The organism is uncultured Stenotrophomonas sp., assembly GCF_945952405.1.
Taxonomy (GTDB): Bacteria; Pseudomonadota; Gammaproteobacteria; order Xanthomonadales; family Xanthomonadaceae; genus Stenotrophomonas.
On record NZ_CAMFIA010000013.1, the window covers coordinates 1 to 110,762 of the forward strand.

Below are 110,762 nucleotides of genomic sequence, written 5' to 3' on the forward strand. Positions count from 1 at the left end.
TCTACACGCGTAAGATCGTCGGCAGCGTCAGATGTGTATAAGAGACAGCTCCGGGCCAGCATTTCTCCGGCCGCGGGCTGGGCGACAGCGACCGCAGCCTGTGGGCCTCGTGGGTGATCCAGGACGACGACTTCCGCATCTTCTTCAGCGGCGACACCGGCTACTTCGACGGCTTCAAGGCGATCGGCGAGAAGTACGGGCCGTTCGACCTGACCATGATCGAAACCGGCGCCTATGACCCCCGCTGGGCTTTCGTGCACATGCAGCCCGAACAGACCCTGCAGGCGCACCTGGACCTGCGCGGCAAGTGGCTGCTGCCGATCCACAACGGCACCTTCGACCTGGCCCTGCACGCCTGGCAGCAACCGTTCGAGCGCATCACCGCGCTGGCCGCGGCCAACAACGTCGCGGTCGCCACGCCGATGATGGGCGAAGCGCTGGACATGCAGGCACCGCAGGCAGGCACACGCTGGTGGGAGACGGTGGAGCTGTAACGCCACACCCGCCTGCCTCATGCAGAGAGCAGTAGATCCACGCCACGCGTGGATGCTCCTCTGTAGAGCCGAGCCCATGCAGAGCAGTAGATCCACGCCATGCGTGGATGCTCCTCCGTAGAGCCGAGCCCATGCTCGGCTGCATTGGTGCCTGAGCCGAGCACCGGCTCGGCTCTACAGGAAACGGGTCGCTCCCCCATGCCGGGTGATGCTTCAACCCGCGCGTCCCCTCGGCCCCCGCAGCCAACCGGGTGTCGGATTCAACAATAACGACGACGCGATACAACCGCGCAGCGTTCTCCGCCCGTTCAGTTGCCGCCTCGGCCACGCCCCCAAGCCCAGCGAATCCGCGGGAGAACGCAGCATTCGCATCAGCATGTCGGAATCAGCACTTCCGGCGCACGAAGTCTCCGCAGAGACTCGCTATCGACGTCTGAATCACTCGCGGTCCATCACATGTCACACCCCAAGCCACCGATACCGCTTGGCCTTCTAAGGTTGCTGCACGACTATCCGGGACATCTGGCATCTGGCTCTTTGTAGAGCCGAGCCCATGCTCGGCTGCATTTTTACCTGAGCCGAGCATAGGCTCGGCTCTACAACTGGCGCGTTTGCAATGCCCCACGCCATGCCGCCCTTACCGGCCAAGCTTCGCGAAATGCTCAAGGACTATCCGGAGCATATTCAGGCGCTACAGAAGTGCCTCATTTCTGTGCTTGATGAGAATCCTGTACTGACGCATCCCTTTGAGATGGCCGTCTGGTTTCTGGAAGACTGCTTGACAAGCTTCATCATTGAGGCAAGTAGCGAGCTGGACACCGCCAACGCTGCCAGCGATGCAGACGCCATCCTGCGTGCAGAGCAGAAGCTACGCCTGATGTTCAGAGCTCGCTCCGGGAACGGAGGCATGAAAGGCATGCATGAGCTTTGGGATTACTTCCATGAGGGTCATGGAGACTGATTGATGCAAAGCGAGTATCGCTTGAGCGAGGCGAATCATGCAGGGATTCTGCGCTTGTATGCCCTGCCCGACGTTGGACTTGAGGGGGTGGTCTCCCACGAGCAGCCGAGAGCTGTCATTCTTGCTGGGCAACCAGGTTCGGGAAAACGAGCATTTGCTCGATCAGCCGAGTTGGAGTTTCGAAACGACATACTGAAGATAGATGCCGATGAGCTTCGGGAACATCATCCCGAGTTTGAATCACTCCGCCAGCGCTTTCCCTACGCCTGGACAGCCCATACCCAACACGACGCGACCCAGTGGTTGCGGCAACTGGGCATGGCGGCTATCGATGCGCGCAAGAACATCATCGTGGACACCACTCTGGGCGACCGTAATGGCGTAATCCGCACGATCAGAGTTCTCCAGCTGTGCATTCCCTCTGCAGAGCCGAACCCGTGTTCGGCTACGGGAGCTTAAGCCGAGCATGGGCTCGGCTCTACACTTGACGCGTTTGCCTCGCGCTTGTTTGAAATGTGCCTGCGATACTCAAACGTACATTTCGGTCATTACTGAGTGCCCCTTGTGCCCCACGCCATACCACCCGTACCGGCCAAGCTTCGCGAAATGCTCAAGGACTATCCGGAACTGATCGAACGCTTGCAGGAAGTTCTTGATTCCGTAGTTGAGAAGCCATCACGGGGAACCGCTCAATTTGAGCGAGCGCTATGGAAACTGGAGGGGCGCCTAACAACCTTCCTCAACGAGGCACGCAGCGAGCTGGAGGCCGCCAAGGCTTCCAGCGACCCTGATGCTGTCATACGATCCAATCAAAAGCTTGACCTTGTGGAGCAAGCGAATTGGGTGAATCACTGGATCGCCGATGAAGCTATGCGGAACTTCTTCAGGCGTGGATCCAGCTGATGGAAAAAGACAACAGATTGGTTGCAGATGAGCATGACTGGACGCTTCGTCACAGGATCATTCCCCGAAGCGGGTTCGTTGAGGCGAGTTCCCATTCCGTTCCCAAGGCGGTAATTCTTGCTGGGCAACCCGGTGCTGCAAAGCGTGGTTTCGGTAGTGACATTGTGTCGGAGATGAACGGCGATGCAGTCGTCCTTGATCCTGATCGACTGCAAATTCATCACCCGCAGTTCAAATCACTTCACCAACGCTATCCCTACGCTTGGGCAGCCCATACCCAATACGACGCGGCCCAGTGGTCGCGGGAACTGGGCATGGCCGCTATCGATGCGCGCAAGAACATCAGCGTGGACACCACTCTGGGTGACCATAATGGCGCAATCCGCACGATCAGAGTTCTGCAGCTGTGCATTCCCTCTCTAGAGCCGAGCCCGTGTTCGGCTACGGGGGCGTTAGCCGAGCATGGGCTCGGCTCTACAATTGACGCGTTTGCCTCGCGCTTGTTTGAAATGTGCCTGCGATACTCAAACGTACATTTCGGTCATTAGTGAGTGTCCCTTATGCCCCACGCCATACCGCCTGTACCGCCCGTACCGCCCGTACCGGCCAAGCTACGCGAAGTGCTCAAGGACTATCCGGAGCATATTGAGGCGCTACAGAAGTGCCTCATTTCTGTACTTGATGAAAATCCTGTGCTGACGCCTCCCTTTGAGATGGCCGTCTGGTTTCTGGAGGATTGCTTGACAAGCTTCATCATCGAGGCAAGCAACGAGCTGGAGGCCGCCAAGGCTTCCAGCGATGCAGACGCCATTCTGCGTACAGAACAGAAGCTTATATTGGTGCGAAGAATGAGACGAAGGCATCAGTGGATTACTGATGAGCCGATGTGGAACTTCTTCCAAGGACTGTCCCGCTGATGGGGGAGGTCTACAAACTCGATGCAGCTGAGCATGACCGGGTGCTCCATCAGAAGGTCATACCTGAGAGTGGGATGGCCGAAGCGATATCTCATCGAGTTCCGAAGGCGGTGATTCTTGCGGGTCAACCGGGCTCGGGAAAGGGAGATTTCAGTCGCCGTTTAACATTGGAGATGAAGCGGGATGTCGTAGTAGTTGATCCTGATGAACTTCGGGAGTATCACGAGCAGTTCAGCTCACTCCGCCAGCACTCTCCCTACGCCTGGGCAGCCCATACCCAGCACGACGCGACCCAGTGGTCGCGGGAACTGGGCATGGCGGCTATCGATGCGCGCAAGAACATCATCGTGGATACCACCCTGGGTGACCGTAATGGTGCACTGGATACGATTCGACTACTACGCAGCCGCAGCTACGAGTTCGAGGTTCGCGCCGTGGTGGCCAATCACCTTGAGAGCAGCTGGGGGGTTGAAAATCGCTTTGCGAAGTCATTCGATCAGTATGGCTACGGCCGCTACGTAACCGATGCCTACCGCAAGCAGGTCTACGCTGCGCTCCCTGGCAATCTTGATGCCTTGCACGAAGAGGGCGTGCGCATCCGGCTTTTCAGCCGTGAGGGCACTGAGCTGTATGACAACCGATCCGATGCGCGCCTGCCAGGCGCGGTGATGGAACGGGAGCGCGAGGCGCGCATGCGCAACCCGCAGCTGACCCATGCCACGCGCGATGGCTGGCGGGAGATTGCCCGCTGGCACGACACGCTGGCGCAGCGGGCGGCGCGTAACCCCAAGGTCGATGCTGCCACCCAAGCGGCAGTCGTGCTCGATCGCGATGCACACCAAGCGGTCCCTGTGGTCAAGGGCGAGGTACTCCAGAGTAAAGGCGTGGATCACACAGCGCGCGTGCGTCCCACCATGGTGCGCGGCGCGGCGATTGCCGGAACCACCAGCACGGTGGTCGAGGCGGTCGCCGAGGGCCGCAGGGCGGCCGAGCTGTATGCCGCCGGCAATCCGGTCGCTGCTGAAGCGGCCATCCTGAATTTTGGTGCGCGCAGTGCAGGTGGCTGGGCGGGTGCAGTGGCCGGTGCCAAGCTGGGAACCCTGGCCGGTATCGAATCCGGTCCGGGTGCCATCGTCACTGGACTCATCGGCGCCGGGATCGGCGCCTGGGGCGCCGAAGATACCGTGCGCTGGATCGAGCAGTACAGCATCCACCATCAGAAGGACGCCGCCGGACGGGTCTGGAGCTTCGATCCCCGGCAGCCGGGCAAGGGTTGGACGCACAATGAACGTGAAATCCTCGGTAGCGTGGGTACCCAGGCGGATCGTCCGATCCATGGCGCCACCGAAGTACAGGTCGCCGATGCCACGTTGACCGAGTGGCTGAACTTCAAAGCCTCCAGCCAGGCCGTGGTGCAGCGTCTGGGGCAGCCGGATCGGCTGGTGGATCCCTACCGTATTGCTGCCGACTTCACCGATACGCCCAGCCAGTTTCCCCGTGAGTGGCGACGTGACCCTGCCAGCGGCCAATGGCAGCGTGAAGTGGTGCATGAGGTCTACGAGCGCGGCATCCAGCGCAGCTCGATGGAGATTGCAGGGGTCAGCAAGGCGGCGCTGCTGGATGCCTATGCGCAGACGGTGGTGGAACACAACGTGGCGCACAGCGCGTACACCGTGTCGCGAGCCTATCTCGAGGCCTACATCGAGCGAGGCTGGTGGGTGCAGGGTGATGCGCCCGATGCGGTCATGCGTGAGCTGCAGAACCCCGAGCGGCTTTTGGCCATTGATGGCCGCACCTACCAGCACCGCGGCGATGGCCGCTGGCAGCATGTGGGCGTGCTGTGGAACAGCCATGCCGAGGGCGATGTTCACGCTGAGCTGAGCGCGCGGTATGCACAGATATCAGTATCGCGACAGCGGGATGCATCGGTGCACGCGCTGGGTACGCACCAGTTGGAACGCTGGTCGCCGCAGGAGCGTGAGGCCTATCAGCTGGCGCTGCAGGACGCACAGAGGCAGGGAATGCGCTTCGACGATGCGCAGCGGATCGCCACGGAAGCCGTGCAGCCGTACCACGGTGCACGATGGCAGGAGCGGCCCTCACTGCGCGCTGCAGATCAGGGCACGCGCATGCCGGACACGGAACCGCGCACCGTGCCCGCAGCAGTCTTGCCGCAGCGGCATACGTCAGTGCTGCGGGAAGAGATCATGCCGGCAAACGACCGAACGCAGGTAGGCCACGGTACTGCGGATGGCATGCAAAAGCCTGCGACCGAAGTGCCGCAGCCTATCCGGATGGACGACGCGGCTGAGCCCAAGCCGCACCCGGCAGACGCGCGGCACAACGCGCATACGCAGTTGCCGGAGCGAACCACGCAGCGGGAAGAGCTGCCGAAGCAGGACGTTATCTCGGTGGAGGACGGGCTGAAGATGGAGCCCACCGAGCGCGACCGATCGGATGCGGAGCGCAGGGAGGCAATGCCGCCCGCTGCCGCGCGTGAACCGGCCGGCGTCCTGCCCACACACGAGCCCCTGCAGGAGACGGATCGACATCCCGCAGCGGAGCCGGAGGCTTTCACCTTTCCCGTCGTGGCGCTCGCGGACGTGCCGACGCAGCAAGCGGATGAGCCACGCTCATCGCCGCGGCAACATGCCAACGACGTGCAGCAGGAGCCACCGTCGCAGCCCCTTCCGACGCCTACGCAGGAAGGGCTGCAGCAGGTGCAGCTGCCACGTGATCCACGCCAGCCCGATCATCCGGACCACACCCTCTATCAGCAGATATGCACGGGTGTGGCCGCTCTCGATGCCCAGCATGGGCGTGGTTTCGATGAGACCAGTGAACGACTGAGTATGCGGCTGCTGGTGCTGGCGCGCGAAAACGGACTGCAGCGCGTGGACCATGTGGTGCTGAGCCAGGCCACGGCCAGTACGCCTGCTGGCCACCAGGTATTCGTGGTGCAGGGTGAGATGAACGATCCGGCACAGTTGCGCGGGCAGATGCCCACGTCGGATGCGGCACAGACCGACCAGGAAGACTCACTGGAACTGCTCGATGTGGTGACCCGCGAACAGAGGCAACGTGATGCTGCCAATCTGCTGGACCAGCAGCACCAGGATCTGGAAGAGCAGCACGCGATGCAGATCCGCGCCGCCAGCGGCGGCGGGTGATCCATCCCTCGCCCGCCCTGTGCCTTCTGTAGAGCCGAGCCATGCTCGGCTGCCCTTCGCTTTGTAGAGCCGAGCCCATGCTCGGCTGCTTCTGCGCGAACGGCAGCCGCCACGCTCCGTGGCGTTGCAGCGCGTCATGTAACCGATTACATCCCTTGCTAGCGTAGCGCTCGCCCGACCCCGGCCATTCCGGCCGAACCCGCGAGGCTGCCGCAATGACGTTGCGCGTTGAACGTTCCAGGCTCTCCCCCCTGCCCCTCCTTGTTCGGCCAGCCTTTGCGCTGTTGCTTGCCACCCTGGTCCCGATTGCGCAGGCACAATCGCTGCCACCGCGCAGCCAATGGCAGGCCAGCGCCTCTTCGCAGCAGGTACCGGCGATGGCGATCAGCCACCTGATCGACGGCGACCCCGCTACCGTCACCGGCGGCGCGTTCAGCCCCGGACACTGGTTCCAGATCGATCTGGGTGCGCCGGCGATGCTGGCAGGCGCGCGTCTGAGCTGGGATGTCTCCCATCCAGAGGGCTATTCGTTGCAGACCTCGCTGGACGGCACGCACTGGCAGACCGCCTACACCATGGCCGATTCGCTGGGTGACGTGGAAACCCTGTACTTCGTGCCCCGCCAGGCGCGCTACCTGCGGCTGGCCAGCCCGCAACGCACCTCCGACTGGGGCGTGTCGATCTTCGAGATGGAACCGCTGGACAGCCGCCTCAGCGCGCGCGTGACCGGGCTGGACCACCCGCAGGCCGCCGCGCTCTGGCAGGGCGGCAGCGCCGTCACCCTCCCGGCCGCGGGGAACGGTGCACGGGTCCTGGAGATCACCCTGCCGCGTGCACAGTCCAGTACCGGCCTGGTGGTCGACTGGGCCGACGGCACGCGCGGCGCGGCGCGCCTGCAGGCGCTGGATGCCCAGGGCCAGTGGCGGGAACTCGCGCATGATGCGCAGGCAGGCAGCCATCGCCAGAGCTGGCTGGCCGCCAGCGCGGCACAGCCGGTGCGCGCCCTGCGACTGAGCGTGGACGGTGGCGCAGTACAGGTGAGCCGCCTTCGCCTGCTCGGCCCGAAGGCGGTGATGACGCCGATGAAGCGCTACCAGATCGCCGCCAGCGGCGCGCAGCGCGCATTGTTCCCGGCATCGCTGCAGATGCAGCAGACCTACTGGACCGCCGTTGGCGTGCATGGCGGGCGACAGAAATCGATCTTCGACGAGTACGGCAACATCGAAGCCTTCAAGGGAGCACCGCTGGTGCAGCCGATATGGCGCAACGCCGATGGACGCGCCGCAGGTGCTGCGGACCACCCCGTGCAGCATGCCCTGCGCGACGGCTGGAAGCCGATGCCATCGGCCACCTGGTCGCCGCAGCCCGGGCTGGAGCTGCGCAGTGAAGCCTTCGCCATCCTGCGCGATGGCCAGCCGGTGACCTTCCTGCGCCACCGTCTGCGCAACACCGGCAACAACACGATCGAGGGTACGCTCAGCCTGGCCGTGCGCCCGATGCAGATGAATCCGCCGTGGCAGAACGGCGGACTGTCACCGATCCACGAGGTGGCCATCCAGGCAGCGGCGGTGCGCATCAATGGCCGCACGCTGCTGCAGTCGCTCACCCCGGTCACCGCCTCGGCCGCGGCGCCATTCGGCACGGACGGTGCAAGCGAACTCACCGCGGCCATCGCCGCCGGCCAGCTGCCGTCCACGCAGCAGGCCGTCGACGAACAGGGCCTTGCCGCCGCGGCCCTGGACTATCGTGTCTCGCTGGCGCCCGGTGCCAGCGCTGCCGTGGTTGTCGCCTTCCCGCTGGGTAGCGCTGCGGCCGATGGCAAGGGCGTGCTGCCCGAGGCACCCGCGCTGGACCTGTCCCGGCTGCCCGGCGATGCCAGCGCAGCATTCGACGCCTTGGCGGCGCAGGCATCCGCGGACTGGCAGGCACGCTTGGGCCAGGTCGGCCTGCGCCTGCCCGACGCTTCGCTGGTGGACATGCTGCGCGCACAGGCCGCCTACATGCTGATCAACCAGACCGGCCCGGCCATGCAACCCGGGCCGCGCAACTACAACCGCTCCTTCATCCGCGACGGCATGGCCACCTCGGCAGTGCTGCTGCGCATGGGCGAAGCGCGCGTAGCGCGCGACTACCTCGCCTGGTACAGCGAACACGGCGTGCATGCCAACGGACTGGTCTCGCCGATCCTCAACGACGATGGCAGCGTCAACACCGGGTTCGGTTCGGACATCGAGTACGACAGCCAGGGCCAGTACGTTGCGCTGGTAGCCGATGTCGCCCGCCTCGATGGCGGTCCCGAGTCGGTGCGCGCCTACCTGCCAAAGGTGAAGGCCGCCCTGCGCTTCCTGCAGGCACTGCGCGAACGCACGCTGGTGCCTGGCTACAAGGCCGACCAGCCGGCACCGGAGCGGTTCGCTGGCATCCTCGCCCCTTCGATCAGCCATGAAGGCTATCCGTCGCCGACCCACAGCTACTGGGACGACTACTGGGGCCTGAAGGGTTGGCACGACGGGGCATGGTTGGCCGAGGCGCTGGGCGATCAGCAGACCGCAGCCTGGGCCCGCCAGCAGTACACGCTGCTGCACGACGCGCTGCACGCGTCGATCCGGGCGACGATGGCATGGAAAGGCATCGACTTCATCCCCTCCTCGGCCGACCTGGGTGACGGCGATCCGACCGGTGTATCGATCGCACTGGATCCCACCGGCGCGCAGAGTGTGCTGCCGGCGCAGGCGCTGCGGACCACCTTCGATCGCTACCTGCAGGATGTGCGCAGGCGCGCCCAGCCAGGCGCGCTGTATGCCTATACCCCGTATGAGATCCGCAATGTGCTGAGCTACGTGCACCTGGGCCAGCCGGAGGTGGCCGATGAACTACTGCAGGCCCTGCTGCGCGACCGGCGCCCGCTGGAATGGCAGGTGCTGGCCGAGGTCGTGCACTCGCGCCTGCGCTTTCCGCGCTATCTCGGCGACATGCCACACACCTGGATCGGTGCCGAGTATGGCCGCACGCTGTTCGGCATGCTGATGCGCGAAGACGACGACGCGCTGTCACTGCTGCCGGGCACTCCGCCCGCGTGGGTCGCCGGTGACGGGCTGGCGGTGGAGCGCTTGCCGACCGCTTATGGCACGTTGCAGATGCAGGCGCGGCAGCACGATGGCACGCTGACGGTTACGCTTGGCGAAGGGCTGCGCAAGGACACCGCCGTGCGCATGTGGTGGCCGAGCCGGACCGCGCCGAAGTCTGTGCGCGTGGATGGACGCAGCGTTTCCGACTTCGATGCCGGAGGTGTTCGGCTGGCAAAGCCGTTCAGAACGCTGGAGGCGCGTTGGTAGCACCGGGCAACGCCGGCAACCCCGGTGGATTGGTCTGCGACTGCGCCACCGCTTCCTCGGCCACATTCCAGCGCGCCAGCGCCTGCGCATAGGTGCCGCTGCCGATCTGGGTATTAAGCGCCTGCGTCACCGCTTCGGCCAGGCCGCTGCCCTTGCGGGTGGTGACCGAGATCGCCGCGGCGTCCGGCCAGCCGCCGGGGAACAGGCCCACCCGCCGCACCTTGCCATCGCGCGCCGAGTACGCGCCGGTGGCATTGGGCTCGAACGAGACATCGGCACGGCCGGTGATCACCGCCAGCCGGCCGACCACGGCGTCATCGAAGTACTGGTACTGCACCGGCTCCAGGCCGGCGGCAATGTTCTGCTGGTCCCACTGCCGCAGGATCTGGTCCTGGTTGGTGCTGGCGCCCACCACCACCTTCAACCCGGCCACGTCGGCAGGTTTGCCGATCTTCCGGATCGGTCCATCGCTGCGCGTATAGATGCCCAGCAGGTCATAGCGGTAGCTGGAGAAATCGAACTTCTTCTTGCGCTCCTCGGTCACCGTCACGTTCGACAGCACCGCATCGTACTTGCCCGACTCCAGCCCCAGCGGCCAGTCGGCCCACGCCACCGGCACGATCACCAGCTTCAGTCCCAGCGCATCGGCGATCAGCCGTGCGATGTCCGGTTCGATGCCCACCACGTCCCTGCTGTCGGCACCATAGTCGGCCAGCGGCAGCTGGCCCGGGTGGGTGGCCACGGTGAACGCCCCGGGCGTGACGAAGCGGTAGCCGGCCGGAATCAGCGCCTGCGCCTTCGGGTCGGGCGTTCCCTTCAGCACGGCCGTGTTCGCACCGACCAGGCTGGCCGCATCAACAGTGCGCCCCTCCGGTGCCTGCCGCACCCGCGAATAGACGATGCCGGCGATGCCGATGACCAGCACGCCCACGATCAACAGGGTACTGCGCGAGGGGCGGCGCGATGCTGCAGGGCTCATGGCATTCCTTCCAGGGTTACAGGGTCTTGGCCAGGAAATCGGCGGTGCGTTGCTGGCGCGGGCGCTCGAACAGGGCATCGGGCGTGCCCTGCTCGATCACCCGCCCCTGGTCCATCATCACCACATGGTCAGCAACGCGGCGGGCGAAACCCAGCTCATGGGTGACGATCACCAGCGTGGTGCCGGAGCGCGCCAGCTCCTCGATCACACTCAACACTTCGGCCACCAGCTCGGGGTCCAGTGCCGAGGTCGGTTCGTCGAACAGCAGCACCTTCGGCTGCAGTGCCAGCGCACGCGCAATCGCGATGCGCTGCTGCTGGCCACCGGACAGCTGGCGCGGGAACGCATCCGCCTTGTCGGCCAGGCCGACACGCTCCAGCAGCGTCCGTGCCTGCTGTTCGGCCTGCGCACGGGGCACCCCGCGCACCGCGATCGGCGCTTCGATGATGTTCTCCAGCGCGGTCAGGTGCGGGAACAGGTTGAACCCCTGGAACACCATGCCCACTTCGGCACGCCGGCGGCGGATCTCCCGCTCGGGCAGTTCGTACAGGGTGTCTCCGTCGCGGCGGTAGCCGATCAGCTGGCCGCCGACAGTCACGTAACCCCTGTCGGCGCGTTCCAGATGGTTGATCAGCCGCAGCAATGTGGACTTGCCGGCACCGGACGGGCCGATCAGCACGGTCACGCTGCCGGCGCGCAGGTCCAGGTTCACCGCGTCCAGTACCGGCTGGTCGCCGAATGCCTTGCCGACATCGTGCAACGATACCGCTGCGCCCTCGCCCGCCTCGGCCGGGACCGCGATCGCTGGCCGCTGGCCCACGCGCGGTGCAGCGTCGGCCTGTACGCGCACCGGCGACGAGACGCGCGACACCGAGCGCTCGCGCTGCAGCTGGCCGCGCGCGAAGCGCTGCTCCACGCGCCGCTGCAGCAACGACAGCACGGTCAGGATCACCAGGTACCAGACCGTGGCCACCATCAGCAGCGGCACCACTTCCAGGTTGCGCCGGTAGATCACCTGCACGGTGTAGAACAACTCGGGCAGTGCCAGCACATAGACCACCGAGGTGCTCTTGGCCAGGCCGATCACATCGTTGAAGGCCGCCGGCAGGATCGAACGCATCGCCTGCGGCAGGATGATCCGGCGCACCTGGCGGCCACGCGGCAGGCCCAGCGCGGCGGCGGCCTCGTACTGCCCGTGATCGACCGACAGAATACCGCCGCGGATCACTTCGGCCGAGAATGCGGCCTGGTTCAGGGTCAGGCCAAGCACCGCGGCGGTGAACACCCCGATCAGCTGCGTGGTCGGGTAGGAGAACAGGCTGATGCCGGTGAACGGGATCCCCAGCTCGATGCTGTTGTACAGATAGCCCAGGTTGTTCAGCAGCAGCAACAGCACCAGCAGCGGTATCGAGCGGAACAGCCACACGTAGCCCCACGACACCGCCGACAGCAGCGGCGAACCGGAAACACGGGCCAGCGCCAGCAGGGTGCCGAGGGCGAAACCGAGGCCCGTCCCCAGCGCGGTCAGCAGCAGCGTGCGTCCCAGTCCTTCCAGCACTGGCCGCGCGAAGAACCACTCGGCGAAAGTACCCCACCCCCAGCGCGGGTTACCCAGCACCGACTGCAGCGCGATCAGGATCAGCGCCAGGGCCAGCACCGTGCCGAACACCTGCAGCGGATGCCGCGCCGGCACCACCTTCAGTGTCGTTGCCTGCTGCGATTGCCCTGCGATGCCATCCAGTGCGGTCGACGGCGTGCTCATGCGTGCACCCCCTGCCGCAGCACTGGCGTCGGCAGGGCCACCGGCGGCGCTGTCTGCAGCGGCTTCTCGAACGGCAGATGGGCGATGGTCTCCGGGTCGGCCTCGCGGTCAAACAGCGCCGTATAGCCGTGGCTGAGGTACAGGCCAACCGCTTCGGGCTGGCGGAAGCCGGTGGTCAGGAACACCCGCCGATACCCTTGGCGCGCAGCCTGCTCCTCCAGTTCCTGCAGCACGCGCCGCGCGATGCCCTGGCGGCGCAGCCCCGGCAAGGTCCAGATGCGCTTGAACTCGGCCGTGTCCGGATCGCGATGCGGCATGAACGCCCCGCCGGAAATCGCTACGCCCTCACGCAACAGCAGCACGAACGCACCCACCGGCGCTGCGAACGCCTGCGCCGGATAGCGCTGCAGCTCCTCGCGGGCGCTGCCGCCGATGCGGCGACGCACATCGGCGTAACGGCTGTCGTATTCCTGCTCGAGCCCATCGAACAACGGCCGCGCCAGCGGATCATCCACCGAGGTATAGAGAAAGCGTTCGTTGAGGCTCATGTCGCATCCTTCACCAGATAGTCCTCGGCCAGTCGCGCCCACAGGCTGGCAGCGGGGGCGATGGCCGCATCGTTGAACACATAGCGCGGGCTGTGCAGCGGCTCGCTGTCACCGTTGCCGACGAACACGAAGCTGCCCGGCCGCGCCTGCAGCAGGAAAGCGAAGTCCTCGCTGGCGGTGCGCGGCGCAAACGCCGGCACCAGCTGCCCGGCACCGAAGCCCTGCAGCGCCACCTCGCGGATGTAGGCGGTCTGCTGCGGGTGGTTGATCACGCTGGGGAAGCCGCGCGGGAACTCGATCTCGGCACGCGCACCGAACGCCGCCGCAGTCTGTTCGGCAATCGCGGTGACCCGTTGCCGCAGGGTATCGCGCACCTCCGGCAGGTAGGCGCGCACGGTCAGGGTCAGCTCGACGGTGTCCGGAATCACATTGGCGGCCTTGCCGCCGTGGATCGATCCGACGGTGACCACGCCCATCTGGCGCGGATCGACATTGCGCGACACCACGCTCTGCAGGGCGGTGATGATGTGCGCTGCGGCCAGGATCGGGTCGACGCTGCCCTGCGGCTCCGCGCCGTGGCCGCCCTTGCCGATCACCTTCAACCGCGCCCAGTCCACCGAGGCCATCGCCGGGCCGTCGACGAAGCCGAAGTGACCCACCGGCACGCCTGGCCAGTTGTGCAGCCCATAGATCGCATCCACCGGGAAGCGTTCGAACAGGCCATCGGCAATCATCTTCGACGCGCCCGAACCGGTTTCCTCGGCCGGCTGGAACACCAGCTGCAGGGTGCCGTCGATGTGCCCGTGATGGGCCAGGTAGTGCGCGGCGGACAGCAGGATGGCGGTATGGCCATCGTGGCCGCAGGCATGCATCAGCCCTTCGTTGCGGCTGGCATAGGCCAGCCCCGACTCCTCGCGGATCGGCAAGGCATCGATGTCGGCGCGCAGGCCGAGGCGACGGCTGCCCTGCCCGCGCTGCAAGGTGCCGACCACGCCGGTGCCACCGATGCCGGTGGTCACCTCATAGCCCCACTGCTGCAGCAGTTCGGCCACGCGCGCGCTGGTACGGTGTTCCTCGAAGGCCAGCTCTGGATGGCGGTGCAGATCGTGGCGGATGGCGATGGCCGCCTCGGCACGTGCCGCGATTTCGGGCAACACGCCGATGACGCTGCCTTTCCGCCCAGCCTGGCCCGGCGCAGCCGCATGCTCTCCGCTCATCGCGCTACCCCACCTTCCGCGCCGGCTCGGCGTCGATCGAATACCGGCTGGCCTTGTACGGCAGGCCCAGATGCGCGCGCAGGGTCTGGCCCTGCAGCTCGCGCTGGTGATAACCACGCGCCTGCAGGATCGGCAGCACCAGGGTCACGAAATCGTCCAGGCCTTCGCGCTGTGCGGCAAAACCCAGAATGAAACCATCGCTGGCACCGGCATCGAACCAGCGGATCAACTCATCGGCCACCTGCTCGGCGGTGCCGATGAAGTTCGGCCGCGGACTCACCGCCTCCAGCGCTACCTGGCGCAGGCTCAGTCCCTTCTCGTGCGCGTCCTGCTTGATGCGGTCGGTGGTGGAACGGAACGAATTGCTGCCGATGTCGCCCAGTTCCGGGAACGGCGCGTCCGGGTCGTACTGGCTGAAATCGTGATGGTCGAAGAAGCGGCCCAGATAGGCCAACGCATCCTCCAGGGTCGCTAGCGCCGCGATCGCCTGGTACTTGGCCTCGGCCTCCTCGGCGCTGCGGCCGACAATGGGGCCGATGCCCGGGAAGATCTTCACATCGTTGCCGCTGCGCCCATGCGCGATCGCCGAGTTCTTCACCTTGTGGGTGAACGCGCGGGTCTCTTCCAGCGACGGCGCGTGGGTGAACACCGCATCGGCATACTTGCCGGCCAATGCGATGCCGTCGTCGGACGAACCCGCCTGGAAGATCACCGGCTGGCCCTGCGGCGAACGCTGGATGTTGAGCGGGCCTTCCACCTGGAAGAAGCGCCCCTTGTGGTCCAGCCGGCGGAACGCCTCCGGCGCGAAGAAGGTGCCACTGTCGCGCTCACGGACGAAGGCGTCGTCGTCCCAGGAATCCCACAGTCCCTGCACCACCTCCAGGTATTCATCGGCAATCTGGTAGCGCAGCGCATGCTCGGGGTGCGGCCGGCCGTAGTTGCGGCCGGACCCTTCCAGCGGTGAGGTGACCACGTTCCAGCCTGCGCGGCCGCCACTGATCAGGTCCAGCGAGGCGAACTGGCGGGCCACGGTGAACGGATCACTGTAGGAGGTCGAGAGGGTACCGGCCAGCCCGATCCTGCGGGTCGCGGTCGCCAGCGCCGACAACAGCGAGATCGGCTCGAAGCGGTTGAGGAAGTGCGGGATCGACTTCTCGTTGATGTACAGCCCATCGGCGACGAAGCCGAAGGCGATGCCGTTGTCCTCGGCGGTACGCGCGATATCGATGTAGAACTGCAGGTTGACGCTGGCATCGGCCGGATTGGACGGATGCTTCCAGGCATGCATGTGGCTGCCAGGGCCCTGCAGCATGATGCCGAATGGGATATGGCGTGGGGTCGTGCTCATGGGAATCGCTCCTGCAGGTCAGGCCACCGCCGCGCGTGGCGCCGGCGACAGCAGTTCAAGGGATGCCAGGCGTGCGTCGAGGTCGGCCACCGGCGCATCGAGGATGAATTCGCCCACGCCGAAGCGCCGATGCAGCGCATCCAGTTCATCGCGGACGTGCTGCGCATCACCGGACAGCACGCTCGGACGTGTTTCCTCGATGCGGAAATCGGCCACGCCGACCTGGCGCGCATACTCGGCCGCTGCCTCGGGACTGGGCAGGTTCACCGCCTGCCCCGGGCCAAGGTGCAGCTTGTAGACCCGCAGCGCACCCACATGGCGTGCGGCCGTCTCGGCACTGGCTGCGGCAAAGGCGACCGTGGCCAGCAGTGGCGGTTGTGTGGAGGCACGGCGATAGGCGTCGAACGCGGCTTCGATGTGCGTCGGGTCGCCATCGAAGTGGGCGGCGTAGACGAAGCGCCAGCCGAGTTCGGCGGCCTGTGCCGCGCTCTGCGGGCTGGCACCGAGCAGGAACCGTTCCGGCGCCACCTGCGGAATCGGCCGCGCCTGCGCATCGGCGTGCGCGTGGGACGCGGCCAGCGTGCCCGACAGGAATCCTTCGAGGTCACGCAATTGCTGCTCGAAGTCGGTGAACGGCGGACGCCCGGCTGCCAGTGCGGCAGTCGACGCCGGCAGGCCACCGGGAGCCTTGCCCACGCCCAGATCGACGCGCCCCGGCGCCAGCGCCGACAGCAGGTTGAAGTTCTCCGCCACCTTGTACGGCGCGTAGTGGCGCAGCATCACGCCACCACTGCCGACGCGGATACGCCGGGTCTGCGCCAGTACCCACGCCGCCAGCACTTCCGGTGCAGGGCTGGCCAGCGTTGGGGCGGCATGGTGCTCGGCAAACCAGTAGCGGTGGTAACCCAGTTGTTCGGCGCGCTGCGCCAGCTGCAGGCTGTTGCGCAGAGCCTGCTCCGGCGAGGCGCCGTCGGCCACCGGGCTCTTGTCCAGCACGCTGATCAGGTAGCTCATCGTCGCGTCCTCGCTCAGGGGTGGGCCACGGGAATGCCGAGCAGGCCATTCAACGCCGCCAGGATCGGTTCGGCACCGGAGATGTACTGGCGATCCCGGTGCGCGCCACTGGCAAGCTCGCTGTGCACGCCTTGCGGCAGCACCAGCTTCGGCAGCGACTGGTCCTGCTCGCCGATCTCGGCGATCACCTCGCGGCGCGGCCGCGCGAAGCCGATGCGGCGCACATCCAGCTGCGCGTCGAGGCCGTCGATGCTCGACAACGCGCCTTCCAGCAGCAGGCTGTGCCGGCAGAAGAAGCGCTGCCCGGGAATCTGGCCATCCTCGAACTCACGGTCGAGCAGGAACAGGATCGGTTTGCGTGTTGCGTCCAAAGCCACGGGGTCGTCCTCATCGGGTCCGGCAATGCGATGCCGCTTCGATATCGATGCTAGTGATGGCGGCCACTGCCACGGCGCTGCCAGGCGACAATCGGCGGTCAGATCCGGCCACGCAGATGCGCCTTGGCCATAAGCAGAATGCCGCTGGTTATGCGCGCCACGGCAGGCTCTATGCGATGCGCCGCAGTGGCGCCGGCGCGGCCAGTGCCTGCACCGCCAGATGACCGGCGGCGCGCTCGCTGGCCAGCGCGATGCGCGCCTGCAGCGCTGCGCTGTGCACCCGGTCCCCTTCGAAGTCCGCCGCAGTGGCATACACGCCGATCGGCAGGGTGTGTGCCTGCAGGAAACTGAACAACGGCCGCAACTGGTGATCGATCACCAGCGCATGCCGCTCACTGCCGCCGGTCGCCGCCAGCAGCACCGGCGTATCCACCAGCGCCTCCAGTTCAATCAGGTCGACCAGGTGCTTGAACAGCCCGGGGTAGGAGCCGCGGTACACCGGCGCGGCCACCACCAGCAACTCGGCCGCCTCGATGGTCTGCAGCGCCTGCTCCACCGCCGGCTCGGCCTCGCTGCGCGAAAGCGCCTGGCCCAGCGTGCGCGCGATCGGCGCCAGCTCCACCACATCCACGCTGGCGTGCAGCCGCTGCTGCAGCGACTCCAGCAGATGCCGCACCAGCAGCAGGGTACGCGACGTCGCCGAACTGGTCGGCGACCCCACCAATGCAACCACCTTCAATGCAGAAGACATGACATGCTCCCTTGTAGAGCCGAGCCCTGCTCGGCTGCGCTTGCTCGTGTAGAGCCGAGCCATGCTCGGCTGCTGTGGGCCGCAACCTCAGAACCGGTAATTGATCCGCCCATACCAGAACGCACCGATCGTGCTCAGCACATCGCCGGTATCCCAGGTGGTTTCGATGCTGGCCACGTCGGTGGCACTGCGTGCGTACTCGGGCACCTTGCGGGTGCGCTTGTCGAACACGTTGTTGATGCCCAGCGCCGCACTCCAGCCCGCGCCCAGTTCCACGCCACCCGAAAGGTTGGTCACCAGCGCCGGCGGCTGCTTGTACTCCACACCGTTGTTCAGGCGCTTGATCGGGCCATACCAGGTGAAGTCCACGTTCGAGCGCCAGCGCCCGTTCTGCCAGCCCAGCCCCGCCACCTGCGTGTAACTGGGCGTGCGGAAGCGCAGCGCGTACTCACTGGACCGGGTCAGCAGGTTGATGTTCGGCAATCCCTGCAGTGCCGCCGGAATGTCGCTGACCTTCTGGATGGTGGTGCGGCCGACATTGGCCGCATAGTTCCAGCGCAGCTTGCCCCAGCGGGTTTCCTGGTTCGCTTCCAGGGTCAGCTCGACGCCACGCGTGCGGGTGTTGCCCACGTTGGTGAAGTAGCTGGCATAGAACGCATCGCCGGGCAGGATGCTGATCCCGGCCGAGCCCAGCAGCGCATCGATGGTGTTCTTCTGCGCCGCGCTCAGCACCGTGCCGCTGTTGTCGGTGATGCGCGCCGGGTCCTGCGCGTTGTAGCCGATCTGGCTGGACTGGCCAAGCTGGCCGCGGATGTCGATCTGGTACGCATCCAGCGCCAGGTGCAAGGCCGGGCTCGGGTCCCAGGTCACCCCCAGGCTGTAGTTGGTGGCCTTCTCCGGCTTCAGCGGCGTGGCCCCCAGCGCGATCGCGGCCGGCGAAGACACCTGCGCGACCAGCGTGGTACCGCACGGGCAGCTGCCGGTGGCCTGGTAGTACTGTGCACCCAGGCTGGGTGCGTGGAAACCATTGCTGACCGTGGCGCGCACACCCAGTGCATCGGTGAAGTCGAAGCGCGTGGTCAGGCGACCGGTGGAGACGCTGCCGAAGTCGGAATGATCTTCCCAGCGCGCGGCGGCATCCAGGTACCAGCGCGAAGTGATGTTGGTGGCCGCGCCCACATACACCGCCTTGCTGTTGCGGGTTGCCTTCACCGCGTCCGCCGTGGAGTAGCCGACGAAGGCCGCGGCACCAAAGCCGGTGTACGACTCCCACTGCCCCGCCCCGCGCTGGTAGCGCTCATGCTGGTATTCGGCACCGGCACTTACCTCCAGCGGTGAGGCAAAGGCCGCTACCTCGAAGCCGCGGCGCAGGTCCAGGTTGGCGATGCCCTGCTGGTAGTCCAGCTTTCCGTCATAGAAGTCGGTCGGCGCCCCCGGATAGGTCAGCGAGAAATTCGCCGAATCGCGCGTATACGTGCGCACCGTGCTGCGGTTGCCGGTCACGCTCGCATCGTAGTCCCAGCCGGCAATGTGCCCCTTCAGGCCGGCCGTGCCGGTGTACTGCTTCTCCTTGGTCTCCAGCACCGGCAGGAAGCCGTCGGGCCAGACGTTCAGCACGCTGGGCGCCTTGTAGGTGGTGAAGATGGTCGCCGGCAGGCGGAAGTTCTGGATCGCCTGCGCGGTGCGCTCGCTGGCGGTGGCGGTGGCATAGAACTGCGTGCTCTCGCCGATGCCGTGACCGGCGTTCAGCGCGAATGCCTTCAGCGCATAGGACGGCGAGCTGAGGATGGTGTTGGCCTCGGCATTGCGGCCGGCCTCCGCCGCGTCTGGCGAGGCCCCCGCCGGCAGCCGGTTGTTCGGCCGCAGCGCCACCCGGTTGCCGCTGGCATCCAGCGCCGGGTAGCTCAGATAGCCGTCGATGTAGCGACGGGTGCGGATCGCATGATGCTGGCGCGTGGTCTCGCCAGAGAGGTTGACGAAGCCGTCCTGGCCCCACGGCAGGCCGACATTGGCACGCACGCTGGTACGCGAGCCGTCGCCGTCGATGCTCTGCCCGCTTTCCACCGACAGGTCGCCACCGTGCGCCTGCGATTTCAGGATCACGTTGACCACGCCGGTGATCGCGTCCGAGCCGTAGATCGCCGATGCGCCATCGCGCAGCACTTCCACATGATCGATGGCCGACACCGGGATCAAGGCCAGGTCGGCCCAGGCATGGCCCGGATAGCCGCCGCCGTTGGCCCCGCTCACATAGGCGCTGGCATTGCGGCGCTTGCCGTTCACCAGCACCAGCGTGTAGCCCGGCGACAGGTTGCGCAGCTGGTAGCCGCGGATCAGGCTCTCCTGGTCACTCTGGTAGCCGCCGATCTGGCTCAGCGATGGCAGGCTGCGCTGCAGGGCTTCCAGCAGATTGGCCTGGCCGGTGGCGGCCAGGTCTTCGGCGGAGATCACATCGATCGGCGTGGAGCTGTTCTTCACCGTGCGCGTGCTGCTGCGCGAGCCGGTGACCACCACCGCATCCAGTGTGGACGCCGCCACATTGGTGGTCGCAGCAGTGGTGGTGGGCGCTGCATCGGCTTCCGCTGCATGGCTGGGCGATGCGGCGAGAACGGCTGCGATCAGGACGGCAAGGGAACTCAGGACAGGGCGGTGGGCGGCAGGCATGGGGGCTCGTGGGGGTGGGCCGGAGACACGCCTCCATTCAAGAGGCTGTTCACCCCCCACGACAGGCGTGATCGCGTCACCCGACCGTCATATCCGGCCACCCACATGACCGCTGGTAATGACGTTAGGTACAGCCCCGCCCAGGGGCGCCCGGAATCCGGATTGGGGTCGGATCCGTTCCCGGGGAAAGGGATCCGACCCCGATCCTCCCAGCACATGCCGCGCGGGCATCACCTCATGCCCGCGCAGCGCTCGGTGCCTCGCGCCGCCGCCCGTAGCATCAGGCCATGCCCAACCCTTCCGCCGACCCCACCGCGCCCCTCGTTGCCATCGTTGCCTGCCACGGCCAGGGCCTGTTCGAGTTCGGCTGTGCGGTCGGCCTGTTTGCCCCGGTACGGCCGGAACTGGGCGTGGCCTGGTACCGCACCCAGTTGTGCGCGGGCGAACCCGGCGCGCTGCGCCTGCTTGGCAACGCGCAGATGCAGCTGCCCTACGATCTGAGCAGCGTCGAGGATGCCGACATCATCGTCATTCCCGGCTGGCGCGAGCCCAGCGAGCGTCCACCGCAGGCCCTGCTCGATGCACTCAACCGCGCCCATGCACGCGGTGCGCGCATCGCCTCGATCTGCTCCGGCGCGTTCGTGCTGGCCTGGGCCGGCCTGCTCGATGGCCGCCAGGCCACGACCCACTGGCGCCTCACCGAAACGCTGGCGCGTGCATTCCCGCGCATCGACGTGCGCGAGGACGTGCTGTACGTCGATACCGGCAGCCTCATCACCTCGGCCGGCTCGGCCACCGGCATGGACATGATGCTGCACATGGTGCGCAAGGACTACGGCGCGCGCGTCGCCAACCTGGTGGCCGAACGGCTGGTGCTGGCGCCGTGGCGCGACGCTGGCCGCAGCCAGCGCGTCAGCCGCGCGATCCCCAATGGCGAGCCCTCGCGGCTGGCAAAACTGATGGAGTGGATGCGCCGCAACCTGCCCGAGCCGCACTCGCTCGGCAGCCTCGCCGAACAGGCCGCGCTCAGCCAGCGCACCCTGCAGCGGCAGTTCCTGGAAGCCACCGGGTTGTCCCCCATCGACTGGTTGATCCGCGAACGCGTGGCCTATGCGCGCGAGCTGCTGGAAACCACCGACCGCCCGCTGCAGTGGATTGCCGAGCGGGCCGGTTTTGGCTCGCAGGAATCGTTCCGCCGCCACTTCCGCGCCCAGCTCGATGCCAGCCCCACCGAGTACCGCAACCAGCATCGCGGCGGTCTCGGCGCCGACCGCCTGGTCGGCTGCTGAGCACTGCGTCCAGGGGCCGCACAGGAGGTCATGTGGATGCGGCATCCTGCAGCGCGGCCTGGCGTCCCCTGCCCGTCCCGGACAGCAGCTGCTGCACCCGTCGATCCAGCTCCGCGGCCTTGAACGGTTTGGTCAGGATCTCCATTCCCGGCTCCAGGTGTTCGCCACCTACCGCGGCACTGGCCGCATAGCCGGTAATGAACAGAACGGGGAGGCCCGGCTGCCGCTGCCGCGCGGCGTCGGCCACCTGCCGGCCATTCAGGGTGCCGGTCAGACCCACGTCGGTCACCAGCAGATCAAAGGGCTGTCCGGTCCCGAGCAGCGCCAGCGCTTCACTGCCATTGGATGCCTCGGTCACCGCGTGACCCTGCCCCGACAGCAGATCGCGCACCAGCCCTCGAATCGCGTCCTCGTCTTCCACCAGCAGCACCGACCGGCTTTCAGATGCCGGCTTCTGCAACAGGGCGGTCGCCTGGGGCGGATCGGTCGCCTGCGCCTGATCGGACTTCGGCAGGTAAAGGTGCATCGTCGTGCCCGCGCCCGGCGCTGATTCCACGTCCACCTGGCCACCCGATTGCCGGGTAAACCCGTAGATCATCGACAAGCCCAGCCCGGTTCCCTGGCCGATCGGCTTGGTCGTGAAGAACGGCTCGAAGACCTTCTCAAGCACGCTGGCATCCATGCCCGTGCCGGTATCGCGCACGGACAGGCGCACATAGTCACCGGCGGGCAGCCCGAGCCGTTTGCTGCGCGTTCCGGCCAGATGCTCGGTGCAGCTGGAGATGGTGATCGTGCCGCCGCCAGGCATGGCGTCGCGCGCATTGATGCACAGGTTCAGCAGCGCGTTCTCCAGCTGCGGCGCATCGACCCGTACCGCGTCCTCGAAATGCTCGAAGCAGGTTTCGATGCCGATGGAGGGACCGATCGAACGGGTGAGGATATCCAGCATGCCGCTCACCAGCGTGGCAACCTGCACCGACGACGGCGCAAGCGTCTGCCGCCGGGAAAAAGCCAACAGGCGCTGGGTCAGCGCGGCGGCACGATCCGCGCCCGAGCGGGCCATCTCGAGGTAGCGCTCCAGCCCATCCAGCCGGCCCTGCTCTACCCGCAGCTCCAGCAGTTCCAACCCCATCGATACCGCCGTCAGCATGTTGTTGAAGTCATGGGCAATACCGCCGGTCAGCTGCCCCAGCGACTCCATCTTCTGGCCCTGCCGCAGGCGCTCTTCCATCGCCATCAGCTCGGCGGTCCTGGATTGCACGCGCTCTTCCAGCGTCAGGGTCAGCTGCTGCAATCGCTGCTGGGCAATACGGCGATCGGTGATGTCCGATGCCGCCGCGAACCATTCCTTCACCCGCCCCTGCTCATCCAGCAGTGGCACCGCACGTAGCTGCGACCAGCGCACGCTGGCGTCCGGCAGCAGCGTGCGGTGCTCGACCTCAAGCGCGGAGGTGGACTGTCGTGCATCGGCAATGGCCGCCTCCACGGCGACCCGGTCATCCGGGTGGATCAGCTGCTCGCGCCACGTACCCGCCGTATCCCGCAACTCCGCCGCGTCAGCCTGGCGGTAGATCAGGTTGATCTGCTGCCAGTCGGCCGAGATGGCGTACAACGACTGGGTGGCGGCCGAAACCAGCGCCGCCAGGCGCCGCTCGCTCTGCGCCAGCGCATCGGAGGCATTCCGTTCCGAGGTGCGGTCGCGGAACACCACCACGAACCCCACCGCCTCGCCTTCGGTGCCACGCAGCAGCGTCATCGAGCCCTGTGCCCAGAATCGGCCACCATCGCGGCGGCGCAGCCAGCGCTCACCGCTCAGGCCACCGTCGCGCACCGTCTGTTCCATGTTGCGCCGGAAACGATCTGCCAGCAGGTCATCCTGCAGGTAGAGCAAGCCGGCATGCCGGCCCAGCACTTCGTTCTCGTGCCAGCCCAGGGTCTGCTCCGCACCGCGGTTCCACAGGGTGATCAGCCCATCCATGTCGGTGGCGATCATCGCGTAGTCGCGCGCACTGTCCATGATCTGCCGGTGCCGCGCTTCGGTCAGGGACAGGTGGCGCTCCAACGCCACCTGCGAGGTCAGGTCCAGGCCCTGCACGAAGATGCCGTTGACCCGCCCGGCGTCATCCTTGCACGGCTGGAACACCACATCGACGATATGCAGGGGCCCGGCACCCGGCTGCGCCACGCCGCTGTCATAGGCCACCTTGCGGCCGATATAGGGCTCGCCGCTGCGGTACACCTCATCCAGCAGGTCCACATAGCCCTGGTCCCGCGCTTCGGGCAGGGCTTCGATCAGCGGCCTGCCGATCACCTCGCGATGACCGATCAGTGCCTCGTATCCTGGGTTGACCAGGGCCACCCGATGCTCGGGGCCGGTCAGGAAAGCCATGAACAACGGCGACTTCTCGAACAGCGCGATCAGCCTTTCATTCTCGCGGGCCAGCCGTTGCTGGGCCACGATCATGCCGGTCACTTCCTTGGTCACGCAGAATGCGCCGGCCACCTGCTCGTCGTCCGCATACAGTGGCGAGAACGAGAACGTCCACCAGGTATCTTCCGGTTCCCCGTAGCGGCTCATGGCCACAGGCGCATTCTCGAAGCGCGACCCCTGCCCGGCAAAGGCACGCTCAATCGGCTCGCGCACCGCAGGCCAGGCATCGGCCCAGAGGCTGCGCAGTGGCGCGCCCATCGCATGCTCCAGGCGCGGCCCCAGAATGGGCGCATAGGCATCGTTGAACAGGAACACCAGCTCCGGGCCCCAGACCAGGTACATGCTCTCCGGGGAATTGAGCATCAGCTCCACCGCGCACCGCAGCGAGGCGGGCCACTGCGCCGAGGGGCCAAGCGCAGTCGCCGACCAGTCATGCTGGCGGACACGTTCAGCAGCGGCCCCCGTGGCACGGGGGAACACAGATCGACTCGATTGCACGTCACGTCCTGATGGGAGAGCGGGGGTCGCAGTGCCCCAGCGCCATTCAGGCGGCTGCAGGAAGTGAGACTGGCCGCGCCAATCTACGCGATCCGGGATACGAATGGCGTCAACAATCCCCCCGTTGCAGGCCGGTTGCAGCCGGCCCGCAGCAGCCGGGCCGCAGCAGCCACCCTACGCAGACGGCCCGAACCGTCTGGGCCTGCACGCTGCATCCGGCCGAGATAGCGGCGCAGGGTTCTGCCCGCCTGCCACGACGCCCAGGCCAGCGGGCAGCCGATACCATCACCGGCTGCCGCTGACCCGCCCGCTCAGTCCTCCTGCACCAGCCGGAACTCGCGCAGCAGTCCGCCGATCTGGGTCTTGTCCAGCTTGCTCATCAGCAGGTTGCGCAGGAACGCCGGCCCGGGAACATCCAGTTCCTTGCCGTCGCGCAGGCGGCCCGTCGCGGCCAGCAGCGAGCGCACGTCATAGGTGGAGTTGAACACTTCGGGCACGCCACGCTCGATGCCGAGCAGGGTGTAGACCGCCTCCATCGGCGTGCGCACCGAATATTCGGTGGTGAAGATGCAGTCACGCTGCTTCGATTCGGCGAACTGGCCGATGAACGCGAAGTTCACCGCCCCCTCCGGCACCACGTCCGGGCGGTCGCCGGCCTGGCGCGGCATGAAGAACGCAGTGATGTACGGCATCATCACCGGCACCGTCTTTGCACCCGTGGCGGCCAGTTCGTCGATCTCCTCCACCGGCACGCCCAGGTGGTACAGCCACTCGCGGGTGATCTCCTCGCCGGTGCAATCCTGCATCGGCTTCTTGATGTAGTCGCCCGGCGTGTCCACGAACAGCGAATACACCCAGACCACGATCTGGTCGCTGGGTTGGTTCTTGAAATGCGGCTGGCGGTTCACGGTCCAGCTCATCAGCCAGCGCGAGTCACGCACGCTGACGATGCCGCCGGTCACGACCCTGCCACTGAAGGGATCGCGCTTGGCGATCTTCTGGATGTAGGCCGGGATGCGCGCGTCCAGCGTGGTCACCGTCGCCGATTCCCACTTGGTCTGCGCGATATGTGCACCGAACACGTCCGGGCGGCCGAATGCAGGGTCCCTGGCCGCGATGCGCCGCCACAGGTCCCAGGCCGGAGCCGGGCCTTCGTCCAGGCGCGCGGCGGTCTGGTGGTCGCCATTGTCCGAGTTCTCGGTCAGCGAGCCGATCGTCATGAACAGCAGATCGTCCACGCCCAGGTCGACGCCGCCGGCCACGCCCTCGCGCGTCCAGTGGATACGCGTGGCCTGCTTGCGACCGGGCTGCAGATCGAAATCGACGTCGGTCACCTCAGTGCCGTACTGGAACACCACGCCCTGGTCCTGCAGCCACTTCACCAGCGGGAGCACCAGTGATTCGTACTGGTTGTAGCGGGTGAACTTCAGCGCCGAGAAATCCGGCAGCCCGCCGATGTGATGGATGAAGCGGTGCAGGTACAGCTTCATTTCCAGCGCCGAGTGCCACTCCTCGAACGCGAACATGGTGCGCCAGTACAGCCAGAAATTGCTGTCCAGGAAATCGCGGCCCAGCACCTCGTCGATGCGCTTGTTCTCCATCTCCTTCCGGGTGGCCAGGAACAGCGCGATGATGTCCTTCTGCGCCTGCTCGCTCAGGGTGAACAGGCCATCGGTGTGTGCATCCTCGCCACGGTTGATGGTGGCGCGCTGCAGCGAGTAGTTCGGATCATCCTTGTTCAACCAGTAGAACTCGTCCAGCACGCTGGCATCCTCGATTTCCAGCGATGGAATCGAGCGGAACAGGTCCCACAGGCACTCGAAGTGATCTTCCATCTCGCGGCCGCCGCGGATCACGAAACCCTTCTCCGGCACCTTCAGCCCATCCAGTGCGCCGCCGGGAATCTGCTGCTGCTCAAGCACCGTGATGCGATCTCCGGCCATGCGCCCGTCGCGGACCAGGAACGCGGCACCGGCCAGCGAGGCCAGCCCCGAACCGACGAACCATGCCCGCTTGCCATCGACACCGGCGGGCTTGCGCGGCCGCGCGAAGGCTTCATAGTTGCCACTGCTGTAATACATGCGCTGCTCCTTCCTGGAGGGGGTGATCAGGAACCGGCCGCCGGACGACACCGCCATCCGCTGCAGGTCATGGCCCTACTCTAGCGCCGAACCCGTGCAACCCTTCCTGTACGCAGGCTGCGACGGAGTGACGCAGCGGTGTCAGAGCCTGCGGCCCAGCAGCATGCCTGGCCACCCTTCCACAGTGAACGGTGTGATGCGCGTGTAACCGCAGGATTCATAGAAGCGCACCAGATCCCCGCTGCCGCCGGCGTAGCAGTCCACGCGCAGATGGTCGAGCCCGGCAGCGCGCGCCTGCTCATCGGCGAAGGCCATCAGGCGCCGGCCAATGCCACGCACGCGGGCGTCGCGCGAGGCGACCAGCACCCGCACATACAGTTCCGGGCCAGTCGGCGCCGGCACGTACGGCATCGACTCCCCCAGTGCCAGGAACCCACGCACCTCCCCGCTGTCATTCTGTGCCACCCACGCGCCCGGCAGCGCGCAGGCGTCGCTCACCTGGCCGATCCGGCGCGGCACCGTCGACCAGGGCTCGCCGCCCCACTGCTGCAGGTTGCCGATCGACACGAACCATGCGATCACCTCATCGAACAGCGCCAGCACCGCAGGTACATCGGCCACGCTGGCACGGCGGAGGTTCAAGGTTTCCTTTCCAGCTTCAGTCATGCATGCACTCCCTGACGTCCCGTAGATCCAGTAGTGCCAGGCCATGCCTGGCAGGTGCCCAGTGTATTGATCCAGTCCCCCACCCACCGGATTTGACATGCAGGCATTTACCTGCATATAGTCCACTCAAGGGCGGCGCTTGCCGGCCCATCGCGAGGAACCGGCAATGGTCGATATCGCACACAGGGTCGGCATCAAGGCCCCTTCAAACCAGGTCTACCAGGCTCTGGCCACGCCGGAAGGAGTCGCCGCCTGGTGGGCTGAAGACACCCACGGCGACCGCAACGCCGGCGGCACGGTCAAGGCTCGCTTCACCGCCCAGGGCCAGGAAATCGGCGCGATGGAAATGAAGCTGGAACAACTCATTCCAGGCGAGCTCGTGCTCTGGCGGTTCCTCGCCGGCCCAGCGGAATGGATCGGCACCCACGCGCGCTTCGCGCTGAAGCAGGAGGGCGACTACTGCATCGTCCTGTTCACGCACGAAGGCTGGAAGGAGCGCATCGAGTTCACCTCCCACTGCAGCACCAAGTGGGCGGTGTTCCTGATGAGCCTCAAGGCACTGCTGGAGACCGGCAAGGGCCAGCCCAATCCCCACGACGTCAGGATCGACAACTGGAACTGAAGACGCCCCGGATGAACGCAGACAAGGTCTTCAAGGCACTGGCCGACCCCACCCGCAGAACGCTGCTCGACCTGCTCTGCGAGAACAACGGCCAGACCCTGGGCCAGCTCTGCGAGCAGCTCGACATGGCGCGGCAATCGGTCACCCAGCACCTGGGCCTGCTGGAAGACGCCAACCTGATCAGCACCGTGCGCCGTGGCCGCGAGAAGCTGCACTTCATCAATCCCGTACCCCTGCACGAGGTCTACGAGCGCTGGGTGCGCAAGTTCGAGCAGCAGCGCTTGAGCCTGCTGCATGACCTGAAACGAGAACTGGAAGGAGAATGACGATGTCCGCAGAGTCCACCCGCTTCATCCACGTGATCTACATCGCCTCCACCCCGCAGAAGGTGTTCGAGGCCATCACCCGCCCCGAGATCGCCCGCCGCTACTGGGGCCACGAGAACGTCTCGGACTGGAAACCCGGCTCGCGCTGGCAGCATGTGCGCGCCAACGAAACACGTTCGGTCGAGCTGGTCGGTGAGGTCGTGGAAAGCACCCCGCCCTCGCGACTGGTCATCACCTGGGCCGCCGCCTCGCAGGCCGATAACCCGGACGCCTACAGCCGGGTCACCTTCGACATCGTGCCCTACCAGGACATGGTGCGGCTGACCGTCACCCATGACGAACTGGAACCCGGCAGCGGCATGGATACCGGCATCCGCCAGGGCTGGCCGATCGTGCTGTCCAGCCTGAAGTCACTGCTGGAAACCGGCAAGGGACTGGATGTGTTCGCCAAGCCGAACGGGTGACAACGCGTGGCGATGCGGCGGGCGGCGGAGCGCGATCCGCCGCCCGCCTTGCGCCACTACTCAGTCGGCCAGCCTGCGCGAACGCCCATAGCTCCCCTCCGCCTGCTGCTTGATCCAATCGGCCAACAGGCGCAGATAGCCCTCGGTGATGCGGGTCGACACCCGGTTGCCGTCGGCATCGGTGCGGAACTCGACCATGCCGTGATCGGTATCCGGGAACAGAAAGGTATCGATCGGCTGCCCCGACGCACGCAGGCGCGACAGGATGGTGCGGGTCGCCGCGATCGGCGCCGCCCGGTCCTGCTCGGCCAGCACCCACAGCAACGGCACCTTCAGGCGCCGCAACGCGGCCTCGGCGTCGTAGTCCCAGATCAGCTCCAGATTGTCGAAGCGGGCACGGCCGATACGGTGCAGGTCTGCATCACTCATGCGCAGCATGTCGCCGCTGTATTCGCCGCTGATTGTCTGCGCCCACGGCGCAGCTCCGATCTGCGCACGCACGTTGGCCAGCGCGGCATAGCCGTCGCGGAAATGCGTGCGCATCAGCTCTGCGGTCGCGTCTGACAACTGGCCCACCTGCTGCATCGCCGTCGCGTCCAGCTGCAGGCGATGTGCCTCATCGAACAGCTGCTCGCGGTCTTCCTCGATCGGCGAGACCACCAGGCCGAAGCCGATCGCCACGAAATCGGCCTGCGAACGGGTCGCCGCCAGCGGTGCGATCCAGCCGCCCTGGCTGCCACCAAAGTAGCCGGCCCGACCGAAACGCCCCGCTGCCAGCTCACGTGCCTTGGCCAGGGCCGCCGCCGCATCGTCAGCCAGCAACTCGAAGTTCTGGGTGTACTCGCCTTCCGAATCGCCGGTTCCCCGCTTCTGGTAGGCGAACACCGAAATACCCTGGGCCACCAGCATGCGCTGGTAGATCGCCGCCACCGCCATCGTACGTTCCGAGCCATGCACCAGCACCACCAACGGACGCTTCGGGTCCGCCGCGCCAGCCGGTTCAACCAGCTGCCCAACCAGCCGGGTGCCCGCACTGATGAAGGTCGCGTCGGTATCGCGGGTGCGCAGGCGCTGCCAGTGCTGCGTGGTTCCGGCGGGCGTCCTGAAGCTGACTACATCGCCGCTGCAGCTGACCGGTGCGTTGGCATCGCCGGTGGCACCGCGTCGCCCGTCCAGCATCAGGTAGCGCTGGCCCGCGGCCGGTGCCGCAGCGGCCGTGCCCAGCACCACGATGTTGCCCTGCCCGTCGCCATACGCGCTGGCCGTGCACAGCTCCGCCGCCGCCGCCGGCAGCGCGGATGACAACAGCACCGCCTTCCACAACCAAGCTCCCGTCCAACCCGCCATGCCCTACCCCGTCGCAGTGAACCCGCAGCACGCGGGCATCGCCGAAGCGTAGCGCGTTCGGCCACCCCGGGCATGCTGCAGCCGCTCGCTGTCATCCCCCGCTGCGAGCATACTGGACGCACGATACGGACTTCGAAGCTCCTGCATGGACACTCGACTGGAACAGATCGGCAGCACCTGCATCCTGCGCAGCCACGAACAGGGCCCGGTGCTGGATGGCAACGGCCTGCGTGACCTGGTCGGCGACGCCCTCGGCAACCATGCCGAATGGATCGCCATCCCGCTGCAACGCCTGCCACCGGCGTTCTTCGAACTGCGCTCCGGCATGGCCGGGCAGTGGCTGCAGATGCTGGTGAACTACCGCCTGCGCTTCGCCGTGCTCGGCGATGTCAGCGCCTACCGCGCGGAGAGCGAGTCCCTGGACGCATGGATCACCGAGTGCAACCGCGGCAGGGATGGCTGCTTCGTTGCCGATTGGAACGCCCTGCTGGCCCGCCTGCCGGCCCCGGCCAGCGCCGGCTGAACGCCGCCCGCACGCTCACCCGCGCCGAACCCGGTTCCGACCGCACTCCGACGCCACCCGCCACAGCATCGCCCACAGGCATCCCTGGCGACCCTCGATGAGTGCTTCAGAGGCAGATTCCCTGCACAGCAAAGTGGCGGCGGTCACCCTGTCGTTCTGGGTGATGAAGATCGCCGCTACCACCCTCGGCGAGACCGCGGGTGACCTGCTGTCGATGACGCTCAACCTGGGCTATGTGGCCAGCTCGGCCATCCTGCTCACGCTCTTCGCCGGCCTGCTGGCCGTGCAGCTGTCGGCGCGACGCTTCCATCCGGCGCTGTTCTGGGCGGTGGTGCTGGCCACCAGCACCGTCGGCACCACGATCTCAGACCTGCTCGACCGCACCCTGGGCCTGGGCTATGCCACCGGCGCCAGCCTGTTGGCCGCCTGCCTGGCACTGGTGCTGCTGGCGTGGCGGGCATCGGAGAAGTCGATCTCGGTCAGCAACATCGCATCGCGCCGTGCCGAAGGGTTCTACTGGACCGCCGTGCTGGTCTCCAACACGCTGGGTACCGCACTGGGCGACTTCCTCGCCGACGATTCCGGACTGGGCTTCACAGGCGGCGCGCTGCTGATCGGCAGCCTCATCGCGCTGACCGCAGTGGCCAGCCGCATCAAGGGCATCAACCGGGTCATCCTGTTCTGGATCGCCTTCGTGCTGACCCGGCCGTTTGGCGCCACCTTCGGCGACCTGCTGACCAAGCCGCTGGAAAAGGGCGGCCTGGGCTTCGGCACGGTGGGGGCGTCTCTGGTGCTATTCGCCATTCTCACGACGCTGGTGGCGCTGCCGATGCTGCAGCGGCGGGTACAGCCCGCCCGCTAGCGCGCCGTCCAGCCGCCGTCCACCGGCAACGCCGTGCCGGTAATCTGCGCCGCGGCGTCCGAGGCCAGGAACACCACCATCTCGCCGAGCTGCTCGGGCGTCACGAACTGCAACGAGGGCTGTTTCTCGGCCAGCAGCGCGCGGGCGGCGGTCTCCTGGTCCGTTCCCTCTTTTGCGGCCAAGGCGGAGATCTGCTGCTCGACCAGCGGCGTGCGCACCCAGCCGGGGCAGATCGCATTGGCGGTGATGCCGGTGCCCGCGTTCTCCAGCGCGGTCACCTTGGTGAACCCCACCACGCCATGCTTGGCCGCCACATAGGCCGACTTGTTCACCGAACCGACCAGCCCATGCACCGATGCGATGTTGATGATGCGACCGGATGCCTGCTGCTGCATGTGAGGCAGGGCCGCCGCCGTTGCATGGAACACCGCCGACAGATTCAGTGCGAGGATCGCATCCCACTTCTCTACGGGAAACGCCTCGATCGGTGCGGTGTGCTGGATACCCGCATTGTTCAACAGGATGTCGATGCGCCCCAGCGTCGCAACCACGCGGGCGATCATGTCGCGCACCGCCTCGCCGCGCGACAGATCGGCGCCATCGTGTACCACCCGCACCCCGAATTCGGCTTCCATGTGGGAGCGCAGCCTTTCGATCTCCGCCGCATCACCAAAGCCATTCAGCACAACGTCGGCGCCTTTCCGCGCCAGCGCGCTGGCAATGCCAAGGCCAATACCACTGGTGGAACCGGTAACCACCGCGACTTTTCCACTGAACATGGGCGAGCTTCCCAGGGGGGTAGGCAGCCAGTGTATCCCCGCCATGCACCAGTAGATCCACGCCATGCGTGGATGCTCCGCACCCCATTACATCCGCGCCATGCGTGGATGCCCCCCCCCTCGGCACACCCTCACATTCCCCCTATAGTCACCCCAATCCACCCAAGGATGGCCCGATGCCCCCTCGCAACGCCCTGCTGCCCGCGGTTGCCGCCGCACTGTTCGCCTCCGCTGCCAGCCACGCCGCGCCCGCGTCCGCGGCCACGCCACTCACCACCGGCAGCGTGCGGCTGGATATCAGCAGCGGTCGCGTCGAAGGCGATGTCTGCGTGGCCAACCGCCCTGCCGGATCAATGGACGCGTTCGTACTCAATGCCGGCCTGAACGTCGCACGGGTGACCGACGGCGACGGCGCGTCCGTCGGCTTCGATGGCTGGTACGACCCGGGCGTGGATGGCGAGGCACGCGTCTATACGCTGGCCCAGTCCACCCCTACGCTCTGCGTACAGTACGTCGGCGCCTTCCCGTTGTTCCCGAAGCACGACGCCCTCGGCGACTTCAAGGGCATGATGGCGTTCAACGGGGACAGCGCCCGCTTCACCGAGCAGTCCGCCTGGCTGCCACAGGCCTTCGATTCCAAGGCGCGCGTGCGCAGCAGCGAAAGCCGGTATGACCTGCAGGTGGACTGCACAGGCTGCCGCTTCCTGTACCTCAACGGCAGCCCGGCCATCGAAGGCGCGCAGGGCCGCTTCCGCAGCGACAACGCACGGCCGATCCTGCTGTTCGGCGGCAGCGGCCCGATCACCCGCACCGCGCAGGTCACCCTGCTCAACGAGACCCTGCCCAGCACGAAGGTCGATGCAGTGTCGCGCACGGTGCAGCAGGTGGCCGATGTGCATGCGCGCTACATGGGCGTGCCGCTGGCCGACCGCCCCACCTTTCTGCGCATGGTCACGCTCAACCAGATCGAGCGCGACCGCGAGGGCAGTGAATGGGGGTTCGCCACCTGGCCGACCATCGCCATGAGCGGCAGCATCGGCAACGTGGCCGATTCGCTGCTGGCCGGCGGCGAAAAGGCCGAGCGGCGCGTGCAGTACATCGCGCACGAAATGGCCCACTACTACTTCGGCACACTGAACCGCCCGCAGGGCCCCTACTTCTGGGTCCTGCTGGAATCCAGCGCCGAGTTCCTATCGATCAAGGCGCTGCGCGAGATCAGTGGCGATGCCGCGGCTGATCGCTACATCGCGCGCCTGCAATCCGCCCGCGATGCACAAAAGACGCCGCTGCCGGCGCTTGATGCCATCGACGGCAGCTCGGACCTGGGCGAGATGTACCGCTACGTCCATGCCCCCTTGCTGCTGCTCTCGCTGGAGAAGCAGGTGGGCGAAGCGAAGATGCAGGCCTTCATGCGCGGGCTGCTGGCTTCGCCTTCGCCGAGCAACTGGGCGGAACTGCAAGGCATCGCCCTGAAGGCCGGTATCGATGCCAACGCCTGGGAGCAGTGGCGAACAAGCACCCAGTAGATCCACGCCACGCGTGGATTGCTCTGCCCTACCCCATCACTTCCAATGATCCGGCCCCAGGAACGGCAGGCTCAACACAAACACCGGAACCGCCACCGGCACCAGCGCCGCGCCCAGCACCTTGCCAGCCGCGGCGCCCACGCCTGGCTTGTCCTCCCTCTCCGGCAGGATCCGCTGCGCGCGCGCACTGATCGGCTGAGCCAGCTTCGCCTTTTCCGCCAGCGCAGCAGCGTCCGGCAACTTCACGCGCTCGCCATCGCCCTCGAACAGCGCGCTGTAATAGCTGCCGCCCTTCTTTGAAAGATTGCAGGCCCGATCAAACGCCAGCGCGTAGCGGCTCCGATCCTGCGGCAGGTAGTAGCGCGCACGCTCATCCACATACTTCGCCTCGCGCGGGAGTACCTCAATCCGCTCCAGCTTGAACTGCACGACCTGTTGCGGCGTCACCTGCCCTGGCCGCAGCAGCAGCGCATAGCTGCCGTGCACCTTGGCCTTGTTGGCCGGATCGCGCCAGTCCTCATGGAAGTACATCTGCGCGCAGGCCACGGCTTCGCGCAGTGGGCTGTCCATCAGCGCGCGGTACTCACGGAATGGCGCGGCATTGAAACGCATCGGCTCTTCAAAGCGCGGCAGCAGGTACAGCTGTCCGTCATCGGCCACGAACGCTGCGCTGATTTCGCGGCTTGAGGTGTGCTCCTCCGGGCCGGTGGCACAGCCGGACAACAGGGCCAGGCACAGGGCGGAGAAGGTGAAGAGAATGGGCGTTCGCATGTCGTGTTGAAGGCTTCCCTGGGAAAACGGCTCCGCCCCGAAGGGACGAAGCCGACCCACCATCGTGCCATGGTAGCCACGCCATGCCCAATCAAACTACTGGAGATCGAGCGGGTTCAGGCGGTTGGCGCTGACCAGCCGCGACCCAGGGCGCGTACAGTGCACACACGCTTCAGCATGATGATCGCGCTGGTTGGCGTGCCATATCAAGTCGGCTTGAGCATCCATTTTCAGTGACGTCATTGGACTGAATCTGGAGCGAGCGCCACAGATGTATCGCCGTTCGACCTTTCCGTAGCGCTTGGGGATGATCCACTCACCAGCGCGCCGGATTGCTCCTTGATTGGCGAAATGAGCCAGTAGTTGCAGGCCGTGCGTCTTGGCCAGAGGTCAGAGCAGCCACTCGGCAGGCATTCGAAGAAGCGCCGCGATGAAGGCCGCACTTCCATCGTGCCGATTACGGCATCAACCGGCAGATACCGCCGTGATGCGATTTTCATCCGTTTCTTTTTTGGCGGTTGGTACCGGTATTGTGATGCCAAGGCGCGGCGCACTGTCCCGCTGCAGCAGTGCCTGATGGACTCAGAAGGCACTCTGGCGTTGCGCATGAACCGGGGTTGCAGGCCATCCCCCTTCCGCTCTGAACCGACGCCAGCGGCAACATGATTGCTGCCATTTTGTCGCAATCGCCCAGCACCTTGGCCCGCTACTGGGTAACGGACGAAGAAGAAAGCCCACTGTCTACAGGAGAACGCGGTAATGAACGCTGATGATATGAAGTCGATACCGATGATGGACCCGCGCCTGAAGCAGCGCACGAACGGATCGAGCGCACCCAGCCGCACGATCTATGTAGATCTTGATGGTGTGATGGCCGACTTCGACGCGGCATTTCCCGCCCTGTTTGGCCTTGACCATCGTTTGCTTGCCGACGATGAAATGTGGGGGCACATCAACAACCACCCGTCATTCTTCCGCGACCTTCCGCCGATGCATGGCGCAGTGGAGTTTTTCCACAGCATCCACCACTTGAGTCCGGTGATCCTCACTTCCTGTCCGAAATCGAACTATCCGCTCGCTGCGATGCAGAAGCGACAGTGGGTTCGCGAACACTTGTCAGCAACCTGCCTGGTGTTGCCTGTGCTTGGCGGGAGGCACAAGCCTCTTTTCATGCACCAGCCGGGCGATGTTCTGATCGATGACTTCAAAGAGAACTGTGAAGCCTGGACGGCGGCAGGTGGCGTAGCCATCAGGCACTCTGGCGACTGGGCCCTGACGCGTCACGCGCTTTCCGAAATAGAAGATCTGTCAGGAACGACGCTTGTGGCGGGCTGATGTAGCTCCGCCGTACTTCAACCGCTCCGCCAATCGCTGTCCCACTTCCAGCGCCGAAGCTGGGTTCTGCCCGGTAGTCAGCTCCCGAAGGCGTCGATCAGTCCCCAGGAATGCCACGCCCTGCCTGTCCAGGTGAACGGCGTCGGCCATCGAGCCGAGAGCCTAGATGCCGCTGGGCGCATACTCGCGCTTATCTGTGCCTGCACTGCCCGGGGTGGTCCAGTTGGCGATGGCCCGGGCCGTTTGGTCAGCCGCCCCTCGTTCACCGAAGCGGACACCGGTACCGCGGTTCTCACCATCTTAGGCAGAGGCATGTCCTCGGACGGCCCTGACGGTGGCCCTGAGCAAGAAAAAGGGCGCCTCTCGGCGCCCTCGTTCTCTCAACTCATTCCCACTCAATCGTCGCCGGCGGCTTCCCCGAGATGTCATAGACAACCCTTGAAACCCCCCGCAACTCATTGATGATCCGGTTGCTCACCGTCCCCAGGAATTCATACGGCAGATGCGCCCAATGCGCGGTCATGAAGTCGATCGTCTCCACCGCACGCAGCGCAATCACCCACTCATACGCACGCGCGTCGCCGACCACGCCCACCGACTTCACCGGCAGGAACACGGCAAAGGCCTGGCTGGTCTTGTCGTACAGATCCGCCTTGCGCAGCTCGTCAATGAAGATGGCATCGGCCTTGGCCAGCAGCTCGGCGTACTCCGGCTTCACTTCGCCGAGGATACGCACGCCCAGGCCCGGGCCCGGGAACGGGTGGCGGTAGACCATGGTGCGCGGCAGGCCGAGCTCGACGCCCAGGCGTCGCACTTCGTCCTTGAACAGCTCGCGCAGCGGCTCGACCAGGCCCAGCTTCATGTGCTCCGGCAGGCCACCCACGTTGTGGTGGCTCTTGATCACATGCGCCTTGCCGGTCTTGCTGCCGGCCGACTCGATCACGTCCGGGTAGATGGTGCCCTGCGCCAGCCACTTGGCGTTCTTCAGCTTGTTCGACTCTTCGTCGAAGATCTCGACGAACAGGTTGCCGATGATCTTGCGCTTGGCTTCCGGGTCGCTCACGCCTTCCAGCGCCTTGAAGTAACGGTCGGCGGCATTCACGCGAACGACCTTGACGCCCATGTGCTCGGCGAACATCGCCATTACCTGGTCGCCTTCCTGCCAGCGCAGCAGGCCGGTATCCACGAACACGCAGGTCAGCTTCTCGCCGATCGCCTTGTGCAGCAGCGCGGCCACCACGGACGAATCGACGCCACCGGACAGGCCCAGGATCACTTCATCGTCGCCGACCTGCTCGCGTACGCGGGCGATCTGATCGTCGATGATGTTGGCGGCAGTCCACAGGGTCTGGCAGCCGCACACGTCCACCACGAAACGGCGCAGCAGCGCCTGGCCCTGCAGGGTGTGGGTCACTTCCGGGTGGAACTGCACGCCGTACCAGCGCTTTTCTTCATTGGCCATCGCGGCCACCGGAATGCGGTCGGTGGTGGCGGTGATGGTGAAGCCCGGGGGCGCGACGGAGACGTGGTCGCCGTGGCTCATCCAGACATTCAGCTTCGGCTCGCCACCGTGGTCGCTCAAGCCCTTGAAAAGGGCATCCGGATTGATCACGTTTACTTCGGCGTGGCCGAATTCGCGCTGGTCGGCGGCTTCGGTGGCACCGCCCAGCTGCGCGGCCAGGGTCTGCATGCCGTAGCAGATGCCGAAGATCGGCAAGCCGCTGTCGAACACTTCCTGCGGCGCAGCCGGCGCACCCGGCAACGTGGTCGATTCCGGGCCACCGGACAGGATGATGCCCTTGGCACCGAACGCGGCGATCTCGGCCGGGTTGTGGTCCCACGCCCAGATTTCGCAGTAGACGCCCAGCTCGCGGATGCGGCGGGCGATCAGCTGCGTGTACTGCGCGCCGAAATCGAGGATGAGGATCTTGTCGTTATGGATGTTGGTCATGGTGCCGTTCCAGTGGTGTTTTTCGCAGTGCCCGGCGCTTCAAGGCTCTGCGTCAGCGTGGCGATGAATGCCTTGCGTTGTTGAATATGTGAGGCGTCTTCCTCATCCCAGCGCAGCATCAGCAGGCCATGCGGAGCGTTGGGGTTGGAGCGGTCGGCGCGCGGCAGCTCGGCGATTTCCTGCACCTCGGTGCCGGGCACGATGCGCCGTTGCAGCGCGCGGATCGGGTAGCCGGAATCCACCGCTTCGCCCCAGGAGGCGAACTGCACGCTCATCCGTTTCGGCTCCAGCGGCCCCAGCTCGGCGGTCACCGCAGGATGCTCCAGCGTGTTGCCCAGCTCGGTAATGCATTTCAGCGTGACCTGCAGCGGGCGCTCGCCAGTCCCCTTCAGCAGCCAGCGCTGCTCGCCTGCGGCCTGCACCTGCCAGCCGTTCGGCAGCGAGAACGCGTTCTGGCACGCCTGCACGTCCTGCAATTGCGAAACCGCCGCGCCCGGAGACCCGGAGCGCGGCGGCGGTTCGGACAACGAACAGCCTGCCATCAGCAGGCTGCCCGTAATCGCAAGCGCAGTTCGAAAGCGCATCAGGCGCGGTAGTTCGGCGGCTCTTTGGTGATCGTCACGTCGTGGACGTGGCTCTCACGCTGGCCGGCGCCGCTGATCTTCACGAACTTCGGCTTGCTGCGCATGTCTTCGATGGTGGCGCAGCCCAGGTAGCCCATGGTGGCACGCAGGCCGCCCATCAGCTGGTGGATGATGCCGCCGACCGGGCCGCGGTACGGCACACGGCCTTCGATGCCTTCCGGCACCAGCTTGTCGGCCGTGGCGGCGTCCTGGAAGTAGCGGTCCTTCGACCCCTTTTCCATCGCAGCCAGCGAACCCATGCCGCGGTAGCTCTTGTACGAACGGCCCTGGTAGAGCTCGGTCTCGCCCGGCGATTCCTCGGTACCGGCCAGCAGGCCGCCGACCATGATGGTCGAGGCACCGGCGGCCAGCGCCTTGCCGATGTCGCCCGAGTAGCGGATGCCACCGTCAGCGATCAGCGGGATGCGGTCCTGCAGCGCTTCGGCGACCAGGTCGATCGCGGTGACCTGCGGCACGCCGACACCGGCGACGACGCGGGTGGTGCAGATCGAGCCCGGGCCGATGCCGACCTTGACCGCGTCCGCACCGCTGTCCAGCAGCGCCAGTGCGGCTTCGCCGGTGCAGATGTTGCCGCCGATGACCTGCACGTTCGGGAAGTTCTTCTTGACCCAGCTGACGCGGTCCAGCACGCCCTGCGAGTGGCCGTGTGCGGTATCGACCACGATCACGTCCACGCCGGCGGCGACCAGTGCTTCCACGCGGCGATCGGTATCGCCACCGACGCCGACAGCGGCGCCGACCAGCAGGCGGGTCGACAGATCCTTGGCCGCGTTCGGGAAGTCGGTGTTCTTCTGGATGTCCTTGACCGTGATCAGGCCACGCAGTTCGAACGAGTCATTGACCACCAGCACCTTCTCGATGCGGTTGCGGTGCAGCAGCTGCAGCACTTCGTCAGAGGCGGCGCCTTCCTTGACCGTGATCAGGCGATCCTTCTTGGTCATGATGTGGCGGACCGGATCGTCCAGCTCGGTTTCGAAGCGCATGTCGCGGTGGGTGACGATGCCGGCCAGCAGGCCGTCGCTGCCCACCACCGGCACGCCGGAGATGTTGTGCGCCTGGGTCAGGGCCAGCACGTCGCGGATGGTGGTTTCCGGGCCGACGGTGATCGGGTCGCGGATGACACCGGCCTCGAACTTCTTGACCTTGGCCACTTCCGCGGCCTGCTGCTCCAGGCTGAGATTCTTGTGGATGATGCCCATGCCACCCAGCTGTGCCATGGCGATGGCCAGGCGGGCTTCGGTGACGGTGTCCATGGCCGCGGACAGGATCGGAAGCTTGAGCTTCAGGTCTCGGGTCAACCGCGTTTCGAGGTTGACGTCCTTGGGCAGGATGGTCGAGTGGGCGGGGACGAGCGAGACGTCGTCGTAAGTGAGTGCTTCAGCCTGGATGCGCAGCATCGGCATACCCGAGATGTGGGGAAGCGCGACATTTTACCCCTTTTTCGCGCCGTGTGGCAGGGGGTAGATGCGACGCAGTGTCGCGCGGGCAGTGGTTGGTTCAGGAGGGTCTGGAACCGGCCCACAGTGGGTGCGAACCGCCCTCGGTGGGTGCGGACGGCGCACGGTGGGTGCGGACCGTTGGTCCGCACTCTCCATCTGCCGGCAATGTGCCGACCAACGGTCGGCACCCACCAATAGCAGATATCCCAACAGCAGATTTCCCCAACAACGGGTCAGCTCAGCGCTTCGGCTGCTTCCAGGGTGTTCTGCATCAGGGTGGCCACGGTCATCGGGCCGACGCCACCCGGCACCGGGGTGATCCAGCTGGCGCGCTGGGCGGCGGCATCAAAGCCGACATCGCCCACCAGGCGGCCGTCGTCCAGCCGGTTGATGCCGACGTCGATCACCACCGCGCCCGGCTTCACCCACTCGCCCGGCACGATGCCCGGGCGGCCGACCGCCACCACCAGGATGTCGGCATTGCGCACGGCCTGTTCCAGCACGTCCTTGGGGGTGAACTTGTGGCAGCTGGTCACGGTGCAGCCGGCGATCAGCAGCTCCAGGCCCATCGGCCGGCCGACGTGGTTGCTGACGCCGACGATGGTGGCGTTGCGGCCGCGCACCGGCTGGTCGGTGTGGCCCAGCAGCGTGGTGATGCCGCGCGGGGTGCACGGGCGCAGGCCGAACTCACGCAGCGCCAGGTGGCCGACGTTCTCCGGGTGGAAGCCGTCCACGTCCTTGCGCGGGTCGATGCGCTGGATCAGCCGGCGCGCGTCCGGGATGCCGGGCAGCGGCAGCTGGATCAGGATGCCGTTGATCTTGGGATCGGCGTTGAGCTGGTCGATCAGGTCGAGCAGTTCGGCCTCGGTGGTCCCGGCCGGCAGGTCGTAGTCATGGGCTTCGATGCCGACCTTCTCGGCGGCGCGGCGCTTGTTGCGCACATATACGGTCGAGGCCGGGTCGCCGCCGACCAGCACCACGGCCAGGCCCGGGCGGCTGCCGCCGGCGGCCACACGGGCGTCGACGCGCACCTTCAGGCTGTCGAGCAGGTCCTCGGCGATGCGGCGGCCATCAAGGATGCGGGCAGGATGCGGGGCGGCGGAATCGTTCATCGAATGCGGGGGACGGCGGCGGCGGGGACGCTATTGTCCCTGATTCAGGCCCCCTCGCCCACCGCGGGCTTCGGCAATCCCTCACCCGGTCGCGCCGGCCGCTGGCCGGCAATCTCAGGGCGTCGGAGCGTTTCCCTGTTTACCGGCCAGCGGCCGGCACTACCAACGGATGGTGCGCTGAGGTTGCCGGCCAGCGGCCGGCACGGCCGGGACTCATTCTTCCTCTTCAGGCACATCCTGCGGGTTCAGGGTCTTGCTGGTGCGCTTCGGTGCGGTGAACGGGGTCGGCGTCGGTACGCCCTGCGGGCTGTTGCCGTAGATCATCCGCGCGCCGGCATTCAAGCCGCCACCGGCGATCTCCAGCTCGAAGCGCTCGGCATCACGGCGGCGGATCTGCTCGGCGATCTCGATCGCGTCGTCCTCGTCCGCACCCAGTTCCACCAGCGCCGCCTGGCCGAACAGCACGGCCGATTCGAAGGTCTCGCGGATCTGGAAATCGACGCCGGCATGGATCAGCCGCAGCGAATGCTCGCGGTCGAACGAGCGCACCATCAGCTTGGCCTGCGGGAACTCATGCGCGACCAGCTCGACGATGCGGTCAGCGGCTTCGGCCTTGTCCACGCACACCGCAATCGCACGCGCGGTGGCAGCACCGGAGGCATGCAGCACGTCCAGGCGCGTACCATCACCGTAGTAGATCTTGAAGCCGAATCGCGCCGCGCTCTGGATCATCTCGACATCGTTGTCGATGATGGTCACGTCCACATCGCGCGCCAGCAGCGACTGGCTGGCAACCTGGCCGAAGCGGCCGAAGCCGATCAGCAGCACGCTGCCGGACAGGCCGTCGGCCTCGTCCACGCCCTCCAGGTTGACCGTCGGCTTCGGCGCGACGCGCTTGTAGACCAGCACCACCAGCGGGGTCAGCGCCATCGACAGCACCACCACGGCAGTGAAGTTGGCATTGATGTCCAGGTCGATCACCCCGGCCGAGGCCGCCGCGGAAAACAGCACGAAGGCGAACTCGCCGCCCTGCGCCATCAGCACGCCGCGGTCCAGCGCCTGCGCGTGATCGCTGCCCATCACCCGCGCGACCACGTAGATGCACAGCGCCTTGGCCGCCATCAACGCCAGCACCAGGCCGAGGATCAGCTGCCAGTGCGCGGCCACTACGCCCAGATCCAGCGCCATGCCGACACTGAGGAAGAACAGGCCAAGCAGGATGCCGCGGAACGGCTCGATGTCCGCTTCGATCTGATGACGGAAGGTCGATTCGCTCAGCAGCACGCCGGCCAGGAACGCACCCATCGCCATCGACAGGCCAGACAGCTGCATCAGCAGCGCCGCACCCAGCACCACCAGCAGCGCGGCGGCGGTCATCACCTCACGCGCCTTCGACTCGGCCAGCACGCGGAACAGCGGGTTGAGCAGGAAGCGCCCGACCAGCACCAGGCCGACGATGGCGCCGACACCGATCGCCACCGACAGCCAGCGTGAACCTTCGCCATCGGCACTGCCGGCGCTCGGCGCCATCCACGCCACCAGGGCCAGCAGCGGCACGATCAGCAGGTCTTCGAACAGCAGGATCGAGACGATCTTCTGCCCCGACGGCAGTGCGATGTCACCGCGTTCGGCCAGCAACTGCATCACCACGGCGGTGGAGGTCAGCACGAAGCCGGTGGCACCGATGAAGGCGACCTGCCACGGGAAGCCGAACAGCTTGGCGATGCTGGTCAGCACCACCGCGCAGGTGACGATCTGCAGCGTACCCAGCCCGAAGATCTCCTTGCGCAGGCTCCACAGGTGCGAGGGCCGCATCTCCAGGCCGATCACGAACAGGAACATCACCACGCCCAGCTCGGCGGTATGCAGGATCGCCTGCGGATCGGAGAACCAGCCCAGCCCGAACGGTCCGATCGCCAGGCCGGCGGCGAAGTAGCCCAGCACCGAGCCAAGACCGGCCCGGCGGAACAGGGGCACCATCACCACCGCCGCGCCCAGCAGGGCGACGACCTTGACCAGCTCGCTGGTCGCTGCTTCTACCGCCATGCGGTGTTTTCCCCAAGATCCAGAATCGGATTCAACAATAGAGCAATGCCGATGACGGCAATAGCACGCATGTTGCGCCGGATTGTCTTGAAGATGGAACGATACCGGGAGTTCCCCCTGGCATCATCCCGAAATCATGTACCCGCTTCGGTAGGTGCCAACCTTGGTTGGCACAAGAGCGCCGACCAAGGACGGCATCTACCAATGCATGCCCCGGCCGGGCTCACCCACCCCGACAGAACGCGGCGTAATCGATGTACCCCGGAAACGCCACGCCCGGCGCGCACACCGGGCACTGCGGGTCGGGCCGGATACCGGTCTCGCGGAAGCGCATGCCCAGCGCATCGAAGCGCAGCAGGCGGCCCACCAGTGGCTCGCCGATGCCGAGCAGCAGCTTCAGCACCTCGGTGGCCTGCAGCACCCCGGCCAGGCCCGGCAGCACGCCCAGCACGCCGGCCTCGGAACAGTTCGGCGCGAACTCCGGCGGCGGCGGTTCCGGGAACAGGCAGCGATAGCACGGCGCCACGCCACGCTGGCGGCCAGCGTCGAATACGCTCACCTGGCCGTCGAAGCGCTCGATGGCGGCATACACCAGCGGCGTGGCGTGCTTGATGCAGGCGTCGTTGAGCAGGTAGCGCAGCGGGAAGTTGTCCGAGCCGTCCAGCACCACATCGACCCCGTCCAGCAGCGCATCCACGTTCCCGGAGGTGACCCGTTCGGGCACCGCCTCGACCTCGATCGAAGGATTCAGCGCCAGCAAGCGCTCGCGTGCGGAATCGACCTTGAGCTGGCCGACACTGGCTTCGGTATGCACGATCTGCCGGTGCAGGTTGCTGCGCTCCACGCGGTCGTGGTCGGCAAAACGCAGGTGCCCTACCCCGGCTGCGGCCAGGTAGAAGCCGGCGGGTGCACCCAGGCCACCGGCGCCGAGCACCAGCACCCGCGACTGCTGCAGGCGACGCTGGCCCGCCTCCCCCACCTGCGGCAGCAGCAGGTGGCGCGAATAGCGGTCGTAGAAATCGCGGTCGGCGGCACTGGCCAGCGGTTGCACCAGCGGCAGCGACTGCTCGCGCCAAGCGACGGTGCCACCGGTCACGGAAGCGACCCGGGTGTAGCCGGCCTCCAGCAGGAACTGCGCGGCATCGGCCGAGCGCTTGCCGCTCTGGCAGATCAGCAGGATCTCCTGATCGCGGCGCGGCAGATGCGTGGCCGGATCCGCCTGCAGCTCGCCCTTGGCCACGCCACGCGCGCCTTCGGCCATGCCGCCCGCCCGTTCATGCGCCTCGCGCACATCGATCAGCACGGCGCCGTGGGCCAGGCGCTCGCGTGCCTGTGCGGGGGAAAGCTCTTGGATGCTCATGGCCGCATTATCGCGCAGACCCTGCACCCGGGGTCAGATCCCTTTTCCGCAGGAAAAGGGATCTGACCCCATTCCCCTCGAACGAAAAAGGCGGCCCTGCGGCCGCCTCTCGTGGATCACTTGCCCTTGACGTGCTTCATCAAGCGCCGCTTGGCCTTGACCTGCCGCTCGGTGAGGACGTTCTTCTTGCCCTCGTACGGGTTGGCACCCTCGCGGAAGATGAAGCTCACCGGCGTGCCGATCAGCTTGAAGCGCTTGCGGAAGAAGTTCTCCAGGTAGCGCTTGTACGATTCCTGCAGCTCCTTCAGGCGCGTGCCGTGCACGATGAAGGTCGGCGGGTTGGCGCCGGCCGGGTGCACGTAGCGCAGCTTGGAGACGTGGCCGCGGATGGTCGGTGGCGGATTGGTCTCATAGGCCACTTCCAGCGCCTTGTTCACTTCGCTGGTGGTGAAGGTCTTGTTCGCCGATTCGTGCGCGCGGTGCACCGCACGGAACAGCTCGCGCAGGCCCGAACCATGCTTGGCCGAAATGCGCACGGACTCGGCCCACGGCACGAAGCCCAGCTTCAGCGACAGCATGGTCTCAGCCTGCTCGCGCTGGTACTCGGTGAGGCCATCCCACTTGTTGATGGCGATCACCAGTGCGCGGCCGGCGTCGAGCACGGCACCCAGCACGGTGGCGTCCTGGTCGGTCACGCCCTCGGTGGCATCGAGCATCAGCACGGCCACCTGGCACTGTTCGATCGACTGCATGGTCTTGACCACCGAGAACTTCTCGACGACCTCGTCCACGCGCGAGCGGCGGCGCAGGCCGGCGGTGTCGATCAGGCGGTACTCGCGCCCGTCACGCTCCAGGTCCACCGCGATCGAGTCGCGGGTGGTGCCCGGCACGTCGGAGGCGATCATGCGCTCCTCGCCGAGGATGCGGTTCACCAGGGTCGACTTGCCCACGTTCGGGCGGCCGACGAAGGCGATGCGGATGCGGTTCGGATCGTTGTCCAGCTCTTCGCCGCTGCCTTCTTCCGGCAGGCGCTGGATCACTTCATCCAGCAGGTCATCCAGGCCCTGCCGATGCGCGGCCGAGACGGTCAGCATCTCGCCGAAGCCGTAACGGGCGAACTCGGAACGGACGCTGTCCTCGTCGGTGCCGTCGATCTTGTTGATCAGCAGCAGCGTCGGGCGCGACAGCTTGCGCAGCCAGGCCAGGATCTCATCGTCCAGCGCCGAGGTGCCCTCGCGGGCGTCGACGACGAACAGGATCAGGTCGGCTTCGGCGGCGGCAGCCCGCGCCTGGCGCGTGGTGGCACCGGCCAGGCCTTCGTCTTCACCGGCGATACCGCCGGTATCCACGACGAGGAAATGGTTGTCCTCGTCGAGGCGGCAGACGCCGTAGTTGCGATCGCGGGTGACGCCGGGCTGGTCATGGACCAGGGCGTCACGCGTGCGGGTCAAAGCATTGAAGATGGTCGACTTGCCGACATTCGGCCGTCCAACCAGGGCGACCAAAGGCAGCATCGCGATTACTCCGTATTAATTTGCCAACCGGAAGGCGGTCAGCTTGCCATCCACGTTCTGCACCAGCAGCACCCCGTCTACGACGATCGGCTGGGCCAGCAGGGCGTCACCGCCGCTCTTCGCCCGTGCCGCCATCGCACCATCGGAGGTCTTCAACCAGTGCACGTATCCCTTGTAGTCACCCACGACCACGTAATCGCCGTGCAGCGCCGGGCCGGTCAGCGAACGACGCGCCAGCCCGGTCTGCGACCACATGGCGGCGCCGGTCGCCTTGTCCAGGCCGAACACGCCACCCTTGTTGTCGGTGACGAACACATTGCCCGACGACACCGCCACGCCACCCGCACCGCCGTGGTCGCGCGCCCACAGCGGGCGACCGGTCGGGCCTTCGATGGCCATGGTCTGGTTCTTGAAGCTGCTCACGAAGAGGGTGTTGCCCTCCAGCACCGGGGCGCCATCGACGTCGGCCATGCGCTCCAGTTCGGTACGGCCTTCGCCGTTGCCGAGATTCTGCTCCCACAGGGTGCGGCCATCCTGCATGGCGAGCGCAGCGACCGCGCCTTCGTCCTTGCCGATGAACAACACGCCCGGGCCGGTGACCACCGGCGCGTTGCCGCGCACGGTCAGCGCCGGCAGCTCGCTCGGGTTGAACCACTTCTGGGTGCCGTTGCCGGCATCGAAGGCGGTCACGCGACCGTCGTTGCTGCGCACGAAGACCAGGCCCTGGGCCACGGCCGGTGCGGCAATCACTTCACCCGGAACACGGGCACGCCACTTCTCGCTGCCATCGTTGATGTCCAGGGCGATGACCTGGCCATCCAGCGTACCGATCACCACCAGGTTCTCGCCGACACCCGGGCCGCCCGACAGGCGCAGCTTCGGCTTCTTCTTTTCCTTCTGCGGCTCCCAGGTCCAGACCTTCTTGCCAGTCTGCAGGTCGATGGCGTGGACGCCACCGGTGATCGCCGCAGCGAACACATGGCCGTTGGCGACCGCCGGACCCTGGCGCACGCCGATGCGGCGCTCGCCCTTGCCCAGGTTGACCGACCAGGCCTTGTTGACCTTGACGCTCGGCTCGAACTTGACCAGTTCAGCCGGCTCCTGCGCCTTCTTCGCTGCCGCGTCCTTGCCGGCGAACCAGCCCTTCACGGTGCTGCAGCCGGACAGGGCCATGCCCATCAGGAGCACGGTGGCGACGCGGGTGATCATGACCTTCTGACTCATCAAACCGACTCCGCAGGGGCGGCGACCGTGCCGCCGGCATCCATAACCTTGGTTTCCAGCAGGCGCCGCTGCGGCGCTGCCACGTCCAGCGACTTCAGCGCCTTCTCGTACTGTTCGCGGGCACCATCACGCTTGCCCTGCGCCATCAGCGCATCGCCATGGATTTCCAGGCTGCTGCTGTCGGTGGCGCTGCCCAGCAGCTTGATCGCCTCGTCACTCTTGCCGGTGGCCACCAGCAGGCGCGCCACACGCTGGTCGACCACGCGCTGCAGGTCACCCTCGACCTTCACGCCGCGCAGGGTGGCCAGCGCTTCTTCGTTCTTGCCGGCGTCGACCTGGGCCTTGGCCAGCTGCAGCGCCGCAAGGTCGCCGTAGATGCTGGACGGGCCGGCCTCGAGCGCCTTCACCGCCTTGGCGGCATCGTCGAGCTTGTTCTGCTGCAGGCCGACCAGCGCCTTCTGGTATTCCACGTTGGCCGAGGCCAGCTTGCCGCCCTGATCCTTCTGGTACCACTGCCAGCCGGCAATGGCACCGATGGCGATGACCACGCCACCGAGGATGCTGGCGCCATTCTTCCGCAGCCAGCTGCGGACGCGTTCACTTTGTTCGTGCTCGTCGAGCAGATCGTCGATCGCCATGCGTACTCTCGCCCCGCCCATCGGGAGGGACCATTGGGTTTAATCGAAGGTGGTGAAACCGCGCCTCAGTGCGAAACCGGGACTACGGAGCCTTCAGAGGATACCTGAAAGCGTGCCACGTTGGCTCGCTGGTAGGGGGTCAGATCGACGATAGCGCCATTCTGCTGAACCTGGACCGCCGAGGCGTTGCCCAGGGTGACCCGGGTCACCTGGCCCGGCGTGAAGCTGCGGCTCTCGCCGGACTTGATCAGCGCCTTCTCGACGGTGGCGCCGTCCGGACCACCGATATCGACCCAGCTGTCGCCACTGAACTGCATGTCCAGCGTGTTGCCAGCTGCGGCCGGCGCCGGGGCCGGACGCGGCACCGGGGCCAGCGAGGCCACGTACGGGGTGGCCGCCGGCTTGCTGGCCGGAGCACTCACCGCTTCGGCCGGCGCGGCCGGCTCGACGCCCGCGGCGGACGGAGTCACCGGCACGGCGGCCGGGATCGCATCCAGCGAGGCGGTGCTTGGCGACGGGTTGGCGCTGCCATCGAAGTGGCCGCGGGTAGCGAACCACACCGGCACCGCCAGCACGGCGGTGATACCGACGTACAGCACGCGCCGGCCGAGGTTCTCGGCGATGCGGCGCGCACGCGGGGTATGGGTATGGCTGACCAGCGTGGGCGGAACCACCGGACCCACCTGGGCCTGCTCCAGCAGCTGGCTGACATCCACGTCCAGCAGGCGCGCATAGCTGCGCAGCTGGCCACGCACGAACACCGGCGCGCCGAGCTTCTGCCATTGTTCCTCTTCCAGCGACTTGACCACCTGGACCGGCATGCGCAGGCGCGTGCCGACCTCCTCGAGGGTCAGTCCGGCCGCTTCGCGGGCCTGGCGCAGGCGGGTGCCGCAGCCGGCCGCAGTCTCGAGAGCGCTCACAGTCTGGTCATCAATCACAATGCATCAACCCTGGAGTTAGGAGCCCGCTTCCTGCGGAAATTCCTGTCGAATCCGCTGGAGATAGCGATCAGATGCCGCCCGATCACCCAGCCGCGCTTCGATTTGAGACGCAAGTTGTAACACGGAACGCGTTGCGGGTGCAGCCGCAATCCTACGTTCGGCGAAGGCCCGGGCCTCCATGTAGCGCCCCTGGCGGTAGCTCAGCTGCGCCATCGCCTCGAGTGCGACCGGGTTGCCCGGCAGCGTTGCCAGCGCCGCGCGAAGGTCGCGCTCGGCACGTTCGAGCTGGCCGGCATCCAGCGCGCAGCCGCCGGCATTGGCCTGCGCCTCGGCCGGGGTGGCATAGCCCGGCGCCTGCAGCGCACGGTCGAACCACACCAGCGATTCCGCCGGCCGGCCCTGCTGGCACAGCCAGGCACCGTAATTGTTGAGGATGTCGCCCCGCTGCGGCGCCAGTTCGGCGGCCTTGCGGAAGCTCTCGCCGGCCTGCTGGATGTGGCCACGGCGCTCGTCGATGCCGGCCTGCAGCACCAGCCCGTCCGGCGCTTCCGGGGCCAGCTTGCGCGCTTCGCGCACCTTGCGTTCGGCGGCGTCGAGATTACCGACCTGCAGGTCACGACCGGCCAGGGTCAGCAGCTCCTGCCAGCGGATGTGGCGGCGCACATTGTCCGGATCACGGACCGAGTACACCGGCGCCACGCTGGGGCCCAGTTTGGCCTTGGGTTGGGATTTGCAGCCGACGACCGGGAGCGCCAGCAGGCCTGCGAACAGGGCCAGCCAGAGGCGGTCAGGCCGCGGCATCGCTCCCCTTCCCCGCCTGCAGCGTCTTGTTGAACTCCGCCTGGCGGCGGGTACGGTCCATCACCTGGCCCTTGAGCTGGCCACAGGCGGCGTCGATGTCGTCGCCACGGGTGCGGCGGACCATCGTCAGTACGTTGCTGTCGAGCAGGATCTTCTGGAAGGCGCGGATGTCGGCCTCTTCGGAACGCTCGTAGCGGGTGCCCGGGAACGGATTGAACGGGATCAGGTTGACCTTGCCCGAGTCCTTGGCCTGCACCGCGTTGTCGAACTGGCGCATCAGGCGGGCCAGCTCGCGGGCATGCTCGGGCTTGTCGTTGATGCCCTTCATCAGGGTGTATTCGAAGGTGACCGACTCGCGGCGCTTGTTGGCGCGCAGGTAGCGCGCGCACGAAGCCATCAGCTCGGAGATCGGGTACTTCTTGTTGAGCGGCACCAGGGTCTCGCGCAGCTCGTCATTCGGCGCATGCAGCGACACCGCCAGCGACACGTCGCTCTCGCTGGACAGGCGGTCGATCTGCGGCACCAGGCCGGAGGTCGACAGGGTCACGCGCTTGTTGGCCAGGCCATAGCCCAGGTCGTCGCGCATCACGCTCATGGCGCGCACGACGTTGTCGAAATTCATCAGCGGCTCGCCCATGCCCATCATCACCACGTTGGTGAGGCGGCGCATCTGGTGCGGCACGTTGCCCAGGTGGCGCGCCGCCACCCACACCTGGCCGATGATCTCGGCGGTGGTCAGGTTGCGGTTGAAGCCCTGGGTAGCGGTCGAGCAGAACGTGCAGTTCAGGCCGCAACCGACCTGCGAGGACACGCACAGCGTGCCGCGGGTCTTGTCCGGGATGTACACGGTCTCGATGGCGTTCTTGCCATCCACGCCCATCGCCAGCAGCCACTTGTGGGTGCCGTCGGCGGAAGGCTTGTCGAACACGATGTTGGGGACAACGACCTCGGCATGGGACTGCAGCTTGGCGCGCAGGACCTTGCCGAGATCGGTCATTTCATCGAAGTCGGTGACGTAGCGATGGTGGATCCACTTCATCACCTGGTGGGCACGGAACTTCTTCTCGCCGAGAACCTCGACGAAGAACTTCTCCAGGCCCGCGCGATCGAGGTCGAGCAGGTTCTGCTTGCCAGCCGTGGGTGCCGACTTCGGCAGCGGCTGGATGGCGGGGGACTGTACGACCTCGTTCACGGCATTACTCTCAGCGCGAAACGACTTCGGTGGCGGCGAAGAAGTAGGCGATTTCAATCGCTGCATTCTCGACCGAGTCCGAGCCGTGGGCGGCGTTGGCATCGATGGATTCGGCGAAGTCGGCGCGGATGGTGCCCGGCGCGGCTTCCTTCGGGTTGGTGGCGCCCAGCAGGTCGCGGTGGGCCAGGACGGCGTTCTCGCCTTCCAGGGCCTGGATCATCACCGGGCCGGAGATCATGAACTCGACCAGCGCGTTGAAGAACGGACGCTCGCGGTGCACGGCGTAGAAGCCTTCGGCTTCACGGCGCGACAGCTGCTTGTACTTGGCGGCGACGACCTTCAGGCCGGCCTTCTCGAAGCGGGCGTAGATTTCGCCGATGACGTTCTTGGCAACGGCGTCCGGCTTGATGATCGAAAGGGTGCGCTCCAGCGCCATGGGATGTCTCCAATGGAATCGGGCCGCTGATGGCCCGAAGGGTAACATGAAAAAAACCCGCGTCGGGACGCGGGCTTAGCCTGATAAACGTAGGCGAATTGTAAAAGATAAAGCGGCGTGGTGGTAGTGCCGGCCGCTGGCCGGCATTGGCTGCGCCTGCCCTGGATGAGGATTGTCGGCCAGCGGCCGGCACTACCGTCGTTGCCCATTCACCCACCTGAGCGGATTCTGACCGGACCGGGCGTTTTTGCTGCACTGCAAAATGCCATACGCTACCGTCTGGTCCTAGTATCAAACAATCGTTTGATTAAGGTCCGCCCGCCGATGGCCAAACCCGCCCACTTCTCGACCAAGGACCGGATCCTCGGCGCGGCCGAGGAGCTGTTCGCCCAGCACGGCTTCGCCGGCACCTCGCTGCGCCAGGTGACCAGCCAGGCCGACGTCAACATCGCTGCGGTGAACTACCACTTCGGATCCAAGGAAAACCTGGTCAACGAAGTCTTCCGCCGGCGCATGGACGAGATGACCGGCGCCCGCCTGTCCCAGCTTGAGCGCGCCCGTGCCGAGCACCCCGGCGAGCTGCGCCCGGTGCTGGCCGCCTTCGTCGAGCCGGCGCTGGCGCTGGCCCAGGACCGCCAGAACGGCGGCGCCTTCGTGCGCGTGATCGCGCGCGCCTACGCCGAGAAGAACGACAACCTGCGCAAGTTCCTCTCCGACCATTACGGCCACGTGCTGCGCGCGTTCGGCAAGGCCATCGGCGAGTGCGTACCCGGCCTGAGCAAGGAAGAGCTGTACTGGCGCCTGGACTTCCTGGCCGGTTCGCTCACCTACGCCATGGCCGACTTCGGGCTGATCAAGCGTCCCGCCGGTGTCACCGAAGCGGCGCATCGTGCCCATGCCGCCCATGAACTGATCCATTTCGCCGAAGCCGGGTTCCGCGCCGCCGCACGCGCCAGCGCCCTGCCCGCTTCTCCTTGATTCCACCCAGTAACTGCTGACCAACAAAGGCCCTACACCATGTCCAATTCCCTGCTAGTCCGCCGCGCCGCCGTGCTGGGTGCCGGCGTCATGGGTGCCCAGATCGCCGCCCACCTCACCAACGCTGGCGTCGACACCGTGCTGTTCGACCTGCCCGCCAAGGAAGGTCCGGCCGACGGCATCGTGCTGAAGGCGATCGCCAACCTGGGCAAGCTGAGCCCGGCGCCGCTGGCCAGCAAGTCGCTGGCTGAAGCCATCACCCCGGCCAACTACGAGTCCGGCCTGGAGCAGCTGAAGGACTGCGACCTGATCATCGAAGCCATCGCCGAGCGCATGGACTGGAAGCAGGACCTGTACAAGAAGATCGCTCCGTTCGTGGCCGACCACGCGGTGCTGGCCTCCAACACCTCCGGCCTGGGCATCAACAAGCTGGCCGACGTGCTGCCCGAGCAGCTGCGCCACCGCTTCTGCGGCGTGCACTTCTTCAATCCGCCGCGCTACATGCACCTGGCCGAGCTGATCCCGGCCACCACCACCGACGCCGCAGTGCTGGAAGGCCTGGAAGAATTCCTGGTCACCACCCTGGGCAAGGGCGTGGTCTACGCCAAGGACACCCCGAACTTCATCGGCAACCGCATCGGCGTGTTCTCGATCCTGTCCACCATCCACCACACCCAGCAGTTCGGCCTGGGCTTCGACGAAGTGGACGGCCTGACCGGCCCGCTGGTCGGGCGCCCGAAGTCGGCCACCTACCGCACCTCCGACGTGGTCGGCCTGGACACCATGGCGCACGTCATCAAGACCATGGGCGACACCCTGCCGAACGATCCGTGGCATGAATTCTTCAAGTCGCCGAAGTGGCTGGAGGCGCTGATCGCCAAGGGTGCACTGGGCCAGAAGACCGGCGCCGGCATCTTCCGCAAGGTCGGCAAGGACATCGTCGTGCTGGACCTGGAGAAGCAGGACTACCGTCCGGCCGATCGCAGCGCCGCACCGGAAGTGGTCGAGATCCTGAAGATCAGGAACCCGGCCGAGAAGTTCGCCAAGCTGCGCGAGAGCCAGCATCCGCAGGCACAGTTCCTGTGGGCGACCTTCCGTGACCTGTTCCACTACAGCGCCTACCACCTGGCCGACATCGCCGAGACCGCACGCGACGTCGACCTCGCCATCCGCTGGGGCTACGGCTGGTCGCTGGGCCCGTTCGAGACCTGGCAGGCCGCCGGCTGGAAGCAGGTCGCGCAGTGGATCGCCGATGACATCGTCGCCGGCAAGAGCATGAGCAACGCCCCGCTGCCGGACTGGGTGTTCGATGGCCGCGACGGCGTGCACGCCGCCGAAGGCAGCTACAGCCCGTCGCGCAACGCCAAGCTGCCGCGTTCGTCGCTGCCGGTGTACCAGCGCCAGCGCTTCCCGGATCCGCTGCTGGGCGAGAAGTTCGCGCCGGGCGAAACCGTGTTCGAGAACGACGGGCTGCGCATGTGGCACGACGGTGATGGCATCGCCGTGGTCAGCTTCAAGACCAAGATGAACACGGTCTCCGACCAGGTGCTCGATGGTCTGCAGGAGTGCGTGAGCCGCGCCGAGAAGGACTTCCAGGGCCTGGTGATCTGGCAGCAGAAGGAGCCCTTCTCTGCCGGTGCCGACCTGGCCGGGGCGCTGGGCCTGCTGCAGGCCGGCAAGGTCGACCAGTTTGAAGAGATGGTCGCCAACTTCCAGCGCACCAGCCAGCGCATCAAGTACTCGCTGGTGCCGGTGGTGGCTGCCGTGCGCGGCCTGGCCCTGGGTGGCGGCTGCGAGTTCCAGATGCACAGCGCCAAGACCGTGGCCTTCCTGGAAAGCTACATCGGCCTGGTCGAGGCCGGCGTCGGCCTGCTGCCGGCCGGTGGCGGCCTGAAGGAGCTGGCCGTGCGCGCCTCGCAGGCCGCTGGCCCGGGCGGTGACGTGTTCGCCGAACTGAAGAAGACCTTCGAGACCGTGGCGATGGCCAAGGTCTCCAACTCGGCGGTCAACGCCAAGGAACTGGGTCTGCTGCGCAGCACCGACAAGGTGGTGTTCAACAGCTACGAAGCGCTGCACATCGCCAAGGCCGAAGCCCGTGCGCTGGCCGAAGCGGGTTACCGCCCGCCGCTGCCGGCACGCCGCATCCAGGTTGCCGGTGACGTGGGCATTGCCACCTTCAAGATGATGCTGGTCAACATGCTGGAAGGCCGTTTCATCAGCCCGTACGACTACGAGATCGCCGAGCGCATCGCCACCGTGCTGTGCGGCGGCAAGGTCGACCGCGGCACCCTGGTCGACGAAGAGTGGCTGCTGACCCTGGAGCGCAAGCACTTCGTCGAACTGGCCCAGCAGGAGAAGACCCAGGCCCGCATCGCGCACATGCTGAAGACCGGCAAGCCGCTGCGTAACTGATTGATGGCGGGTGCCGACCCCGGGTCGGCACTCCTCTGCTCTGGTAGGTGCCGACCGTTGGTTGGCACTCCGGCAATAAAATTCGAGAGATCACTGCAATGACCAAGCAAATCCAGGACGCCTACATCGTCGCCGCCACCCGTACCCCGGTGGGCAAGGCGCCCAAGGGCATGTTCCGCAACACCCGCCCCGACGACATGCTTGCGCACGTGCTGCGCAGCGTCGTCGCCCAGGCCCCGGGCGTGGACGTCAACCGTATCGATGATGCGATCATCGGCTGCGCGATGCCGGAAGCCGAGCAGGGCATGAATGTGGCGCGCATCGGCGTGCTGCTGGCCGGCCTGCCCAACACCATCGCCGCACAGACCGTGAACCGCTTCTGCTCCTCGGGCCTGCAGGCCGTGGCGCAGGCCGCCGACGCGATCCGCCTGGGCAACGCCGACCTGATGCTGGCCGGTGGTACCGAGTCGATGTCGATGGTGCCGATGATGGGCAACAAGATCGCGATGGCACCGAGCGTGTTCGACAACGATCACGTCGCCATCGCCTACGGCATGGGCATCACCGCCGAGAAGGTCGCCGAAGAATGGAAGGTCTCGCGCGAAGAGCAGGATGCTTTTGCCCTGGCCTCGCACCAGAAGGCCATGGCCGCGATCCAGAACGGCGAGTTCAAGGATGAGATCAGCCCGTACGAGATCGTCTCGCACCTGCCGGACCTGGCCGATGGCCAGCGCATCATCACCCGCAACAGGATCGCCGACACCGACGAAGGCCCGCGCCCGGATTCCTCGGCCGAAGGCCTGGCCAAGCTGCGCCCGGTGTTCCGCAATGGCCAGTTCGGCGGCACCGTCACCGCCGGCAATTCGTCGCAGATGAGCGATGGCGCCGGTGCCGTGCTGCTGGCCTCGGAGCAGGCGATCAAGGACTACGGCCTGACCCCGCTCGCCCGTTTCGTCAGCTTCTCGGTGGCAGGCGTGCGCCCGGAAGTGATGGGCATCGGCCCGATCGCGGCGATCCCGAAGGCGCTGAAGCAGGCCGGCCTGACCCAGGACCAGCTGGACTGGATCGAGCTCAATGAAGCCTTCGCCGCCCAGTCGCTGGCGGTGATCCGCGATTGCGGCCTGGACCCGGCCAAGGTCAACCCGCTGGGTGGCGCGATCGCCCTGGGCCACCCGCTGGGTGCGACCGGCGCGATCCGTACCGCTACCCTGCTGCACGGCCTGCGCCGTCGCCAGCAGAAGTACGGCATGGTGACCATGTGCATCGGCACCGGCATGGGCGCCGCGGGTATCTTCGAAGCGCTGTAAGGGTCAAAGCGTTGCCGGCGGACGTTTCGGTTTGCTGTGGGGCCCGGGCGGGTGAGGCTGCCCGGGACACGCCGTGAACCCGTCCTTGGGGGCTCGATGGCGCCATCCATGGCGCCAACGGTCCCGGCCAGCCTCACCCACCCGTGCCATCCATCATTCCGCGCGGCGGAGAGGTGAGCAGAAGCAGTAGATCCACGCCATGCGTGGATGCTTCTGACCCCGGCCCACGAAAAAAGGCAGCCATCGGCTGCCTTTTTTGCTTGTGCTTTGATTCCGCCCTTCCCGTCCGCGCCGCACGGAAACTGTCGAGAGGGGGCGGATGGCCCTCTCCAAAACCGTTGGCGCCATGGGCCCAAGGCATGCCTTGGGCGGGTTGGGCAGGACGCCCAACCCCGGTCTTGCCGTGTGCGCAGGACAGTGCACACGAGCAAGGCGCCACCGAGCACCATGGAAGGGCTTTGGCGTGTTCTGGAGAGGGCCATCCGCCCCCTCCCCCACGTATCAATCAAGGCGCAACACGGAGCGCTTGATAAACCTTATTCCGCCAGCATTGCCGCCAGCTTCTCGCGCGCCGGGCCGGCCAGCTTCGGGTTGTCCAGCGCGAAGCGGATCGTCGCCTCCACCAGACCCAGGTGCGTGCCGCAATCGAAGCGGGTGCCCTCGAAGCGGTAGGCGTCGACCTCTTCGGTCTTCAGCAGTTCGGCGATCGCATCGGTCAGCTGGATCTCGCCACCGGCACCGCTGCCGGTCTGTTCCAGCAACTCGAAGATCTTCGGGCTCAGCACGTAGCGGCCGACCACGGCCAGGTCGCTGGGCGCGTCCTCCGGCTTCGGCTTCTCGACGATCTGCGAAATGCGCCCCTTGCGGCCATCGAACGCCTCGGTGGCCACGATGCCGTAGCTGGCGGTCTTTTCATGCGGAACGTCTTCGACCGCGATCACGCTGGCACCGCTGGCCTCGTTGAGGTCGGCCATCTGCTTCAGCGCACCGGCGCCACGGTTCCAGATCAGGTCATCCGGCAGCAGCACCGCGAACGGCTCATCGCCGATCACCGCCTTGGCACACAGCACTGCATGGCCCAGGCCCAGCGCTTCAGCCTGGGTCACGAAGATCGCGCGCACGCCATTGGGCAGCACGTGGCGGATCAGCTCCAGCTGCTCCTGCTTGCCGGCGCGCTCGAGCTTCTGCTCCAGTTCGTAGGCCTTGTCGAAATAGTCGGCGACCGCATGCTTGTAGCGGTTGGTGATGAACACCAGGGTGTCACAGCCCGCCTCGATCGCTTCATCCACTGCGTACTGGATCAGCGGCCGATCAATGATCGGCAGCATCTCCTTGGGCACAGTCTTGGTTGCTGGCAAAAAACGCGTCCCCAGCCCTGCCACGGGGAAAACTGCTTTGCGAACTCGCTTGCTCATTGGTGCCTGTTGGCCTCGCGTGCCGGAAAGGGCACGACTTTAGCGGATGAAATGTAAGCATCCTGTTCGATTGGCGAGAACTCCGGCATCGTCGCGAACAGGATTTCCTTGATCGTATCGGTGTCGTAGCTGCAGACCGCGTCGCGCAAGCGCGGGACGTTGCCCAGCACGAGATCGCGCGCGAACATGCGCACGCCAGCCTCGAGGATCTTCGGGTGTGCGGTGGCGCGGTAGTCCTCGTCCGAATAGAACAGCGTCTCGTGCAGCTTCTCGCCCGGCCGCAGGCCGGTATAGATGATCGGAATGTCCTTGTAGGGCTGCTTGCCGGCCAGCCGGATCATCTGCTCGGCGAGCAACCGGATCGGCACCGGCTCGCCCATGTCCAGCGTATAGATCGCACCATGCGACGCCGACGCGGCTGCCTGCAGGATCAGCTGGCAGGCCTCGGGAATGGTCATGAAGTAACGGCTGACTTCCGGGTCGGTCACGGTGACCGGCCCACCCCGCAGGATCTGCTCGCGGAACAGCGGGACCACGCTGCCGGCCGACGCCAGCACATTGCCGAAACGCACGGTGACGAAACGGGTGTGCGTGGACTTCTGGTCCAGGCTCTGGCAGATCATCTCGGCGTAGCGCTTGCTTGCACCCAGCGCGTTGACCGGATCGACCGCCTTGTCGGTGGAGATGAACACGAAATGCTCGACCCGCGCCTCGAGGCAGGCACGCGCCACGTTCTCGGTCGCCAGGATGTTGTTGCGTACGGCTTCGCGCAGCTGCCGTTCCAGGACCGGCACATGCTTGTAGGCCGCCGCATGGAAGGCGGTATCGACCGGATGCAGCGACAGCGCATGGCGGATCACGGCCGGGTCTCCACAATCACCCAGCACCGCTTCGATATGGACGTCGGGGAAGCTGCGGCGCAGCTCGCCTTCGATGGTCAGCAGCAGCAGCTCGCTGATCTCGAGCAGGATGATGCGGCCGGCACCATGGCGCGCGCACTGGCGGCACAGCTCCGAGCCGATCGAGCCACCGGCACCGGTGACCATCACGGTACGCCCGCCCAGCCAGCCGCGGATCAGGTTCCAGTCCGGGGTGATCGGCTTGCGGCCGAGCAGGTCCTCGATCGCCACTTCCTTCAGCTGACCCGGCAGCGACTGGCCCTGCAGGATATCGCTGAGCTTGGGTACGGTCCGGAACGGCACGCCGGTGCTTTCGCAGATCGCCACCACCCGCTGCATGCCGGCCGCATCCAGCGAGGGCATGGCGATCACCAGCAGCTTGGCCGCGGTCTCGCGGACCACGGCGGGGGCATCATCCAGCCCGCCCAGGATCGGCAGGCCCTGCAGCTTGGCGCCGCGCAGGTGCGGAGCATCATCCAGCAGGCCGACCGGCTCGAAATTGCCGGAACGGCGCAGGTCGCGGACCAGGGTCTCGGCCGCCTGCCCGGCGCCGAGGATCAGCACGCGGCGCGCGCTCGAATCAGACTGCAGTGCCTGGTAGTCCTTCCAGGCGCGGTACAGCAGACGCGGCGCGCCCAGCAGCGCCGACAGCGCGAACGGGTAGATCACCAGCACCGACATCGGCACGCCGTCGAAGCGCTTCCACATCAGTACCAGCACGATGCCGACCAGGCCGATGAAGCTGGCCTTGAAGATATTGAGCAGGTCGCTGACGCTGGCGAATCGCCACAGGCCGCGATACAGGCCTACACGCCAGAACACCAGGCCCTGCAACAGCAGCACCAGGGTGGTGTCGACATTCCAGAGCGGCAGCGCCGGCGCGTTGGGAAGGATCGAATACCGCCCCGCGTGGAGCAGCTGCCAGCATGCCCAGACCATGAACAGGTCGTGGCAGACAATGGCCGAACGCGGCATCAGGCCGAGGATTCTGTCCCGCCAGGGTGAAGCCATGAGTCAGGTAGTTCCTTGTCGGTGACGCAATCCATTGCGCAGGAGGAGCCAAAGGACGCTCAGCGCGGCAAACCACGCAAGCGCCACGACAGCCTCCCACCTCGGCTGCAAATTGGAGCAGACATTAAGCACTGTAATACTGAACAGGCCCAAAGCAAAGTACATCCCTGTCACCTGCGCGTGGCTGGCTCCTGCCTGCACCGCCCGCTGGTAGACGTGCTGGGTATGGGGTTCCATCCAGCGTTGTCCGGAAATGATGCGCGCCGCCAGTGTGAAGCCCGCGTCCACAAGAAACGCGGAGGCCGGTACCAGCAGCAGGATCCAGTTGATGTCGGTGCGCACGCTGGCGATGGCCAGGACCACGGCGACCGCATAGCCCAGCGCGCCACTTCCGACATCACCCATGAAGATCCGCGCGCGCGGGAAATTGAACGGCAGGAATCCCAGGCAGGCCAGCCCCAGCGCCACGGCGGCCAGCGAGTACGGCCAGGGCAGCACCGGGGCCAGGCCCAGTGCGACCACGATGGCCTGGCTGGCCGCGATGCCATTGATGCCATCCATGAAGTTCCAGATGTTGATCAACGAGGCGGTGAACACCAGCACCAGGCCAGCCAGCAGCCAGCTGCCACCGTGCACCTTGACCAGGGCCGCCAGCAGCGCAGCGGCGATGAAATGCACGAGCAGCCGGCGCATGGCCGGCAACGGCCTGTGATCGTCCCACCAGCCGATGCCGGCCACGAGCGCCAGGCCGAGGCAGGCGACCAGCAGGCTGGGCGTCGACTCCGGCCAGGCCCACATGGCCACCAGCGCGGTCAGCAGCAGGCTGATGACGATGGCGATGCCGCCGCCGCGGGGGGTGGCGACGCTATGGCTGCGGCGTTCACCCGGCTGGTCCATCAACTGCTGGCGCAGCGCATAACGCCGTGCCGCCCAGGTCAGCCCCGCACTCAGCAGGGCCAGCCCCAGCAGCGCGCCCATCACGAGCCACGGCATGGATCAGAGCACCGCGTAATTCAGCAGCGGCTTGACCGTGCCCCACTCCTTGCAGCTCGGGCACTGCCAGTGATGGGTACGTGCACCGAAACCGCAGCGGGTGCAACGGTAGGCGGGATTGCGCACCAGCAGCTGGTCGGTGATGTGCTTGAGGTCGTGCAGGGTCGCGGTGGAGTCGGCGCCTTCGGCCAGGGTCAGGTCGATCAGCGCGGACTCGCCGCGCACCGAAGGACGATCCTTGAGCTGGCGGCCGAGGTAGGCACGGGCCGGCGCCACGCCTTCCTGCTCTTCCATCAGGCGGGTCAAGGCCAGCACCGGGGCGATTCCGCGGTAGTGTTCGGTCATTTCCGACAGGAAGGCACGCGCACCGGCCAGATCACCAACCTTGCGGTAGTTCGCCATCAGGGCCGGCAGCAGCTCCGGCAGGTACTCCGGATCACTGCGGGCAGCACGTTCGAACGCGCGCACGGCCGCTTCGGCGTTGCCGGCATCGGTCTCCAGGCGCCCCTCGATGATGCCCGCACGCACCGACATGGCGTCGGCCTGGTAGGCACGGGCGATCGCCGCCCTCGCCTCTTCCAGCTTGCCGGCCCCGCGGAAGCGCTCGGCCAGTTCGCACTCGAACTGCCCGATCAGCTTGCCCATCGGCTCGCCGGTCACGTCCTCGAAACGGGTGGCGTTGTCGATCGCCTTTTCCCAGTCACGCTCGGCCTGATAGATGCCGATCAGGTGCTTGAGCGCCTGCGGGGCGCGCTGGTCCAGCTGCGCCAGTTCGGTGAACACGGTCTCGGCACGATCGAGCAGGCCGGACTTCATGTAGTCCTCGCCCAGCGCCAGCAGTGCCTGCACGCGCTGGGCGTCGCTCAGGTCATGGCGGTTGACCAGGCCCTGGTGCAGGCGGATGGCCCGATCCACTTCACCGCGGCGGCGGAACAGGTGGCCCAGCGCGACCTGGGTCTCGAAGGTTTCCTTGTCCAGCTCGGCGATGTGCAGGAACAGCTCGATCGCCTTGTCCGGCTGCTCGTTGAGCAGGTAGTTCAGGCCACGGAAGTAGGTGCTGGACAGGCGGCTGACCTGGTTGTCACCGTGGCGCTGCCCGCCACGCCGACCGATCACCCACCCGGCCAGCGCGGCCAGTGGCACGAACAGGAAAAACCACAGCCACTCGGTGACGAATTCCATCTTCGATCAACGTCCATCAAAAGATTGGGGGGAAACACCCGCAGCCGGCGTGGCCGCCACGGACTTGTTGGCACGGCGCAGCTGGCTATAGAGCGGAATGACCACGCTCACCAGCACCAGGCCGGCACCGACCACGACACCCACCAGCAGCGCGGCGATCAGCGCCACGCCCACCGAGGTGTGCAATTGAGTGAAAAGCAGGTTGATCGACATCGCGGTCATGTTGACCGCACCAATGATCAGCCCAAGGATCAGGACCGCCAGCAGGACCAGCAGACGGAAAACCTTCATGCGACAGCTCCAGTGGCAGGAGCCCGTAGCTTATCCGACCCGCGGCTGGATTCGCACGCGGTGGCGCGACGGGGGCTCAGGCCGGATCGGCGTCCAGCGGCAGCACACTGCTGACCCGCTCGCGCAGTTCCTTGCCCGGCTTGAAATGGGGGACATGCTTGCCCGGCAGGGCAACCGATTCGCCGGTCTTCGGGTTGCGACCCAGGCGCGGCGGACGATAGTGCAGCGAGAAGCTGCCGAAACCACGGATTTCGATGCGATCCCCGGCGGACAGTGAACCGCCCATCATTTCCAGCAACGACTTCACCGCCAGATCGACATCATCGGCCTTCAGGTGCGCCTGGCGGCGCGCGAGGATTTCGATCAGTTCGGATTTGGTCATCACCGGCTCACATCAGGGGCATCTCAGCCTGAAACGGCCCGGGCAATGCCCGGGCCGTCCAGGAAACAACGAACAGCGTAAGGCCGATTACTCGGACTTGTTGCCGTTCAGCTGTGCACGCAGCAGCGCGCCCAGCTGGGTGGTGCCGCTGGAAGCCGAAGACGACTGGTATTCTTCCAGCACTTCGCGCATTTCCGCGTCATCCTTGGCCTTGATCGACAGCTGCAGGGTACGGCCCTTGCGGTCCATGCCCACGAACTTGGCTTCGACCTTGTCGCCGACCTTCAGGTGCTGGGTCGCGTCGTCAACGCGCTCGTTGGCGATGTCGCGAGCCGACACGTAGCCTTCGATGCCGTCGGCCAGTTCGATCACGGCGCCCTTGGCGTCGACTTCCTTCACCACGCCTTCGACCTTGGAGCCCTTCGGATTGGCAGCCATGTACTGGCCGAACGGATCCTGCTCCAGCTGCTTCACGCCCAGGGAGATGCGCTCGCGCTCCGGGTCGACGGCCAGGACGACGGCGTCCAGGGTATCGCCCTTCTTGAAGTTGCGAACGACGTCTTCGCCGGTGGTGTTCCAGCTGATGTCGGACAGGTGGACCAGGCCGTCGATGCCGCCGTCCAGGCCGATGAAGATGCCGAAGTCGGTGATCGACTTGATCTGGCCCGACACCTTGTCACCCTTCTTGTGGGTGGCAGCGAAGGTTTCCCACGGATTGGCGGCAACCTGCTTCATGCCCAGCGAGATACGGCGACGCTCTTCATCGACGTCCAGCACCATCACTTCGACTTCATCACCAACCTGGACAACCTTGGACGGGTTGACGTTCTTGTTGGTCCAATCCATCTCGGAGACGTGCACCAGGCCTTCGACGCCCGGCTCGATCTCAACGAACGCACCGTAATCGGTGACGTTGGAGACCTTGCCGAAGACGCGGCTGTTGGCCGGGTAACGACGGCCGATGTTGTCCCACGGATCCTCGCCCAGCTGCTTCAGGCCCAGCGAAACGCGGTTGCGCTCGCGGTCGAACTTCAGCACGCGGACGTCCAGCTCGTCGCCGACGTTCACGACTTCCGACGGGTGACGCACGCGCTTCCACGCCATGTCGGTGATGTGCAGCAGGCCGTCGATACCGCCCAGGTCCACGAACGCGCCGTAGTCGGTCAGGTTCTTGACGACACCCTTCAGGATCGCGCCTTCCTGCAGCTTGTCCATCAGCTGCTCGCGCTCTTCCGAGTGCTCGCTCTCGACGACAGCGCGGCGCGAGACCACGACGTTGTTACGCTTGCGGTCCAGCTTGATGAGCTTGAATTCCAGCTCCTTGCCTTCCAGGTAGGCCGGATCGCGCACCGGGCGCACATCGACCAGGGAACCCGGCAGGAAGGCGCGGACATCCTTGATGTCCACGGTGAAACCACCCTTGACCTTGCCGCTGATGCGGCCGGTGATGGTTTCGTTCTTCTCCAACGCTTCTTCCAGCTCGTCCCACACCATCGCGCGCTTGGCCTTCTCGCGCGACAGGACGGTTTCGCCGAAGCCGTTCTCGATCGAGTCGAGGGCGACCTTGACGATGTCGCCTTCGGCAACATCGATCTCGCCAGCGTCGTTACGGAACTGTTCGATCGGCACGATGCCTTCGGACTTCAGGCCAGCGTTGATCACCACGACGTCGCCGCGGACTTCAACAACGGTACCGCTGACGATGGCGCCCGGCTTCAGCTTGGCCAGATTGGCCTGGCTGGCTTCAAACAGTTCGGCAAATGATTCGGTCATTAGATTTACTCTGTTGGACACATGGGTCGGTGGCGTCCCCTTCAGGGGAATGGCGACCGCCCGCCTGTTGGTCGACCCCGGAAACGCAGGTCGTGTGTAGTAGGAAAACCGCCACGCATCATTGCGCGACGGAGCTTGTACAGCACTGCTTTGCGCGACCACCACCGGTGTTGCTGGCAGTGCTCCCGCGCGAACGGATCAGGCAGCCGGAACCGGAAGCAGATCCATCACTCGGGCAACGACATCTACGATGCCGATGCCTGTGGTGTCGATGAGGACAGCATCGTCTGCCGGCTTCAGGGGCGCCACGGTACGCTGAGCATCACGGGCGTCGCGGGCCATGATCTCGCGCAGGAGGTCATCAAAGTTAACAGAAACCCCCTTGTCTTTCAACTGCTTATGCCGGCGCTCGGCGCGCTCCTCGGCACTGGCGGTCAGGAAGACCTTGTAGGGCGCGTCCTTGAAGATCACCGTCCCCATGTCACGGCCGTCGGCGACCAGGCCGGGCAGCTCCCTGAATGCGCGCTGGCGCTCCTTCAGGGCGGCCCGGACCTCGGGAATGGCGGCAATGGCCGAGGCCAGCGCACCGGTGGTCTCCAGGCGCAGCTCGTCGGTGGCATCAGTGCCGTTGACCATGACCCGCATCGACTCACCCTGTTCAACAAACTGAACGTGGGTGTCGAAGGTGCAGCGCACCAGCGCCGACGCATCGGACGTATCGATGTCGGCCCAGCTCGCAGCCACGCCCACCGCGCGGTAGAGCGCGCCCGAATCCAGGTAGTGCCAGCCCATCCGGCGCGCGATGATGCGGCTGATGGTACCCTTGCCGGCCCCGGAAGGGCCGTCGATGGTCAGGACGGGAGCGAGTGGATTCATGGGGTTCCCAGAGCGTGTGAAGGGGTCATTCTAGCCCCTGCCCGGGGCCCCGCGCGGCGACTTTCGCGCAACCACTTGAAACAACGACAAAAAGCCCGGTAGAATGGCGGGCTTGAACGAGCGTCAACTGCCGATTGTCTTTCGCATATCGCGGCCACGCTCCACCCGAACAACTACTGTTTACGCCGAGGTATGCCATGAAAGTCCTGTCCTCCCTGAAGTCGGCGAAGGCCCGTCACCGCGACTGCAAGGTCGTCCGTCGTCGCGGCAAGATCTTCGTCATCTGCAAGTCGAACCCGCGTTTCAAGGCGCGTCAGCGCTAAGCCCAACAGCCCTCGCGGCTGCGGCTGGCCCTACGCGGGGCCGACCCGATGCAAGAAACCGCCTTCGGGCGGTTTTTTGTTTATGCGGCTTTTTCCTGCCGTTTTTGCTGTAATCGCTGTTCTTGACCACTGGGGAGTAGATCGAGATGAAGCGTTACCTGTCCGCCCTGGCCGTGATGGCCACCCTCGCCGCCGCCACGCCGGTGCTGGCCGATACCCTGCTTGTCGACCGCAGCCGCGAGAAGCCGGCCGGCGCCCTGCCCGTGCGCGGCCAGAGCATGCAGCAGGTGCAGGCGCAGTTCGGCGCGCCGAGCGAGCAGCTGCAGCCGCGTGGCGGGCAGAAGCGGCAATGGCCGACCATCAACCGCTGGGTGTACCCGCAGTTCACCGTCTACTTCGAGAAGCAGAAGGTGATCGACGTGGTGGCCAACCAGGCGGCCCCGAACGAAATCGGCCCGAAACCGCCGATCCGTTGATCCCTTTACCCGCCGTGGGCGGGCCTGTGTAGCGAGACCATGAACCAGACCCTTCGTTTTCCTGCCGAGTGGGAAGCCCAGAGCGGCGTCCTGATTGCCTGGCCGACCGCTGACACCGACTGGGCCGACCGCCTGGGCCAGGTGGAAGAGACCTACATCGCGCTGGTCGCGGCCATCACCCGCTTCCAGCCGGTGCTGATCTGCGTGGCCGACGATGATGTGGAGACCTATGCCGAGATGCGGCTGCGCTCCAACCGCATCGACATGGACAGGGTCCACTTCACCACGGCGGCCTACGACGATACCTGGCTGCGTGACTCCGGCCCGATCACCCTGCGCCGCGCCGACGGTGGCTTCCAGCTGCTCGATTTCCGCTTCACCGGCTGGGGCGGCAAGTTCGACGCCACCCTCGATGACCAGCTGGTCGGCGTGCTCGACCAGGCCGGCGTGTTCAACGATGCGCCGGTGCGCAGCATCCCGTTCGCACTGGAAGGCGGCGGCATCGAGACCGACGGCGAAGGCACCCTGCTGACCACCTGGAAGTGCCTGCACGAGCGTCATCCGGACCGCGACCGTGCCAGCCTGAGCGCGGACCTGGCCGACTGGCTGCAGCAGGAGCGCGTGCTGTGGCTGGATCATGGCTACCTGGAAGGCGACGACACCGACGCCCACATCGACACCCTCGCCCGCTTCGCCTCCGCCGACAGCATCGTCTACCAGGCCTGCGACGACGCAAGCGACTCGCACTACGCCGAGCTGCAGGCCATGGGCAATGAACTGGCCGCACTGCGCACCCGCGACGGCCGGCCGTACCGCCTGTTCCCGCTGCCGTGGGCACAGCCGGTGATCGACGAAGGCCGTCGCCTGGCCGCGTCGTACGCCAACTACCTGATCGTCAATGGTGCGGTACTGATGCCGGCCTACGGCGACCCGGCCGACGATCTGGCCCGTGACGTGCTGGCGCAGGCGTATCCGGGCCGCGAGATCGTGCAGGTGCCCTGCCGTTCGCTGATCTGGCAGAACGGCAGCCTGCACTGCATCACCATGCAGCTGCCGGAAGGGCTCCTGAAGGCATGACGGTAGTGCCGGCCGCTGGCCGGCAACCATGCAATGCCTGATGGATGAACCGGATTGCCGGCCAGCGGCCGGCACTACCGGGCAGGTCATTCAGCGGCCAACACGCCGGCGCATCGCATCCGCGCTAACATGCAGGTTTTCCCCCGCAGGAACGCCCCGCATGAACTCGCGCAGCCCCCTTACCGTCGCCCTGGTCCAGGAGCGCAACCACGGTGATGCCGCCGCCAATCTGGCGGTGATCGAAGCACGCGTGGCCGAGGCGGCTGCCCAGGGTGCCAAGCTGGTGCTGCTGCAGGAACTGCACAACGGCCCGTACTTCTGCCAGCACGAGTCGGTCGACGAGTTCGACCTGGCCGAGCCGATTCCGGGCCCGAGCACCGAGCGCCTCGGCGCGCTGGCGAAGAAGCATGGCGTGGTGCTGGTCGGCTCGCTGTTCGAGCGCCGCGCCGCCGGCCTGTACCACAACACCGCGGTGGTGTTCGAGAAGGACGGCACCCTGCTCGGCAAGTACCGCAAGATGCACATCCCGGATGATCCGGGCTTCTACGAGAAGTTCTACTTCACTCCGGGCGACATCGGCTTCAAGCCGATCGACACCTCGGTGGGTCGCCTCGGCGTGCTGGTGTGCTGGGACCAGTGGTATCCGGAAGCCGCGCGCCTGATGGCGCTGGCCGGCGCCGAACTGCTGCTGTACCCGACCGCGATCGGCTGGGACCCGGACGACGTGCAGGACGAGAAGACCCGCCAGCGCGATGCCTGGGTGCTGAGCCACCGCGGCCACGCGGTGGCCAACGGCCTGCCGGTGCTGAGCTGCAACCGCGTCGGCCACGAGGCCTCGCCGCTGGGCGCCTCGGGCATCCAGTTCTGGGGCAACAGCCACGTGCTCGGCCCGCAGGGCGAGTTCCTGGCCGAGGCCGGTACCGACGCCACCGTGCTGCTGTGCGATGTCGACCTGCAGCGCAGCGAGCACGTGCGCCGCATCTGGCCGTTCCTGCGTGATCGCCGCATCGATGCATACGGCGACCTGCTCAAGCGCTACATCGACTGAGCCGGAGCCCGCGCATGGCCGTCCTCATCCGTGATGCCGGCCCTGCCGACATCGACGCGATCACCGCGATCTACGCGGTGGAAGTGACCGACTTCGTCAACACCTACGAGTACGACATCCCGGAACCGGCGGAGATGCTGCGCCGCATGCGCGACATCATCGACCGCGGCTTCCCCTACCTGGTCGCCGAGATCGACGGCCAGGTGGCCGGCTATGCCTACGCCAACACCTACCGGACCCGCGTCGCCTACCAGTGGACCGTGGAGAATTCGGTCTACGTCGATGCGCGCTTCCAGGGCCAGGGCGTCGGCACCGGCCTGCTGCAGGCCCTGATCGACGCCTGCGTGGCGCGCGGCTACCGGCAAATGGTGGCAGTGATCGGTGAACCGACCAACACTGCCTCGATCAAGCTGCATGAACGCTTCGGCTTCGAACTGGTGGGCGTGTTCCGTGGCCTCGGCCGCAAGCACGGCCGCTGGCTGGATACCGTGCAGATGCAGCGCGCGCTCGGCGATGGCGCCGACACCGCACCTTCCAATGAATGAATCCATGACCGAAACCCTTCCCGACACCGGCGACGACCTGTTCGCCGGCCAGCCGGTGCGCGTCGTCGAACGCGACGGCGTGCGCTACACCCTGCTGGGCACTGCCCACGTCTCCCGCGCCAGCGTCGAGGCGGTGGAAAAAGCCATCGACAGCGGCCGCTTCGATGCGGTGGCCGTTGAACTGGACCCGCAGCGCCTGCAGGCGCTGAGCGACCCGGACACGCTGGCCAAGCTCGACCTGGTCGAGGTGATCCGCAAGGGCCGCGTCGCCCTGTTCGCCGCCAACCTGGCCTTGTCCGCCTACCAGCGACGCCTGGCCGAACAGCTCGACATCGAGCCGGGCGCGGAACTGAAGCGTGCGGTCGAGCTCGCACGCGAGCGCGACCTGCCGGTGCACCTGATCGACCGCGAAGTCGGCCTGACCTTCCGCCGAGCGTCGCAGCGGCTGGGCTTCTTCGGCAAGCTCAAGCTGGTTGCCGGCCTCGGCGCCGGCCTGTTCTCTTCCGAGGAAGTGGGCGAGAGCGAGATCGAGAAGCTCAAGCAGGGCGACATGCTGGAGTCGAGCTTCGGTGAGTTCGCCAGCGAAAGCCCGGCGCTGTACGAGACCATCATCGGCGAGCGTGACCGCTACATGGCCACACGCCTGCGCGAGGAACACGACCCGCACCAGCGCGAAGTGCTGGCGGTGGTCGGTGCCGGCCACCTGGCCGGGCTGGCGCGCTACCTGGAAACCGACACCGAGGCGCCGGCGCCGCTGCGCGCGGAACTGGAAGCAGTACCGAAGAAACGCAACATCCCGTGGTTCACGCTGGCCATCCTGGCCATCGTGGCGACCGGCATCGGCGTCGGCTTCTACCGTGGCGGCCTGGGCGTGGGCACCGAGCTGCTGGCGACCTGGGCGATGTACACCGGCGGTCTTGCCGGCCTGGGCTGCCTGCTGGCCGGAGGCCATCCGCTGAGCATCCTCACCGCGATCGCGGTGGCCCCGTTCAAGCCGTTCCGGCTGAGCATCCCGACCGGCGCGTTCTCGGCGCTGGTCGAGGCGCGCCTGCGCAAGCCCGCCTACGAGGACTTCCTGAAGCTGCGCGACGACGCGCAGAGCCTGAAAGGGTGGTACCGCAACCGCGTCACCCGCGTGGTGCTGACCTTCATGCTGACCAACATCGGCAGCATGCTCGGCCTGTGGCTGACCACCTTCAAGGTCTGGAACAAGGTCGCGGGCTGACCGCTGCGCCGGGGATGGCCCGGCCAACCGGTAGCTGCCGACCTTGGTTGGCCCGGCAACAAAAAAGGGGGAGGCCGCCCCACTACGACCGGCCTCCCCCACACCACAACCCCTTTCCGCCCTGCGCAACCGGGCATGCCCTGCCCTATGCCGGCGTGGCCGGCAGTGCATCCAGGCCGCGTGCGCGGCGGATCAGCCGGGTCACCGCCGTGCGCAGGTCATCCAGCACGGCGTAGATGGTCGGCAGGAACAGCAGGCTGACCACCGTCGAGAACGCCAGGCCACCCGCGATCGCGCGCGCCATCGGCGCGTACTCCGGACCGTTGCCGAACATCTGCGTATTGGTCAGCGAAATCGGCACCATCGCCAGGATCGCCGTACCCATCGTCATCATGATCGGGCGCAGGCGCTCGCGTGAGCCTTCCACCAGCGCCTGGGTGCGGCCCATGCCGCTGCGCCGCAGGTTGTTGATGTGCTCGATCATCACGATGCCGTTGTTCACCACCACGCCCATCAACACCAGGATGCCGATGAAGGACATGATCCCGAACGAGGTTCCGGTGATCCAGAACAGCCAGAACACGCCGAAGATCGAGAACAGCACGCCGCTCATGATCGCCGCCGGGAACAGCAGCGACTCGAACACCGCTGCCATCACCACGTAGATCATCACCAGTGCGATCAACAGGTTGAACACCATCTGCTGCATCGCCTCGTTGTCGTTGCCGTAGTCACCGCCATCGAAGGTGTAGCCATAGCCGGCCGGGAAGTTCATCGGCTTGAGCACGGCCTCGATCGCCTTGCGGCCATCCGGTGCGGTGACCTTCTCGGCCAGGTTGGCCTTGATGGTCAACGTGGTCTGCCGGTTGGTACGGCCGATCTGGGTTGCCGACGAGCCGACATCGACGGTGACCAGGCTCAGCAGCGGCACGCTGCGGCCATCGCCGGTGCGCACGCTGAAGCCGGCGAGGTCTTCCGGGCTGCTCTGCTCGGCACCGGCGAAGCGCACCCACACCGGCACCTCGTTGTCGCCGCGGCGGAATTCGCGCATTGGAGCGCCGCGCAGGGCGAGGCCGACGAAGCTGGCCACCTGCTCGGCATTGAAGCCGAATGCCGCAGCGCGTTCACGGTCAACGCGGACCTTCAGTTCACCGCCCTTCTCGCCGTTGTCGATGCGCACGTCGCGCAGCTCGGCACGCTGGGCCAGCAGCGGCACCACTTCCTGGCCGATCTCCTGCAGCATCGAACTGGAATCGCCGACCAGCTGCACCTGCACGCCCTGGTTGCCACCGCCACCGCCGTCTCCGCCCTGGTTGCCGACGAAGTAATCGGTTCGCGCGGATTTCGGCAGGCCCTTGCGCAGCTCTTCCTGCAGCGCCTTGATGTCCTTGGCGTACTTCTCGTCCAGGGTGACCACCGTCGAGCTGCCTTCCTGCTCGCTGTACCAGGAGTACACCTGCTTCACGTGCAGGCGTTCGCGGTTCTGGTCGATCCAGTTCTCCACCCGCGCCACTTCCTCGGACATCTGCCGGTAGGTGTAGGCCCCCTTCCACATGTAGCCGATGAAGATGTCCTTGCCGCCGTCACCGCCGAACATGTCGATCTTGGTCAGCTTCATCGGGACCAGGCTGACCAGCACCACCAGCACGATGCCGAGCAGGCTCCAGCCACGATGGCGCAGCGACCAGTCCAGCAGCCGCGCATAACGGCGCTGCAGGCGCGCGATCAGGCCGGTCTGCGAATGCACCAGCTTGGGCGTGGCCATGCGCGCGGACAGCATCGGGATCAGGCTGACCGCGACCAGCCACGAGGCCAGCAGCGAGACCGAGATGGTGATCGCGATCTGCGCCATGAAGATGCTGATGTTGTTGGTCTCGCCGAACAGGTTCGGCACGAACACGATGCAGTGGCACAGCGTACCGGCGCTGAGCGCGATGGCCACGTTGCGGGTGCCGATGATCGAGGCCAGCCGCGGCTGCCCCGGCATGCGCTCGCGTTCCTGGTAGATGCTCTCCACCACCACCACGGCGTTGTCGACCAGCATGCCCACCGCCAGCAACAGGCCCATCATGGTCAGGATGTTCAGCGTCACCCCGACGAAGTACATGAAGCCCAGGGTGATGGTGAAGCAGATCGGAATGGCCAGGGTGACCATCAGCGTCGACGGCCAATGGCGCAGGAAGAAGAACAGCACCGTCACCGACAGGATCAGGCCGACCGCACCGGCCTCGGCCAGCTCCAGCAGCGACGAGGTCACCGCCTTGCCCTGGTTGTCGATCACCTTGATCTGCACGTCGCGCATCGACGCCTCGGCGCGGATCGCTTCAACCTCGGCCAGTGCCGCGCGCGAGACCTCCACCAGGTTGGCGCTGCGCTCCTTGAAGATGTCCAGGCCGACTGCCGGGTTGCCATCCAGGCGGCGCCCGTAGTTCATCCGCGCCGGCTTCAGCCGCACCTCGGCGATGTCGCCCAGGCGCAGGCCCTTGGCGTTGATCACCAGGTCACGCATCTCCTGCAGGTCGGTGATCTCGCCCACCGGCTGCACGCGCACGCGCTGCCCGTTGTCGTCGATCTGCCCGGCCGAGATCGAGAAATTCAGCGTACGCAGGCGCTCGCTCAGCTCGTTGATGCTGAGCCCGTGCGCGTTGAGCCGGTTCGGATCGATGGCGATCTCCACCTCGTTCGGCGGCGCGCCGGTGATGTCGACGCGGGCCACGCCGGGAATGCGCTCGATGCGCCGCTTGAACTCGCGGTCGAGCATGTCATAGGCCGTGGTCAGGTCGGCGGTGCTGGCCAGGCGGACCTTGAGCACCGGCTGGTCGCTGCTGGACCACTTGAACACGTTGTAGCGCTGCAGGTCATCGGGCAGGTCGCTGCGGATCGCATCGATGCGCTCGCGCGCATCGGAGGCGGCGATGGCGATGTCGCGGTCCCAGTCGCTGAACTCGATGAAGATCAGCGCCGCCTCGGAGGTGGCCGAGGAGCGCATGCGCTTGATGCCGGTCATCGTCGCCAGCGATTCCTCGACCGGGCGGATGATGGTCCGCTCCACTTCCTCCGGGGTTGAGCCGGTGTACGGGATCTGCACGAACAGGAACGGCGCGGAGATGTCCGGCAGCGCCTCCAGCGGCAAGCGGAACGAGGCGATCAGGCCGATCACCACCAGCGACACGAAACACATGATGGTGGTGACCGGGCGGCGGATGGAGAACTCGGCAACACTCATGCCGGTTCCTCCGTCGCCGCCGCGCTGCCTGCCACGCCCGGCTCGATCTCGCCGGCATGCTTGCGGCCACGCTCGCGGTAGTAGGCATCACCGCGGCGGTCCATCAGGTCGTACACCACCGGGATCACCAGCAGGGTCAGCAGGGTCGACACCAGCAGGCCGCCGATCACGGTGATCGCCATCGGTGCGCGCACCTCGGCGCCCTCGCCCATCGCCACCGCCAGCGGCAGGAAGCCGAACAGCGTGCACAGCGTGGTCATGATGATCGGGCGCAGGCGCGAGCGTGCACCTTCCACCAGCGCCTCGTGCTTGGCCACCCCGGCCTCGCGCAGCTGGTTAACCTTGTCGATCAGGATGATCGCGTTCTTGGTGACCAGGCCGACCAGCAGGATCAGGCCGATGAACACCACCACCGAAATGGGCTTTCCGGTCAGCATCAGCGCCAGGATCGCGCCCACCAGTGCCAGCGGGATGGTGAACAGGATCACGAACGGATGCAGCAGCGATTCGAACTGCGAGGCCATCACCAGGTAGACCAGGAAGATCGCCAGGCCGAAGGCGAAGATCAGCGACTTCGCCGCCTGCGCCAGCTCCTCGCCCTGGCCACCGATGTGCAGCCCAACGCCGGCGCCCAGCGGCTGCTCGGCCACCATCTGCTGCACTTCGCGCATGGCCGCGCCGAGGTCGATGTCGCGCAGGTTGGCCGACACCACCGCAACCCGGGTCTGGTCGGCACGGTGGATCTCGCTCGGCCCGGTAGTGGCCACCACGTCGGCCACCGCGTCCAGGGTCACCCGGCGGGTGCTGCCCGGATTGACGATCAGCCGGCGGATGCTTTCCACGCTGGCGCGGTCGCCCTCCTGCGCACGCACCAGCACGTCGATCTTGCGGTCGCGGAAGCTGTAGCGGGTGGCCACATCGCCGCGCACCTTCTTCACCACCACGTCGGCGATCTGGCGGGTGGTCAGGCCCAGCGCACCGGCACGCTCCTGGTCGAAGCGGATCTGGATTTCCGGGAAGCCCTCTTCCACGGTCGACTTCACATCGGCGTAGTGCGCGTTGCCACGCAGCATCGCCGCCAGGCGCTGCCCGGCCACTTCCAGGGTTGCCATGTCCTGCCCGCGCAGCTCGATTTCCAGCGGCGTGGAGAAGCTGAACAAGGCCGGCCGCGCAAAGTCGACCTGGGCGCCCGGATGCTGCGCCATGCTGTCGCGCAGGCGCTCGGTGATCTCGGCCTCGGTGCGTGCATTGCCACCGCCTTCCATCACCACGGTCAGCTTGCCGATGTTCTCGCCGCTTTCGGTGGGGCTGGCGTCCAGCCGGGTGCCACTGCCGCTGACGCCGTACAGCGACGCCACGCCCTCACCGTTGCCATGTGCCAGCTGCAGTTCGCGCACCAGCGCATCGGTCTGCTTCAGCGGCGTGCCGGCCGGCAGCTTCACCGTCATCTCGAAGCGGTCCTGTGCCAGTTGCGGGATCAGGTCCGCACCCAGCATCGGCACCAGTGCCATGGTCGCCACGAAGATGATCGCCGCCACGCCCAGCACCTTGCCCGGATGCGCCAGCGCGCTTGGCAGCAGGCGCAGGTAGCCGCGCTCGGCGCCGGCGTAGGGCTTCATCGCCAGGTCGCTGGCCTTGCGCATCACCGGACCGATCACCGCCACCAGGCCGCGCCATGCCCGCACGATCAGCCAGGCCAGCGCATAGAAGCCCCAGCGCGTGATCGCGACGACGCCACGGCGACCCAGCGCGACCGGCTTCTGCCAACGGTTCTGCGGCCGCCACGGCTGATTCGGCGCCTCTTCCGGGAACGCCAATGGCGGCCGCCCTTTCAGCGAGCTGAGCATCGGAATCAGCGTCATCGACACCAGCAGCGAGATCGCGATGGCGATCGCCACGGTCAGCGCCTGGTCGCGGAACAGCTGGCCGGCGATGCCGTCAACGAAGACCAGCGGCAGGAACACGGCGATGGTGGTCAAGGTCGAAGCGACCACCGCCATGCTCACTTCGCGGGTACCGGCGATGGCCGCCTGCAGGATGCCCAGGCCACGTTCGCGGGCCTTGGCGATGCTTTCCAGCACCACGATCGAATCATCCACCACCAGGCCGGTGGCGAGCGCCAGCCCGCCCAGCGACATCACGTTCAGGCTGAGGCCGAGCTGGCCCATGAAGAAGAACGTGGCGATGATCGAGACCGGCAGCGACAGGCTGATCACGAACGTGCTCCAGCCGTCACGCAGGAACAGGAAGATGATCAGGATCGCCAGCAGGCCGCCGATCACCGCATCCTTCTTGACGTCGGCGATGGCGTGCTCGATGAAGCGCGACTGGTCCTCGATGGTGGTCATCTCGACGTCGGACGGGAAGGTGCCCTTGATCTGCTCCAGGCGCTTGCGCAGCGCCTCGGCGGTGGACACGGTGTTGGCATCGCCTTCCTTGTAGATCGCCAGCTCGACCGACTCCTTGCCCCCCAGGCGGATCACCGCTTCGCGCTCCTTGTAGCCCTGGCGCACGGTCGCCACGTCCTTCAGCCGCACCGGCACGCCGTTGGCAACCACGCTGGAGCCCCCCGCGGACGATGCACTCTGCGCCGCCGAGGCGGCCGCGATGGCTGCCGCCGAACCGGTCGACGCGGCGATGTTGAACATCTGCTGCAGTGCCGAATCGGCAGCGCTGCCGTTGGAGGCCTGGGTGGTGACCAGCAGGTTTCGGATCTCCTCCAGATCGGCGAACTGGTTGACGGTACGCACCAGGAAGCGCTGCGAACCTTCCTCCAGGCGGCCGCCGGAGATGTTGATGTTCTCGTCCTTCAGGCGCTTGATGACGGTGTCGATCGGCAGGTTCAGCTGCGCCAGCTTCTGCTGGTCGATGTCGACCTGGATCTCGTCTTCCAGGCCGCCGCCGACCTTGACCGCAGCCACGCCGGTGACAGGCTCCAGCTTCTTCTTCAGGTCTTCATCGGCATAGCGGCGCAGACCGGTCAGCTCGCGGATCGCATCGGCATCGCTGGCCGGCGCGGTCTTGGCCGACAGCACCAGGCGCATGATCGGCTCGGTGGACGGATTGAAGCGCAGCAGCACCGGAGCCTTGGCTTCCAGTGGCAGGTTCAACGCTTCCATCTTGTCGCGCACTTCCAGGCTGGCCTGGTCCATGTTGGTGCCCCAGGCGAACTCCAGCACCACGTCGCTCTGGCCGGTGCGCGAAACCGACTTCAGCTTGCGCAGGTTCTTGACCACGCCAACCGCTTCCTCGACCGGCTGGGTGACCAGGGTTTCGATTTCGGTCGGCGCCGCACCGGTGTACTCGGTGCGTACGGTCAGGGTCGGGTAGCTCAGGTCGGGCAGCAGGTTGACCTTGAGGTTGCCCAACGCGATCAGGCCGAACAGCAGCAGGGTGACCGTGCACATCGCAATGGTCACGCGGCGGCGGGTGGCGAATTCCACCAGGCCGCCGCGCATGCCGGCGGCGGCGCCGTCGCTCGCCGGCGAGGCACCGTGGTCGTGGCCCGGGGCGGTCATTGCTTGCTCCCGGCCTTGTCTGCCGGCTTGGCGGCCGCTGCGACCGTCTTCGCCTTGGCCTTGGGATCGGCGATCACCTGCACCGCGGTGCCGTCACGCAGGGCGACCTTGCCGGCGGTGACCACCTGATCACCGGCCGCCAGGCCATCACGGATCTCCACCCACGGGCCCTCGGCGTAACCCAGCTTGACCGGAACGCGTGCGACCTTGCCTTCGCGCACCCGGAACACCGCCGGCTCACCGTCGTCGAGCAGCGCCAGGCGCGGCACCACGAGCGCATCGGCACGCTGGTCGTAATCGATGCGGATGCGGCCGAACATGCCGGGCTGCAGCGCGTGCGCGGCGCCGTCGAAGGCACTAACCACGCGAAACGTGCCACTGCCCGAATCCACCACCGGCGCGATTCGATCAACGCTGCCGGTGAAGCTCTGGCCCGGCAGCGCGTCGGCAGCCAGCGTCACCGGCTGGCCGGCACGCAGGGTGGCCAGCTCGCGCTCGGGCACATTGAGGGTGGCTTCCAGGCGCGAGTTGTCGACGATGCGGAAGATCGGCGTGTTGATCTGCACGAAGTTGCCGGTCTTGATCGAGCGCGTGGCGATCACGCCGGAGATCGGCGCCACCACCGTGGTGTAGGACAGTTCCAGCGTCGCCAGCCGGTACTGCGCGCGGACGTTTTCCAGGTCGTAGCGCAGCTGGTCGACATCGGCGGCACTGACCATCTGCTGGCCGACCAGTTTCTGCGCACGCTGGTAGTTGTTTTCCAGCTTGCGCATCTGCGCTTCGCTCTGCGCCACGGCCAGGCGCGCGCGGTCCGGATCCAGCCGCACCAGCGGCTGGCCGGCGCTCACCCGCTGGCCTTCCTCGACCAGCACCGCCAGCGCCACCCCGGAGGTCTTGGCCACCACCTGCGATTCGGCGCGCGGTTCCAGCGCGGCGGTGCCGGTGTAGCTCGCTGCGACCGCGCGATGGCTGGCCACCGCTACTTCGACCGGGACCGCGTCGACCTTCTTCTCCTCCTTGGTTTCGGCGGCCTTGGCTTCGGAATTGGGCCCTGCGGCGCAACCGCCCAGCAGCAGGGAGGTGGAGATCAGCAGTGCGGCAGCGCAGATTCCGCTGCGACGGCCGGACAGGAAGGTTGGGTGCGACATCGTCAGGTCCCTGGAGGATGCGTGGACAGGTGTGGTAGCAAAGTAATGCACCACTTCACGGCCACACCATATCCCAAAGGTCATGGTGCCTTCACGCCGCTGGTCGGCGGCCCCCCATTTCAGCTAGATGAAACCTGAGGCTATACTCGGGTCGTTCCGTACCCCACGCCGGAACGACCAGACCCGAATCCCCGGAAACGACACCATGCGCCCGCAGCCGCTCGCCGCTTGTCTCGCTCTGGCCGTCCTCCTGCCCCTTGGGGCCGCCGCACAGCCCGCTCCTGCTCCTGCCACACCCGCCCCGGCCCCCCCGGCCGCGCCGGCGCCGGCCGCCCCGACCGGCAACTTCGACAATGGCCGTGTCCTGGCCTACACCTGCCAGGGTTGCCATGGCATCACCGGCTACAAGAACGCCTACCCCAGCTACCGGGTGCCGAAGATCGGCGGCCAGACCCAGCAGTACCTGGCCCAGGCCCTGACCGAGTACCGCCAGGGCAAGCGTCGGCATCCGACGATGCAGGCGCAATCGATGAGTTTCAGCGAACAGGAGATCGCCGATCTCGCTGTTTACCTGTCCACCGTCAAGTAAGGCCCGCCCATGTCGAAAGCCGCGCATCCGATGCGTCATGCCATCGCCCTGTCCGTTGCCCTGCTGCTGGCGGCCTGTTCACAGTCGCAGGTGGAGAACAGCGAGAAATCCGCCGCCGACCCGGGCCATGCCAGCGGCGAACACGGTTCTTCGTCGTCCGCCGGCCTGCCTGCGGGTCGCGAAGCCGCCGGTGAAGCCCGCGCCAAGGTGAAGGGCAAGGCCACCAACCAGAGCTGCATCGACTGCCACGGGGCCGACGGCAACGCGCCGATCGATCCCACCTATCCGAAGCTGGGTGGTCAGTACGGTGACTACCTGGCGCACGCGCTGCAGGCCTACCGTGCCGGTGACCGCCAGCATGCGCTGATGACGCCGCAGGCGAAGGACCTGAGCGACCAGGACATCGCTGACCTGGCGGCGTATTTCGGCAGCCGGCCGAGCCAGCTGCGGGATCTGCACGGGGTCAAATGACCGCTGCGCCCTCGCGGGCGCGGAACCCACCTGGGTGGGTACCAATCGTTGGTGATGGGTGCAGACCGCTGGTGATGGGTGCGGACCGTTGGTGGTGGGTGCGGACCGTTGGTCCGCACTGATGGCGCTATCCACGCATGGCGTGGATCTACCAAGTCCACCACCGGCAGACGCTCAGCCTTCCAGCTCTTCCCAGCGCGCGTACGCGGCATCCAGCTCGGCCTGCACCTTGGCCAGCTGCTGGGTATGCGCGGTCACTTCCGCACTGCTGCGGGTGTAGAACGCCGGGTCGTTCATCGCTGCGGTGAGGCCTTCCACATCGCCTTCCAGCGTCTCGATGGTCTTCGGCAGCTGTTCCAGTTCGCGTGCTTCCTTGTAGGCCAGCTTGCGCTTGGGCGCGACCGGCGCAGCCGCCGAGGCGGCCGGAGCGGCGGCCGTCGGCTTGGCGGCCGGAGCCGCAGTCGCGACCGGTGCCACGCTGGCGGCATAGCGCTGCCAGTCGCTATAGCCACCCACGTACTCACCGATCACGCCATCGCCTTCCATCACCAGCGTGGAGGTCACCACGTTGTCGATGAAGTCACGATCGTGGCTGACCAGCAGCAGCGTGCCGGTGTACTCGCCCAGCAGCTCTTCCAGCAGCTCCAGGGTTTCCACATCGAGGTCGTTGGTCGGTTCGTCCATCACCAGCAGGTTGGACGGCTGCGCGAACAGCTTGGCCAGCAGCAGGCGGTTGCGCTCGCCACCGGACAGGCGGGTGATCGGCGCACGCGCGCGTTCCGGGGTGAACATGAAATCCTGCAGGTAGGCATGCACGTGCTTGCGCTTGCCATTGAACTCGAGGAAATCACGGCCTTCGGCCACATTCTCGATCGCGCTCCAGTCTTCGCGCAGCACCGCACGGTACTGGTCGAAATAGGCGATCTGCAGGTTGGTGCCGGCATTGACCTCGCCCTTGGCCGGCTGCAGCTCGCCCAGCAGCAGCTTCAGCAGCGTGGTCTTGCCGCTGCCGTTGGGACCGATCAGGCCGATGCGGTCGCCGCGCAGGATGGTGGTGGTGAAGTCGCGGACCATGCAGCGCTCGCCAAAGGCGAACGAAATGTCCTTGACGTCGATGACCTTCTTGCCGGAGCTGACCCCCTGGGCCGCTTCCATCTTGACGTTGCCGCTGAGGTCGCGGCGCTGCGAACGCTCGTTGCGCATCGCCTTCAGGCGGCGCACACGGCCTTCGTCGCGGGTACGACGCGCCTTGATGCCCTGGCGGATCCAGACTTCTTCCTGCGCCAGCAGCTTGTCGAAGCGGGCGTTTTCCTGCGCCTGCGCGTTGAGGCGCTCCTCGCGGCGGCGCTCGTAGTTGGCCCAGTCGCCCGGCCAGCTGGTGACCTGGCCACGGTCGATCTCGACGATGCGGGTGGCCAGTGCACGCAGGAAGCGGCGGTCATGGGTGACGAACACCACGCTGCCACTCCAGCCCTTCAGGAACGCTTCGAGCCAGTCGATGGCCTCGATGTCGAGGTGGTTGGTCGGTTCGTCCAGCAGCAGCACATCGGGGCTGGAGACCAGCGCGCGGGCCAGCAGCACGCGGCGCTTCATGCCGCCGGACAGGCGACCGAATTCGGCCTCGCCGTCGAGGTCGAGCTTGGTCAGGGTTTCGCTGACACGCTGGTCCAGGCCCCAGCCGTTGGCGGCGTCGATCTTGGCCTGCACGTTGCCCAGCGCTTCGCCATCGAAGACATCGGCATGGCTGAGGTGGTGGAACTCGGCCAGCCACTGGCCCAGTTCGCCAAGGCCGTCGGCCACGACGTCGAACACCGAGCCGGCCGCGCCGTGCGGCACTTCCTGCTCCAGGCGGGTCACGCGGACGCCCTGCTGCACGCGGACTTCGCCGTCATCGGGCTTGTGATCGCCGGACAGCAGCTTGAGCAGGGTGGATTTGCCGGCGCCGTTGCGGCCGATCAGGGCGATGCGTTCGCCCGGCTCGATCGACAGTTCGGCCTTTTCCAGCAACAACGGGCCGCCGACGCTGAAGTCGACGTTCTGCAGAGTAATCAGAGGCATCCGGCTATTGTACGGGTTGGGGGCGTCGACCGGGTTGCACCCGGCACCCGCAGAGGCCACTGCTGCAGCCGAAGCAACCGCCAAAGCCGGTTTCCTGCGGAATGGCAGGGCGGGTCCGGCAGACTTCGGCGATCTGTCGGAACGGCATTCTGCCCGGGTCGGCATCAACCTTGGCCGACAGGGTGGATCCACGCCAAGGCATCGACCTTGGCCGGTAGATCCACGCCATGCGTGGATGAGTGTCGATGAATGGAATCGACGGGGAATCAGATGGCTTACCCCACCTCCCCCAGCAGCGCCTGCAGGCCCGGCAACCACTGCTTGCCGGGGTGGCGTACCAGCCACAGGGTGCGCTGCAGGGCCGGAAGCGGTGTTTCAAGCACGCGCAGGCGGCCCAGTGCCAGCGGTTCCTGCAGGGCGTGGCGGGACAGGCAAGCCAGGCCAAGTCCGGCGATGGCGGCCTGCTTGATCGCTTCGGTATTGCCCAGCTGCAGGGTCTGTGCGAAGCCGCGCAGGTGCGGCAGCAGCGCCTGCTCGACGGCCTCGCGGGTACCCGATCCGGGTTCGCGCAGCAGCCAGCGGGCGGCGCGCAGCTGATCCAGCGACCAGCGCGACGGCGCGTCTGCCGCCGCCACGATCACCAGCGGATCCTGTTGCCAGGCCGTCACCTGCAGGCCGCGTTCGTGACACGGCCCTTCGATCAGGCCGGCGTCGACGTCCAGCCGCTGCACGGCGGCGACCACGCCGGCACTGTTGTCGATGCGCAGGTCGACCTCGGCCTGCGGCGCCTGCCGCAGCAGCTCGGCGATGCGTGGCGGCAGCAGGTAATTGCCGATGGTGGTACTGGCGGCCAGCACCAGCCGCAGCGGCGCGCCCTGCGACGGGTCGCCGCCGGCGGCCAGCTGCCGCTCCAGGTCGGCAGCATTGACCAGCAGCGTGCGGGCGGGCTCCAGCAACGCGCGGCCATGTCCGTTCAGGGCCAGGCGACGGCCGATGCGATCGAACAACGGGGTGCCGAAGTGCGCCTCCAGCTCCTGCAGGGCGGCACTGCTGGCCGACTGCGAGAGCGCGATGGCCTGGCCCGCAGCGGTGGTGCTGCCGTGGTCGGCGATGGCGACGAAGACCTGCAGCTGGCGCAGGGTCAGGCGCATGGCGCTTACCTTCTTGACAGGTAGGTTTCACCCATTTTATTCGTTTTACAGGTCACTCGCACAGGCGCACGCTGTCCGGGTCATCCCAGCCCCACCCTTGCCATGAACGCGCCCGCCCTTTCCCCCTGGTCCCTGCCCGCCCTGCGCCAACGCTGGCAACCCCGCCTGCCCGGCCTGCTGCTGGTCGGCCTGGTCGCCGCGGCATCGCTGTACCTGGCCGAGCTGCCGTGGCTGCAGGCACACGGGCTGAGCGCACTGACCGTGGCCATCGTCGCCGGCATCGTGGTCGGCAACACCGTCTATCCGCGGCTGGCACCGGCCAGTGCGGCCGGTGTCGGTTTCTCCAAGCACTGGCTGCTGCGCGCCGGCATCGTGCTGTATGGCCTGCGCCTGACCTTCCAGGACATCGGCCATGTCGGCGTCAGCGGTGTGCTGATGGATGTGCTGGTGGTCGCCAGCACCTTCGGCCTGGCCTGCTGGCTGGGCGTGCGGGTATTCCGGATGGAACGCGAGGCGGCGATGCTGATCGGTGCCGGCAGTGCGATCTGCGGTGCGGCCGCGGTGATGGCGGCCGAACCGGTGGTGCGGGGCCGAGCGGCACAGGTCACCGTGGCGGTGTCGACGGTGGTGGTGTTCGGCACGCTGGCGATGTTCCTGTATCCGGCCCTCTATGCGCTGGTGCAGTCGCACGGCTGGCTGGCCATGGACGCGCGCCAGTACGGCCTGTTCACCGGCGCAACCGTGCACGAAGTGGCACAGGTGGTGGCCGCCGGGCGCGCGGTCAACGAAGCGGCCGCCGATACCGCCGTGATCACCAAGATGGTGCGGGTGATGCTGCTGGCGCCGTTCCTGGTTGCACTGTCGCTGTGGCTGGCACGCGGTGGCAAGGCCGGTGCGGACGGCAGCAAGGCGCGCATCGTGGTGCCGTGGTTCGCCTTTGGATTCGTGGCGGTGGCCGGGCTGAACTCGTTGCAGCTGCTGCCGGCCGGGCTGCATGCCGGGCTGGTGCAGCTGGACACCGTGCTGCTGGCCATGGCGATGGCGGCACTGGGCCTGACCACCCACGTCTCGGCATTGCGCCAGGCGGGCCTGAAGCCGCTGCTGCTGGCCCTGATCCTGTTCGCCTGGCTGCTGTTCGGCGGCCTGGCCATCCACCAGGGCGTGCTGGCGGTACTGGGCTGAGCGATCCCTCCCGCTTGCCGAATCCATCCGCAGGCCGTAAAAGAACGCCCCCTGCGCTGCCCCCCTTGGGCGACATGACCCTCCATCACCTTCCGAGCTTCCGCTACCACCCGGACCCGGTTGCGACCGGCAACGTGGCGCCCTCCACCGCGACCTGCAGGGTCTGCCAGCAGGCGCGTGGATACGTGTACCTGCGCGACGCCATCCACGCCGGGCGCGGAGATTACTCGGAACAGATCTGCCCCTGGTGCATTGCCGACGGCAGTGCGGCCTCGGCGTTGAATGTGGCGTTTGCCTGCTGCCTGGACCTCAACGGAAGCGTGCCCGACATCGCGCTGGAAGAACTGTCCCTGCGCACGCCCGGCTACGTCAGTTTCCAGGGGGAAACGTGGCTGGCGCATTGCAACGACGTCTGCCGCTTCCTGGGCGACGCCACCCTGGCGCAGGTGGCGCAGGCCTCGGCGGCGAGCATCGCGGCATGGTGCGCGGCCAACGATGCCGACGAGGCGGTCTGGAGGGATCTGGCCAGCGACTACGCGCCCGGAGCAGATATCGGCTTCCATACGTTCGAGTGCCTGCACTGTGGCCTGATTCAGTTCCATATCGACTCGGCCTGAGCCTTTTCCTGCGCGTTGGCAACATGGATCGTTAGACTTGAGGCATGCCCGCCTCCCCCACCCTGCTGGGGATCCCGTTGCCACTGCTGGACGATCGCTACGGGCCGGGCAACGCCGACGAAGCCGAAGACACGTTGATCGGGATCGTGCAGGCGGAGATGGGCACGCAGGCGACCTGTTCGTTCGACGTTGACACGCGGCACCCCAACCCGTGGTTCCACCAGCTGCTGCTGGAACCCCGGGTCGCCGGAAAAGCGGCCAGCCCGGAGCAGTTGCAGGCGATGAGCGCACAGCTGGTGGCCATCGGGCTGGGCTGAGCGGCGGACAGTGCCGTCCACGCAGGCTGTGGACCTGCTGGATCGCAGACCCTGCGTGGATGAAGAAGGCCCGGGGGACCCGCCTTCGGGACGGGTACAATGCGCCATGACTGACTTCTCGACCCTGCCGCTGAGCCCGGCCCTGCAGCCCGGCCTGGACGCCCTCGGCTACACCACCCTCACCCCCGTGCAGGCCCAGAGCCTGCCGGCCATCCTTGATGGCCGCGATGTGATCGCACAGGCGCCGACCGGCAGCGGCAAGACCGCCGCCTTCGGTCTGGGCCTGCTGCAGTCCATCGACCCCAGCCTGATCCGCGTGCAGGCGCTGGTGCTGTGCCCGACCCGCGAACTGGCCGACCAGGTCGGCAAGCAGATCCGCAAGCTGGCGACCGGCATCCCCAACCTGAAGCTGCTGCTGCTGGTTGGCGGCGTGCCGCTGGGCCCGCAGCTGGCGTCGCTGGAAGGCCATGATCCGCACGTGGTGGTCGGCACGCCCGGCCGCGTGCAGGAACTGGCGCGCAAGCGCGCACTCAACCTGGGTGCGGTACGCACGCTGGTGCTGGACGAAGCCGACCGCATGCTCGACATGGGCTTCGAGGAACCGATCCGCGAGATCGCCGGCCGCACCCACAAGGACCGCCAGAGCCTGCTGTTCTCCGCGACCTTCCCCGACAGCATCCGCGCGATGGCGCGCGATCTGCTGCGCGACGCGGTGGAAGTGACCGTGGAAGGCGCCGACCAGGCACCGGCCATCCGCCACCTGTTCTGCGAGGTCGAGCCGGCCCACCGCCAGAAGGCGCTGGCCGGCCTGCTGCTGAAGTACACCCCGGAATCGGCGGTGGTGTTCTGCAACACCCGCAAGGACGTGGACGAAGTAGCCAATTCGCTGCAGCAGTTCGGCTTCTCCGCACTGGCCCTGCATGGCGACATGGAGCAGCGCGATCGTGAGGAAGTGCTGCTGCTGCTGGCCAACCGCAGCTGCAACGTGCTGGTGGCCAGCGACGTTGCCGCGCGTGGCCTGGACGTGGAAGAGCTGGCGGCGGTGATCAACTACGAACTGCCGACCGACGTGGAGAGCTACCAGCATCGCGTGGGCCGTACCGGCCGCGCCGGTGCCAGCGGCCTGGCGATCAGCCTGGTCGCCGGACGTGAGAAGACCCGTGCCGAAGCGATCGAAGCCCAGCGTGGTGAACCGCTGGAGTGGCAGAAGACGCCGCTGGCGACCTCGCGCCCGGCCGAACTGCCGCAGGCCGCGATGCGCACCCTGCGCATCGACGGCGGCAAGACCGACAAGCTGCGCCCGGGCGACATCCTCGGCGCACTGACCGGTGACGCCGGACTGTCGAGCAAGTTCATCGGCAAGATCGCGATCTTCCCGACCCGCTCCTACGTGGCGATCGCCCGCGAGCAGGCCAACAAGGCCGTGGCCAGGCTGGAAGCCGGCAAGATCAAGGGCCGTCGCTTCCGCGTGCGGATGATGTAACGGAGGGGTCCGCAGAGTCGGGCCCTGCTCGACTCTGCGGGTACAGCGCGCGGCAACAGCGGTGCCAACCAAGGTTGGCGACTACCGGATGGGCACCCGGCGCTCTGGTAGCTGCCAACCTTGGTTGGCACGCACGGATGGGCATCCTGCGCTCTGGTAGGTGCCAACCTTGGTTGGCACGCACGGATGGGCCCGTGGCCCGGCTCAGAACACCAGTTCGGTATGCAGCGGCAGATCCGCTTCCCAGCGTGCGCGGCCGCCGAGGCCGTCCAGTTCCACCAGCACGCCCGCCCCGACCACCTCGACGCCCAGGCGGCGCACCAGCGACAGCGCTGCGACCAGCGTGCCGCCGGTGGCCAGCACGTCGTCGATGATCGCTACACGGGCACCGGCCGGCAGCGCATCGGCATGCACTTCGATGCAGTCGCTACGGTATTCCAGGGTGTACTCCTCGCGCAGCACCTGGCCCGGCAGCTTGCCCGGCTTGCGCACCGGCACGAAGCCCACGCCCAGCTCCAGCGCCATCGCAGCACCGAGGATGAAGCCGCGCGATTCGATGCCGACCACCGCGTCCAGCTTCTGCTCGCGCCAACGGTCGGCCATCGCGGTGATCGCACCACGGAAGTCCTCGCCGTGGGCGAGCAGCGGCATGATGTCCTTGAACAGGATGCCGGGCTTGGGGAAGTCGGCGATGTCGCGCAGGCGGGAGGCCCACTGCGGAGCGACGAGGGCGTCGGTCATGTCACATTGGCTATCTGATGGCGGCATAGGGTACCCGTTCCGGGCGCCGCCTGCCTGACGGGGGTATCGGCCGGGCTGCGCACGGCACCTGCAGAGGCCACCCGCAAGCAGAAGCGAAAGCAGAATCTCTCGTAGATCCACGCCATGCGTGGATCTCCTGCAGCCCCACACCGCCCCGCCAACCCACCGGATCCAGCGTCTGCTCTGGCTGTTGCGCTGGCCTCTGCCGGTGCAGGGCGCAGCCCTGCAAAAGACCGCCCTCAGGAACTGCAGGACAGCATCGAGCAACCTGCACGGTTGTCCGCCCAGGCCGGGCGCTTGCCAGCGAAGTGCTCCAGCCCCGCACGCTCCGTGTAGGGGTCGCGCAGCACCTGCTGAAGCGCATGCACGCCCCCCAGGTCGCCCTGCTCGGCGCGGTCGATGGCCTCCTGTGCCAGCCAGTTGCGCAGCACGTACAGCGGATTGGCCGCGGCCATCTTCGCCATTCGCTCGTGAGCGCGCAGCGGATCGGCCTGCACGCGCGCGGCGTAGTCCTGCAGCCAGTGCTGCAACGGTGCCTGCAGCGCCTGCCGGCGCGTCTGGTCGTAGTAGACCGCATCCAGCACCGCGGCATCGGGTGCGCTCGGATCGATGCGCATCAACGCGCGCCAGGCCAGGATCATGTCCATGCCACCGTCCTGCATCAGCTGCTGCCAGCGCTGGTAGAGCTGCAGGTCATCGTCATTGGCAGCGGCCAGGCCAAGCTTGGCCGCCGCGTCGCGGCGCGTGCAGGCCACGAACGTGGCCTGGTAGGCGGCCAGGCCGGCCTGCAGCGGAGCCACGTCGGCAAACAGTGGCGACAGTGCCTGCGCCAACCGGCTTAGATTCCAGTACGCCACCTGCGGCTGGGTACCGAAACGGTAGCGGCGGCCCTGCGCATCGGTGGTGTTCGGCGTCCAGTCCGGGTCGAAATCCTCGACCCAGCCGTAGGGGCCGTAATCCAGCGTGAGGCCCAGCACGGACAGGTTGTCGGTGTTCATCACACCGTGCACGAAGCCGACGCGCATCCAGTGCGCGATCATCTCGGCGGTGCGCACCGCGATCTGCGCGAACCAGTCGCCATGGAGCGCCTCGCCCTGCCCTTCCAGTTCCGGGAAATCACGTGCGATGCAGGCTTCCACCAGCTGCTGCAGCAACGCGGTCTCACCGCGCGATGCGGGCAGTTCGAACGAGCCGAAACGCAGGAACGACGGCGACACCCGGCACACGATGGCACCAGGCTCGGCGCGCGGATGGCCGTCGTAGAACATGTCGCGCACCACATCCTCGCCGGTACCGACCAGCGACAACGCGCGCGTGGTCGGCACGCCGAGATGGTGCATCGCCTCGCTGCACAGGAACTCGCGGATCGACGACCGCAGCACGGCGCGGCCATCAGCGCCCCGCGAATACGGCGTCGGGCCGGCGCCCTTCAACTGCAGCTCCCAGTGCCGGCCGTCCGGCGCACGCAGCTCGCCCAGCGAAATGGCACGGCCATCCCCCAGCTGCCCGGCCCAGTGGCCGAACTGGTGCCCACCATAGTTGGCCGCCCACGGCTGCATGCCGGCATACAGCGCATTGCCGCCGAACACCCGGGCGAAGCCTTCGCTGCCGACCTCAGCGGCATCGAAGCCCAGCAGCGTGGCAACCTCCGGTGACCAGGCCAACAGGGTCGGTGCCGCGACCGGGGTCGGCATCACCGATGACCAGGCCGCGCCCAGCACTTCACGGCGGCGCGGGCCGGATTCAGGGTCACCCGGCAGCGACTGCAGCAGGCGGTTGTCAAAATGGGGGCGGTGGGTATCCATGCTGCTGGAGATGGGGGCGACCGGCGCCCGCCTCAATTGCCGCTCAGCGCCTGCAGCTGGCCGCCGTGCGCTTCGGCCCGCAGGTAGGCCGGTCGTTCACCGATGCGCTTGAGGAAACGGCGTAGCGCCGGCTTGTCATCCAGGCCGCCGCCTCGCGCCGCTGCAGCCTGGATCGGAAAGCTCATCTGGATATCGGCGGCACTGAAACGCTCGCCCGCAAACCACGGGCTTTCAGCCAGGCGCCGCTCCATCCAGTCCAGGTGCAGCCGCCGCTGCGGGCCGATGAAACCGCGCTCGGCCTTGTCGGCGATGCTGCGCGCGATTGGCCGCGCGAAGAACGGCATCGGCGCGTTGCGGATGCGGCCCATCACCAGGGTCAGCAGCAACGGCGGCATCGCCGAGCCTTCCGCGTAATGCAGCCAGTAGCGGTACGCGATGCGCTCGGTCCCCTCGGCAGGCATCGGCGAGGGCGACAGCAGGCGCTGGGTGTCGTAGCGATCGGCGAGGTAGTCGAGGATCGCGCCGGACTCGGCCAGCACCAGTTCACCGTCCTGCAGCACCGGTGACTTGCCGAGCGGATGCACCGCGCGCAGCTCCGGCGGCGCCAGCAGTGTCTTCGGATCGCGCGGGTAGCGGCGCAGTTCGTAGTCCAGGCCCAACTCCTCCAGCATCCACAGCACACGGAGTGAACGGGAGTTTTCCAGGTGATGGACGATGCGCATGAGGTCGATCCTTGGGGAGATGCGCATGCTACCGCGACGGATGCATGCCCTTTGTAGAGTCGAGCATGGCGCGACGCTGCAGAACGGCGGGCAATAAAAAACGCCGGAAGCTTTCGCTTCCGGCGTTCTGGCTACCCAAAGGCAGCAGACGGATTAGACCGCCTGCACCTGGTCAGCCTGCATACCCTTCTGGCCCTGGACGGCGATGAAGGTGACCTTCTGGCCTTCCTGCAGGGTCTTGAAGCCGGTGCCCTGGATGGCACGGAAGTGCACGAACAGGTCCGGGCCGCTTTCCGGGGTGATGAAGCCGAAGCCCTTGGCGTCGTTGAACCACTTGACGGTGCCGGTCTGACGATCAGACATTTTACTAACTCCTGAAACACATGTTGAAAAAAATCGCAGCCACCGGGTATCGGGGCCGAGACTGAGTTGCAGGCGTTGGTAAAGCGGATCGATGAGCGGATCGTGAGATCAACTGCACCAGGCCACGATTCACGGTGACCCTAGCAAACACAGTGGGTCGAACGATACGCGTGTTTTCTGCAAAAAGCGATAGGCCGGACGTTCACGGGCAAGCCCCGGCCGCTAGGCGTCACAAGGGTTGGCAGCCGATCGAGGCTAACTCCGAGTCCCCATTCAGGTTTTTCCTACCCTACACTGGGTAAATGACTGAAGCTGAAACCCAAGCTGAACCCGCCCTGCCCCGCATCTGGGTAGACGCAGACGCCTGCCCCACCGTCATCCGCGACATCCTGTTCCGGGCCGCTGAACGGGTCGGAATCGAGCTGACCCTGGTCGCCAACCAGTGGATCCGCACCCCACCCTCACGCTGGCTGCGCTCGATCCAGGTGCCGCAGGGCCTGGACGTGGCCGACAGTGCCATCGTCGAACGGGTCGCCGCCGGCGATCTGGTGGTCACCCAGGACATCCCGCTGGCTGCGCTGGTGCTGGAGAAGAAGGCGGTCGCGCTGAATCCACGCGGCCAGCTGTACACCCCGAACAACATGGCCGAGCGGCTGTCGATGCGCAATTTCATGGAAGAGCTGCGCGGCGCGGGGGTGCAGACCGGCGGCCCACCGCCGCTGGGGCCGCGTGACCGGCAGCTGTTCGCGGCCGAGCTCGACCGCTGGCTGGCGCGCCGTCCGGCCCGCTGAACCACCCTAGCCGCGCGGCTCCGGCAGGCACAGGCGGCGCTGGCTGCTGAACCGTCGCCGCTCGCCGCTGAACGGGTCATCGAAGGCCAGCCCCTGCGCCAGCAGCTGCAAGGCGGCCTCAGCAACGGCCTCCGGCCGTGGCCGCAGCTGCGGATACAGGTCATCACCTTCGATCGGTGCGCCCAGCATGGCCATGTGCACGCGCAGCTGGTGCTTGCGGCCGGTCTCTGGCCGCAGCCGGTACCGCCACAGCGCACCCTCGGCCTCGATCAGCTCGATCCGGCTGTACGCATTCGGCTCGCCGGGCACTTCGGCCATGCGGAAGAACGGTTCGCCCGGCACCACGCGGCTATGCCGCTGCAACGGGAACGCCACGCCCGGCAGCGCGGGGGCAAGGGCTTCGTAGGTTTTCTCGATGCGCCGCTCGCGGAACAACCGCTGGTAGGCATCGCGCGAGTCCGGCTGGGTCGAGAACAGCACCAGCCCAGCGGTCAGCCGATCCAGCCGGTGCAGGGGCACCAGGTCGGCGTTGCCGGTCCGCGCGACCAGGCGCGCCAGCAGGGTTTCGCGGACATGCCGCCCGGCCGGGGTGACCGGCAGGAAGTGCGGCTTGTCGGCAACCAGCAGGTGCGCATCCTGATGGACGATGGTTTCGGCGAAGGGAATCACCGGCTCGTCGACCACTTCGCGGAAGTACTGGATCTCCAGCCCGACCTGCCACGGCATGTCCGGCGCCAGCGCCCTGCCCTGCGCGTCCTGCACCCGGCCACGGGCGAAGCGGTCCTGCCACTGCGCGCGGTCGATGCGCGGGAAGCGCGCGCACAGCCCATCGAGCAGGCTGGGCCAGCGGCCGGGCGGCAGCTGCAACCGGCTTGGCAGGGTCATCGGATCCGCTCCTGCGGCAGGAAAGGAGACAAGCGTGCCACGTTGACGCTGCGCAGACAGCCCGGCAACGGACACCCCTGGAGCAAACCTCTATCATTGTCGTCTTTAGTCCACGGATCCCCCATGGCTCTCACCGCCACCATCCGCAAGGCCGAACTGCAGATCAGCGACATGGATCGCGGCTACTACGCGACCCACAACCTGACCCTGGCCCAGCACCCGTCCGAGACCGACGAGCGCCTGATGGTGCGCCTGCTCGCCTTTGCCCTCAACGCCGGCGACCGCCTGGAGTTCGGCCGCGGCCTGAGCACCGACGACGAGCCGGACCTGTGGGAACACGACTACACCGGCGACATCCTGCAGTGGATCGACCTCGGCCACCCGGACGAATCGCGCATCCGCAAGGCCTGCAACCGCAGCCGCAACGTGCAGGTGGTCAACTATGGCGGCAACGCCTCGGACATCTGGTGGGGCAAGCAGGGTAAGGGCCTGGCGCGATTCGACAATCTCTCGGTGGTCGATCTGGAGGGCGGCTTCGTCGAGCGCTGGGGCCAGCAGATCCAGCGCGCCATGCGCTGGAGCGTGCTGATCCAGGACGGCGAGGTGCAGCTGCTCAACGATCAGATCCAGCTCGATGTGATCCCGGACTGGCGCAAGCGCGCCAAGGCATGAGCACGATCCGTTGCGATGTGGTGGTCATCGGTGCCGGCGCGGCCGGGCTGATGACCGCGATCACGGCCGGCCAGCGCGGCCGCCAGGTGCAGGTCATCGACCACGCCAACAAGGTCGGCAAGAAGATCCTGATGTCCGGTGGTGGACGCTGCAACTTCACCAATACCGGCACCACGCCGGCCAATTTCCTGTCGGCCAACCCGCATTTCTGCAAGTCGGCACTGGCGCGTTACACGCCCTGGCACTTCATCGAGCTGGTGCACAAGCACGGCATCGCCTATCACGAAAAGGAACTGGGCCAGCTGTTCTGCGACATCTCGTCCAAGCAGATCGTGAAAATGCTGGTGGACGAATGCCAGGCGGCCGGTGCGCAGATCCGTACCCAGTGCAGCGTCGAGCGCATCGAGCACGGCAGCGACGGTTTCCGGGTGCACACCACGCAGGGGTTGTTCCACTGCGCCTCGCTGGTGGTGGCCACCGGCGGCCTGTCGATTCCCAGCCTCGGCGCCACCGGTTTCGGCTATGAAATCGCGCGCCAGTTCGGCCACCCGGTGCTGCCCACCCGCGCCGGCCTGGTGCCGCTGACGCTCAGCGGCACGCACCAGGAGCGGCTGGCAGATCTCAGCGGCGTCGCCCTGCCGGTCGAAGCGCGCTGCAATGGAAAGCAGTTCCAGAACTTCATGCTGCTGACCCACCGCGGCGTGAGCGGGCCGGCGATCCTGCAGATCTCCTCGTTCTGGCAGCCCGGCGATGCGCTGGAGCTGGACCTGCTGCCCGGCCAGGATGCCGGTGAGTGGCTGCGCCAGATGAAGCGCGAGCGACCGGCCGCCGAGCTGCGCACGGTGCTGGCCGAGGTACTGCCCAAGCGGCTTGCACAGCGCCTGTGCGAGCACTGGCTGCCCGACCGCCCGGTGCGCCAGCTGGACGAGCCGGTGCTGCGCCAGGCGGCGCAGCTGCTGGGCGCGTTCCCGCTGGTGGCCAGTGGCACCGAAGGCTATCGCACTGCCGAAGTCACCCTGGGCGGCGTGGACACCGCCGAGGTCTCATCGTCCACGATGGAATCCAAGCGCGTTCCCGGCCTGCATTTCGTCGGCGAGGTATTGGATGTGACCGGCTGGCTGGGCGGCTACAACTTCCAGTGGGCCTGGGCCAGCGGCCATGCGGCCGGCGGCGTGGTGTGAACCACATCGCCGTTCCGGGTGCGCAAGCGGGGCGCGCATGGACGGTTCGCCGCGCATCGTGTATCTAGATTTGCAGATTGGGGAGCAGTGCATGCAGAACGCGAACGACATCACCATCCGCCTGCTAATCGTCGACGACAGCGGCGAGAACGCTGAAGCCATCGTCAGCGCCCTGCGCAACAGCGGCATCGCGGTGCGCCCATCGCGCCCGCAGGATGCGGCCGAGCTGGCCCAGGTGCTGGCCAGCCAGGCCATCGACCTGGTGCTGGCCTCGCCCTCGCAGGGTATTCCGCTGCCCTTGGTGGCCCAGCACATCGCCGCCAGCGGCAAGGACATCCCACTGGTGCTGCTCGCCGAGCGCATCGACGAGGACGAGCTGGTGCAGGCCAGCAGCCATGGCATCCGTGCCCTCGCCCTGCGCCAGCGCCCCGAACACCTGCTCGCGGTGGTCCGTGACCAGTGGGTGGACCTGCAGGCGCGCCGCGGCCTGCGACGCATCGAGGCGCAGATGCGCGAGACCGAGCGCCGCTGCGACGCGTTGATCGCGTCCTCGCGCGATCCGATCGCCTACGTGCATGAAGGCATGCACATCCGCGCCAACGACGCCTACCTGGAGATGTTCGGCTACGCGCATTTCGACGACATCGAAGGCATTTCACTGCTGGACATGGTCGCTGCCCAGCACGTGGAGGGGTTCAAGCAGCTGCTGAAGGGCCTCAGCCGTGGCGAGGCGCCGCCGCCGCAGTACCAGCTCGATGCCCGTCACGAGGATGGCAGCGCCTTCCCGGCGACGATGGAGTTCACCGCCGCCACCTACGAAGGCGAGTCCTGCCTGCAGGTGGTGCTCCGCCGCCGCATGGAGTTCGACCCGGAGCTGGCGCGCGAAGTCGAGGACCTGCGCCAGCGCGACCAGGTCACCGGCCTGCTCAACCGCCCGACCTTCATGCTGCAGCTGGAAAGCGCAGTGGCCCAGGCCGGCCGCAGCGAAGGCCAGTTCGGCCTGCTGCTGATCGAACCGGACCACTACGCGCGCCTGCTGCCGGACATCGGCCTGGCCTCGGCCGACACCCTGATCGGCGCCCTCGCCGCGCTGCTCGCCGACGTGGTCGGCGGGGACGCGCAGCTGGCCCGCTTCGGCGAACACAATTTCGCCGTGCTGCTGGCCGCGCCGTATGCGCAAACCGTGGCACTGGCCGAGCGCATCCGCGAGGCCTACGCCGCGCACGTGTTCAGCATCGGCGCGCGATCGGCCACGGTGACCGTCAGCATCGGTGGCGTGCAGGTCGGCGAGAAGATCGCCAGCATCGGCCAGGTACTGGCGCGCGCCAGCGAATGCACGCATGCCGCTGCGCAGCTGGGCAACACCTGCCGCATCTTCGACCCGGCCGCCGCCGATCGCGTCGAGGAAGAGCGCGTGCTGCGCTGGGTCGCACGCATCCGCGAAGCGCTGGCCGGCGACGGCTTCCAGCTGCACTACCAGCCGGTGCTGAACCTGCAGGGCGAGCCGCTGGAGCTGTACGAGGCCTACCTGCGCCTGGAGCACAACGGCGAACTGTTGAGCCCGACGGCCTTCCTCGGCATCGCCGAGGAACACGGCCTGCTCGCCGACATCAACCGCTGGGTGGTGACCCAGGCGATTGCGGTGCTGGGCCAGCGCGCACGCGCAGGCAACGCCACCCAGGTGCTGGTCAAGGTCACGCCGGAGTCGTTCGAGGATCCGCAGATGATCGCCACCCTGCGCCGCGAACTGCAGGCCCAGGGCGTACCCGGCGAACGCCTGTGGCTGCACGCACCGGAAGCGAAAGTGTTCACCCACCTGCGCAGCGCGCAGCAGTTCCTGGCCGAGGTCTCGCCGCTGGGCTGCCGGATCGGCCTGGAACAGTTCGGCTCGGGCCTGGATTCGTTCCAGCTGCTGGCCCACTTCCAGCCGCAGTTCCTCAAGCTGGACCGCGGCTTCACCAGCGACCTGGCCGCCACCCGCGAGAACATCGACCGTATCAGCCAGATCACCGCGCGTGCGCAGGAAGCCGGCATCCGCACCATCGCCGAGTTCGTCAGCGACGCCAATTCGATGACCCTGCTGTTCAGCGCCGGCGTGGACTACGTGCAGGGCGATTTCGTCGGCCCGGCGCTGCCGGAAATGGGCTTCGAGTTCGGCTGACCAAAGGGGCTGCTCACCAGCTCCACCCCGGTAGTGCCGGCCGCTGGCCGGCAGCCACCTCCCCGCAAACAAAAGGCCGGCTTGCGCCGGCCTTTCGGTTGATCAGGTCATGTCGACCAGGTGCTCGATCTTCACGTCCGGGTTGACGTCCGCTTCGTAGTCGACGCCGTCCACGCCGAACCCGAACAGGCGCAGGAAGTCGGCCTTGTAGCCGGCCAGATCGCTGATCTCGTACAGGTTCTCGTTGGTCACCTGCGGCCACAGCGCGACCACCTTGCCCTGCACGTCCGCGGCCATTTCCTTGTAGTCGGCACGCAGGCGGCCTTCCTCATCGATCAGCGCGACGGTGTGGCCATCGGCATCGACCAGATCGTGGCGCAGGCGATCGACCGCCACGCCATCGGCCTTGCCGCCGTAGAGGATGTCGTACAGCACGTCCAGCTGCTCGATGCAGCCTTCATGGGTACCCTTTTCCTTCATCACCTTGAACAGCAGCGACAGGTACAGCGGCATGGTCGGAATGGCCGAGCTGGCCTGGGTGACCACCGCCTTCAGCACCGACACGCGCGCGTCGCCACCGATCTTCGCCAGCGACTCGCGCAGGCCGAGCACCTTGTTGTCCAGGTCCTTCTTGGCCGCGCCGATCGAACCATTCCAGTAGATGGCCTGGGTGATCTCTTCGCCGACGTAGGTGAAGGCGGTGGTGGTGCAGCCATTGGCCAGCACACCGGCATCGGCCAGTGCATCGATCCACATCTGCCAGTCTTCGCCGCCCATGACCGCGACGGTGCCGGCGATTTCTTCCGGGGTGGCCGGCTGCAGGGTGGTCTCGGTGATCACTTCCTTGTCGGTATCCAGTCCACGCAGGGTGATCTGCTCACCGATCGGCTTCAGCGTCGAGCTGATGATCTCGCCGCTCTTCGGGTGCTTGCGGCGCGGCGCAGCCAGGCTGTAAACGACCTGGTCGACCTGGCCGAGGTCGGCCTTGATCATCTCGATGGCCTTGGCCTTCACTTCATCGGAGAAGGCATCGCCGTTGATGCTCTTGGCATACAGGCCGGCTTCGTCGGCGTACTTGTGGAAGGCGGCCGAGTTGTACCAGCCGGCGGTACCCGGCTTGGTCTCGCTGCCCGGACGCTCGAAGAAGATGCCCAGGGTGGCCGCGCCGCTGCCGAAGGCGGCGGTGATGCGCGCCGCCAGGCCGTAGCCGGTGGAAGCACCGATCACCAGCACGCGCTTGGGGCCATTCTGGATCGGCGGGCGAGCGCGGATGTAGTCGATCTGCTGCTTGACCGCGGCTTCGCAGCCGGTCGGGTGGGTGGTGACGCAGATGAAGCCGCGGACGCGCGGTTTGATGACCATGGATACCTCGGGTTGGCAGATGCGGCGCACGGGGCGCTCAGCAGGAATACGGGCGCGCGCCGGCGCGCGCGAACCGCAGGATCGTAGTGCGCGGGACGCGAATGCACAACCGACGCTGGCGTAGGGTGGGGTTTGTTCTGCAGGGCTGCGCCCTGCACCTGCAGAGGCAACGTCAACGGCAGAAGCTGGGTTCCTGTGGATTGGCGGGGTGGGTCCGGTTGCGGGGGACGCCGTAGATCCGTCCATGGAGGCTCGGTCGCGCCATCCATGGCGCTCACGCCCCCGCAACCGGACCCACCCCGCCTTCGACAGATTTCCGCGATCTGTCGGAACGGCATTCTGCCCTGGTGGCGGTCGACCTTGGTCGACACAGTAGATCCACGCCATGCGTGGATGACTCATTCGATATCCGGCAGATGTGCCGACCAAGGTCGACACCTACCAACAGCCGCAGGAATCTGTCGGAGGTGGGGCCATCCCACGGAATGCACGCTGTTGCCGGCCAGCGGCCGGCACTACCGTGGGTGCAGGGCGCAGCCCTGCAAACAGAAAACCCCGCTTGCGCGGGGTTCTCCGTGTGTTGCGTGCCGCGCGAACGCTTACGGGCGACGGGCCAGCGCCTCGACGTCCTTCGCCTTCGGCAGCAGGTCCTGCTTGCTCACGCGCAGGAAGCCGATCGTCAGCATAGGCACCGCCACCAGGATCGAGGACAGCACCACGATCACCGCACCGATCATGTGCGTCTCGGCCAGGCCTTCCATCGAGCTGCCACCGTACATGTACAGCGCCAGCGCCGACAGGAAGAACATCACCGCGGTGATCACCGTACGCGACAGCGTCTGGTTGATCGAGCGGTTCAGCACTTCCATCGAGTCAACGCGCAGGCTGCGGAAGTTCTCGCGGACGCGGTCGAACACCACGATGATGTCGTTGATCGCAAAGCCCATCACCGACAGCAGGCCGGCCAGCACGGTCAGGTCGAACTCGCGGCCCAGCAGCGACACATAGGCCACCGTCACGATCAGGTCGAACATGGCCACGATACTGGCGGTGACCGCGAACTTCCATTCGAAGCGCACCGCGATGTAGATCAGGAAGCCGGCCAGCATGAAGATGGTGGCGTACAGGCCATTCATCGCCAGGTCCTTGCCGATCTGCGGACCCACGAACTCGTTGCGCAGCACGGTGGCCTGGTTGTCCGTGGTGGACAGGGCCTTGACCACGGCGGCGGCCGTGGCCTTGTCCTCGGCCGCGGCATCACCGGTACCCGGGGCATGCTCGCCGTGCGGGGCCAGGCGGATCAGCAGGTCGGTGTTGCCACCGACGCTCTGCACCTGGGCGCCCTCGAAGCCGTTCTGCTCGAGCTTGGTACGGACCTGCTCGACGTCCACCGCGCGATCGAAGCGGGCCTCGATCAGGGTGCCGCCGGTGAAGTCCAGCGCATAGTTGAAGCCCTTGAAGCCGATGATGGCAATCGAGGCCAGGAACACCACGATGGTGACCGCCATGGCGACATGGCGCCACCGCATGAAGTCGATCTTGGTGTCGTTCGGGAGGATGTGCAGCGGAAACAGTTTCATGTGCGTGTCGTCCCGTCAGATGGCCACGTTCTGGAGCTTCTTGCGGCCGCCGTAGATCAGCGTCGCCAGAGCGCGCGACACGGTGATCGCGGTGAACATGGAGGCGAAAATACCGATGATCATGGTCAGCGCGAAGCCCTTCAGCGGACCGGTACCGAATGCGAACAGCGCCACACCGACGATCAGGCCGGTCAGGTTGGCGTCGAGGATGGTGCCCGAAGCACGCTCGTAACCGGTCACGATCGCGGTCTTGCCCGGCACGCCGGCACGCAGCTCTTCACGGATACGCTCGTTGATCAGCACGTTGGCGTCCACCGACAGGCCGACCGACAACGCCAGGCCGGCGAAGCCCGGCAGGGTCATGGTGGCGCCGAACATCGACATCACGGCAACCACGATCAGCAGGTTGAACAGCATCGCGATCGAGGTGATCACGCCGAACATGCGGTAGTAGATGCTGAAGAACACCAGGGTGAACAGGAATGCGAACACCACTGCGCGCATGCCGTTCTTGACGTTCTCGGCACCCAGGCTCGGGCCGACCACGCGCTCTTCGACGAAGTCCATCGGCGCCGCCAGCGAGCCGGACTTCAGCAGCTTGGCCAGGTCCTCGGCTTCCTTCTTCTGCAGGCCGGTGGTCTGGAAGTTCTTGCCGAACACGCCATTGATGTTGGCCACCGAGATCACTTCCTCGTTGACCTTGAAACCACGCACTTCCTGCCCATCCACCACGGTCACGGTCGGCACGCGCTCGGTGTAGACCACCGCCATCGGCTTGTTCACGTTGGCGCTGGTGAAGTCGAACATGCGCTGGCCGCCGACGTTGTTCAGCGTCACGCTGACTGCCGGGGAGCCACTGTTGGAATCGGTCACCGCCTGCGCGCCGACCATCTGGTCGCCGGTGACGATCACGCGCTTGTTCAGCAGGATCGGGCCGCGGCCATCACGCTGCTGGTAGACCTTGGCTTCCGGCGGGATGCGGCCGGCGGCGATGGCGTCCTGCGCATTGCCTTCGACCACCGCACGGTATTCCAGGGTGGCGGTGGCACCGATCATGCGCTTGGCTTCGGCGGTGTCCTGCACGCCGGGCAGCTGCACGACCACGCGGTCGGCACCCTGGCGCTGGATGATCGGCTCGGCCACGCCGAGCTGGTTCACGCGGTTGCGCAGGGTGTTGATGTTCTGCTCGATGGCGCCATTGGCGATCTGTGCGATCTCGGCGTCCGGCACGGTCACCGTGATGCGGCTGCCGCTGACGTCGTAGCCGAGGGTCGGCTGCGCCTTGACCAGCGCGGTACGGGCACGCTGCGCGGCGTCGTCGCCGGCGGACGGGCTCAGGTTGGCCACGATGCTGTTGTCAGCGCGGCGTTCCACCGACTGGTAGGCGATGCGCGCGTCACGCAGGGTGCTGCGCACGTCTTCGGTGTAGGCATCCAGGCGCTTGTCCAGCGCGGCCTTCTGGTCGACCTGCAGCACGAAGTGCACGCCGCCCTGCAGGTCCAGGCCCAGCACCATCGGACGACCGCCGAGGTTGGCCAGCCAGTCCGGCACGGTCGAGGCCAGGTTCAGGGCCACGGTGTACTGCTCGCCGACGGTGTCGCGCAGCGCGTCGCTGGCAGCGGACTGTGCCTTCAGGTCCGACAGGCGGACGATCAGGCTTTCCCCTTCCTTCTCGGCACCGATCGTGGCGATACCGGCCTTCTTCAGGTCGGCCAGCACACGGTCACGCAGCACATCGTCGATCTGCCCGCCGCGGTTGGCGGTGATCTGGATGGCCGGGTCCTTCTGGTAGATGTTGGGCAGCGCGTACAGCGCGCTGAGCGCCAGTACGATCAGGATGACGACGTACTTCCAGCGTGGAAATTCGAGCATTGCTTGGGTCCCGCGCGGCGCCATCCCCGGCGCCGCGGTTGTACTTCGGAAAGGGAGTGGCTTACTTGGCCGAATCCAGGGTGCCGGTCGGCAGCACGCTGCCAACAGCGCCCTTCTGCACGCGGATGCGCACGTTGTCGGCCACTTCGATGGTGATGAAGTTGTCGCCGATATCGGTGACCTTGCCGGCGATGCCGCCGTTGGTCAGCACTTCGTCGCCACGCTTGATCTTCTCCAGCATGGACTTGTGCTCCTTCTGCCGCTTCATCTGCGGGCGGATCATCAGGAAGTACATGATGGCGATCAGGATGATCGGGAACAGCAGCGTGGTCAGGCCCATGCCCTGCGGTTGGCCGCCAGCGGCCTGGGCGTGGGCGGCGGGAATCAGGAAGGCAAGCAGGTTCATCGTTGGTCCTTTGGTTGGGCGGCGCTTCGGCCGTTTCACGGGCACGAGGTGTCGACCGCGGATCTGGGTCAGCCTTGAAGTATGCCACGGCCCCGGGCATTCGTCCTTGGGCCGTTTGGCAGGGGGCGTTCGGGTTACAGGGGCGGCGCTACCGCCCCGCGTGCCGCGTAGAAAGACTCACGGAAGGCCAGGAAGGTTCCCGCCTCGATCGCCGCACGGATATCGGCCATGAGCTTCTCGTAATAGAACAGGTTGTGCAGGGTGCCCAGCATCGGCGCCAGCATCTCGTTGCAGCGGTCCAGGTGGCGCAGGTAGGAACGGGTGTAGCCACCGGTGCAGGCCACGCAGCCGCAGCCCGGCTCGATCGGGTCCATGTCGCGTGCGTACTGGGAGTTGCGGATGCGTACGGTGCCGAACGAGGTGAAATAGTGGCCGTTGCGCGCATTGCGGGTCGGCATCACGCAGTCGAACATGTCCACGCCACGCGCCACGCCCTCGACCAGGTCTTCCGGCCGACCCACGCCCATCAGGTAGCGCGGGCGGTCGCCCGGCAGCTCCGGGTCCAGGTGGTCGAGCATGGCGTTGCGCTCGTGTTCCGGCTCGCCCACGGCCAGGCCGCCGATGGCATAGCCGTCGAAGCCGATCGCCTGCAGGGCATCGGCCGAGCGGCTGCGCAGGTCGGTGTGCACGCCGCCCTGGACGATGCCGAACAGGGCCGCGTCGTTGCCCAGCTCGTCATGCGCGTTGCGGCTGCGCTGGGCCCAGCGCAGGCTCAGCTCCATCGAACGGCGGGCGACGTCCTCGGTGGCCGGGTACGGCGTGCACTCGTCGAAGATCATCACGATGTCCGAATCGAGCACCTTCTGGATCTTCATGCTTTCCTCGGGGCCGAGGAACACGCGGGCGCCGTCGGTCGGCGAGGCGAAGGTCACGCCCTGCTCGGTGATCTTGCGGCGGTGGGCCAGCGAAAACACCTGGAAGCCACCGGAGTCGGTCAGGATCGGCCCGTCCCAGCGGCAGAAGCCGTGCAGGCCGCCATGGTCGGCGATGATGTCCAGGCCCGGGCGCAGGTACAGGTGGAAGGTGTTGCCGAGGATGATCTCGGCGCCCAGCGCACGCACCTGGTCCGGCAGGATGCCCTTGACCGAGCCATAGGTCCCGACCGGCATGAAGGCCGGCGTTTCCACCGTGCCGCGCGGGAAGGTCAGGCGGCCACGACGGGCACGGCCGTCGCGGGTCTTGAGCTGGAACTGCAGTCGGGACATGGAGCGGTCATTCAGGCAAATAGTCGCGCATTGTCTCCTGAAACCGGTATCTGGACCAAGATCCGCGCATTCAGGCACCGCCCCCACTAGCCCGGGCCGGCAAAGCGCGGATCGGCGGCCATCGCCGCCGCCAGGCCATCGATGACCGTCCGCACCCGCCTCGGCAGGTGGTGGCCGCGCGGCCATACCAGCTGGATCGGCAGCAGCGGCGGGCGTTCGCGCGGCAGCACCGGCTGCAATGCCCCGGACTGCAGGTGGGGCGCGGCCAGCCACTGCGGCAGCAGGCCGATGCCCTGCCCGGCCAGCACCGCGTCCAGCAGCGCACCACTGTCACCCAGCGCGATCTGGTCGCCCGCCGGCAACGGCTGCGACAGCCAGGGCCAGCCATCGGCACGGGACTGCAGCAGGCAGGTATGGCCCTGCAGGTCGGCGACACCGGTCGGCACCCCGGCCACGCGCAGATAGGCCGGCGCGGCCACCAGCCCGGTCGGCTGCCGCCCCAGCCGCCGCGCCACCCACTCGGCACGGTCGGGCAACGCGCCGATCCGCAGCGCCAGGTCGACGCCTTCGGCGACCAGCTCGCTGCGCCGGGTGCTGAACTCGATATCGAACCGCAATCCCGGCGAGCGCGCACGCAACGCGAACAGCGCCGGCATCAGCCACAGCCGGCCAAGCTGCGGCGGCGCACTGATCCGGATCCGGCCACCGGCCGCACCCGCTCCGGCGCCAAGCACCTCTTCGGCCGCCGCCAACGCCTCCAATGCCCGCCTGGCGTAGCCGTGCAGCGCCTCGCCGGCCTCGCTCAGGCGCAGCTGGCGCCGGCTGCGCTCGAACAGGCGCACGTTGCGGCGCTCTTCAAGGCGGCTGACCGCCTTGCTCACCGCCGAGCGCGACAGGCCCAGCCGCACCCCGGCCGCACTGAAGGTGCCACTGTCGGCCACGGCCACGAACGCGCGCAGCCCCGCCAGCACATCATCGCTGCCCATTGCGTGCACACCTGTCCCGTTGAAGGTGACCCATTGTCACGCAGCGGCCACCTAGTGTGGGAGCCCCCTCTCTGGAAACAACGGACATGAGCCTGGCAGCAAAGACCCTCGTCATCATCGGCGGCAGCTCCGGCATCGGCCTGCGTGCGGCGAGGCGCGCCGCCGCACAGGGCGCCCGGGTGGTGATCGGCGGGCGTGATCCGCAGCGGCTGCAGCGCGCGCTGCAGGAGATCGGCCACGACGCACGCGCGCTGCAGGTCGACGCCACCTCGGCGGAGGCGCTACGCGCGTTCTTCGCCGCCATCGGAACCGTCGATGCGCTGTTCACCCCGGGCGCAAGCTACCGGGTCGGCCCGTTCGCAGCGGACGACACGGCGCTGGCGCACAGCCCCTTCGACGGCAAGTTCTGGCCGCAGTACCAGGCCGTGCACGCGGCCCTGCCCTACCTGGCGGCCGATGCCGCGATCGTGCTGGTGGCCGGCGCGGCCGGCGCGCGCCCGGTCAATGGCGCGGCCGCGTATGCGGCCTGCAACAGTGCCATCGAAGGGCTGGGCCGCGCCCTGGCCACGGAACTGGCGCCGCGCCGGGTCAACGTGATCTCGCCAGGCACGCTGGATGGCGAACTGTGGCAAGGCCGCCCGGCGGCGGTGCGCGAGGCGGCGTTCCAGCACTATGCCGATGTCAGCCTGCTGCGCCGCGTGGCCAGCGTGGAGGATGCAGCGGATGCCGCGCTGTTCCTGCTCGGCAACCCGGCAATGACCGGATCGACCCTGTACCCGGATAGCGGGTATGTCTTGCGGTGAGTCCGTCGTGCGCACCAACGGTGCGCACCCACCGGGTGAGAGGTGCGCACCCACCGGGTGAGAAGTGCGCAGCCGCCCAATCAATTCAACGCTGCGCACTCACCCCATCAATGGCATGGCCCGGCGTTAGCGGGCCGATGCGGTGGAACCATGCCGTGCACGGTCGAGCATGGCCCGGCGTTACCGGACGATGCAGTAGATCCACGCCATGCGTGGATGACGCGTGCTTCAGTCCGCCTGCGGGAACAGCAGCATGGCGTCGCCATAGCTGAAGAAGCGGTAGCGCTGTTCGATCGCGTGCCGGTAGGCCTCGAACACGCGCTCCTTGCCGGCAAACGCCGAAATCATCATCAACAGCGTGCTTTCCGGCAGATGGAAGTTGGTCACCATCGCATCCACGCTGCGGATGCGGTAACCCGGGGTAATGAAGATCTGCGTCTCGCCGGCGAACGGCAGCAACTCGCCATCGCGCATCGCGCTTTCCAGCGCGCGTACCACGGTGGTGCCGACGCCGATCACCCGGCCGCCGGCCGCCCGCGTACGCCGTACCTGCTGCACCAGCTCGGCCCCCACGTTCAACCACTCGCGGTGCATCACGTGATCTTTCAGGTCATCCGCACGTACCGGCTGGAAGGTGCCCGCACCGACATGCAGGGTGACATGGCCGAACGCCACGCCCTTGTCCTTCAGCGCGGCCAGCAGCGGCTCGTCGAAATGCAGGCCGGCGGTCGGCGCCGCCACCGCGCCGACTTCACGCGCGAACACGGTCTGGTAGCGCTCGCGGTCGTCCACGCCCGGCTCACGCTGGATGTACGGCGGCAGCGGCAGCCGGCCCGCGTGCAGCAGCCATTGCTCCAGCGCCTCCGGCACATGGAACTCCAGCACGTAGAACTCGCCATCGCGGCCCAGCACCTCGGCCTCGCCGCCGGCGTCCAGCGCGATCCGGCTGCCCGCCTTCGGCGACTTGCTGGCGCCCACCTGCGCACGGGCCTGCTGGGCACCGAGCAGCCGCTCGATCAGGATCTCGACACGGCCACCGCTGGCCTTCTGCCCGAACAGGCGCGCCGGGATCACCCGGGTATCGTTGAACACCAGCAGGTCGCCCGGCTGCAGCAGGGACGGCAGGTCGCGCACCTTTACATCGGTGAACGCCGCAGGCGCCGGCGGAACCAGCATCAGGCGGCTGGCGGAACGTTCGGCCAGGGGCGCCTGCGCGATCAGTTCGGCCGGCAGGTCGTAGTGGAAATCGGACTTCTTCAAGGCAGTGGGCGGCAACAGGTCGACAATGGCGCGCATTGTACGTCCAGCGTCTGCGAGCCGGCGTGCTTCGCGGCGAACGTCGCGCAAAATGCTGCTATGCAGCAGGTTTCTGCGGGGTTATCGCGCAAAAAAACAAGTGCTAGCATCGAACCGGAAGTCCGCTGCACGAGCCTGCCCCCAAGCGCGCGTGATGACGCGCGTTTTGCTTTTGAAGGCCCGTGCGACCCATCGTTTCAGGAGATCTGCAATGAGCTTCATCGAACGCCTCGCCCCCCTGCGCAACCAGCCCGGTACCCGCCTCACCACCGGCCTGGACGACGCCACCCTGACCGCCCTGTCCGCCCGCCACCCGCAGCTGATCGCCGCGGTGGACGCCGCCGCCGAGGAATTCGCGCGCGTGCAGGCCGACCTCGGGCCGTTGCTGGCGCAGGACGAACAGGCCCAGGTCGACGCGATGCAGGACGGTTTCGTCAATTTCTACGCGGATGATGCGGTGACCCCGTACGTGGCGCTGGCCGCGCGCGGCCCGTGGGTGGTCACCCTGAAGGGCGCCGTGCTGTACGACGCCGGCGGCTACGGCATGCTCGGCTTCGGGCACACGCCGGAGGCCGTGCTGGAGGCGATGGCACGCCCGCAGGTGATGGCCAACATCATGACCCCCAGCCTGTCGCAGCAGCGTTTCGTCACCGCCCTGCGCGCCGAGATCGGGCACCGCCGTGGCGGCTGCCCGTTCGCCCGTTTCATGTGCCTGAATTCCGGTTCCGAGGCCGTGGGCCTGGCCGCGCGCATCGCCGACGTCAATGCCAAGCTGCAGACCGATCCGGGCGCGCGCCATGCCGGTGCGGCGATCAAGCGCGTGGTGGTCAAGGGCAGCTTCCATGGCCGCACCGACCGACCGGCGCTGTACTCCGATTCCAGCCGCAAGAGCTACATGCAGCACCTGGCCAGCTACCGTGGCGAGGACTCGGTGATCACCGTCGCGCCGTACGATGAGGCCGGCCTGCGCAGGGTGTTCGAAGACGCCGCGCGCAACCAGTGGTTCATCGAAGCGGTGTTCCTGGAGCCGGTGATGGGTGAAGGCGACCCGGGCCGCTCGGTACCGCCGGCGTTCTACGCGCTGGCCCGTGAACTGACCCGCGCACACGGCAGCCTGCTGCTGCTGGACTCGATCCAGGCCGGCCTGCGTGCGCATGGCGTACTGTCGGTGGTCGATTACCCTGGCTTCGAAGGCCTGGACCCGCCGGACATGGAGACCTACTCCAAGGCGCTCAACGCCGCGCAGTACCCGCTGTCGGTGCTGGCAGTGACCGAACATGCCGCACAGCTGTACCGGAAGGGCATCTACGGCAACACCATGACCAGCAACCCGCGTGCGCTGGATGTGGCCTGCGCCACCCTGGCCCAGCTGACCCCGCAGGTGCGCGCCAACATCGCCGAGCGCGGTGCCGAGGCGGTGCGCAAGCTGGAGCAGCTCAAGGGCGAGCTGGGTGGCCTGATCACCAAGGTGCAGGGTACCGGCCTGCTGTTCTCATGCGAGCTGGCCCCGCAGTTCAAGTGCTACGGCGCCAACTCCACCGAGGAATGGCTGCGCCAGCACGGCATCAACGTGATCCACGGCGGCGAGAACTCGCTGCGCTTCACCCCGCACTTCGGCATGGACAGCGAGGAGCTGGACCTGCTGGTGGGCATGGTCGGCCGCGCCCTGCGTGAAGGCCCGCGCCGCGAACAGGCCGCCGCGGCGTAAGCCCCGACCTGTGTAGAGCCGGGCTTGCCCGGCTCAGCCTTGGCCGCGATCTGAACGAAGGGCGGCCGAGCATGGCTCGGCTCTACAAAAGGCCTCCCACGGCCTCATAATCCCTGGACACCCCGCCCGCAACTGCTGATCCGGTTGCCGGCGGGGCGTTTTCGTTTCCGGCCAAGAGACAGGAAGATCCATGAAGTCGATCTGTGTGTACTGTGGTTCCAACGCCGGCAGCAAGCCGGCCTATACCGAACGCGCCATTGCCCTGGGTGACCGCATCGCCCGCGACGGCCTGCGCCTGGTGTACGGCGGCGGCAATGTCGGCCTGATGGGAACCGTGGCCAACGCCGTGCTCGCCGCCGGCGGCGAGGTGACCGGGGTGATCCCGCGCCAGCTGGCCGACTGGGAAGTGGCCCATCGCGGCCTGACCGAACTGGAGATCGTCGGCTCGATGCACGAGCGCAAGTCGCGCATGTTCGACCTGGCCGACGGTTTCGTCGCCCTGCCGGGCGGCTTCGGCACCCTGGAAGAGATCTTCGAGATGCTGACCTGGCGCCAGCTGGGCATCGGCAACAAGCCGTGCGCGTTCCTCGACGTGGAGGGTTTCTACGCGCCGCTGATCGGCATGATCGATCGCATGGTCGACGAACGCTTCCTGCACCCGGACCAGCGCCAGGACCTGTGGTACGGCTCGGACATCGAGGAAATGCTGGGCTGGATGCGGGACTACCAGCCGGCACAGGCCTCGAAGTGGATCGACGAAAAGCGCCGCGCGGCGCTGCGCTGATGCCGCGGCACGCGGTGGCTCAGACCGCCGCGTGTACCCGGGGTGCCGGCCTGCCCAGCAGGTAGCCCTGGCCGTAGTCACAACCGAGTTCGCGCAGGGTCTGCCGCTGCGCCTCGGTCTCGATACCCTCGCCGATGGTCTCGATGCCCAGGGTGCGTGCCAGCGACAGCACGCCTTCCACCAGCGCGCGCGTGCTCTGCATCTCCGGCCCGTGCAGGCCGGCGATGAAGCTCTGGTCGATCTTCAGCGTACTGATCGGGAAGCGGTGCAGGTAGGACAGTGCCGAGAACCCGGTTCCGAAATCGTCCAGCTGCACCTGGATGCCGCGTTCGCGCAGCCCCTGCAGGATGCGCAGGGTGTGCGGGCCATCATCCAGCAGCGCCACCTCGGTGATTTCCAGGCGCAGCCGATGCGGATCGGCCCCACAGGCATCGAGCAGGCCGAACAGGCGGTCACTGAACTCCGCCGAACGGAAATGGCGCGGTGACACATTCACCGAGACATAGCCGTGGCCACCCTCGGCCAGGCCGGCGATGACCTGCTCATAGATCAGCCAGTCGACCTGTTCGATCAGGCCGCTTTCCTCGCCCAGCTCCAGGAATGCCCCCGGCAGCAGCAGGCCGCGGCGCTCGTGCTGCCAGCGCAGCAGCGCTTCGTGGCCGATCACCTCGCCATCGGACAGGCGCATGATCGGCTGGTAGAACGGCACGAAATCACGGTTGTTGATCGCACGCCGCAGATCGGCTTCCAGATCGAGGCTGCGCATCGCCTGTTCGCGCATGTCCTCGTCGAAGATCGAGCAGCGATCATGGCCCTGCGCCTTGGCCCGGTACATCGCCGCGTCGGCATCGCGCAGCAGCTCCTCGCCGGTGCGGTAGCGCGGGTTCCACAGGGCGATGCCGAGGCTTCCGGACGGGAAAAGCTCGCGCCCAGCGATCCACATTGATTCCTGCAGCGCCAGCAGCAGGCGCTGGCCGAAGTCCAGGGCCTGGGCCAGGCCCTGCGGGCACTGCAGCAGCACGGCGAACTCATCGCCGCCGAGCCGAGCCACCACGTCCTCGGTGCCGGCCATCGACACGATGCGCTTGGCCACTTCCACCAGCATGCGATCGCCGGCGGCATGGCCGATGCTGTCGTTGACCAGCTTGAAGCGGTCCAGATCGAGGAACAGCACAGCGAATACCGGCCCGCCTTCGCGCCGGGCCAGCGCCAGTGCATCCTGCAACCGATCCAGCAGGTGCAGGCGGTTGGGCAGTCCGGTCAGCGCATCGTGCATCGCCTGGTGGGTCAGTCGCTGTTCGGCGCGCAGGCGCTCGCCGATCTGACCCAGCAGCTTTTCGTTGACCTCGGCCAGTTCGCGGGTGCGCTCTTCCACGCGCTTTTCCAGTTCGGCATGCGCTGTGCGCAGCCGTTGCTGGTCACGCTGGCGGGCAAGGCCCGTGCCGATGTTCTGCGCGACGAACGTCAGCAGGCGCTGGTCGTGCACGCTGAACGTGCTGTTCTCGCTGTAGCTCTGCACCACGATCGCACCGACCACTTCGTCGTCGCGCAGCAGCGGCACGCCCAGCCAGCAGTGCGAACGGGCTCCCGATTCACGCACTTCGCCGGCCGCCAGCAGCGCATCGATCTGCGCGCGCGAGGCCAGCAGCGGGCGCCGGTTGCGCACCACGTACTCGGTCAGGCCACGGCTGAACGGCCGCGGCGCACGGCTGGCGTTGTGCTCGTCCACCGAATAGACGAAGTCCAGGCCATTGCCGGCCGGGTTCACCAGCGCGATGTAGAAGTTGCGCGCGTCGAGCAGGCGCCCGACCACGCCATGCACCTGCCCGTAGAACTGCGCCAGGCTGTCGGCCGACATCGCCATCTCGGCGATGTTGTACAGCGCGGTCTGCAACTGTTCGGCACGTCGCCGCTCGGCCACCTCGTCCTGCAGGCTGCGGTTGGCACGCTGCAGTTCCTGGGTGCGCCGCTCCACCTGCCGCTCCAGCCGGACCTGGGCCTGGCGACGGTCCATCGCGGTCTGCACGTGCTGCGCAACGAAGCCCAGCAGGGCGCGCTCGGCCTCGCCATAACGGGCGGCATGCTCGTAGCTCTGCACCACGATGGCACCGCAGACGCGGCCATCGCGCAGCATCGGCACGCCCAGCCAGTCCAGGCTTTCGGGGCCGCGCTGCGGGTCATGCTCCTGCTCGACCACCCGCGCCAGCAGCTCGCGCGAGGGTCCGCTGAGCGGCTTGCCATGGCGCAGCAGCGCCACGGTCAGGCTGCGCGGCATCTCGCTGGCATCATGGCTCTGCGACGGATCGGCGACGAAGTCGTCGACCTGGTCGGCGAAGTACAGGAAGCGGATCTGGTCACGCACATCGTCGTATTCGACGATGTAGCAGTTCTCCGCGTACATCAGCGTGCCCAGCACGCCGTGCACATGGCGCAGCATCTCGCCCATCTCCAGGTCGGCACCGGCCAGGTCGGCAATCTGGAACAGCGCCTGCTGCAGCCGCTCGGCCTCTTCCAGTGCCTTGATCTGCCCGGCCTGGCGGCCGCGCTGCAGGGCCAGCTCCATCGCCTGCCGGGCCAGCCCCCACCACGCCGGTGAAGGCGCCGCGCCGGTCACCGACAAGCGCAGGCGCGCACCGTCGTACTCCCAGCCGTGCTGGCCCTCGCCGATGCCCGGTTCAGCCGCTGCGTCGTCCTCACCCGCCGCCGGCCAACCGCCCCGGCCGGAGCCCAGCTGCGGGTCGTCCCAGCCGACCCGGACCACGGCGGACTCCGGCAGCAGCGCATGCAATGCGCGCACCAGCGCCGTGCTCAGCACGACCTCGTGTGATGGCTCCCTGGCCGGTTCAGCGTGCGTGGACAAATGACAATCTCTTGGCGCCGCCAGTGCGTCGCCTCCCCTGAGCCGCCGAGCATAGCGCGCCACCCGGGGGGCAATGGAAGCCCGTAAACCCCGATTCGTGCGCCCGTACGTTTTTCCCGTTGACCGCAGCCCCTTCCGAGCCATGAACCTCGCCCTGCCCGCCCCCGCCACCGGCTATGCGCCATCGCCTGCAGGCCTTACCCTGTACGCCGTGGAAGCCAGCGCACTGCCAACCGATGAAGCCTTGATGCTGGCCTGGGCCGGTGGCGACCTGCGTGCGTTCGAAAGCCTGTACGCGCGCCATCGCAAGCGCCTGTTCGGCTTCCTGCTGCGGCAACTGCGCGACAACGCGCTGGCCGAAGAGATCTTCCAGGATGTCTGGCAGCGGGTGATCAGTGCCCGCGCCGGCTGGCAGCCCGAAGCGGCGTTCAGCACCTGGCTGTTCCGCATCGCCCACAACCGCCTGAACGACCACTGGCGTGCTGCCCGCCATCGCCCCGCGGCACCGGCCGATGCCGATCTGCGGCTGGCCGCGATCGAGGATGGGCAGACCCCGGAAGCGGAGCTTTCCGAATTCGAGCAACGTCGCCGCATCCAGCTGGCGATGGAACAACTGCCGCCGGAGCAGCGCGAAGTGCTGCAGCTGCGGCTGGATCAGGAACTGAGCCTGGAGGAGATCGGCCAGATCACCGGCGTAGGCCGGGAGACCGTGAAATCGCGGCTGCGCTATGCGATGGACAAGCTGCGTGCGGGATTGAACGCATGAACCGAGACGAACCGCTGACGCCGGAAGAACACGAGCTGGCCCGCCTGCTCGGCCGTCGTGCCGAACAGGCACCGCCCGCCGCGCTGGACGCCGCCATCCTGGCCGCGGCGCGTGCCGCCGTGGACGCGCCCGAGGCCGCTGCCGCAACGGCAGCGGCGTCCGCACCGCGCCGGCAGCCCACGCGACCGCGCTGGCCAGCAGTGTTCGGCATCGCGGCTTCGATGGTGTTCGCCATCGGCATCGCCTGGCAGCTGCGCCCGGAACCGCCGCCGGTTCCGTCCGGTGAAGCCGCCGTCGCCGCCGCACCGGCCGCTGACATCGCCGCAGCCGACCACGCCGACGGAAACAGCGCCGCGCAAGGTGCGGTTGCGGCCGAACAGCCCGCCGCTGCACCGGCGGCGCCCGAGGCCGCCCCGGCCCCGGCACCGGCCCCGGCCCCGGCAGCGGTTGCCGCTGCACCGGCGCGGGCACCCGCCGTTGCGCCCGCACCCACGCCGGCAC

General features: G+C 66.9%; 91 protein-coding genes and 3 pseudogenes. 40 read left to right on the plus strand and 54 right to left on the minus strand.

Going from position 1 to position 110,762, the window contains the following annotated elements:
• Positions 1-50 precede the first annotated feature (50 nt).
• The 8 genes and pseudogenes from Q0P60_RS13865 to Q0P60_RS13900 form a co-directional block, all read left to right on the plus strand.
• Positions 51-494 (plus strand): annotated as a pseudogene (locus Q0P60_RS13865) (MBL fold metallo-hydrolase); the annotation flags it as partial.
• Positions 495-1,110: 616 nt separating this feature from the next.
• Positions 1,111-1,455, plus strand: a complete 345-nt coding sequence (locus Q0P60_RS13870; protein WP_294994419.1) for a hypothetical protein — start codon at positions 1,111-1,113, stop codon at positions 1,453-1,455.
• Positions 1,456-1,458: 3 nt separating this feature from the next.
• Positions 1,459-1,914: a zeta toxin family protein gene (locus Q0P60_RS13875; protein ID WP_294994422.1), complete on the plus strand. Its 456-nt coding sequence runs from the start codon at positions 1,459-1,461 to the stop codon at positions 1,912-1,914.
• 147 nt (positions 1,915-2,061) lie between these two features.
• Positions 2,062-2,358, plus strand: coding sequence for a hypothetical protein (locus tag Q0P60_RS13880; RefSeq protein WP_294994425.1), 297 nt, complete (start codon positions 2,062-2,064; stop codon positions 2,356-2,358).
• On the plus strand, positions 2,358-2,906 hold the full coding sequence (locus Q0P60_RS13885; protein ID WP_294994428.1) for a zeta toxin family protein: 549 nt from the start codon (positions 2,358-2,360) through the stop codon (positions 2,904-2,906). The genes Q0P60_RS13880 and Q0P60_RS13885 overlap by 1 nt, the downstream gene beginning before the upstream one ends.
• A gap of 72 nt (positions 2,907-2,978) precedes the next feature.
• Positions 2,979-3,275, plus strand: coding sequence for a hypothetical protein (locus Q0P60_RS13890; RefSeq protein ID WP_294994431.1), 297 nt, complete (start codon positions 2,979-2,981; stop codon positions 3,273-3,275).
• Positions 3,275-6,445: a zeta toxin family protein gene (locus Q0P60_RS13895; RefSeq protein ID WP_294994434.1), complete on the plus strand. Its 3,171-nt coding sequence runs from the start codon at positions 3,275-3,277 to the stop codon at positions 6,443-6,445. Before Q0P60_RS13890 ends, Q0P60_RS13895 begins: the two co-directional genes overlap by 1 nt.
• Before the next feature lie 215 nt (positions 6,446-6,660).
• On the plus strand, positions 6,661-9,780 hold the full coding sequence (locus Q0P60_RS13900; RefSeq protein WP_294994437.1) for a discoidin domain-containing protein: 3,120 nt from the start codon (positions 6,661-6,663) through the stop codon (positions 9,778-9,780).
• Here the strand turns inward: Q0P60_RS13900 and Q0P60_RS13905 are convergent.
• From Q0P60_RS13905 to Q0P60_RS13945, 9 genes are all read right to left on the minus strand, one after another.
• Positions 9,755-10,759: an ABC transporter substrate-binding protein gene (locus Q0P60_RS13905; RefSeq protein WP_294994440.1), complete on the minus strand. Its 1,005-nt coding sequence runs from the start codon at positions 10,757-10,759 to the stop codon at positions 9,755-9,757. The two genes, Q0P60_RS13900 and Q0P60_RS13905, sit on opposite strands and share 26 nt — an antisense overlap.
• Positions 10,760-10,775: 16 nt before the next feature.
• Positions 10,776-12,521, minus strand: coding sequence for an amino acid ABC transporter permease/ATP-binding protein (locus tag Q0P60_RS13910; protein WP_294994443.1), 1,746 nt, complete (start codon positions 12,519-12,521; stop codon positions 10,776-10,778).
• Complete coding sequence (locus Q0P60_RS13915; RefSeq protein ID WP_294994447.1) at positions 12,518-13,069, minus strand: GNAT family N-acetyltransferase; 552 nt, start codon at positions 13,067-13,069, stop codon at positions 12,518-12,520. The genes Q0P60_RS13910 and Q0P60_RS13915 overlap by 4 nt, the downstream gene beginning before the upstream one ends.
• Positions 13,066-14,286, minus strand: coding sequence for a M20 aminoacylase family protein (locus Q0P60_RS13920; protein WP_294994450.1), 1,221 nt, complete (start codon positions 14,284-14,286; stop codon positions 13,066-13,068). Before Q0P60_RS13920 ends, Q0P60_RS13915 begins: the two co-directional genes overlap by 4 nt.
• Before the next feature lie 4 nt (positions 14,287-14,290).
• Complete coding sequence (locus tag Q0P60_RS13925) at positions 14,291-15,634, minus strand: LLM class flavin-dependent oxidoreductase (protein WP_294994453.1); 1,344 nt, start codon at positions 15,632-15,634, stop codon at positions 14,291-14,293.
• An 18-nt stretch (positions 15,635-15,652) separates the two neighbouring features.
• Positions 15,653-16,648: an MsnO8 family LLM class oxidoreductase gene (locus tag Q0P60_RS13930; RefSeq protein ID WP_294994456.1), complete on the minus strand. Its 996-nt coding sequence runs from the start codon at positions 16,646-16,648 to the stop codon at positions 15,653-15,655.
• A gap of 14 nt (positions 16,649-16,662) precedes the next feature.
• Positions 16,663-17,025 (minus strand): DUF3088 family protein, encoded by a 363-nt coding sequence (locus Q0P60_RS13935; protein ID WP_294994459.1) that lies wholly within the window; start codon positions 17,023-17,025, stop codon positions 16,663-16,665.
• 169 nt (positions 17,026-17,194) lie between these two features.
• Positions 17,195-17,776, minus strand: a complete 582-nt coding sequence (gene msuE / locus Q0P60_RS13940; protein WP_294994462.1) for an FMN reductase — start codon at positions 17,774-17,776, stop codon at positions 17,195-17,197.
• 87 nt (positions 17,777-17,863) lie between these two features.
• Complete coding sequence (locus Q0P60_RS13945) at positions 17,864-20,440, minus strand: TonB-dependent receptor (protein ID WP_294994465.1); 2,577 nt, start codon at positions 20,438-20,440, stop codon at positions 17,864-17,866.
• A 287-nt stretch (positions 20,441-20,727) separates the two neighbouring features.
• Here Q0P60_RS13945 and ftrA point away from each other — a divergent pair, with 287 nt between their 5' ends.
• Positions 20,728-21,729 (plus strand): transcriptional regulator FtrA, encoded by a 1,002-nt coding sequence (gene ftrA / locus Q0P60_RS13950; RefSeq protein ID WP_294994468.1) that lies wholly within the window; start codon positions 20,728-20,730, stop codon positions 21,727-21,729.
• Positions 21,730-21,757: 28 nt separating this feature from the next.
• On the opposite strand, the gene Q0P60_RS13955 is transcribed toward ftrA, so the two are convergent.
• From Q0P60_RS13955 to Q0P60_RS13965, 3 genes are all read right to left on the minus strand, one after another.
• Positions 21,758-24,523 carry a PAS domain S-box protein gene (locus tag Q0P60_RS13955; RefSeq protein WP_294994471.1) on the minus strand — a complete coding sequence of 922 codons (2,766 nt, stop codon included), beginning with the start codon at positions 24,521-24,523 and terminating at the stop codon, positions 21,758-21,760.
• A gap of 446 nt (positions 24,524-24,969) precedes the next feature.
• A complete protein-coding gene (locus Q0P60_RS13960; protein ID WP_294994475.1) occupies positions 24,970-26,739 on the minus strand; it encodes an oleate hydratase in 1,770 nt (589 codons plus the stop codon).
• Between the two features lie 141 nt (positions 26,740-26,880).
• Positions 26,881-27,405 (minus strand): GNAT family N-acetyltransferase, encoded by a 525-nt coding sequence (locus Q0P60_RS13965; RefSeq protein ID WP_294994478.1) that lies wholly within the window; start codon positions 27,403-27,405, stop codon positions 26,881-26,883.
• Between the two features lie 166 nt (positions 27,406-27,571).
• Here Q0P60_RS13965 and Q0P60_RS13970 point away from each other — a divergent pair, with 166 nt between their 5' ends.
• The 3 genes from Q0P60_RS13970 to Q0P60_RS13980 are packed head-to-tail and all read left to right on the plus strand — an operon-like array spanning position 27,572 to position 28,817.
• Positions 27,572-28,027: an SRPBCC domain-containing protein gene (locus Q0P60_RS13970; protein ID WP_294994479.1), complete on the plus strand. Its 456-nt coding sequence runs from the start codon at positions 27,572-27,574 to the stop codon at positions 28,025-28,027.
• Between the two features lie 11 nt (positions 28,028-28,038).
• A complete protein-coding gene (locus tag Q0P60_RS13975; RefSeq protein ID WP_294994480.1) occupies positions 28,039-28,353 on the plus strand; it encodes a metalloregulator ArsR/SmtB family transcription factor in 315 nt (104 codons plus the stop codon).
• Positions 28,354-28,355: 2 nt separating this feature from the next.
• Positions 28,356-28,817, plus strand: coding sequence for an SRPBCC family protein (locus tag Q0P60_RS13980; RefSeq protein ID WP_294994481.1), 462 nt, complete (start codon positions 28,356-28,358; stop codon positions 28,815-28,817).
• 60 nt (positions 28,818-28,877) lie between these two features.
• Here the strand turns inward: Q0P60_RS13980 and Q0P60_RS13985 are convergent, their stop codons facing one another.
• Positions 28,878-30,128 (minus strand): alpha/beta hydrolase, encoded by a 1,251-nt coding sequence (locus Q0P60_RS13985; RefSeq protein ID WP_294994482.1) that lies wholly within the window; start codon positions 30,126-30,128, stop codon positions 28,878-28,880.
• 181 nt (positions 30,129-30,309) lie between these two features.
• On the opposite strand from Q0P60_RS13985, the gene Q0P60_RS13990 reads away from it, so the two are divergent.
• Together Q0P60_RS13990 and Q0P60_RS13995 are read left to right on the plus strand one after the other, a co-directional pair.
• Positions 30,310-30,687, plus strand: coding sequence for a DUF4180 domain-containing protein (locus tag Q0P60_RS13990; RefSeq protein WP_294994484.1), 378 nt, complete (start codon positions 30,310-30,312; stop codon positions 30,685-30,687).
• Between the two features lie 97 nt (positions 30,688-30,784).
• Complete coding sequence (locus Q0P60_RS13995; RefSeq protein WP_294994487.1) at positions 30,785-31,549, plus strand: hypothetical protein; 765 nt, start codon at positions 30,785-30,787, stop codon at positions 31,547-31,549.
• Here the strand turns inward: Q0P60_RS13995 and Q0P60_RS14000 are convergent.
• Positions 31,546-32,328: a 3-hydroxybutyrate dehydrogenase gene (locus tag Q0P60_RS14000; protein WP_294994669.1), complete on the minus strand. Its 783-nt coding sequence runs from the start codon at positions 32,326-32,328 to the stop codon at positions 31,546-31,548. The two genes, Q0P60_RS13995 and Q0P60_RS14000, sit on opposite strands and share 4 nt — an antisense overlap.
• Positions 32,329-32,504: 176 nt before the next feature.
• Here Q0P60_RS14000 and Q0P60_RS14005 point away from each other — a divergent pair, with 176 nt between their 5' ends.
• Complete coding sequence (locus Q0P60_RS14005; RefSeq protein ID WP_294994492.1) at positions 32,505-33,854, plus strand: hypothetical protein; 1,350 nt, start codon at positions 32,505-32,507, stop codon at positions 33,852-33,854.
• Between the two features lie 36 nt (positions 33,855-33,890).
• Here the strand turns inward: Q0P60_RS14005 and Q0P60_RS14010 are convergent, their stop codons facing one another.
• Entirely contained in the window at positions 33,891-34,625 is a 735-nt protein-coding gene (locus tag Q0P60_RS14010) for a hypothetical protein (protein WP_294994495.1), read from the minus strand.
• A gap of 759 nt (positions 34,626-35,384) precedes the next feature.
• Here Q0P60_RS14010 and Q0P60_RS14015 point away from each other — a divergent pair.
• Positions 35,385-35,960 carry a hypothetical protein gene (locus tag Q0P60_RS14015; protein ID WP_294994498.1) on the plus strand — a complete coding sequence of 192 codons (576 nt, stop codon included), beginning with the start codon at positions 35,385-35,387 and terminating at the stop codon, positions 35,958-35,960.
• 385 nt (positions 35,961-36,345) lie between these two features.
• On the opposite strand, the gene guaA is transcribed toward Q0P60_RS14015, so the two are convergent.
• From guaA to ndk, 13 genes are all read right to left on the minus strand, one after another.
• Positions 36,346-37,911 carry a glutamine-hydrolyzing GMP synthase gene (guaA, locus tag Q0P60_RS14020; protein WP_151354968.1) on the minus strand — a complete coding sequence of 522 codons (1,566 nt, stop codon included), beginning with the start codon at positions 37,909-37,911 and terminating at the stop codon, positions 36,346-36,348.
• Positions 37,908-38,387 (minus strand): hypothetical protein, encoded by a 480-nt coding sequence (locus Q0P60_RS14025; protein ID WP_345780334.1) that lies wholly within the window; start codon positions 38,385-38,387, stop codon positions 37,908-37,910. Before Q0P60_RS14025 ends, guaA begins: the two co-directional genes overlap by 4 nt.
• Before the next feature lie 107 nt (positions 38,388-38,494).
• Positions 38,495-39,952, minus strand: a complete 1,458-nt coding sequence (guaB, locus tag Q0P60_RS14030) for an IMP dehydrogenase (protein WP_294994507.1) — start codon at positions 39,950-39,952, stop codon at positions 38,495-38,497.
• A gap of 275 nt (positions 39,953-40,227) precedes the next feature.
• Positions 40,228-41,106 carry a bifunctional methylenetetrahydrofolate dehydrogenase/methenyltetrahydrofolate cyclohydrolase FolD gene (folD, locus tag Q0P60_RS14035; RefSeq protein ID WP_294994509.1) on the minus strand — a complete coding sequence of 293 codons (879 nt, stop codon included), beginning with the start codon at positions 41,104-41,106 and terminating at the stop codon, positions 40,228-40,230.
• Between the two features lie 213 nt (positions 41,107-41,319).
• The gene (locus tag Q0P60_RS14040; RefSeq protein WP_294994512.1) at positions 41,320-43,152 is read right to left on the minus strand and encodes a monovalent cation:proton antiporter-2 (CPA2) family protein; all 1,833 of its coding nucleotides are present in this window, start codon (positions 43,150-43,152) and stop codon (positions 41,320-41,322) included.
• A gap of 223 nt (positions 43,153-43,375) precedes the next feature.
• A complete protein-coding gene (gene moeB, locus Q0P60_RS14045; protein WP_294994515.1) occupies positions 43,376-44,512 on the minus strand; it encodes a molybdopterin-synthase adenylyltransferase MoeB in 1,137 nt (378 codons plus the stop codon).
• A gap of 116 nt (positions 44,513-44,628) precedes the next feature.
• Positions 44,629-46,026, minus strand: coding sequence for a ribosome biogenesis GTPase Der (der, locus tag Q0P60_RS14050; protein ID WP_107232312.1), 1,398 nt, complete (start codon positions 46,024-46,026; stop codon positions 44,629-44,631).
• A 15-nt stretch (positions 46,027-46,041) separates the two neighbouring features.
• The gene (gene bamB / locus Q0P60_RS14055) at positions 46,042-47,250 is read right to left on the minus strand and encodes an outer membrane protein assembly factor BamB (protein WP_294994520.1); all 1,209 of its coding nucleotides are present in this window, start codon (positions 47,248-47,250) and stop codon (positions 46,042-46,044) included.
• Positions 47,250-47,888 carry a tetratricopeptide repeat protein gene (locus Q0P60_RS14060; protein ID WP_294994523.1) on the minus strand — a complete coding sequence of 213 codons (639 nt, stop codon included), beginning with the start codon at positions 47,886-47,888 and terminating at the stop codon, positions 47,250-47,252. The genes bamB and Q0P60_RS14060 overlap by 1 nt, the downstream gene beginning before the upstream one ends.
• Positions 47,889-47,953: 65 nt before the next feature.
• On the minus strand, positions 47,954-48,826 hold the full coding sequence (locus Q0P60_RS14065) for a RodZ domain-containing protein (protein WP_294994526.1): 873 nt from the start codon (positions 48,824-48,826) through the stop codon (positions 47,954-47,956).
• A gap of 18 nt (positions 48,827-48,844) precedes the next feature.
• Positions 48,845-49,630: a tetratricopeptide repeat protein gene (locus tag Q0P60_RS14070; RefSeq protein WP_294994529.1), complete on the minus strand. Its 786-nt coding sequence runs from the start codon at positions 49,628-49,630 to the stop codon at positions 48,845-48,847.
• Complete coding sequence (gene rlmN / locus Q0P60_RS14075; RefSeq protein WP_294994532.1) at positions 49,617-50,822, minus strand: 23S rRNA (adenine(2503)-C(2))-methyltransferase RlmN; 1,206 nt, start codon at positions 50,820-50,822, stop codon at positions 49,617-49,619. Before rlmN ends, Q0P60_RS14070 begins: the two co-directional genes overlap by 14 nt.
• Before the next feature lie 10 nt (positions 50,823-50,832).
• Positions 50,833-51,258: a nucleoside-diphosphate kinase gene (gene ndk / locus Q0P60_RS14080; RefSeq protein ID WP_005409295.1), complete on the minus strand. Its 426-nt coding sequence runs from the start codon at positions 51,256-51,258 to the stop codon at positions 50,833-50,835.
• Positions 51,259-51,582: 324 nt separating this feature from the next.
• Here ndk and Q0P60_RS14085 point away from each other — a divergent pair, with 324 nt between their 5' ends.
• The 3 genes from Q0P60_RS14085 to Q0P60_RS14095 all read left to right on the plus strand — a co-directional run bounded on the left by Q0P60_RS14085 (position 51,583) and on the right by Q0P60_RS14095 (position 55,955).
• Complete coding sequence (locus Q0P60_RS14085; RefSeq protein WP_294994537.1) at positions 51,583-52,236, plus strand: TetR/AcrR family transcriptional regulator; 654 nt, start codon at positions 51,583-51,585, stop codon at positions 52,234-52,236.
• Positions 52,237-52,275: 39 nt separating this feature from the next.
• The gene (locus Q0P60_RS14090) at positions 52,276-54,648 is read left to right on the plus strand and encodes a 3-hydroxyacyl-CoA dehydrogenase/enoyl-CoA hydratase family protein (protein ID WP_294994540.1); all 2,373 of its coding nucleotides are present in this window, start codon (positions 52,276-52,278) and stop codon (positions 54,646-54,648) included.
• A 98-nt stretch (positions 54,649-54,746) separates the two neighbouring features.
• Positions 54,747-55,955 (plus strand): acetyl-CoA C-acyltransferase, encoded by a 1,209-nt coding sequence (locus Q0P60_RS14095; RefSeq protein WP_294994543.1) that lies wholly within the window; start codon positions 54,747-54,749, stop codon positions 55,953-55,955.
• A 536-nt stretch (positions 55,956-56,491) separates the two neighbouring features.
• Here Q0P60_RS14095 and galU read toward each other — a convergent pair.
• The 8 genes from galU to cmk form a co-directional block, all read right to left on the minus strand.
• A complete protein-coding gene (galU, locus tag Q0P60_RS14100; RefSeq protein ID WP_294994546.1) occupies positions 56,492-57,370 on the minus strand; it encodes a UTP--glucose-1-phosphate uridylyltransferase GalU in 879 nt (292 codons plus the stop codon).
• On the minus strand, positions 57,367-59,280 hold the full coding sequence (locus tag Q0P60_RS14105) for a nucleoside-diphosphate sugar epimerase/dehydratase (protein ID WP_294994549.1): 1,914 nt from the start codon (positions 59,278-59,280) through the stop codon (positions 57,367-57,369). Before Q0P60_RS14105 ends, galU begins: the two co-directional genes overlap by 4 nt.
• Before the next feature lie 3 nt (positions 59,281-59,283).
• Positions 59,284-60,273: a glycosyltransferase family 4 protein gene (locus Q0P60_RS14110; protein WP_294994552.1), complete on the minus strand. Its 990-nt coding sequence runs from the start codon at positions 60,271-60,273 to the stop codon at positions 59,284-59,286.
• Positions 60,274-60,276: 3 nt separating this feature from the next.
• Positions 60,277-61,455 (minus strand): lipopolysaccharide assembly protein LapB, encoded by a 1,179-nt coding sequence (gene lapB / locus Q0P60_RS14115; protein ID WP_294994555.1) that lies wholly within the window; start codon positions 61,453-61,455, stop codon positions 60,277-60,279.
• 6 nt (positions 61,456-61,461) lie between these two features.
• Entirely contained in the window at positions 61,462-61,746 is a 285-nt protein-coding gene (locus Q0P60_RS14120; RefSeq protein ID WP_005409287.1) for a lipopolysaccharide assembly protein LapA domain-containing protein, read from the minus strand.
• 76 nt (positions 61,747-61,822) lie between these two features.
• Complete coding sequence (locus Q0P60_RS14125; protein WP_005409286.1) at positions 61,823-62,128, minus strand: integration host factor subunit beta; 306 nt, start codon at positions 62,126-62,128, stop codon at positions 61,823-61,825.
• Between the two features lie 87 nt (positions 62,129-62,215).
• On the minus strand, positions 62,216-63,901 hold the full coding sequence (gene rpsA, locus Q0P60_RS14130; RefSeq protein ID WP_294994561.1) for a 30S ribosomal protein S1: 1,686 nt from the start codon (positions 63,899-63,901) through the stop codon (positions 62,216-62,218).
• Between the two features lie 198 nt (positions 63,902-64,099).
• Positions 64,100-64,777 carry a (d)CMP kinase gene (cmk, locus tag Q0P60_RS14135; protein WP_294994564.1) on the minus strand — a complete coding sequence of 226 codons (678 nt, stop codon included), beginning with the start codon at positions 64,775-64,777 and terminating at the stop codon, positions 64,100-64,102.
• Between the two features lie 197 nt (positions 64,778-64,974).
• Between cmk and ykgO the strand changes: the two genes are divergently transcribed.
• The 6 genes from ykgO to Q0P60_RS14165 all read left to right on the plus strand — a co-directional run bounded on the left by ykgO (position 64,975) and on the right by Q0P60_RS14165 (position 69,471).
• The gene (gene ykgO / locus Q0P60_RS14140; RefSeq protein ID WP_005409283.1) at positions 64,975-65,100 is read left to right on the plus strand and encodes a type B 50S ribosomal protein L36; all 126 of its coding nucleotides are present in this window, start codon (positions 64,975-64,977) and stop codon (positions 65,098-65,100) included.
• Between the two features lie 146 nt (positions 65,101-65,246).
• Positions 65,247-65,576, plus strand: coding sequence for a hypothetical protein (locus Q0P60_RS14145; RefSeq protein WP_294994567.1), 330 nt, complete (start codon positions 65,247-65,249; stop codon positions 65,574-65,576).
• Between the two features lie 39 nt (positions 65,577-65,615).
• Entirely contained in the window at positions 65,616-66,653 is a 1,038-nt protein-coding gene (locus tag Q0P60_RS14150; RefSeq protein WP_294994570.1) for an agmatine deiminase family protein, read from the plus strand.
• Between the two features lie 160 nt (positions 66,654-66,813).
• Positions 66,814-67,701: a carbon-nitrogen hydrolase gene (locus tag Q0P60_RS14155; protein WP_164146922.1), complete on the plus strand. Its 888-nt coding sequence runs from the start codon at positions 66,814-66,816 to the stop codon at positions 67,699-67,701.
• Positions 67,702-67,715: 14 nt separating this feature from the next.
• On the plus strand, positions 67,716-68,246 hold the full coding sequence (locus Q0P60_RS14160; RefSeq protein ID WP_294994576.1) for a GNAT family N-acetyltransferase: 531 nt from the start codon (positions 67,716-67,718) through the stop codon (positions 68,244-68,246).
• Entirely contained in the window at positions 68,239-69,471 is a 1,233-nt protein-coding gene (locus Q0P60_RS14165; RefSeq protein ID WP_294994579.1) for a TraB/GumN family protein, read from the plus strand. Before Q0P60_RS14160 ends, Q0P60_RS14165 begins: the two co-directional genes overlap by 8 nt.
• 145 nt (positions 69,472-69,616) lie before the next feature.
• On the opposite strand, the gene Q0P60_RS14170 is transcribed toward Q0P60_RS14165, so the two are convergent.
• The 3 genes and pseudogenes from Q0P60_RS14170 to Q0P60_RS14180 all read right to left on the minus strand — a co-directional run bounded on the left by Q0P60_RS14170 (position 69,617) and on the right by Q0P60_RS14180 (position 77,363).
• The gene (locus tag Q0P60_RS14170) at positions 69,617-72,697 is read right to left on the minus strand and encodes an efflux RND transporter permease subunit (protein WP_294994582.1); all 3,081 of its coding nucleotides are present in this window, start codon (positions 72,695-72,697) and stop codon (positions 69,617-69,619) included.
• Positions 72,694-76,149: pseudogene (locus Q0P60_RS14175) on the minus strand (efflux RND transporter permease subunit); the annotation flags it as partial. The pseudogene Q0P60_RS14175 and the gene Q0P60_RS14170, both read right to left, overlap by 4 nt.
• A gap of 62 nt (positions 76,150-76,211) precedes the next feature.
• Positions 76,212-77,363 carry an efflux RND transporter periplasmic adaptor subunit gene (locus tag Q0P60_RS14180; protein WP_294994587.1) on the minus strand — a complete coding sequence of 384 codons (1,152 nt, stop codon included), beginning with the start codon at positions 77,361-77,363 and terminating at the stop codon, positions 76,212-76,214.
• A gap of 205 nt (positions 77,364-77,568) precedes the next feature.
• Between Q0P60_RS14180 and Q0P60_RS14185 the strand changes: the two genes are divergently transcribed.
• Complete coding sequence (locus tag Q0P60_RS14185; RefSeq protein WP_294994590.1) at positions 77,569-77,952, plus strand: c-type cytochrome; 384 nt, start codon at positions 77,569-77,571, stop codon at positions 77,950-77,952.
• Between the two features lie 9 nt (positions 77,953-77,961).
• The gene (locus Q0P60_RS14190; protein WP_005416218.1) at positions 77,962-78,423 is read left to right on the plus strand and encodes a cytochrome c; all 462 of its coding nucleotides are present in this window, start codon (positions 77,962-77,964) and stop codon (positions 78,421-78,423) included.
• A 174-nt stretch (positions 78,424-78,597) separates the two neighbouring features.
• Here Q0P60_RS14190 and Q0P60_RS14195 read toward each other — a convergent pair whose 3' ends face one another.
• Together Q0P60_RS14195 and Q0P60_RS14200 are read right to left on the minus strand one after the other, a co-directional pair.
• Positions 78,598-80,481: an ATP-binding cassette domain-containing protein gene (locus Q0P60_RS14195; RefSeq protein ID WP_294994595.1), complete on the minus strand. Its 1,884-nt coding sequence runs from the start codon at positions 80,479-80,481 to the stop codon at positions 78,598-78,600.
• 275 nt (positions 80,482-80,756) lie between these two features.
• Positions 80,757-81,632, minus strand: coding sequence for a LysR family transcriptional regulator (locus Q0P60_RS14200; RefSeq protein WP_294994598.1), 876 nt, complete (start codon positions 81,630-81,632; stop codon positions 80,757-80,759).
• Positions 81,633-81,734: 102 nt separating this feature from the next.
• Between Q0P60_RS14200 and Q0P60_RS14205 the strand changes: the two genes are divergently transcribed.
• The 4 genes from Q0P60_RS14205 to dbpA all read left to right on the plus strand — a co-directional run bounded on the left by Q0P60_RS14205 (position 81,735) and on the right by dbpA (position 85,231).
• Positions 81,735-82,814, plus strand: a complete 1,080-nt coding sequence (locus Q0P60_RS14205; RefSeq protein ID WP_294994601.1) for a YeiH family protein — start codon at positions 81,735-81,737, stop codon at positions 82,812-82,814.
• Between the two features lie 74 nt (positions 82,815-82,888).
• Positions 82,889-83,431 carry a CbrC family protein gene (locus Q0P60_RS14210; protein WP_294994604.1) on the plus strand — a complete coding sequence of 181 codons (543 nt, stop codon included), beginning with the start codon at positions 82,889-82,891 and terminating at the stop codon, positions 83,429-83,431.
• 44 nt (positions 83,432-83,475) lie between these two features.
• Entirely contained in the window at positions 83,476-83,748 is a 273-nt protein-coding gene (locus tag Q0P60_RS14215) for a hypothetical protein (protein ID WP_294994607.1), read from the plus strand.
• 106 nt (positions 83,749-83,854) lie between these two features.
• Positions 83,855-85,231, plus strand: a complete 1,377-nt coding sequence (dbpA, locus tag Q0P60_RS14220; protein ID WP_294994610.1) for an ATP-dependent RNA helicase DbpA — start codon at positions 83,855-83,857, stop codon at positions 85,229-85,231.
• A 204-nt stretch (positions 85,232-85,435) separates the two neighbouring features.
• Here the strand turns inward: dbpA and Q0P60_RS14225 are convergent, their stop codons facing one another.
• From Q0P60_RS14225 to Q0P60_RS14240, 4 genes are all read right to left on the minus strand, one after another.
• Positions 85,436-85,972: an adenine phosphoribosyltransferase gene (locus Q0P60_RS14225; RefSeq protein WP_294994612.1), complete on the minus strand. Its 537-nt coding sequence runs from the start codon at positions 85,970-85,972 to the stop codon at positions 85,436-85,438.
• A 260-nt stretch (positions 85,973-86,232) separates the two neighbouring features.
• Entirely contained in the window at positions 86,233-87,798 is a 1,566-nt protein-coding gene (locus tag Q0P60_RS14230; protein WP_294994615.1) for a protein adenylyltransferase SelO, read from the minus strand.
• A gap of 32 nt (positions 87,799-87,830) precedes the next feature.
• Positions 87,831-88,520 (minus strand): glutathione S-transferase, encoded by a 690-nt coding sequence (locus Q0P60_RS14235; protein ID WP_294994618.1) that lies wholly within the window; start codon positions 88,518-88,520, stop codon positions 87,831-87,833.
• 153 nt (positions 88,521-88,673) lie between these two features.
• The gene (locus tag Q0P60_RS14240) at positions 88,674-88,883 is read right to left on the minus strand and encodes a cold-shock protein (RefSeq protein WP_004153307.1); all 210 of its coding nucleotides are present in this window, start codon (positions 88,881-88,883) and stop codon (positions 88,674-88,676) included.
• A 302-nt stretch (positions 88,884-89,185) separates the two neighbouring features.
• Between Q0P60_RS14240 and Q0P60_RS14245 the strand changes: the two genes are divergently transcribed.
• Entirely contained in the window at positions 89,186-89,674 is a 489-nt protein-coding gene (locus tag Q0P60_RS14245; protein ID WP_059034065.1) for a YaiI/YqxD family protein, read from the plus strand.
• Positions 89,675-89,680: 6 nt separating this feature from the next.
• On the opposite strand, the gene Q0P60_RS14250 is transcribed toward Q0P60_RS14245, so the two are convergent.
• Positions 89,681-90,559 (minus strand): pseudouridine synthase, encoded by an 879-nt coding sequence (locus Q0P60_RS14250; protein ID WP_294994626.1) that lies wholly within the window; start codon positions 90,557-90,559, stop codon positions 89,681-89,683.
• 123 nt (positions 90,560-90,682) lie between these two features.
• Between Q0P60_RS14250 and Q0P60_RS14255 the strand changes: the two genes are divergently transcribed.
• The 3 genes from Q0P60_RS14255 to Q0P60_RS14265 all read left to right on the plus strand — a co-directional run bounded on the left by Q0P60_RS14255 (position 90,683) and on the right by Q0P60_RS14265 (position 94,573).
• Positions 90,683-91,231: a YaeQ family protein gene (locus Q0P60_RS14255; RefSeq protein ID WP_294994629.1), complete on the plus strand. Its 549-nt coding sequence runs from the start codon at positions 90,683-90,685 to the stop codon at positions 91,229-91,231.
• The gene (locus tag Q0P60_RS14260; RefSeq protein ID WP_294994631.1) at positions 91,228-92,412 is read left to right on the plus strand and encodes an NAD(P)/FAD-dependent oxidoreductase; all 1,185 of its coding nucleotides are present in this window, start codon (positions 91,228-91,230) and stop codon (positions 92,410-92,412) included. The genes Q0P60_RS14255 and Q0P60_RS14260 overlap by 4 nt, the downstream gene beginning before the upstream one ends.
• A 91-nt stretch (positions 92,413-92,503) precedes the next feature.
• Complete coding sequence (locus Q0P60_RS14265; RefSeq protein WP_294994634.1) at positions 92,504-94,573, plus strand: EAL domain-containing protein; 2,070 nt, start codon at positions 92,504-92,506, stop codon at positions 94,571-94,573.
• Between the two features lie 102 nt (positions 94,574-94,675).
• Here the strand turns inward: Q0P60_RS14265 and fabV are convergent, their stop codons facing one another.
• From fabV to Q0P60_RS14295, 6 genes are all read right to left on the minus strand, one after another.
• Positions 94,676-95,935: an enoyl-ACP reductase FabV gene (gene fabV / locus Q0P60_RS14270; protein WP_294994637.1), complete on the minus strand. Its 1,260-nt coding sequence runs from the start codon at positions 95,933-95,935 to the stop codon at positions 94,676-94,678.
• Between the two features lie 599 nt (positions 95,936-96,534).
• Entirely contained in the window at positions 96,535-97,515 is a 981-nt protein-coding gene (gene secF / locus Q0P60_RS14275; RefSeq protein ID WP_294994640.1) for a protein translocase subunit SecF, read from the minus strand.
• A gap of 15 nt (positions 97,516-97,530) precedes the next feature.
• A complete protein-coding gene (gene secD, locus Q0P60_RS14280) occupies positions 97,531-99,387 on the minus strand; it encodes a protein translocase subunit SecD (RefSeq protein WP_294994643.1) in 1,857 nt (618 codons plus the stop codon).
• Positions 99,388-99,448: 61 nt separating this feature from the next.
• The gene (yajC, locus tag Q0P60_RS14285) at positions 99,449-99,793 is read right to left on the minus strand and encodes a preprotein translocase subunit YajC (protein ID WP_294994646.1); all 345 of its coding nucleotides are present in this window, start codon (positions 99,791-99,793) and stop codon (positions 99,449-99,451) included.
• Positions 99,794-99,927: 134 nt separating this feature from the next.
• Complete coding sequence (gene tgt / locus Q0P60_RS14290; RefSeq protein WP_049464416.1) at positions 99,928-101,058, minus strand: tRNA guanosine(34) transglycosylase Tgt; 1,131 nt, start codon at positions 101,056-101,058, stop codon at positions 99,928-99,930.
• An 86-nt stretch (positions 101,059-101,144) separates the two neighbouring features.
• Positions 101,145-102,044: a LysR family transcriptional regulator gene (locus Q0P60_RS14295; protein ID WP_294994651.1), complete on the minus strand. Its 900-nt coding sequence runs from the start codon at positions 102,042-102,044 to the stop codon at positions 101,145-101,147.
• 86 nt (positions 102,045-102,130) lie between these two features.
• On the opposite strand from Q0P60_RS14295, the gene Q0P60_RS14300 reads away from it, so the two are divergent.
• Entirely contained in the window at positions 102,131-102,847 is a 717-nt protein-coding gene (locus Q0P60_RS14300) for an SDR family oxidoreductase (RefSeq protein WP_294994654.1), read from the plus strand.
• Between the two features lie 228 nt (positions 102,848-103,075).
• On the opposite strand, the gene queA is transcribed toward Q0P60_RS14300, so the two are convergent.
• The gene (gene queA, locus Q0P60_RS14305; RefSeq protein ID WP_294994657.1) at positions 103,076-104,143 is read right to left on the minus strand and encodes a tRNA preQ1(34) S-adenosylmethionine ribosyltransferase-isomerase QueA; all 1,068 of its coding nucleotides are present in this window, start codon (positions 104,141-104,143) and stop codon (positions 103,076-103,078) included.
• A 211-nt stretch (positions 104,144-104,354) separates the two neighbouring features.
• Here queA and Q0P60_RS14310 point away from each other — a divergent pair, with 211 nt between their 5' ends.
• Both Q0P60_RS14310 and Q0P60_RS14315 read left to right on the plus strand, forming a co-directional pair.
• A complete protein-coding gene (locus tag Q0P60_RS14310; protein WP_294994660.1) occupies positions 104,355-105,851 on the plus strand; it encodes an aminotransferase class III-fold pyridoxal phosphate-dependent enzyme in 1,497 nt (498 codons plus the stop codon).
• 190 nt (positions 105,852-106,041) lie between these two features.
• Positions 106,042-106,635 (plus strand): TIGR00730 family Rossman fold protein, encoded by a 594-nt coding sequence (locus tag Q0P60_RS14315; protein WP_294994663.1) that lies wholly within the window; start codon positions 106,042-106,044, stop codon positions 106,633-106,635.
• 19 nt (positions 106,636-106,654) lie between these two features.
• Here the strand turns inward: Q0P60_RS14315 and Q0P60_RS14320 are convergent, their stop codons facing one another.
• On the minus strand, positions 106,655-109,495 hold the full coding sequence (locus Q0P60_RS14320; protein WP_294994666.1) for a GGDEF domain-containing protein: 2,841 nt from the start codon (positions 109,493-109,495) through the stop codon (positions 106,655-106,657).
• Between the two features lie 247 nt (positions 109,496-109,742).
• Here Q0P60_RS14320 and Q0P60_RS14325 point away from each other — a divergent pair, with 247 nt between their 5' ends.
• Both Q0P60_RS14325 and Q0P60_RS14330 read left to right on the plus strand, forming a co-directional pair.
• Positions 109,743-110,261, plus strand: coding sequence for an RNA polymerase sigma factor (locus Q0P60_RS14325; protein ID WP_229298213.1), 519 nt, complete (start codon positions 109,743-109,745; stop codon positions 110,259-110,261).
• Positions 110,258-110,762, plus strand: a pseudogene (locus Q0P60_RS14330) (hypothetical protein); the annotation flags it as partial. The gene Q0P60_RS14325 and the pseudogene Q0P60_RS14330, both read left to right, overlap by 4 nt.

Coding starts and splice junctions, on each gene's coding strand:
- Q0P60_RS13870 (WP_294994419.1), top strand. CDS start 1,111: ATGCCCCACGCCATGCCGCCCTTACCGGCCAAGCTTCGCGAAATGCTC.
- Q0P60_RS13875 (WP_294994422.1), top strand. CDS start 1,459: ATGCAAAGCGAGTATCGCTTGAGCGAGGCGAATCATGCAGGGATTCTG.
- Q0P60_RS13880 (WP_294994425.1), top strand. CDS start 2,062: ATGCTCAAGGACTATCCGGAACTGATCGAACGCTTGCAGGAAGTTCTT.
- Q0P60_RS13885 (WP_294994428.1), top strand. CDS start 2,358: ATGGAAAAAGACAACAGATTGGTTGCAGATGAGCATGACTGGACGCTT.
- Q0P60_RS13895 (WP_294994434.1), top strand. CDS start 3,275: ATGGGGGAGGTCTACAAACTCGATGCAGCTGAGCATGACCGGGTGCTC.
- Q0P60_RS13900 (WP_294994437.1), top strand. CDS start 6,661: ATGACGTTGCGCGTTGAACGTTCCAGGCTCTCCCCCCTGCCCCTCCTT.
- Q0P60_RS13905 (WP_294994440.1), bottom strand. CDS start 10,759: ATGAGCCCTGCAGCATCGCGCCGCCCCTCGCGCAGTACCCTGTTGATC.
- Q0P60_RS13910 (WP_294994443.1), bottom strand. CDS start 12,521: ATGAGCACGCCGTCGACCGCACTGGATGGCATCGCAGGGCAATCGCAG.
- Q0P60_RS13915 (WP_294994447.1), bottom strand. CDS start 13,069: ATGAGCCTCAACGAACGCTTTCTCTATACCTCGGTGGATGATCCGCTG.
- Q0P60_RS13920 (WP_294994450.1), bottom strand. CDS start 14,286: ATGAGCGGAGAGCATGCGGCTGCGCCGGGCCAGGCTGGGCGGAAAGGC.
- Q0P60_RS13925 (WP_294994453.1), bottom strand. CDS start 15,634: ATGAGCACGACCCCACGCCATATCCCATTCGGCATCATGCTGCAGGGC.
- Q0P60_RS13930 (WP_294994456.1), bottom strand. CDS start 16,648: ATGAGCTACCTGATCAGCGTGCTGGACAAGAGCCCGGTGGCCGACGGC.
- msuE (WP_294994462.1), bottom strand. CDS start 17,776: ATGTCTTCTGCATTGAAGGTGGTTGCATTGGTGGGGTCGCCGACCAGT.
- Q0P60_RS13945 (WP_294994465.1), bottom strand. CDS start 20,440: ATGCCTGCCGCCCACCGCCCTGTCCTGAGTTCCCTTGCCGTCCTGATC.
- ftrA (WP_294994468.1), top strand. CDS start 20,728: ATGCCCAACCCTTCCGCCGACCCCACCGCGCCCCTCGTTGCCATCGTT.
- Q0P60_RS13955 (WP_294994471.1), bottom strand. CDS start 24,523: ATGCTCAATTCCCCGGAGAGCATGTACCTGGTCTGGGGCCCGGAGCTG.
- Q0P60_RS13960 (WP_294994475.1), bottom strand. CDS start 26,739: ATGTATTACAGCAGTGGCAACTATGAAGCCTTCGCGCGGCCGCGCAAG.
- Q0P60_RS13965 (WP_294994478.1), bottom strand. CDS start 27,405: ATGACTGAAGCTGGAAAGGAAACCTTGAACCTCCGCCGTGCCAGCGTG.
- Q0P60_RS13970 (WP_294994479.1), top strand. CDS start 27,572: ATGGTCGATATCGCACACAGGGTCGGCATCAAGGCCCCTTCAAACCAG.
- Q0P60_RS13975 (WP_294994480.1), top strand. CDS start 28,039: ATGAACGCAGACAAGGTCTTCAAGGCACTGGCCGACCCCACCCGCAGA.
- Q0P60_RS13980 (WP_294994481.1), top strand. CDS start 28,356: ATGTCCGCAGAGTCCACCCGCTTCATCCACGTGATCTACATCGCCTCC.
- Q0P60_RS13990 (WP_294994484.1), top strand. CDS start 30,310: ATGGACACTCGACTGGAACAGATCGGCAGCACCTGCATCCTGCGCAGC.
- Q0P60_RS13995 (WP_294994487.1), top strand. CDS start 30,785: ATGAGTGCTTCAGAGGCAGATTCCCTGCACAGCAAAGTGGCGGCGGTC.
- Q0P60_RS14000 (WP_294994669.1), bottom strand. CDS start 32,328: ATGTTCAGTGGAAAAGTCGCGGTGGTTACCGGTTCCACCAGTGGTATT.
- Q0P60_RS14005 (WP_294994492.1), top strand. CDS start 32,505: ATGCCCCCTCGCAACGCCCTGCTGCCCGCGGTTGCCGCCGCACTGTTC.
- Q0P60_RS14010 (WP_294994495.1), bottom strand. CDS start 34,625: ATGCGAACGCCCATTCTCTTCACCTTCTCCGCCCTGTGCCTGGCCCTG.
- Q0P60_RS14015 (WP_294994498.1), top strand. CDS start 35,385: ATGAACGCTGATGATATGAAGTCGATACCGATGATGGACCCGCGCCTG.
- guaA (WP_151354968.1), bottom strand. CDS start 37,911: ATGACCAACATCCATAACGACAAGATCCTCATCCTCGATTTCGGCGCG.
- guaB (WP_294994507.1), bottom strand. CDS start 39,952: ATGCTGCGCATCCAGGCTGAAGCACTCACTTACGACGACGTCTCGCTC.
- folD (WP_294994509.1), bottom strand. CDS start 41,106: ATGAACGATTCCGCCGCCCCGCATCCTGCCCGCATCCTTGATGGCCGC.
- Q0P60_RS14040 (WP_294994512.1), bottom strand. CDS start 43,152: ATGGCGGTAGAAGCAGCGACCAGCGAGCTGGTCAAGGTCGTCGCCCTG.
- moeB (WP_294994515.1), bottom strand. CDS start 44,512: ATGAGCATCCAAGAGCTTTCCCCCGCACAGGCACGCGAGCGCCTGGCC.
- der (WP_107232312.1), bottom strand. CDS start 46,026: ATGCTGCCTTTGGTCGCCCTGGTTGGACGGCCGAATGTCGGCAAGTCG.
- bamB (WP_294994520.1), bottom strand. CDS start 47,250: ATGAGTCAGAAGGTCATGATCACCCGCGTCGCCACCGTGCTCCTGATG.
- Q0P60_RS14060 (WP_294994523.1), bottom strand. CDS start 47,888: ATGGCGATCGACGATCTGCTCGACGAGCACGAACAAAGTGAACGCGTC.
- Q0P60_RS14070 (WP_294994529.1), bottom strand. CDS start 49,630: ATGCCGCGGCCTGACCGCCTCTGGCTGGCCCTGTTCGCAGGCCTGCTG.
- ndk (WP_005409295.1), bottom strand. CDS start 51,258: ATGGCGCTGGAGCGCACCCTTTCGATCATCAAGCCGGACGCCGTTGCC.
- Q0P60_RS14085 (WP_294994537.1), top strand. CDS start 51,583: ATGGCCAAACCCGCCCACTTCTCGACCAAGGACCGGATCCTCGGCGCG.
- Q0P60_RS14090 (WP_294994540.1), top strand. CDS start 52,276: ATGTCCAATTCCCTGCTAGTCCGCCGCGCCGCCGTGCTGGGTGCCGGC.
- Q0P60_RS14095 (WP_294994543.1), top strand. CDS start 54,747: ATGACCAAGCAAATCCAGGACGCCTACATCGTCGCCGCCACCCGTACC.
- galU (WP_294994546.1), bottom strand. CDS start 57,370: ATGAGCAAGCGAGTTCGCAAAGCAGTTTTCCCCGTGGCAGGGCTGGGG.
- Q0P60_RS14105 (WP_294994549.1), bottom strand. CDS start 59,280: ATGGCTTCACCCTGGCGGGACAGAATCCTCGGCCTGATGCCGCGTTCG.
- Q0P60_RS14110 (WP_294994552.1), bottom strand. CDS start 60,273: ATGCCGTGGCTCGTGATGGGCGCGCTGCTGGGGCTGGCCCTGCTGAGT.
- lapB (WP_294994555.1), bottom strand. CDS start 61,455: ATGGAATTCGTCACCGAGTGGCTGTGGTTTTTCCTGTTCGTGCCACTG.
- Q0P60_RS14120 (WP_005409287.1), bottom strand. CDS start 61,746: ATGAAGGTTTTCCGTCTGCTGGTCCTGCTGGCGGTCCTGATCCTTGGG.
- Q0P60_RS14125 (WP_005409286.1), bottom strand. CDS start 62,128: ATGACCAAATCCGAACTGATCGAAATCCTCGCGCGCCGCCAGGCGCAC.
- rpsA (WP_294994561.1), bottom strand. CDS start 63,901: ATGACCGAATCATTTGCCGAACTGTTTGAAGCCAGCCAGGCCAATCTG.
- cmk (WP_294994564.1), bottom strand. CDS start 64,777: ATGAATCCACTCGCTCCCGTCCTGACCATCGACGGCCCTTCCGGGGCC.
- ykgO (WP_005409283.1), top strand. CDS start 64,975: ATGAAAGTCCTGTCCTCCCTGAAGTCGGCGAAGGCCCGTCACCGCGAC.
- Q0P60_RS14145 (WP_294994567.1), top strand. CDS start 65,247: ATGAAGCGTTACCTGTCCGCCCTGGCCGTGATGGCCACCCTCGCCGCC.
- Q0P60_RS14150 (WP_294994570.1), top strand. CDS start 65,616: ATGAACCAGACCCTTCGTTTTCCTGCCGAGTGGGAAGCCCAGAGCGGC.
- Q0P60_RS14155 (WP_164146922.1), top strand. CDS start 66,814: ATGAACTCGCGCAGCCCCCTTACCGTCGCCCTGGTCCAGGAGCGCAAC.
- Q0P60_RS14160 (WP_294994576.1), top strand. CDS start 67,716: ATGGCCGTCCTCATCCGTGATGCCGGCCCTGCCGACATCGACGCGATC.
- Q0P60_RS14165 (WP_294994579.1), top strand. CDS start 68,239: ATGAATGAATCCATGACCGAAACCCTTCCCGACACCGGCGACGACCTG.
- Q0P60_RS14170 (WP_294994582.1), bottom strand. CDS start 72,697: ATGAGTGTTGCCGAGTTCTCCATCCGCCGCCCGGTCACCACCATCATG.
- Q0P60_RS14180 (WP_294994587.1), bottom strand. CDS start 77,363: ATGTCGCACCCAACCTTCCTGTCCGGCCGTCGCAGCGGAATCTGCGCT.
- Q0P60_RS14185 (WP_294994590.1), top strand. CDS start 77,569: ATGCGCCCGCAGCCGCTCGCCGCTTGTCTCGCTCTGGCCGTCCTCCTG.
- Q0P60_RS14190 (WP_005416218.1), top strand. CDS start 77,962: ATGTCGAAAGCCGCGCATCCGATGCGTCATGCCATCGCCCTGTCCGTT.
- Q0P60_RS14195 (WP_294994595.1), bottom strand. CDS start 80,481: ATGCCTCTGATTACTCTGCAGAACGTCGACTTCAGCGTCGGCGGCCCG.
- Q0P60_RS14200 (WP_294994598.1), bottom strand. CDS start 81,632: ATGCGCCTGACCCTGCGCCAGCTGCAGGTCTTCGTCGCCATCGCCGAC.
- Q0P60_RS14205 (WP_294994601.1), top strand. CDS start 81,735: ATGAACGCGCCCGCCCTTTCCCCCTGGTCCCTGCCCGCCCTGCGCCAA.
- Q0P60_RS14210 (WP_294994604.1), top strand. CDS start 82,889: ATGACCCTCCATCACCTTCCGAGCTTCCGCTACCACCCGGACCCGGTT.
- Q0P60_RS14215 (WP_294994607.1), top strand. CDS start 83,476: ATGCCCGCCTCCCCCACCCTGCTGGGGATCCCGTTGCCACTGCTGGAC.
- dbpA (WP_294994610.1), top strand. CDS start 83,855: ATGACTGACTTCTCGACCCTGCCGCTGAGCCCGGCCCTGCAGCCCGGC.
- Q0P60_RS14225 (WP_294994612.1), bottom strand. CDS start 85,972: ATGACCGACGCCCTCGTCGCTCCGCAGTGGGCCTCCCGCCTGCGCGAC.
- Q0P60_RS14230 (WP_294994615.1), bottom strand. CDS start 87,798: ATGGATACCCACCGCCCCCATTTTGACAACCGCCTGCTGCAGTCGCTG.
- Q0P60_RS14235 (WP_294994618.1), bottom strand. CDS start 88,520: ATGCGCATCGTCCATCACCTGGAAAACTCCCGTTCACTCCGTGTGCTG.
- Q0P60_RS14240 (WP_004153307.1), bottom strand. CDS start 88,883: ATGTCTGATCGTCAGACCGGCACCGTCAAGTGGTTCAACGACGCCAAG.
- Q0P60_RS14245 (WP_059034065.1), top strand. CDS start 89,186: ATGACTGAAGCTGAAACCCAAGCTGAACCCGCCCTGCCCCGCATCTGG.
- Q0P60_RS14250 (WP_294994626.1), bottom strand. CDS start 90,559: ATGACCCTGCCAAGCCGGTTGCAGCTGCCGCCCGGCCGCTGGCCCAGC.
- Q0P60_RS14255 (WP_294994629.1), top strand. CDS start 90,683: ATGGCTCTCACCGCCACCATCCGCAAGGCCGAACTGCAGATCAGCGAC.
- Q0P60_RS14260 (WP_294994631.1), top strand. CDS start 91,228: ATGAGCACGATCCGTTGCGATGTGGTGGTCATCGGTGCCGGCGCGGCC.
- Q0P60_RS14265 (WP_294994634.1), top strand. CDS start 92,504: ATGCAGAACGCGAACGACATCACCATCCGCCTGCTAATCGTCGACGAC.
- fabV (WP_294994637.1), bottom strand. CDS start 95,935: ATGGTCATCAAACCGCGCGTCCGCGGCTTCATCTGCGTCACCACCCAC.
- secF (WP_294994640.1), bottom strand. CDS start 97,515: ATGAAACTGTTTCCGCTGCACATCCTCCCGAACGACACCAAGATCGAC.
- secD (WP_294994643.1), bottom strand. CDS start 99,387: ATGCTCGAATTTCCACGCTGGAAGTACGTCGTCATCCTGATCGTACTG.
- yajC (WP_294994646.1), bottom strand. CDS start 99,793: ATGAACCTGCTTGCCTTCCTGATTCCCGCCGCCCACGCCCAGGCCGCT.
- tgt (WP_049464416.1), bottom strand. CDS start 101,058: ATGTCCCGACTGCAGTTCCAGCTCAAGACCCGCGACGGCCGTGCCCGT.
- Q0P60_RS14295 (WP_294994651.1), bottom strand. CDS start 102,044: ATGGGCAGCGATGATGTGCTGGCGGGGCTGCGCGCGTTCGTGGCCGTG.
- Q0P60_RS14300 (WP_294994654.1), top strand. CDS start 102,131: ATGAGCCTGGCAGCAAAGACCCTCGTCATCATCGGCGGCAGCTCCGGC.
- queA (WP_294994657.1), bottom strand. CDS start 104,143: ATGCGCGCCATTGTCGACCTGTTGCCGCCCACTGCCTTGAAGAAGTCC.
- Q0P60_RS14310 (WP_294994660.1), top strand. CDS start 104,355: ATGAGCTTCATCGAACGCCTCGCCCCCCTGCGCAACCAGCCCGGTACC.
- Q0P60_RS14315 (WP_294994663.1), top strand. CDS start 106,042: ATGAAGTCGATCTGTGTGTACTGTGGTTCCAACGCCGGCAGCAAGCCG.
- Q0P60_RS14325 (WP_229298213.1), top strand. CDS start 109,743: ATGCTGGCCTGGGCCGGTGGCGACCTGCGTGCGTTCGAAAGCCTGTAC.